The sequence below is a fragment of the Mitsuokella sp. UBA4253 genome (assembly GCF_002395285.1).
GTDB lineage: Bacteria > Bacillota > Negativicutes > Selenomonadales > Selenomonadaceae > Mitsuokella > Mitsuokella jalaludinii.
This window is the reverse complement of sequence record NZ_DGWR01000012.1, coordinates 1-115,343: the sequence shown is the minus strand read 5'-3', so window position 1 is coordinate 115,343 and position 115,343 is coordinate 1. Positions and strand designations below refer to the sequence as shown.

Sequence of the window (115,343 nt, the reverse complement as noted above, 5' to 3'; positions counted from 1 at the left end):
CCCGCGCCGCCCGTTCAGCGAGACGCTGCCGGGCAAGCTGCCGCAGAAGAAGATCACGCTCGGCGCTGCTGCCGGCTACAGCTCCTACGGCAACCAGATCGGCCTCGCCACGGGCCAGGTCCGCGAGGTCTACCATGAGGGCTACATGGCGAAGCGCATGGAGATCGGCGCCGTCATCGCAGCGGCACCGAAGGAGAATGTCGTGCGCGAGCGCCCGGCAGCAGGCGATATCATCGTGCTCGTCGGCGGCCGCACGGGACGCGACGGCTGCGGCGGTGCGACGGGTTCGTCGAAGGAGCACACGGAAGAATCGCTGACGACGTGCGGCGCAGAGGTCCAGAAGGGCAATCCGCCGACGGAGCGCAAGATCCAGCGCCTGTTCCGCAACCCGGAAGTCTCCCGCATGATCAAGCGCTGCAATGACTTCGGTGCAGGCGGCGTCGCTGTCGCCATCGGCGAGCTCGCGGACGGCCTCGTCATCGACCTCGATGCCGTCAAGAAGAAGTACAAGGGCCTCGACGGCACGGAGCTTGCTATCTCCGAATCGCAGGAGCGCATGGCCGTCGTGCTCGACCCGAAGGATGTCGAGGCCTTCCAGAAGTTCTCGGATGATGAGAACCTCGAGGCAACGCCTGTTGCCGTCGTCACGGAGCAGCCTCGCCTCATCATGAAGTGGCGCGGCAACGAGATCGTCCAGATGAACCGCGCCTTCCTCGACACGAACGGCGTGCGCCAGCATGTCACGGCCGTCATCGCACAGCCGGACACGGCAAAGCGCTACCTCGCCGAAGTCCCGGCAGCAGTCAAGGCCTGCAGCTCTGACGCGAAGGCCGCGTGGCTTACAAACCTCCAGGACCTCAACGTCTGCAGCCAGAAGGGCCTTGCGGAGCGCTTCGACTCGACGATCGGCGGCAACACGGTCCTCATGCCGTTCGGCGGCAAGACGCAGCTGACGCCGGCCGAGGGCATGGTCGCCAAATTGCCGGTGCTCGGCGCAGAGACGACGACGGCGACGGCCATGACGTTCGGCCTCAACCCGGCCTTTACGGAGTGGAGCCCGTTCCACGGCGCCCTCTACTCGGTTGTCGAAGCAGCGGCCAAGATGGTCGCGCTCGGCGGTGACGCCGCGAAGATCCGCCTGACGTTCCAGGAGTACTTCGAGAGCCTCGGCAAGGACCCGGAAAAGTGGGGCAATCCGTTCGCAGCCCTCATCGGCGCTCTCTGGGCACAGCATGAGCTCGGCATCGCGGCCATCGGCGGCAAGGACTCCATGTCCGGCACGTTCGAGCACATCCACGTGCCGCCAACGCTCGCAGCCTTTGCTGTCGACGTCATGAAGGCCGACCGTGCTGTCTCGCCGGAGTTCAAGCAGGCGGGCAGCCGCGTCTACGTCGTGCCGGCCGAGAAGGACGAGCAGGACCTGCCGGTCTTCCCGAAACTGCGCGCAAACTTCGAGAAGATCCGCCAGCTCACGGCAGCGGGCAAGGTGCGCGCTGCGCAGAGCATCGGCGTCGGCGGCATTGCCGCAGCCGTCACAAAGATGGCACTCGGCAACCGCATCGGCTTTGCGTTCGCGAAGGAGATGACGGAAGAGCAGCTCTACTGCGCCGACTACGGCACGATCGTCCTCGAGCTTGCGGACGATGTCGATGTCTCGGCAGCGCTTGCCGAGACGGGCGCCTATGAGCTCGGCCAGACGACGGCAGAGCAGGAAATCCGCGTGAACGGCATCGCCGTCAGCATCAAAGAGGCAGAGAAGGCCTACACGACGCCGCTCGAGAAGATCTTCCCGACGCAGACGAAGAAGGTCAAGGGCGAGGTATCGTATGCCCCGTACACGAAGGGCAACGGCATCACCGCTGCGACAAAGATCGCTCGCCCGCATGTCATCATCCCGGTATTCCCCGGCACGAACTGCGAGTACGATTCGGCCCGTGCCTGGGAGCGCGCCGGTGCTACGGCCGAGACGATCGTCGTGCGCAACCTGACGCCGACGGCTGTCGAGGAGACGGTCGAGGCGCTCGTCAATGGCATCAAGCGCTCGCAGATCATCATGCTGCCGGGCGGCTTCTCCGGCGGTGATGAGCCGGATGGTTCCGGTAAGTTCATCGCGGCGATGTTCCGCAACCCGCGCATCAAGGAAGAGGTCATGGCACTCCTTCAGAAGCGCGACGGCCTGATGCTCGGCATCTGCAACGGCTTCCAGGCGCTCATCAAGCTCGGCCTCGTGCCGTACGGCGAGATCCGCGACCTCTCCGAGAAATCCCCGACGCTGACGCACAACACGATCGGCCGCCATGCTTCCTGCATGGTCGACACGCGCGTCATCTCGAACCTCTCGCCGTGGTTCAACAACGTCAAGGTCGGCGACGTCCACACGATCGCCATCTCGCACGGCGAGGGCCGCTTCGTCGCGGACGCCGAGACGGTCAAGAGACTCCAGGAAAACGGCCAGATCGCGACGCAGTACGTCGATGCAGCCGGCAATCCGTCGCTCGACATCCCGTTCAACCCGAACGGTTCTGTCGATGCCATCGAAGGCATCACGAGCCCGGACGGTCGCGTGCTCGGCAAGATGGGCCATTCGGAGCGCATCGGCGAAGATGTCGCCAAGAACGTCCCGGGCGGCAAGGATCAGCAGCTCTTCGAGGCTGGTGTCCGCTACTACAAATGAGTAGACGCTGCGCCGTCGGCGTGATACAATAAAGAATAATTGACAAATGCGGTCAGTGCCTACTGGCCGCATTCTTACTATCAGGGGGGCATCACTTTGGTTGGTATCGTAATCGTTTCACACAGCCAGAAATTGGCGGAGGGTGTCAAGGAGCTGGCGGAGATGATGGCAAACAACGTGCACATCGAGGCGGCGGGCGGCCTCGATGAAGGACTGCTCGGCACGAGCTACGAGCGCGTCAAGGTCGCCATCGAGGATGTCTGCGGCACGGATGGTGCCGTCGTGCTCATGGACATGGGCTCGGCCGTCATGACGGCCGAGCTCGCGGTCGAGGAGTGCCGCGACGAGGCCGTGCGCCTCGTGGACTGCCCGATCGCCGAGGGCGCCGTGCTCGCGGCTCTCGCTGCGGCGAGCGGGGCAGGCCTTGACGAAGTTGTGCGCAGGGCGGAATCATCTCGCCATATGGAAAAGATCGTCAGGCCGTGAGTCAGTCACAAACTCGATTTGACAAAGTTGATATAATGTATAGCTGTAAGAGTATACGTAACAGATGCCGCGCGCGCTCGGCATCCGTTTCGTTTGGGACCCATCGGCGCGCATCGGGAGGATGAGAATCATCGATTTCCAGGATTTGACGAAAGAAGACAAGCCGGTGCTGGACCGTCATTTTTCCAGCGGCTATTACGAGAATTCCCACTTCAATTTCACGAACTTCTTCATGTGGCGCGAGCCGTACCATGTCAGATGGGCAGAGGATGGCGATGTGCTCTACATGACGTGCGAGTGGGAAGGCGAGCTCATGGCCATCCAGCCGTTCTGTGCAGAGGAGAAGTGGCCTGAGGCGACGGCGAAGATTCTCTCTTATTTTGAAGAACAGGGCCGCCCCGTACTCTTCACGGGCATCGAGAAGGCCTACGCAGAGTTCCTCGAGCAGTACGACGGTGCCTCTTTTGAGATCGAGGATGACCGCGACAACTGGGATTACGTCTACGAGGCAGAGAAACTCATCAGTCTCTCGGGCCGCAAGCTCCACTCCAAGAAGAACCATCTCAACGCCTTCCGCAAGATGTACCCGCAGGCCGAGTACCTGCCCATCACGGAGGACATCATCACGGCCTGCAAGATCGAGCTCAACAACTGGTACAAGCTGCGCATCCAGGATGAGCCGGACGACCCCTTCATCGGCTGGGAGCGCAAGGCTATCCTCGAAGTCTTCAACGACTTCGACTACTTCAAGCTCAAGGGCGGCGCCATCCGCCTCGATGACCGCATCATCGCCTTCACGTTCGGCGAGGCGCTCAATGCCGATACGGCCGTCATCCACGTCGAGAAGGCGGACCCGAATATCCGCGGCGCGTACCCGGCCATCAACCAGGGCTTCGTCGAGCACGCCTGGAGCGCGATGACCTACATCAACCGCGAGGAGGACATGGGCCATGAGGGACTGCGCAAGGCGAAGGAATCGTACAAGCCATTCAAGATGATCGAGAAATTCAACGCACGCCGCAAGTGATCCGCCTTGCAACATGCGTTTGGATTCGCTACAATAAAGGTGTAAGTCTGTAAAAGATCGATTCATCAGGGGAGGTATTTTTATGGCAAAGCGTTTTTTCGTATGTGAGAAATGTGGGAACATCGTCGGGCTCATCAAGGACGCTGGCGGCCCGCTGAGTTGCTGCGGCCAACCGATGAAGGAACTCATCCCCAATACGGTCGATGCGGCTGCTGAGAAGCACGTGCCGGTCATCACGCTGGACCGCGAGGGCGGTGAGGTCACGGTACAGGTCGGCACGGTCGCACATCCGATGTTGCCGGAGCACTTCATCGAGTGGATCCACCTCGAGACGGAGAACGGCGCACAGATCAAGCACCTCAAACCGGGTGAGACGCCGGAGGCAGTATTCATGCTGGCCGGCGGCGAAAAGCCGGTCGCGGCGTTTGCTTACTGCAACCTCCACGGCCTCTGGAAGGCAGAGTTCCACGAGGACTGAGAACGGAGGTCTGAAGACGGAAGGCACGAAAAAAGAGGAAGGATCCCGTGAGGGTCCTTCCTCTTTTCTATGTCCTGCGTTCCTGCGTCAGCGTGCGCCGCATGTCCCTGTGACAGCATGGCAGTCTTCCTCGCGGTTCGTCAGGCCGAGCTTCGCAATCATGGCCATGTCTTCCTTGATCGTCGTGCCGGAGGTCGTGAGCATGTTGCCCGTGATTGAAGCCGAGGCACCGGCGCAAAAGGCGGTGGCGCCGTTTTTCGGCAGAAGCTTGCGCCCGGCGGCCAGGCGGATGTTGGCTGCTGGATTGATGTAGCGGAAGAAGGCGATCGTGCGCAGGATGTCCGCTGCCGGCAACTGCGCGCGGCCTTCCATGCCCGTGCCGGGAATCGGCATCAAGGCGTTGATGGGGATGGACTCGATGCCGAGCTCCGCCAGGGAGAGAGCCATGTCGAGGCGGTCCTCCCATGTCTCGCCCATGCCGATGATGCCGCCGGAGCAGACGCAGAAGCCCTCTTCCTGCGCCATCTTGATGGTCCGGATGCGGTCGTCGTACGTGTGCGTCGTGCAGATATGCGGGAAGAAGCGGCGGCTCGTCTCGATGTTGTGGTGGTAGCTCGTGACGCCGGCCTCGCGCAGGCGGCGCAGCTGGGCGCGCGTCAGCAGGCCGTGCGACGCGCAGAGGCCGATGTGGCAAGTCGCGCGCATGGCTTCGTACGTCTCGATGGCCCGGTCGAAGTCGCGGCCCGAGAGCGCGCGGCCTGAAGTCACGATGGCAAAGCGGTTAGCGCCGGCTGCCTCGTTCGCACGCGCGTGGGCGAGGATCGTCTCCTTGGGCAGGAAGGCGTACTCCTCGATGCCCGTGTGATGGCAGGCCGCCTGCGCGCAGTACTTGCAGTCCTCCCCGCAGCGGCCGCTGCGGCCGTTGATGATTGTGCAGAAGTCGATGTGCTTGCCGCAGAAATGCTCCTGGAGCAGGCGCGCGCCTTCCTGCAGCTCAGGGAGCGGCGCGGTGAGGAAGAGGGAGAGGTCATCCCCGCGCTCGATGCGATAGCCGGCGATGATCTTCTTGGCGAGTGACAGGCAGTCTGTGGACATGGTAGGACCTCGATTCGTATTGCTTCATGTATCCTGGATGATTATGGTCAACATTGTACGTCAATATCGGTTAACAGTCAACCAATTCGATGATAGTGCTTGACGATGGCACCGTTCATATTCATTGACAAATCAGGCAGGTGTTGTACAATGAAGCTATATCGTGAAGTATTGTCGCTATATTTAGTAGAAAGAAGCAGGTGAAGTATTTCTTTGCAGCAGGCATTGGAAAGACAGATTGTCTTTGAAGACCATAAAGAAGCATATGCACTTCTCGGGGACCGGGATGAATTCCTGCAAGTGTTCCGCGAGAGTTTTGACTGCCAGTTCATCAGCCGCGGTGAGCAACTCGAGATCCTCGGCGAGGCGGCCGAGGTGAAGATGGCCGCGACGCTTGTCGAAGAGCTCCAGTATCTCTACCGCCAGGGCACGACGATCACGATGCATGAGGTTCGCTACGGCATCGGGCTCGTGCGCGGCGGCAAGGGCGAGGCACTGCACACGCTCTTCGGCGACACGATCCTCGTGACTTCGCGCGGCCGCCATGTGCGCCCCAAGACGCTCGGCCAGCGCCTCTATCTCGACACGATCCGCCACAATTCCATCACGTTCGGCATCGGGCCGGCCGGCACGGGCAAGACATACTTGGCTGTCGTCATGGCTGTCGCGGCCCTGCGCAACAAGGAGGTGCGGCGCATCATCCTGACGCGCCCGGCTGTCGAGGCTGGTGAGCGTCTCGGCTTCCTGCCGGGCGACCTGCAGGACAAGGTCGACCCGTACCTGCGCCCGCTCTACGATGCGCTGCAGGACATCCTCGGCCAGGACAGCTACCAGAAGCTCATGGCCAAGGGCATCATCGAGATCGCGCCGCTCGCCTACATGCGCGGCCGCACGCTCGAAGACGCCTTCGTCATCCTCGACGAGGCACAGAACACGACGGACAAGCAGATGAAGATGTTCCTGACGCGCCTCGGCTTCGGCTCGCGCATGGTCGTCACGGGCGACCTCGGCCAGGTCGACCTGCCGCGCGGCGTCGCGTCGGGCCTGCGCGAGGCGAGCCAGGTTTTGAAGGACGTCAAGGGCATTGGCATCGTGCGCATGGCGCCTGTCGATGTCATCCGCCACGATGTCGTTACGCGCATCGTCGAAGCATACGGCGCGTGGGATGAGAAAAAGAAAAAAGAGAGAGAACGGCGCGAACGCGAGAACGAGAAGGAACGGGAGGCGCGTGTAAAGTGAACGTCATCATCAGCAATTATCCAGAGGATCTCGAAGTGCCGCAGGAATACGTCGAGAATGTGACGGCGGCGGCCCAGAAGGTCGGCGAGCTCTACGGCGTCGAGAACGGCGAGGTCAGCATCACGCTGACGAACAACGATTACATCCACGAGCTCAACCGCCAGTACCGCGGCATCGACCGCCCGACGGATGTCCTCTCGTTTGCGCTCAATGAGAGCGAGGAGCCGGAAGTCACGGGCGGCGCCGACCTCAATGTGCTCGGCGACCTCGTCATCTCGGTGGAGCGCGCCGAGGAGCAGGCCAAGGACTTCGGTCACAGCGTCAAGCGCGAGATGGCCTTCCTGACGGTGCACGGCATGCTGCATCTCCTGGGCTACGACCACATGGAAGAGGAGGAGCGCCTCGAGATGGAGCGGGAGCAGCGCTTCGTCATGGAGAAGCTCGGCATCCCGCGCGAATGACGCGGTAAGCATTGCATAAAGACCAATCGAATAGAAAGAAGTGAAGGTATGGAACAGAACGCAAAACATAGATCGGGCTTCATCGCCGTCATCGGCCGCCCGAACGTCGGCAAGTCGACGCTCATCAACACGCTGATCGGCCAGAAGATCGCCATCATGAGCGACAAGCCGCAGACGACGCAGAACCGCATCCTCTGCATCCTGACAGAACCCGATGCCCAGATTGTCTTCCTCGACACGCCGGGCATCCACAAGCCGAAGCACAAGCTCGGCGAGTACATGGTCAAGGCAGCCGAGGGCACACTCAAGGAGGTCGATGCCATTCTCTTCGTCGTCGATGCGACGGAGAAGATGGGCCCGGGCGAGTACTACATCCTCGAGCGCCTGCAGGCGACGCGCAAGCCCGTCATCCTCGTCGTCAACAAGCTCGACCTCATCGAGAAGGAGCAGGTCCTGCCAATCATCTCGCGCTATGCCGACAAGTACCCGTTCGTCGGTGTCGTGCCGATCTCGGCCAAGGCGGAGACGAATCTCGACTCCCTGCTGACGGAGGTCAAGAAGTACCTGCCGGAGGGCCCGCAGTACTATCCGGAGGACATGGTCACGGATCAGCCGGAGCGCCTCATCGTCGCCGAGCTCATCCGCGAGAAGGTCCTGCAGCTCACGCGCGACGAGGTGCCGCATGCGGTGGCCGTCGAGACGGATGAGATGACGACGCGGCCGAATGGCGATGTCTACATCCGCGCGACGATCTACGTCGAGCGCGACTCGCAGAAGGGCATCATCATTGGTGCCAAAGGCGCAATGCTCAAGGAGATCGGCGCTCTGGCGCGCAAGGACATCGAGGCGCTGCTCGGCTCGCGCGTCTTTCTCGACCTCTGGGTCAAGGTCAAGAAGGACTGGCGCAACCGCGAAGGCGTGCTCCACAACTTCGGCTTCGGGGTGGAATCGTAATGGCAAAAGAGCGCAAGAGCTGTCTGTCGAAGCGCGTCTCGCGCCGCTTCGTCAACGGCCTTATACTGCTCGTGCCGGTCGTCATCACGCTGCTCGTCGTCAGCGAGGTCCTGCACTTCACGGAGGGCGTGCTCGGCAAGCACCTGCCGTTCTACTTCCCGGGGCTCGGCATCATCACAGTGGTGCTTGTCATCTACTTCGTCGGCTGGATCTCGTCGTACTGGATCATGCGCCGCCTGATCCACTACGGCGAAGCGCTGCTCGGCAAGATCCCTGTCGTCAAGTTCATCTACAACAGTGTCAAGCACCTCTCGACGGCCGTCTTTGAGTCGAACAACATGTTCGACCACGTCGTGCTCGTGCCGTTCCACCAGTCGAAGGCGCTCGGCTTCATCATGGCCGATGTGCCGCAGATGCTCAAGGAGAAGCTCGGCGATGATTACGTCTGCGTCTTCGTGCCCTGGAGCCTCAACATGACGTCGGGCACGAACCTCTTCGTGCGCAAGCAGGATGTCATCTACCTCGACATCAGCAGCGAGTCGGCCCTGCAGTACATGCTGACGGCCGGCGCTGTCATGCCGCGGCGCTTGGAAAGCGACGCAGAGATGCAGCCGGATGTGTCGGCAGAGGCGGCAGCCGAGCTCGCCAAAAAGAAGAAGGGCTGACATGGCAATCTATCAGACAGAAGCCGTCGTGCTCGGCTCGAAGAACTGGGGCGATGCCGACAAGATGATGACCTTCTTCACGAAGGAGCGCGGCCTCGTGCGCGCGGCTGCCTTTGGCTGCCGCAGGCCGAGGAGCCCCTTGGCAGGCGGCATGCAGATGTTCTCGCACCTCGATTTGCAGCTCTCGGAGGGCAGGCGCGTCGACACGGTGCGCCAGTGCCTGCTGCGCCGCCATTACAGGAAGCTCAGCGAAGACCTCATGGCGATGGCCTACGGCAGCTTCGTCGCGGAGTTCCTGCGCGAGTTCCTGCCGGAGGGGCAGCCAGAGCCGCAGATGTTCTCGGCACTGCTCGACATTCTCGCGGCCTTTGAGCAGCGCAACCCGCGCATAACGGCCGTAGCGGCTGTCTACCAGTTCATGGAGTTCACGGGCCTCCAGCTGCGCTATGAGAACTGCGTCCACTGCGGCAGGAAGATCGAGGGAGATGCTGCCTTCTCCATGCGCGAGGGCGGCGTGCTCTGCCAGGACTGTGCGACGCCTGATGCGAAGCCCTTTCCCGATGAACTGCGCCGCTTCATCATCAGACTGCGCGACTTCGATTGGCAGGGCGGGGAGCTGCGTCTCTCATCGTCCCTGCTCGTCGCAGCGGAAGAGGTCCTGCTCACTTACCTGCAGGACCTCTTAGGCCGGCCGCTGAAGTCGCTGGCCTTTATCCAGCAGCTCAGCATGACAGGATAAGACAACAAAAAAACGCTCACATCTCTTGGATGTGAGCGTTTTTTTGTTGTATGATGGCCGCTCAGCCGAGCGTCTTGCCGGAAAGCGCCGTCTCCATGAAGGTCTGCTGGGCGCCGATCGGCGTCATGCCCTGGCGGCACGAGGCGCGGACGTACGAGCCGTCGGAGCGCATGAGGTAAGCCTTCGTGTTGTCCTTAAGGTATGTCTGCAGGATGGCGTGCAGGCGGTTCTTGTGGTCCTGCTCGCGGATCGGGATCATGAGCTCGACGCGGTTGTTGAGGTTGCGCGGCATCCAGTCAGCCGACGAGATGAAGACATCCTCGCGGCCGCCGTTGTAGCAGTAGAGGATGCGGCTGTGCTCGAGGAAGCGGCCGACGATGCTGCGCACGTGGATGTTCTCGCTGACCTCCGGCAGGCCCGGGCGCAGGACACAGATGCCGCGGACGATGAGGTCAATCTTGACGCCGGCGGCCGATGCCTCGTAGAGTTTGGCGATGATCAGGCGGTCTAGGAGAGAGTTCATCTTGGCGGCGATGTAGGCGCGCTCGCCGCGCTTGGCGTGCTCGATCTCCTGGTCGATCTCTGCCATGATCGTCTCGCGCAGGTTGAGCGGTGCGACGATGAGCTTGTTCCAGGCCGGCGGGTCAGAGAAGCCGGAGAGGAAGTTGAAGAAGCGGGAGCCGTCGGCACCAATCTCGTTGTCGGCCGTCATCAGGCCGATATCCGTGTAGATCTTGGCTGTCGAACCGTTGTAGTTGCCCGTCGCGAGATGGCAGTAGCGGCGGATGCCGTCTTCCTCGCGGCGCACGACCATCGTGATCTTGGAGTGCGTCTTGAGGCCGAGGATGCCGTAGATGACGTGGCAGCCGGCTTCCTCGAGGCGGCGCGCCATGATGATGTTGTTCTCCTCGTCGAAGCGCGCCTTGACCTCCATGAGCACCGTGACCTGCTTGCCGTTGCGGGCAGCGTCGGCGAGCGCCGAGATGATCGGCGACTTGCTCGAGACGCGGTAGAGCGTCTGCTTGATGGCGAGTACGGCATCGTCATCGGCGGCCGTGCGGATGAAGTTCTCGACCGTCGCGAACGTTTCGTACGGATGGTGGACGAGCACGTCCTTCTCGCGGATGGCCTTCCAGATATCTTTCGTCTTGCGCGCGGCAAGCTCGACCGACGGCTGCGGCACGAAGGGCTCGTAGCGCAGCGCATCGTAGCCGCTGAGGTTGGCGAACGACGAGAAGAAGGCGCCGCCGAGCGGCCCGTCAATCGTGTAGATGTCGAGCTCGTCGAGCTCGAGCTCCTTCTGGAGCGTCTTGCGCGTCTCCTTCGAGCACGATTTGGCGATCTCGAGGCGCACGGCCGCGCCCTTGCGCCGCTTCTCGAGGGATTTCTCGACTTCGAGCAGCAGGTCGTCGACGTCCTCGCGGATGTCGAGGTCGGCATCGCGCGTGATGCGGAACGGCGTCGTCTCGAGGATCTCGTAGCCGGTGAAGAAGCGCTCGGCGAAGTAGCTCAGGATGTCCTCAAGGTAGAGGTAGTGCTGGAGCTCCGGTACCTTGATGAGGCGGCCGAGGACGGATACCGGCACGGGCAGGATGGCGAGGCGGACTTCCTTGTCCTCGGGGCGCTTGAGGTGGACGGCGAGGTTGAGGCTCTTGCTCGTCAGGAAGGGGAAGGGGTGCGACGGGTCGATGCCCATCGGCGTGACGACGGGGAAGATCTCGCGCTCGAAGAATTCCGTCAGCCAGAGCTCCTGCTTGGCATTGAGGTCTGTGGGCTGGACGAAGTGGATGCCGTGCTCTTTAAGCTCGGCGAGCGTCGCCTTGAGGCAGCGGTCGATGTCGTGCATCTGCTCGTGGGCGATGCGGCTGACGGCGTCCATCTGGCCCTGCGGTGTCAGGCCGCTGATGTCGTGGTGCTTGACGCCGCTCTCGATGAGGTGCTTGAGTCCGGCGACGCGGATCATGAAGAACTCATCGAGGTTGGAGCAGCTGATGGCGATGAAGCGCAGGCGTTCGAGCAAGGGGTTGTCCTTGCTCGTCGATTCGCGCAGCACGCGCTGGTTGAAGCTCAGCCAGGTGCACTCGCGGTTCAGATAATATTGGCGATCGTTGAAGTCCATGTTATTTCCTCCTTAAGACAGGCTCGATGCCGAAGATTTCGCGGAAGAGCGTCGAGGCCTGTGCGAAGCTCCAGCGAATCAGAGAGATGTCGTACTCTGAGGTGTAATTGATGTATAGTTTTTCCTTGACGAGGCGCACGGTGAGACTCTGGATGCGCCCGCTGTGGCCCTGGTCGAGGGCGTCGGCAAGGCGCAGGATCGCGCAGCACTTATCGGCGACGATCTTCTGCGGCTGAGTCAGGCGCTGGTAATGGGCGTCCTTCTTTCCGGGATTGTCGCGGTGGTAGTAATAGCTGATGCAGGCGATGACTTCCTTCTCGGCATCGGTGATGCCGAAGATGTCGGTGCCCATGATGATCTGCCACGAGTGCAGTGGATAATTGCGCAGGTTGACAAACTTGCCCGTCTCGTGCAGGAGCGCGCTCATGCGCAGCAGCAGGCGATGGCGCGTCGAGAGTCCGTGCACGCGGCGCAGGCCGTCGAAGAGCTTCGTCGCGTACTCGTCGATGCGGCTGATGTGCGGCAGGTTGCAGTTGTAGCGCATGGCCGTGCTGCGCGCGAGGTCCAGGAGCAGGTCGGCCTGCTCCGAGATCGCCTTCGGGCTGATGCGCTGCGCGCCGCACCAGGCTGCGTAGCCGTAGAGGAAGGTCGTGTTCATGACGAGAATCGTGTCGATGTGGAGCGTGCGCACGACTTCCTCGTAGAGCAGCAGCGTAGGCAGCAGCAGCTGGGCGCGCCGCTCGCTGATCTCGAAGGCCTGCATGAGCTTGTGGGTCGTCAGCGGCATTAGCGACTCCGTGATCTCCAGGAATTTCTCGGGATCGATGACGGCGGGATACTGCGTCGTGCCCGGTGCACCTCCGGAGAGATGCGAGACGAGGATGCGCGCCTCGAAGCCCGTGAGCACGAGTGTGTGGATGTCCGCGTGCTCGATGCGGGGCCAGAGCGAGGACAGCGAGGCGTGCAGGTAGTCGCGCACGGCCGCGGGGAACATGACGCTGACGCGCTCTTCCTCGGTGAAGTGCTCGAGGACGCTGAGGCGCCCGCCAGTGACATTTGTCTGGAAGAGCAGCGTGCTGTCCTGCCAGCCCGTGAAGCCGAGGCCGCCCGAGGTGACGTCGAGCAGTAGCGTCGGCTTCGTGCCGACATGCTCGTCCTCTTTCAGGAAGTGGTGCAGCGCGAAGAACTTGTAGTAGACTTCCTCCGTCATGTCGGCGACGTGGAAGCGGAAGCCCGTGCGCATGTATAAGAGATCGAGGATGCCCAGGCGGTTCTCGGCCTCGCGGATGACTGTCGTGGCGATCGGGTAGACCTCATCGACGCGGTAGTCGAGCAGGAGTTGACGGAATCCCTGCAGGATGTGGCAGAGTTCATGGATGGAGGCAAAGGAGAGGTGGTGCGTGCGGAAGACTTCCTCACCGAGAGGGATCTCTTTGTTTGCCGATTCGATGATCTCGATGTTGGTCGGAGAGTGATAATTCACGATGGCCATGCTCGTGTGGATGGAGCCGATGTGAATGATGCCGAATGTGGCTGTTTTCTTCATAGATAACATCCTTTCTGGAAGGGCAGCTCTGGAGAGGGGCCTGGATTCATTATAGGAAACAGGAGAGGGCTCTACGTTACTTTTTCGTGAAATTCTTGTTAATTCCTTTTTTATGTGGCACAATGCGAAGGGAAATTTCGAATCGTCTTGAAGCATCGCGCGCGAATTGCTATACTGGAAGAAACTGTAAGAATCTGTGGAATTGCGCGCAAATGCGGACGGCAATCAAAAAGGGGAGTTCTTCTATGGAGAGAGTGGCAATCATCGATATGGGCTCGAATTCGATCCGCTTCATCGTCATGCAGGTGGCGGACAACAAGTCGTATCACCTCGAATATCAGCAGAAAGAGGCTATCCGTCTCGGCCGCGGCATGTCGGAGACGGGCAAGCTCAATCCGGAGGGCGTGGAGCGCGCCCTTGCATGCCTGCACGTCTACAAGCACATGATGGAAGTCATGCAGGTCACGAAGTGCATCGCCGTCGCGACGGCGGCCGCGCGCAATGCCTCAGATGGCGAGGCGTTCATCGAGCGCATCAAGCAGGAAACGGGCATCGAGATCGAGGTCATCTCGGGTGAGCGCGAGGCGTACCTCGGCTACCTCGGCGTCGTCAACACGATCGACGAGCGCAACTATGTGCAGTTCGACCTCGGCGGCGCTTCCATCGAAGTCTCGCTCGTGCGCGACCGCAAGATCGTCGAGTCCGTCTCCGTGCCGATCGGTGCCGTGACGGTCACGGATGCCTTCAACCTCGGTGATAAGGTGACGCCTGCGGCCATCGAGCGCTGCTGCGAATTCGTGCGGAGAAAATACGAGGAGATGATCCCGTGGGCCGAAGGGCTCAACCTGCCCGTCATCGGCGTCGGCGGTACCGTCCGAAACCTCGCGAAGATGGACCAGGCGCAGACGAACTACCAGCTCTCGCGCATCCACAACTACATCATCCCGCGCCGCCGCTTCGAGGAGACGTACACGAGTATCATCAAGTCGAACCTCTCGAGCCGCAAGCGCATGAAGGGACTCTCGTCAGAGCGTGCCGACCTCATTGTCGCCGGTGCCATCATCATCAACACGCTCATGGAGTTCACGGGCGGTCAGAACATCATCGTCTCGGGCTGCGGCCTGCGCGACGGCGTCTTTTTCGAGTACTACGGCGAGACGTATGGCTACGGCGATGGCTATAAGGGCCCGATCATCCCGGATGTGCTGCAGGAGAGTGTGCACAATTACCTCTTGAGCGCCGACCGCCGCATGGAGCACCTCGAGCGCGTGCGCACGCTTGCGCTGAGTCTCTTTGATCAGCTCAAGCGCTCGCACGGCGGGACGCGGCGCGACCGCAGCCTGCTGGAGGTCGCAGCCTGGCTGCATGACTCGGGCAAGGTCGTCAACTACTACGACCACGCGCGCCACTCGGCCTTCATCATCGCACATGCGCCACTCTACGGCATGCGCCAGCTCGAGCAGCTCCGGGCTGCATTCATCGCGGGCTTTCACCACGGCATCAGCAACAAGATCATGCGGGCTTACCGCTACGGCATGATGCTGACGCCGGAGAATTGGAAGAAGGTGCGCCGGCTCTCGCTTCTCCTGGCACTCGCCGAAGCGTCCGATGTGACGTACGAGGGCGTCGTGCGCAGGATCGACGTCGCCGACGACGAAGAGGCCGTCGTGCTCTCGCTGCGCGGCAAGAAGGGCGAAGACCACAGTGCAGCGGAGTTCGAGATGAAATCGTACTGCAAGCAGTTCAAGAAGGAGTACGGCAAGCCGCTGATCATCATGTGGCAGAAGGGCTGATCTGTGACCCGTTGACAAGTCACGCGACTTTTGCTAGACTCTTAGGTAGCAATGAGGAAGAAGAGTAATCTCAGCAGTCAGCGAGACGGCGATGGTGTGAGGCAGTCAATGAGATGAACGGCACTTCGGAGCGCAATCCCATAATTTGAGCGGGCTTTCCTTCTGGAAGCCAATCAGGGTGGAACCGCGGTACTTGAAACAACAAGTCTCGTCCCTGTAACGTTACGTTGCAGGAACGAGATTTTTATTTGTTTCTGTGACATTCGAAATGGTGAAAAGGAGTTGTTCCCATGAAATTTCAGGAAATCATCCTGGCCCTGCAGAAATTCTGGTCGGAGCAGGGCTGCATCCTGGCAGAACCGTATGATGTCGAGAAGGGCGCCGGCACGATGAACCCGTCGACGTTCCTGCGCGTGCTCGGCCCCGAGCCGTGGCATGTTGCCTACGTCGAGCCGTCGCGCCGCCCGGCCGATGGCCGCTACGGCGATAACCCGAACCGCCTCTATCAGCACCACCAGTTCCAGGTCATCATGAAGCCGTCGCCGGACAACATCCAGGAGCTCTACCTCGAGAGCCTCGAGCGCCTCGGCATCGACCCGAAGCAGCACGATATCCGCTTCGTCGAGGACAACTGGGAGTCGCCGACGCTCGGCGCCTGGGGCCTCGGCTGGGAAGTCTGGCTCGACGGCATGGAGATCACGCAGTTCACGTACTTCCAGCAGGTCGGCAGTCAGGACATCAAGCCGGTCGCCTCGGAGATCACGTACGGCCTCGAGCGCCTCGCGATGTACATCCAGGGTGTCGAGAACGTCTACGACATCCAGTGGACGGATGACTACACGTACGGCGATGTCTTCCACCAGAACGAGTACGAGCAGTCGGTCTACGCCTTCGACCTCTCGGATGAGGCGCTGCTCTTCGACCTGTTCGACAAGTACGAGAAAGAGGCTGTGCGCGTCATCGACAAGGGCTATGTCCATCCGGCCTACGACTACGTGCTCAAGTGCTCGCATACGTTCAACCTGCTCGATGCGCGCGGTGCCATCTCCGTCTCGCAGCGCGCCGCTTTCATCGGCCGCGTGAGAAAGCTCGCGCGTCTCTGCGCAGAGTGCTATCTGAAACAGCGTGAGGAGCTCGGCTATCCGATGCTCCACAGAGGGGAGAAGTGAGCATGGCTAAAGATCTGTTATTTGAAATCGGCACGGAAGAAGTTCCGGCCCACGTAATGCCGGGCACACTCGCCCAGCTCAAGGAGAACGCCGAGAAGGCACTGAACGAGAACCGCATCGCCTTCACGGCCATCCGCACGCTCGGCACGCCGCGCCGCACGGCGCTCATTGTCGAGGGCCTCGCGGAGAAGCAGGAAGATGTCGCGAGCGAGAATCGCGGCCCGTCCGTCAAGATCGCCTTCGATGCGGATGGCAACCCGACGAAGGCAGCGCAGGGCTTTGCGCGCGGCCAGCACGTCGACCCGAAGGACCTCGTCGTCAAGGACGGCTATGTCTACGCGGAAGTCCACGAGGAAGGCCAGCCGACGGCCAAGCTCCTCGAGACGCTGCTGCCGGAGCTCGTCTGCAGCCTCTCGTTCCCCAACAATATGCGCTGGGGCGACCTCTACTTCAAGTTCATCCGCCCGATCCGCTGGTTCGTCGCGCTCTACGGCTCCGATGTCATCCCGTTCGAGCTCGCAAACGTCAAGTCGGGCCGCACGTCGCGCGGCCACCGCTTCCTCTCTCAGGGCGACTTCGAGATCGCTGACGCGTCGTCTTACGAGAAGGCCTGCGAGGAGAACTTCATCATCGTCGATCAGGACAAGCGCAAGCAGATGATCCGCGAGCAGATCGAGGCCGTCGCCAAGGCAAACGGCGGTCAGGCTGAGATCACGGAAGACCTCTTGGAAGAGGTCCTCTACCTCGTCGAGTACCCGACGGCGCTTTGCGGCAACTTCGAGGAGAAGTACCTGCAGCTGCCGCCGGAGGCCGTCATCACGCCGATGCGCGACCATCAGCGCTACTTCCCGGTAAAGACGGCTGACGGCAAGCTGCTGCCGCTCTTCATCACGGTCCGCAACGGCGGCAAGGAATACCTCGAGACGGTCCAGCACGGCAATGAGCGCGTCCTGCGCGCCCGCCTCGCCGATGCGCAGTTCTTCTTCGACGAAGACCGCAAGAAGAGCCTTGAAGAGCATCGCGAGAAGCTCAAGACGGTCGTCTTCCAGCAGGGCCTCGGCACGATGTACGAGAAGACGGAGCGCATTGAGAAGCTCGCTTCTTTCATCGCTGATGCCATCGGCGCCGACGAGAAGGACCACAAGCACGCCAAGCGCGCCGCCATCCTCTCGAAGGCCGACCTCGTCACGGGCATGGTCACGGAGTTCACGGAACTGCAGGGGATCATGGGCCGCGAGTACGCGAAGCTCGACGGCGAGTGCGAGAAGGTCGCCATTGCCATCGACGAGCACTACAAGCCGCGCTTTGCCGGCGACAGCCAGCCGCAGACGACGGCCGGCCGCATCGTGAGCCTGGCCGACAAGATCGACACGATCGTCGGCACGTTCAGCCTCGGCAAGATCCCGACGGGCTCGCAGGATCCTTTTGCACTGCGCCGCCAGGCACTCGGCCTCGTCAACATGATCATCGAGGCCAAGTATCACCTGAGCCTCGCATCCATCGTCGCGAAGGCCATGGACCTCTACGCCATCGAGGATGAGAAGGCACGCGCGAAGATGCAGCAGGATGTGGCAGACTTCATCCGCCTGCGCCTCAAGAATGTCCTCGAGTCCATCCGCTACGACGTCGTCGACGCCGTGCTCGCAGATGTCGACGACATCTACGCCGTCTCGCTGCGCGCAAAGGCTGTGGCAGACTATGTGGCATCTGCCGATGCTGCAGCAGGCATCCAGGCATTTGTCCGCGTGGCCAACCTCGCCAAGAAGGCGGAGTCCGCCGAAGTCTCGGCAGAGCTCTTCCAGACGGATGCAGAGCGCACGCTCTTCGCCGCCTACGAGAAGGCAGCTGCAGCTGTCGAGGCAGATATCGCTTCTGAGGCATATGCGGAGGCCATCCGTGCCCTCGCGGCACTCGCCGCTCCGATCGACGCATTCTTTGCAGACGTCATGGTCATGGACAAGGACGAGGCCATCAAGAACAACCGCCTCGGCCTGCTCAAGAGCATCGATGCAATCGTAGGCCGCGTCGCCGATTTCACGAAGATCGTCCTCGCGTAACGAGCAGAACGGGACACTGGTAAAAAATGAAGAAGGACCTGACAGCCAGTCGGTGCTGGCTGCCAGGCCCTTCTTTTTGTTCTCTGGATAGCATTTTCTGCGGTGCTCAGGCGATCTTGTTCTTGTTGAAGTCGTACTCGAGGTGGACGAAGGCCTTCTCGCCGTCGCTGTCGATGTAGAGCACGTGGCCGTCGAAGACGCCAATCTTGTCCTGCCAGCGGTACTCGATTGAGTCGCTGTCGATGGCGAGACCGGGGCGCTTGAGCTTGCAGCGCGTGCCGAAGAAGTAGGCCTGCCCCTCGAAGGGGCGCGCGTAGATCGCCTCGCTGCAGAAGATGTTCTCGCCGTCGATGAGGCGCGCCGTGCCCTGCGTCCAGATGGCGCTGAGGTCGCTGGTGATCTGCGCCTCGTCCGCTGTGATCAGGCGGTCGCCGAGATGAATCTGCACACTGCCGTGGCAGATGTAGCGGCCCGTCTTCTCGTCGTACTGCACGGAGCGGGCGGAGATGGCGGGCTGCTCGCCCTGCATAAAGGAACTGACGTGATGGACTTCTGTGACATCCGCAACTTCTATATCTTTCGTGACAGGCTGCGTGCCCTCGGCGGCAGCGGGCGCGGTCAGGCCGATGAGCAGGCCGAGTGCTATGGCGAGTATATCGCATGATTTGAGCAAGAGGATCACCTCGTAGAAGATTTCGATGATTCTATTCTACTCCTGCCATGCACATTTTGCAAAATCACAAGAAAAGCGAGGCAGGAAGCAGGAAATTCCGCGCTGTGCGCGTAATATATAAGTAATATATAATTATATGACAAAAGCGTGGATTTGTCACCACTTGTCAATCGATTCTCTTCATGAAAGGGGAAGGAGAGGGAGAATGGCCTTGAATATCCGGGAACGGACAGAAGAACTTGAGTACGCGTACCTGGCGCCGCAGGCGGCCAAGAGCCGCACTGCCAGGCGCAAGGAGAAAGGCGAGGAGTGCGCGCTGCGCACGAGCTTCCAGCGCGACCGCGACCGCATTCTGCACTCCAAATCCTTCCGGCGGCTCAAGCACAAGACACAGGTCTACATCGTGGCGGGCGACCACTACCGCACGCGCATGACGCACAGCCTGGAAGTCGCGCAGATCTCGCGGACCATTGCGCGCGGACTGCGCCTCAACGAGGACCTCGTCGAGGCCATCGCCATCGGCCACGATGTCGGCCACACGCCTTTTGGACATGCAGGCGAGTCGGTGATGGCGGAGCTTGCGGGCCACTTCGCCCACAACGAGCAGAGCTTGCGCGTCGTCGAGTTCCTCGAGAAGGGCGGCAAGGGGCTGAACCTGACGTACGAGGTCAAGGATGGCATCGTCAATCACACGGGGCCGCACCTGCCGAAGACCTTGGAGGGGCGCATCGTGCGCACGGCCGACCGCATCGCCTACTTGACGCACGACTACGATGACAGCCTGCGCGCGGGCCTGCTGAGGGAAGGAGACCTGCCCGCAGCCGTCTACGAGCGCTTTGGCCGGGACACCTCTTCGATGATCACGAGCATGGTTTCAGACATGATCGAGAGCTCGGCAGACCTCACGGACATACGCCAGTCGGATGAGGTGCGCGAGACGATGGACCTCTTCAGGAGTTTCATGTTCGAGCACATCTACCTGTCCGACGCGCTCGCGCATGAGCGCCGCCAGGCGGGGTTCATGCTGCGCCAGCTCTACGCGCACTTCCTCGCGCATCCAGAGGAGCTCCCGCAGGAGTTCTGCGAGCGCGAGGCGCGCTGGGGCCGCCAGCAGATCGTGACGGATTACGTCGCGGGGCTCACGGACAGCTACGCCGTGCAGCTCTTCTCGGAGATCTTCATCCCGCCCGTCGGGCGCGTCATCCGCTACAGCCGATGACAGCTGTGTGTCAGCTGTGTGCCAGGAAATTTTCAGGATGAAAAAGGATATTGGGAGTTTTTGAGGAATATATATCTGAAAAACCTGCGTGGAGTGCATGCCCGTCACTTTGTCAAGGGGGCTGGACGAGTTTTTTATCCGCGCGAAGAAGGTTTTTTCCAGATGACAGCGAATATACTAGAGTGTCACTCCGGTGTGTGCCGTCAGGCTCCAGCGGAGGACGGGAGGATGGAATCAATTGGAACGAATGCGGAATGAGGCGATGGACGCCTTCGTCGAGCGCGTGAGCGAGAACACAGACATCGTGCGCATCGTGCAGAGCTACGTCCCGCTCAAGCGCCGGGGCAATCGCTACTGGGGGTGCTGCCCGTTCCATCACGAGAAGACGGCATCCTTCTCTGTCGTACCCGATAAGGGCTTCTTCTACTGCTTCGGCTGCCATGCCGGCGGCAATGCGTTCAAGTTCATTTCGCTTATCGAAAACATCTCGTATTTTGACGCGATCAAGCTGCAGGCAGAGAAGCTGGGCATCCCCTTGCCGGAGCGGAAGAGGAGTCCGCAGGAGATCGCGCGGGAACGCGAGATACAGGACTTGCGCAAGGTCAATGAGCTCGCGCGCGACTTCTTCCATAACTGCCTGACGATGACGCGCATGGGGGAGCGGGGCAAGGCCTACTTCGCCGGGCGCGGCATCCGTCAGGAGACAATCGAGGAATTCCAGCTCGGCTATGCACCGCCTGCCTGGGATAAGTTGTCCACGGCTTTTCTCAAACGTGGAATCAAGCAGGAGTTTTTGCTGGCAAGCGGCCTGTCCGCCGAGCGCAAGCAGGGCAGCGGCCTCTACGACCGCTTCCGCGGGCGCGTGATCATCCCCATAGCGGATGAGCGCGGCCGTGTCGTCGGCTTCGGCGGCCGCGTCCTCGACGATTCGACGCCGAAGTACCTCAACACGCCGGAGACGGTCCTCTTCAACAAGAGGAAATTGCTCTTCGGCCTCGACCGCTCGCACCGCGCCATCCAGCAGGAGGGCCGTGCCATCGTCGTTGAGGGCTACATGGATGCGATATCCGTGTTCGATGCCGGTGTGCACAATGTCGTCGCATCACTCGGCACATCGTTCACACCGGAGCACGCGAAGAAGCTCCTGCACTATGCGCCGGAAATCTGCTTCTGTTACGACAGTGATGAGGCGGGCCAAAAGGCAACGATACGCGCGCTCACCATCGTGCGCGACACAGGGGCCCGCGTCCGCGTCATCGTCGTGCCGGACGGCAAGGACCCGGATGAATTCATCCGCAAGCACGGAGCCGATGCATTCCGGGAGCTCGTGCGGCAGGCGCTGCCGCTCGTGGAGTACCGGCTGCGCTACGTCCTCTCGCACACGAACTACGACACGCTCGACGGCAAGGTCAAGGCACTCCATGAGATGATGCCCGTGCTCGCGGGCATCCACGAGTCGGCCGTGCGCAGCGAGTACGAGCGGAAACTCGCGCAGGCGCTCATGCTCGATGAGGGCATCGTGCGCGAGGAGCTCCGGCACTACCGCCCCGAGGTGGAGGAGGCGCCTGCGCGCCAGCCCATCCGTCAGGCTATCGCGAAGCCTGACACGGCACTCAGGAAAGCGGGGCGCCTCGTCATCCGCATGGCCTGGCAGGATGCCGCCATCATCGCGCATCTCGAGACGATCGTACCGCTTGCGGGCATACGCGACCCGGTCCAGCGCGAGATCCTGACCTTTCTCAAGGAGTCTGCCGAGGAGGGACGTCCGGTGGATGATATGAGTGCCGCGTCGCTGAGCGACGAGGCGGCGGCTGAGCTCTCGCGCTCGCTCGTCGAAGACCTCGGCGGGCGCGATGAGACAGGAGCTTACGATGATTCTCTGCGGGTGCTCCGCAAGGCGTATCTCAATGCCCTCTACACGGAGCACAGCCGCAAGGCGAATGAATATGCGCAGAACGGCCAGCATGAGGCCTGCCTGCAGGAATTGAATGAGGTTAATAAGATCAAACATGAAATGGATGAATGGTGAATCACTTGGTAAAAGATGGATGGAACGTGTGGAAAGGAGGCAGTCGAATGGCTGAATCAAAGACAGCAAGTGCTGCCGGCAAGCGCCGCAGTTCTGAGATAGTGGAGAATCTCCTGGCCAAGGGCAAGAAGAACGGAGGTACTCTGACATACGGGGATCTCATCGATGCGCTGCAGAAGCAGGACCTCACTCCTGATGAAATCGACACCATGTATGATACCTTCAGCAAGCGTGGCATCGAGATCGTCGATGACTCGCAGGACAATTCGAATGACGACGATGTGGACCTCGACAAGTCCGACGAGGACGTCGAGATCGACCTCTCTGTGCCGGAGGGTGTCAGCATCGATGATCCGGTGCGCATGTACCTCAAGGAGATCGGCCGCGTGCCCCTGCTGACGGCAGAAGAAGAGGTCGCGCTAGCCAAGCGCATGGAGGCCGGCGATGAAGAGGCACAGAAGCGCCTGGCTGAGGCAAACCTGCGCCTCGTCGTCAGCATCGCGAAGCGCTATGTCGGCCGCGGCATGCTCTTCCTCGACCTCATCCAGGAGGGCAACCTCGGCCTCATCAAGGCGGTCGAGAAGTTTGACTACAACAAGGGGTACAAGTTCAGTACGTACGCGACCTGGTGGATCCGCCAGGCCATCACGCGCGCGATCGCTGACCAGGCCCGCACCATCCGCATCCCGGTGCACATGGTAGAGACGATCAACAAGCTCATCCGCGTCTCGCGCCAGCTGCTGCAGCAGCTCGGCCGCGAACCGACCCCGGAGGAGATCGCGAAGGAGATGGAGATCGGCGTCGACCGCGTACGCGAGATCATGAAGATTGCGCAGGAGCCAGTCTCCCTCGAAACGCCGATCGGCGAAGAGGAAGACTCGCATCTCGGCGACTTTATCGAGGACCAGGATGCGCCCGCTCCTGCCGATGCCGCCTCGTTCATGCTGCTCAAGGAACAGCTCGAGGATGTCCTCGACACGTTGACGCCGCGTGAGGAGAAAGTCCTGCGCCTGCGCTTTGGCCTCGATGACGGCCGTGCGCGCACGCTCGAGGAAGTCGGCCAGAACTTCGGCGTCACGCGTGAGCGCATCCGCCAGATCGAAGCCAAGGCCCTGCGCAAGCTTCGTCACCCGAGCCGCAGCCGCAAGCTCAAGGATTTCTTAGACTGATTGCTGAAGACCAGAGTGATGATGCTCTGGTCTTTCTTTTGCGGAAAAAGATTTGTGCTCGCAGGGGAAAAATGAAAAAGGTGTTGACAAAGGCGCCGGGACCCCTTATAATAATACCTGTTGTTGATATTCCTCGATAGCTCAGCCGGTAGAGCACCTGACTGTTAATCAGGCTGTCGCAGGTTCGAATCCTGCTCGAGGAGCCAATTGAACATCCAGGGTGTAACGCTTGTTACACCCTTTTTCTTATGCTAAGCTTGTGCTAAGATAGAGGAAAACTGGAAGTATAGACGTCTATGAGGAGGGATTTTCATGAATCTGGGAGATCGCTTGCAGGCCGTGGCCGACTTCGTGCCGCAGGGCAGCCGTGTGGCCGACATCGGCACGGACCATGGCTACCTTGCGGTAGAACTCGTGAAGTCGGGCAAGGCGAAGTTCGTCGTGGCGAGCGACAAGAACACAGGTCCCTACGAGGCTGCCGTGCGTACCGTCCGCGAGAATGGACTGGCGGACAACGTCATCTCGGTGCGCCTCGGGGACGGCCTCAAGAGACTCAAGCCCGGCGAGGTTGACACAGTCTGCATCGCCGGCATGGGCGGTGCGCTGATGGTCGAGATCCTCGAAGGCTCGCCTGATGTCGTCGAGACGCTTGACACACTCATCCTGCAGCCGCAGAGCGCGGCGCCGGAGTTGCGCCGCTGGATCTACCGCAAGCACTGGCACATCGAGGATGAATCGCTCGCGCTCGACGATGGGCGCATCTACGAGATCATCATGGCCAAGCGCGGCCGCCGCAAGATGCCGGAGCAGCTGATGCTCGAGATCGGTCCCGTCCTCTGGCAGAAGAAGCCGCCTCTCTTGCGCCATCACATCGAGGCCCTGCTCTTCCAGGAGCGCCGCGTCGCAGCGGGCATGGAGAAGAGCGATGCCGCGAAGAAGTCGAAGAAGTATCAGGCCGTCATCCGTCACATCAAGGAACTGGGGGAGCATCTGTCATGGTAAAATGTCAAGTTGTCATGGATGCGCTGGAGCGCATCGCGCCGCATCATCTCGCAGAGGATTGGGATAACCCGGGCCTGCTCGTCGGCAGCCCGGAGCGGCAGGTCAGCCGCATCCTCGTCGCACTCGACGTCAGCGACATTGTCGTGCGCCAGGCCGTGCACGAAGGGGCAGAGATGATCGTCGCACACCATCCGCTGCTCTTCAAGCCGATCAAGAAGATCCGCACGGACGAGCCGCTCGGCCACCGCCTGCAGGTCCTCCTGCAGCACGACATCGCTGTGGCCGCCGCGCACACGAATCTCGACATCGCCCGCGGCGGCGTCAACGATGTGCTCGCGGAGGCCATCGGCCTCTCGAAGCTCTCGAGCTTCGTCATCACGCAGCAGGGCGAGGGCGGAGAGACCGAGAGCCTTGGTCGCATCGGCTCGCTGCCGCAGCCGATGGCGATCCGCGACTTCGCCGAGCAGGTCCGCGAGGCCCTGCCGACGGAGCACGTGCGCTTCGTCGACGCCGGCGACCGCCCGGTGCGCAAGGTCGCGCTCTGCAGCGGTGCCGGTGCGGAATTCGTGGATAGGGCCGCGATGATGGGGGCGGATGCCTACGTCACGGGCGATGTGCGCTACCACGATGCGCAGCGCGCCGCCGAGCTCGGCATGCACGTCATTGACGCTGGCCACTTCGGCACGGAGTTCCCCGTCGTCGCCACGCTCGTGAGCCGATTGCGCGAAGAGCTGCGCGGCGAAGGCGAGGTCGAAGTCATCGCCGACCGCGAGTCGAAGGACTTCTTCTCGCTGGCCTGATATACGTTTCTCACATCTGCGCTTTTGCGCGAAAGGCTGCACTATGAATCAGAATCTCTGGCGCAAGCACGCCATGCGCTACTTCCAGATCACGCTCGGCTGCCTGCTCGTCTGCCTGGGCTTCAACCTCTTCCTGATCCCCGCACACCTCTTGACGGGCGGCATCAGCGGCGTGGCCCTGATCATCTACTACCTGATCGGCCTGCCCGTCGGCATGCAGAACCTCGTCTACAACCTTCCAATCCTCTACCTCGCCTACCGTGTCTTCGGCCGCCTCTACGCCGCGGACACGATCTTCGGCACGGTGGCGCTGTCGGTCTTCCTCGATGCGACGCACTTCCTCGTCGACTGGAGCATCTGCAGCGATCCGATGCTCAACTCCATCTTCGGCGGCGTGCTCGCCGGCGTCGGCTTCGGCATGGTCTTCCGCGCCAACGCGAACACGGGCGGCCTCGACGTCATCGCGGCCGTGGCCAAGAAGTACTACTCCCTCGATGTCGGCACGGTCGTCTTTATGCTGAACTTCCTGATCATCATGGGTTCGGTCGCGCTCTTCGGCGTCGAGGTCGCGCTGTTCAGCATCGTCTCCATTTACGTGACGGCGGAGCTGACGAACCGCGTGGCCGCCGGCCTCAACCGCGAGAAGTCCATCCTCATCGTCTCGCCGCAGGCCAAGGCCATCTGCAACGACATCATGGAGAACGTGCACCGCGGTGCGACGTTCCTCGACGGCCGCGGCGGCCTCGCGGAGGAACCGAAGAACATCCTGTTCGTCGTCGTGAGCCTCACGCAGGTCAGCCGCGTCAAGACCATCGTAAGCCATCACGACCCGCAGGCATTCATGATCGTCTCTGATACGTCGGAGGTGTCGGGTAAGGGGTTCACGCTCGCCTGCGAGAGCTACGAGGACGCGCGGCGCAAGTGGCAACAGACGCACGAGAAGCAGCTCGAGTTCGAGCAGCTGCACGGCAGGCGCGAGAAGTAGTTGACGATACGCGCAATCCCCGCTATAATAGGAGCATATGTAAACACGTAAATCCGAGGATGCAGAGCAGTAGGTGTAGGACGTCTCAAGAGAGCCGGCGGCAGGTGGGAGCCGGTGACAGGAAGCGCTGAACTCACTGCGGAGGAGCGGCCGGGGAGCCTTCGAGCGAAACGGCCGACGCCTGCCACGTTACGGCACCGAGAGGATGCTTTGGCATCAAGCAGGGTGGTACCGCGAATCATCGTCCCTGATCGTCACATGACGGTCAGGGATTTTTTAGTTTTAGGAGGCAATTGAGATGGAAAGATATTCGCCGCAGGACATCGAGTCGAAATGGCAGAAGAAGTGGGAAGAGGGCAAGGTCTACAAGACGGAGGCCGACGCTAGTCGCCCGAAGTACTACGCACTCGAGATGTTCCCGTATCCGTCGGGCAACCTGCACATGGGCCACGTGCGCAACTATGCCATCGGCGACGTCATGGCGCGCTACAAGACGATGGAAGGCTTCAACGTCCTGCACCCGATGGGCTTCGACTCCTTTGGCATGCCGGCTGAGAATGCGGCCATCAAGCACGGTGTCAAGCCGGCCGACTGGACGTACAGCAACATCGAGAACATGGAGAAGCAGCAGAAGAAGCTCGGCCTCTCCTACGACTGGGACCGCGAGGTCAAAACGTGCGATCCCTCGTATTACAAGTGGACACAGTGGCTCTTCGAGCTCTTCTACAAGCGCGGCCTCGCCTACAAGAAGAAGGCTTCGGTCAACTGGTGCGACACCTGCGGCACGGTCCTCGCGAACGAGCAGGTCATCGACGGCAAGTGCTGGCGCTGCGACCACGAGGTCCACAAGAAGGACCTCTCGCAGTGGTTCCTCAAGATCACGGACTACGCCGATGTCCTGCTGAAGGACCTCGACAAGCTCAAGGGCTGGCCGGAGCGCGTCAAGACGATGCAGGACAACTGGATCGGCCGCAGCGAGGGCCTGGAGTTCAATCTCGAGGCGCCGGAGCTCGGCACGTCGATTGCCGCCTACACGACGCGCCCCGATACGGTCTACGGCATCACCTTCCTCGCGCTCGCAGCTGAGCATCCGCTCGTCGACAAGATCTGCGAGAACAACCCGAAGGCTGAGGAGATCCAGGCCTTCGTCAAGCGCACGCGCAACCAGAGCGAGATCGAGCGCACGTCGAGCGAGTCCGAGAAGGAAGGCATCTTCACGGGCGCTTACTGCATCAACCCGTTCAACGGCAACAAGGTGCAGATCTGGGTCACGAACTACGTCCTGGCTGACTACGGCACGGGCGCCGTCATCGGCGTGCCGTCGGAGGATTCGCGTGACTGGATGTTCGCGACGAAGTACGACATTCCGAAGATCATCACGCTGCAGCCGCGCGACCATGAGCTCAAGCTCGAGGAGATGACAGAGGCCTACACGGACAAGGACGGCGTCCTCGTCAACTCAGCTGAGTTCACAGGCCTCGATATCAAAGAGGCCATGAAGGGCATCATGGACAAGGCCGAGAAGGAAGGCTTCGGCAAGCGCCGCGTCAACTTCCGCCTGCGCGACTGGCTCATCTCGCGCCAGCGCTACTGGGGTGCGCCGATCCCGGTCATCAATTGCCCGCACTGCGGCGAAGTCCTCGTGCCGGAAAAAGACCTGCCGGTCATGCTGCCAGAGGATGTCTCGTTTGACCAGGGCTCGCTGTCGCCACTGGCGTCGAGCGAGAGCTTCGTCCACTGCAAGTGCCCGAAGTGCGGCGCCGATGCGACGCGCGAGACGGACACGATGGACACCTTCATCTGCTCTTCGTGGTACTACCTGCGCTACACGGACCCGCACAACGACAAGGAGCCGTTCGCCAGGGACAAGGTCAATTACTGGGCGCCTGTCGACCAGTACATCGGCGGCATCGAGCACGCCATCCTGCACCTCCTGTACTCGCGCTTCTTCACGAAGGTCCTGCACGATGCCGGCCTCGTCGACTTCGATGAGCCGTTCACGAACCTCCTGACGCAGGGCATGGTCCTCAAGGACGGCTCGAAGATGTCGAAGTCGAAGGGCAACGTCGTCTCGCCGGAGGAGATCATCGCGAAGTACGGCGCCGACACGGCCCGCCTCTTCATCCTGTTCGCCGCACCGGTCGACCGCGACCTCGAGTGGAGCGACAAGGGCGTCGAGGGCTCGTACCGCTTCCTCAACCGCGTCTGGCGCATCCTCGGCCACTTCGAGGAGGCCATCAAGGCGGGCAAGCCGGACTACGATGTCACAGCGCTCACGAAGGACGAGAAGGAACTGCGCCGCATCCTGCACGTGACGATCCGCAAGGTCACGGAGGATGTGCGCGACCGCTTCATGTTCAACACGGCCGTCTCTTCCATCATGGAGCTCGTCAACGCCTTCTACGCCTTCCAGGACAAGGAGATGAACGCCGGCCTCGCGCGCGAAGTCGCCGAGAACCTCATCAAGCTCCTGGCACCGTTTGCGCCGCACATCACGGAAGAGCTCTGGAGCCGCCTGTTTGAGGGCCAGGGCAGCGTCCATCAGCAGAAGTGGCCGGCATTTGACGAAGAGGCCACGAAGCTCGCGGAGATCGAGATCGTCCTGCAGATCAATGGCAAGGTACGCGACAAGCTCATGATCCCTGCCGATACGGATCGCGAGGGCATGAAGAAGATCGCCATGGAACTGCCGCGCACGCAGGAACTCACGGACGGCAAGACGATCGTCAAGGTCATCTGTGTGCCGAAGAAACTCGTCAACATCGTCGTCAAGGGCTGACATTCAGGAGGGGTTCGCATGGCAAGGATTGTATTCTCGGACATCGACGGCACGCTGCTGACGGATGACAAGCGCGTCACCGAAAAGACGGAGCAGGCCGTCAAGGGCCTCGTGCAGCAGGGGATTCCCTTTGTACTCGTCTCGGCGCGCATGCCGGAGGCCATCTACCCGATCACTGAGGCGATGGGCGTCAAGATCCCGCTGATCTCTTACAGCGGTGCGCTCGTGCTGACGGAAGAGGGAGAGACGCTTTACAGCCTGACGATGAAGGCGGAGAACGCGGCAGCCTTCCTCGAGGCGGTCGAGGCGCACTTCCCCCAGGCGACCGTCAACTACTACGCCGGCCATCACTGGTACGTCAAGGACACGAGCGACCCGCGCGTCGCCTTGGAGATGAAGATCACGGGAGCCGTGGCCGAGAGGCGCTCCTTCGCGGACTGCCTGACTGAGGGCACCCTGCCGCACAAGATTCTGCTCATGATGGAGCCTGCGGACTGCGAGCGGGCTGAGCGGGAACTCCAGGCGCTGTTCCCGGCGCTCAATATCGTGCGCTCTGCGCCACACCTGCTCGAGATCATGGATGCTTCCGTCAACAAGGCGAGCGGCATCGAGGTCATGCTGAAGCACTTCGGCCTCGAGGCGAGCGATGCGCTCTCGTTCGGCGACAACTACAACGACCTCGAGATGCTCCGCTATACAGGCGCGAGCGTCGCCATGGGCAACGCGCCGCAGCCGGTGAAGGCGGCAGCAGGCGAGGTCACCACCTCCAACGAAGAGGACGGCATCTACGTGTACCTCAGCGAGCACCATCTGATTGGCTGAGCGCCGAAAACAAACATGCAAAAAAAATCGACTGACAGGAATCTGTCGGTCGATTTTTTTGTGCGTTCACTTGAGAAGGAGGTCGTTGATTTCCTTCTGGATGCGGTTCATGGAGTTGACCTCGAGCGCGTCGCTGTCGATGAGCTTCTGGATCTCCTGGTCGGCCAGCCTCATGGCCGCTACGTAGCGCGGGAAGCGGTAGGGGACGGTGCCCTCCTCGATGACCTGGCTGACGGCCAGCGGGCTGCGGCCTGTCCGGCCGCTGGCCTCCGTGCCGAAGAGCTCCTGTGGGGCGGCCTCCTCGATGATGCCGCGCCGCGTCGGCAGGGCAGCTGAAAGCGAGAGCAGCAATGTCTGGTTCTCCCTGTCGTGGCAGTATGCCTTGAGGAATTCCCAGGCGAGCTGACGTTCTTTCGTCTTGGCGCTGATGCCCATGAGCAGCGTCTGCACGGGCGAGGTGTTGCGCCCTTCCGGCCCGCGCGGCAGGCGAATGCAGTCCCACTCGAAGTCCGTGGCCTTCTTGATGCGCCAGGGATAGGGCTTGTACGTGCGGTAGGCGGCGAAGTTGAAGGGGCGGAAGGCGACGTGGCCGATGTCGAAGTCGCGCTCCTGCACGACTTGGTTGCGCTGGAGCTGGTGCAGCGCGTTGGCGAAGCGCACGGCGCTCTCGATGCGCTCGTCGGTGAAATACGACGCCTTGCCGTCCTCGCGGAACAGCTCGGCTCCGCTCGTGACGGCGGCATCCTGCCAGTTGTAGCCGTAGGCACCGAACTGGTCGAGGCGGCCGTCGCCGTCCGTATCGCGCGTGACCTTCTGGCAGATGGCGAGGAAGTCGTCCCAGGTCCAGTCGTCCTGCGGCATGGGGATGCCCTCGCGGTCGAGCAGCGTGCGGTTGACGAACATCAGGCGCGGCACGCATTCGGCGGGCAGGGCGTAGAGCGCGGCGTCATCTGCGCTGCGGCCGAAGGCGAGCGGAGCGGGGTAGAAGTCGTCGAGCGCGAAGGCATCGTCCTTCTTGGCGAGCGCATCGAGCGGCAGCAGGGCGCCGAGCCCTGCGTAGAGGTTGAAATCGTCCTGCGGGATCAGGAAGACGTCGGGCATCTCGCCGGCGAGCTCGCGGCCCGCCAGCCATTCCGTGTAGTCGGACTTGCGGATGCCGCTCTGGTAGGTGACTTTGACGCCGGGGTGCTCCGCTTCGAAGCGCGCGATGACATGGTCGAGATAGGCGTAGCTCTCGCCCTGCGGCACGTCCCAATTGCTGCCGGCAAACGTCCCGACGCGCAGCTCGATGGCGCACGGCTCCATGAGATAGAGCGAGAGGAAGACGAAGGCGTACGCGACGAGCAGCAGCAAAGTAAAAGGAGAGCGCAGGCGACGCTTACCGCTCATGGATGTACCTCTTCATTTGCAAGACCCGTCTGCACGGCCCAGATTGCGAGCTGCGTGCGGTCGCGCAGATTGAGCTTAGAGAGGGCTGAGGAGAGGCCGTTGCGGATGGTGCCGTCTGAGAGCGAGAGCTTTGCCGCGATTTCCTTGTTCGAGAGGCCGCGGCCGACGAGCAGCGCGATATTGCGCTCCGTGTGGCCGAGGACAGCGGCGTCCATCGTCTCCTCAGGCGAGGTCGCGAGGCTCGACTGTGCCATCTGGTTGAAGAACTTGACGACCTTCGTCACGATGCCCGGGTTGATCATGGCGCCGCCCTGCGCGACCGTGCGGATGGCCGCGCTGAGCTCCGGCACCGACACGCCCTTCAAGAGGTAGCCGCTCGCGCCGTACTTGAGGGCGTTGAAGACGTATTCGTCGTCGTCGAACGTCGTGAGGATGATGATGCGGACCTGCGGCCAGCGTTCTTTGACGGCGTGCGTCGCTTCCACGCCGTCGAGCTCCGGCATGCGCACATCCATGAGCACGACGTCAGGCAGTGCTTTCCTGCCCTTTTCGATGAGCTCGATGAGCTCGCGGCCGTTGCCTGCAAGCCCCGTGACTTCCATATCGGCATTGGCGCCCAGCACGATGCTGAGACTGTCGCGGATGAGCTCCTGGTCATCTGCAATCATGATCTTGATCTTGTCCATCATAAAAAGTTCGATGCCTCCTCATTTTCTGGCAGGATTGCCTCGAGTGTGAACCCGGAGTCGCTCCAGTAGCGGAGCTTGCCGTGCAGCAGGGCAAGGCGCTCCTGCATGTGGCGCAGGCCGAAGCCCTTCTCGAGCTCGGCGATGTCGGCGCCCTCGCCGTCATCGGCGAGCAGCAGGTAGATGGCGCCGCGCTTGGCGCCAATGGTGATCTCGAGGTGCTTGGCGTGGCCGTGGCGCCTTGCGTTCGTCATGCCTTCCTGTACGACGCGGTAGAGCACCTCTTCCTGGTCGGGGCGCAGGCGCTCGGGCCACTCGAGGACCTCGAAGTCGATCTTCATGCCGGTCGAGCTCGCGAATTCCTCCACCATGTTCACGATGGCCTGCCGCAGCGGCAGGTGCTCGAGGTCGTCGGGCCGCAGCTTCTTGACGCTGCGGCGCACATCCTTGAGGCCGCGCAGGGCCGTCTCCTTTATTTTGACGAGCTGTTCCTTGGCCTTGTCGGGGGCGAGGTCGACGAGCAGCGCGGTGGCGTCGAGCCCCGCGGCGATGCCGGTCAGCGCGTGGCCGAGCGTGTCATGGATCTCGCGCGCGAGGCGGTTGCGCTCGCGCGTCTCGGCCATGGACTCCGCTTCAATCGCGTAGGCGCGCAGGCGCGTGTTCGCCTCTTCGAGCTGGGCGTTGAGGCTCGCGATGCGCTGCTTCTCCTGGTGGTTCTGGCGGATGAGCAGCGTCAGGTAGAAGACGAAGAGGATGAGGTTGAACGAGGCGAGGCCCGTGTGCATCAGGTGGATCCAGGACCGCGCAGACGGCGCGTAGTACGAGGTGTAGACGTCAAACGGCGTGACCTGATGCTCGAAGAACATCGCATTGTAGTCGACGATGGCGTAGAGGCCGAGCATGGCGCAGGTCAGCACGACGAGCTGGTGGCGGCCGGAATAGCGGTGCAGGAGGTCGGCGACGACGAGCAGCACGACGCCGTCGTAGGCGAGGTCGAGGCTGCGCAGCAGGACGATGCAGACGAAGATCTCTGCCGTGAGGCAGGCGTAGCGCATCGTCGGCATCATCTTGCCCTCGCGGTAGAGCCAGCCGAGCAGGGCGAGCAGCAGGAAGGCGCCGACTGAAGTGAAGAAGCCCGATACGGGCGGCAGCGGCACGCTCGACAGCTGCTCGAGGAAGGCGCGCGCGTGGAACGACCGGATGATCTTGTCCTGCGTGAGGCTCATGAAGGCGGCAGTCAGCGTGACGACCATGCCGTTGTAGATGATCAGGACGTCGTGCATCTGGTGCAGCTCGCTGGCGTCGAGCGCGCGCGCGAGGCGCTTGGCGCGGCGTAGGCTTGTGTCGCTCATTCAATCCCACTCCTTTGTCTTGGCGGGCGTCAGGTTTTCCTGCGTCCATAGATGGGTCGGCAGCTGGATCAGGCGGTCGACCGGCTCGCCGTCCAAGAGGCGGTAGGCCTGCTGTGCCGCGAGACGGCCGATGCGGCGCGGCGACTGGGCCGCCGTCGCCGTCATGCGCCCCGCAAGGATCAGCTCCTTCGTCTCGGGGACGCCGTCGACGCCGTAGACGCGGAACGACTGCAGCCTGCCGCAGGACTCGAGCGCAGCCATAGCGCCGAGTGCAGATGGATCGTTGAGCGCCATGACAGTGTCGGCCTCGGGATGGCGGCTGAGCATCTCCTGCATGGCCGGCATGGCGCGCTCGAGTTGCCCGTCGCACTCCGCCTCGTCGACGATGGTGAAGCCCGGATGGCCCGCGATCGTCTGCCGGAAGCCCGTGATGCGGTCGACGGCTGAGTGCGCACTGCTGTGCTTGAGAAGCAGGATGTTCGCGTGGTCAGCGTGCTGCAGGAGGTGTTCGGCGCAGGCGCGGCCGGCCGCGTAGTTGTCCGTCTCGATGGTCGAGGCGACAAAGTCGCTATCCTGGACATTCGTGTCGATCGTGATGACGGGGATGTGGGCCGCGCGCGCAGCTTCAAGCGCTGGCCCCATGCGCTCGAAGTCGACGGGGTTGAGGAAGATGACGGAGACGCCCTCGCGGATGAGGTCCTCGATTTCCTCGGTCTGCTTCTCGACCGAGAGCGCCGGGTCGCGCGAGAGCAGCACATCGCCGTGCTTCTCGACCTCCGTCCGGATCTCCTCGTCGATAATCTCGTAGAACGGGTTGTTGAGTGTCATGTAGACGGCGCCGAAGCGCTTCTGGTGTTCTTCTTGCTTCGCGCTGAGGTCGCGCTGCGGCGCATTGAGGGCGCCGAGGGCGAGGCAGATGATGATGATGGCCATCAGGAAGGCGATCATCCGTATTTCCCGGATCATGGCAGTTCCTTTCTTGCAGGTCTTGCGGGCAGGTGGTGTGCCTGGAAATCAAGATAGAAAATCGTTGCTGCTTTGATTATACCATAAGGGCCAGCCCCTCAGGCCGTGTATTCGGGCAAAAAATCCCGCAAGGACGTTGTGGGTCCTTGCGGGATGATGTCATAAGCTGTATTGGATCAGGCTCTTGCTGCAGTCAGACGATCAGGCGAACAGGCCGATTGCATAGCCGACGATGCCGAGGGCGAAGAGGCCAAGGATGATGATGAGCGGGTTGACGTTCTTGCGCAGGAGCCACATGCAGGCGAAGGTCATGAGCAGCGGCACGATGCCAGGCATGAGGCTGTCGAGGATGGTCTGGACCGTCGTCGTGACCTGCTCGCCGGCGCTGTTCGTGTAGCTCGAGAGCACGAGCGGCATGTTGACGGTCGTCCACTTGGCGACGAGGGCGCCCATGACGAGAAGTCCGAGGACGGAGGAGCCTTCCGTGAGGAAGCGCATCTTGTTGCCGCCCATCTCATCGACGAGCTCCGTGCCCTTCGAGTAGCCGTACATGACGCCGTACCAGTTCGTGGCGAGGCGGATGGCATTGAAGACGAGGAAGAAGATCAGCGGGCCCATGATGCTGCCCGTCAGGGCGATGCCAGCGCCGAGGGCCGCGAGGACCGGGCGCAGCGTGCCCCAGAAAATCGGGTCGCCGACGCCGGCGAGCGGGCCCATGAGGCCGACCTTGACGCCGGAGATTGTCTGGTCGCTGATGTCCGCGCCATTGGCTTTCTTCTCCTCCATGGCGGCCGTGATGCCCATGATCGGCGTGGCGAGGAACGGCTGCGTGTTGAAGAATTCGAGGTGGCGCTTCATAGCGGCGGCCATTTCCTGCTTATCGTCCTTGTAGACCTTCCGCAGGGCCGGCAGCAGCGAGACGCAGAAGCCGATGGCCTGCATGCGCTCGAAGTTGAACGAGCCCAGGAGGAAGTTCGAGCGGATGAAGATGTTGATGAGATCTTTTTTGTTGAGTTTCTTTTCCATGATCGTGTTTTCCTCCTTCACCTTACATGAGATCGGAGTCGTCGATGTCATCGAGCCCCGTGCCGCCAGCTGCGCCAGGGCCGCCCGTCTTGGCGGCCTCTTCGATGGCGATGTCGCGCTGGAGGCCCTTGATGTGGAAGTAAGCAGCGATCAGGCCGATGGCGCCGAAGCCGATGAGGTTGACGTTCGTGAAGACGGCGACGAGGAAACCGAGGAAGAAGAACGGCATGAGCGATTTCGCGTTCATCATGTTGATGACCATCGCATAACCGACGACGACGATGAAGCCGCCGGCGACCTGGAGGCCGCGCGTGATGACTTCAGGGATTGAAGCGAGCATGGCGTTGACGGTGTCCGTGCCGGCGATGGCAGCGACGAGCGCAGCCGGTACAGCAACGCGGATGGCCTGCAGGAGGAGGCCGCCGAGATGGCACATCTCAATGCCGAAGCCGTTGCCCTCTAAGGCAAACTTATCAGCGAGGTGCTGGAAGAAGACGGTGATCGTGCGGACGAAGATCGTCAGGACCTGGCCAGCAGCGGCGAGCGGTACGGCAATCGCGATGCCGGCGCCGATGCTCTGGTGGCCGATGATGACGAGGATGGCGGAGACGACGGATGCGAGCGCGGCATCTGGTGCCATGGCTGCGCCGACGTTCATCCAGCCGAGTGCGAGCATTTCAAGTGTACCGCCGAGGATGATACCGGTTGTGATATCGCCGAGCACGAGGCCAACGAGCGTGCAGGCGACGAGCGGGCGATGGAATTGTGCTTCATCGAGGACCGACCCCATGCCGGCGACGGCTGCGACGAGGATGAGCAGGATGAACTGGATTGTAGTCATTTTGAATGTTCCCCCTTCAGGATATGGCGGCAGCCTCCCCAAGGCTGCCGCTTGTTTCATTTCCCAAAATCAGTCGGATCAGCCGCTCAGAGCAGGCCCTTTGCCTTGAGTGCCTCGATGGCGTCTTTCTTCGGCTCGTTGGCGAGCTTGCGGATCTCGACCTCGATGCCCATGTCGACGAGCTCCTTGATGGCCTGTGCATCATCCTTGTTGACGGCGACGGCCTGCGAGATCAGCGTGTCGCCGTCCTTGTAGGTCATGCCGCCGAGGTTGACCGACTTGAACGGGATGCCGCCCTTGACGGCGCGCACGACATCGCGCGGGTTCGTGAAGAGGAACAGCGTCTTGAAGGGCGCGTACTTCGGGTTCTTGTAGGCGGCAACGGCCTTCTCGACCGGGATGACGTAAGCCTTGATGCCCGGAGGAGCGACCTGCAGCAGGAGCTTCTTGCGCAGCGTGTCCTGTGCGACATCATCGTTGCAGCACATGATGCGGTTGCAGCCCGTCACCTTTGTCCATACCGTAGCGACCTGGCCGTGAATCAGACGATCGTCAATGCGGCAAAATGCGATTTCCATGATAGAACCTCTCTTTCTTATCCTAAAGCAGCGCATCTCTTTCGTAGTGGTTGCTCATCTATCTGACGATTCATATAATACAATAAAACAAGAAAGAAATCATCTGATATGCGTCACAACATGACGGAAGAAGCGTATGACATTTGTCATATCGGCAATTCTTATGGATTTTTTGCGATGCGGTGTATATAATAGATGTACGATTCACGGAGAACACGTGACAGGATACAGATTCAGATATGGAGGGACTCACATGGCTATGGTGCCGAAACTCAATACGATGCATTTTGATAAGGAGACGCCGTTTCAGGTCGTGGCACCATTTGAGCCGATGGGCGACCAGCCGCAGGCCATCGAGGAGCTGGCTGCAGGTGTCGAGAACGGCCAGCAGGCGCAGGTCCTCTTAGGCGCGACGGGCACGGGCAAAACGTACACAATCGCCAAGGTCATCGAGAAGGTGCAGAAGCCGACGCTCGTCATCGCCCACAACAAGACGCTCGCGGCGCAGCTCGCGAGCGAGTTCAAGGCATTCTTCCCGAACAATTACGTCGGCTACTTCGTCAGCTACTACGACTTCTACCAGCCGGAGGCATACATCGCCTCGACGGACACTTACATCGAGAAGGACGCGTCGATCAACGACGAGATCGATGAATTGCGCCACAGCGCGACGTGCTCGCTGTTTGAGCGGCGCGACGTCATCATCGTCGCATCCGTCTCCTGCATCTACGGCTTGGGCTCGCCGGAGAGCTACCACGAGATGGTGCTGTCGTTGCACAAGGGCCAGATGGTCGAGCGCGACGCGATCTTAAAGAAGCTCGTCTCCATCCGCTACGAGCGCAACGACGTCGCCTTCGAGCGCGGCCAGTTCCGCGTGCGCGGCGATGTCATCGAGGTCTTCCCGGCCGGCTACAACAACCGCGCCGTGCGCATCGAGCTCTTCGGCGATGAGGTCGACCGCATCGTCGAGTTCGACGTCGTGACAGGCGAAGTCTACGGCGAGCGCACGCATTCGATGATCTTCCCGGCCTCGCATTACGTCACGGAGGACGAAGACCTCAAGATCGCGATGAAGGACATCGAGGCGGAGATGGAGCAGCAGGTCAAGAAGTTCAAGGCGGAGGGCAAGCTCATTGAGGCCCAGCGCATCGAGCAGCGCACGCGCTACGATCTCGAGATGATGCAGGAGATGGGCTACTGCTCGGGCATCGAGAATTACTCGCGCCATCTGACGCACCGCAAGGCGGGGGAGGCGCCCTACACCCTGCTCGACTACTTCCCGGAGGACTTCCTCATCGTCATGGATGAGTCGCATGTGACGCTGCCGCAGCTCCACGCGATGTACGCCGGCGACCGCAGCCGCAAGGTGTCGCTCGTCGAGAACGGCTTCCGCCTGCCGTCCGCCTTCGACAACCGCCCGCTGACCTTCGAGGAATTCGCCGCGCGCATCAACCAGATCATCTACGTCTCGGCGACGCCGGGCAAATACGAGCTCGAGCGGGCCCAGCAGGTCGCGCAGCAGATCATCCGGCCGACGGGGCTCTTAGACCCCGAGATCGAAGTGCGGCCGCTCGAGGGCCAGATCGATGACCTGCTCGCCGAGATCAAGCTGCGCATCGAGCGCCACGAGCGCGTGCTCGTCACGACGCTGACCAAGAAGATGGCGGAGAACCTCACGGACTACTTTACGGAAGTCGGCGTCAAGGTCCGCTACCTGCACTCTGACATCGCGACGATCGAGCGCGCGGAGATCATCCACGACTTGCGCGCCGGCGAATTCGACGTGCTCGTCGGCATCAACCTCCTGCGCGAGGGCCTCGACATGCCGGAAGTCTCCCTGATCGCCATCCTCGATGCCGATAAAGAGGGCTTCCTGCGCTCCGACACATCGCTCATCCAGATCATCGGCCGCGCGGCCCGCAATGCGCACGGCCACGTCATCATGTACGCCGACCGCATCACGGACTCCATGAAGCGCGCCATCGACGAGACGGCGCGCCGCCGCGAGATCCAGCAGGGCTACAACAAGGCGCACGGGATCACGCCGAAGACGATCGTCAAGCCCATCAAGCCGCTTATTGAGACGACACTCGTCGCTGAGTCGGGCGGCAAGTACGAGGTGAAGCCGGGCAAGAAGAAGCTGACGAAGAAGGACAGGGAGAACCTCATCAAGACGCTGACGCGCGAGATGCAGCAGGCGTCGCGCGCGCTCGAGTTCGAGCGGGCCGCAGAGCTGCGCGATATGATTTTAGAGCTCGACGGCAGCCTGCCCGGCGCGGCACCAAAGAAGGCATCCAAGAGCAAGCGAAGCAAGAAGTGAGCGCCACGGGTGCGATCATAGATACATCGATACTAGATAATGAGTAGATACTAGATAATAGGTAAAAGCAATGGAACGATACATCAAGATACGGGGCGCAAGAGCCCACAACCTCAAGAACATCAACGTCGACATCCCGCGCGACAAGCTCGTCGTCATCACGGGCCTGTCGGGCTCGGGCAAGTCGTCGCTGGCCTTTGACACGATCTACGCCGAGGGGCAGCGCCGCTACGTCGAGTCGCTTTCGTCGTACGCGCGCCAGTTCCTCGGCCAGATGGACAAGCCGGATGTCGACCAGATCGACGGCCTCTCGCCGGCCATCTCGATCGACCAGAAGACGACGAGCCACAACCCGCGCTCGACCGTCGGCACGGTCACGGAGATCTACGACTACCTCAGACTGCTCTTCGCGCGCGTCGGCCATCCGCACTGTCCGAAGTGCGGCAAGCCCATCACGCAGCAGTCGGTCGACCAGATGATCGACCAGATCCGCGAGCTGCCGGAGCGCACGAAGCTGCTCGTCATGGCGCAGGTCGTGCGCGGCAAGAAGGGCGAGCACAAGAAAGTCCTCGCGCACATCCGTCACGAAGGCTATGTGCGCGTGCGCATCGACGGCGAGGTCATGGACATCGGCGAGGACATCCAGCTCGAGAAGAACAAGAAGCACACGATAGAGGTCGTCATCGACCGCCTCGTCGTGCGCGAGGGCATGGAGTCGCGCCTGGCCGACTCACTCGAGACGGCGCTGAAGCTCGGCGAAGGCGTCGCCTACGTGCAGATCGTCGGTGGCGAGCTCCTGATGTTCAGCGAGAACTTCGCCTGCGTGGACTGCGGCATCAGCCTGCCCGAGATCACGCCGCGCATGTTCTCGTTCAACAACCCATATGGCGCCTGCCCCGTCTGCACGGGCCTCGGCAGCCACATGGAGTTCGATGAAGAGCTCGTCGTGCCTGACGCGAGCCTGAGCGTGGGCGGCGGTGTCTTTGCGCCGCTCTCGAAGAACCTGCACTCGTACGCGATGTGCGTGATGAAGGCCATCCTCGAGAATCGCGGCTACAGCCTCGAGACGCCGTGGCAGGAGCTCGACAAGAAGACAAAGCAGGCCCTGCTCTACGGCTCGGGGGAGGAGCGCTTCCACTTCCGCTACACGAACATGTTCGGCGAGGACAAGGAGTACTTCGTGCCGTTCGAGGGCGTCATGCCGCTGCTCGCGCGCCGCTACCACGAGACGGACAGCGACGAGATGCGCGAGTCGTACGAGAACTACATGACCGAAATCCCCTGCAAGGCCTGCCACGGCGCGCGTTTAAAGCCGGAGACGCTCGCCGTCACCGTCGGCGGCAAGAACATCGACGAGGTCACGCGCATGACGATCCGCGAGGCCGACGCCTTCTTCACGCAGCTGACGCTGACGCCGCGCGAGGCGAAGATCGCGCGCCAGATCCTCAAGGAGATCCACGCGCGCCTGAACTTTCTCCTGGACGTCGGCCTCGACTACCTGACGCTCTCGCGTTCAGCGGGGACGCTTTCGGGCGGCGAGGCGCAGCGCATCCGCCTCGCGACGCAGATCGGCTCGGGCCTGCAGGGCGTCCTCTACGTCCTCGACGAGCCGAGCATTGGCCTGCACCAGCGCGACAACAACCGCCTGCTCGCGACGCTCAAGCACCTGTGCGATCTCGGCAACACCCTGATTGTCGTCGAGCACGACGAGGACACGATGTACGCGGCCGACCACATCATCGACATCGGCCCGGGCGCCGGCGCGCACGGCGGTCGCGTCGTCGCCGAGGGCACGGCCGAGGAGATCAAGAAGAACCCCGACTCCGTCACGGGCGCCTACCTCTCGCGCCGCAAATTCATCCCGGTCCCTCAAAAGCGCCGCCCAGGGAACGGCAAGTTCATCGAAGTCGTCGGCGCAGCAGAGAACAACCTCAAGAACCTGACGGTCAAGTTCCCGCTCGGTACCTTGACGCTCGTCACGGGCGTCTCGGGCTCTGGCAAGTCGACGCTCGTCAACGAGATCCTCTACAAGGGCATCGCCTCGCGCCTCTACCACGTGAAGGGCAAGCCGGGCAAGCACAAGAAGATCAAGGGACTCGAGAACATCGACAAGATCATCGACATCGACCAGCAGCCCATCGGCCGCACACCGCGCTCGAATCCCGCGACGTACACGGGCGTCTTCGATGCGATACGCGACCTCTTCAGCCAGACGAGCGAAGCGCGCATGCGCGGCTACAAGGCCGGCCGCTTCAGCTTCAACGTCAAGGGCGGCCGCTGCGAGGCCTGCAAAGGCGACGGCATCCTCAAGATCGAGATGCACTTCCTGCCCGACGTCTACGTGCCCTGCGAGGTCTGCAAGGGCGCGCGCTACAACCGCGAGACGCTCGAGGTCCGCTACAAGGGCAAGAACATCTCCGAAGTCCTCGACATGACGATCGACGAGGCCGTCGACTTCTTCGCCAATGTGCCGCGCATCGCGCGCAAGCTGAAGATCATCCAGGATGTCGGCCTCGGCTACATCAAGCTCGGCCAGCCGGCGACGACGCTCTCGGGCGGCGAGGCGCAGCGCGTCAAGCTCGCGACAGAGCTCTCGCGCCGCTCGACGGGCAAGACGCTCTACATCCTCGACGAGCCGACGACGGGCCTGCACACGGCCGACATCCACAAGCTCCTCGACATCCTGCAGCGCCTCGTCGCGGGCGGCGATACCGTCGTCGTCATTGAACACAATCTCGATGTCATCAAGACGGCGGACTACATCATCGACCTCGGCCCAGAGGGCGGCGACAAGGGCGGCACCGTCGTGGCGACGGGGCGCCCCGAGGACATCGTCAAAGTGCCGGAGTCGTACACGGGCAAGTTCCTCAGGCCGCTGCTCGAAGAGAAGAACGCTTGAACGAAATTGCATCTTGCGAACGGCGGGACTTCTCCCTATAATGAAGGGGAATGAAGGAATAGAACGGGATTCTCAGGAAGGGGGAATTTTCATGGATAGCTTGAAGGGATTTTTGGCGGCACTCGCGGGCATCGGCGTTGCGCTCGGCGGCACGCTCTTCGTCATCGTGGCGGCGCTCGTCATCATCGGCCTGTTCTTCATGGGCATCTTCGCGATGATCGGCCTGTCCATTACGATGCTGGCCATCGCCATCGAAGTCGGCCTCGCCTACATCGTCGGCTGCATCATCCACTACATCGCTCTGCGCGTGCTCGGCTGGCTCTACGAGGTGACGCACATCGGCTGGCTCGCCGATTACTACCACCGCAATACGGCGGCCGTCGTCATCGCTGTCGCCGGCGTTCTCTGGATCTGGTTCGGGTGACCGTTCAATGCCCCGGCTCATAGGAGCGGGGGCTTTTCTTTTTTTGGAGTGTGTTTTTTCATGGACATTTCTTTGTTTCAACTCGTCGTCATCTGCGCGACGATTGCCGTCGTCCTCGACTTCGGCATCCGGGCGGCGCGGTCGGTCCACTCGACGAAGGGGTTCAGCGTCGGCGGCCGGTCGGCCGGTGTGCCGCTCGTCGCGGGCGGCATCGCGGGCACGTGTGTCGGCGGCGGTGCGACAGTCGGCACGGCGCAGCTCGCCGCGACAGTCGGACTGTCGGCCTGGTGGTTCACCATCGGCTCGGGCGTCGGACTCATCATCATGGGCCTCTTCTACGCCAGACCCCTGCGCCGCACGGCGCTCGAGACGATCCCGCAGTTCCTCGCGCAGAACTTCGGCCTGACCTGCGGCGTCTTCTCGAGCATCGTCTCGTCCATCGGCATCCTGTTCAGCGCGGTGGCGAGCTGCCTGCCGGCCATCTACATCATCGCCGCGATCTTCGGCATCCCGTTTTTGCCCGCGACAATCTTGCTCGTCCTGACCGTCGCAGCCTATGCCTTTTTCGGCGGCATGAAGAGTGCCGGTGTCGGAGGCATCCTCAAGATGATCGTCATCTGGAGCACGATGGCCATCGCCGGCGTCATGGCGGCGCACTCGCTCTTTGCCGATCCTGCCGTCTCGGCAGCCCTGCCGGAAGGGACCTTCAACCTGCTGCACGGCGACATGAGCCACATCCTCGCGAACTTCTCGTCCGTCGTCATCGGCATGCTCTGCACGCAGTCGTACATCCAGGCCATCTTCTCGGCCTCGAACCCGCGCACGGCATCCGTTGCGGCCTTCACGGCGGCGCTCATCAGCCTGCCAGTCGGCCTGCCCTGCGCGATGGTCGGCATCTACATGGGCGCGGCCCATCCGGAGATTACGCCGATCCTCTCGCTGCCCGTCTACCTCTTGACGGAGCAGCCATCCCTGCTCGGCGGCATCGCCATGGGCGGCATCATGCTCTCGCTCATCGGCTCGATTGCCGGACTCTCGCTCGGCATCGGCACGATGCTCTCGCGCGACATCTTCCACCGCGCCCGCGTGACGCTACGCGCGCGCAAGATCCACAAGCTCGCCGAAGATCCCGCGAGCCAGGCGATTGACATCACCGAGATCCCGACGGTCAACCATCCGTACCATCTCTCTGAGCTCGCCGTCACGCGCCTCATCGTGCTGCTGACCATCACGCTGGCCGCCTTTATCGCGCTGGCCAACGAGGGCAGCCAGGTCCTCTTCTGGAACTTCCTCTCCATGGCCCTCCGCAGCGGCGGCATCTTCCTGCCGCTGAGCTTCGCCATCTTCGCGCCCGGCACGATCACCGCCATGAGCGCCACACTCTCCATGGCCCTCTCGACCGTCGCCGCCCTTGCCGCCGTCTTCCTCGGCGCCGCCGGTAACCCGCTCTTCTTCGGCCTCGCCGTCAGCGCCCTCTGCCTCATCCCGTGCTGGCTGCGCCATCGCTGATAACTCGTCAAAGCAGCGCAGGCAGGGTTTTTCAAATTTCTGTGGAATAATTAACAAGATGATGAAGATATTCAGGAGCCCTTGCTGTCTCTCACAGCGGGGGCTCTTGTCGTCCGCCGCATACGCGATGACTTGAACCGGCGTTAACCATTATCTTGTCGCATAGAAAAAGCGGCTTGCCATTCAGGCGAACCGCAAATCCATTATTTTTTTCGTGTCCTATTGACGGGGTGCACACCATAGTGTAAGCTGCTTGTCTTTTTATCGCTTGCGGATATATGCTGTGGCCGGACCAGAGCCAACTTTGATGATATAGCCCTCTTTTACCAGACTGGACAAAGTGCGTTCTATAGTTCCCTGGCTGATATCCGGGCAGCGTTCCATCAGATCCTTTTTGCTGATTTTTCCTAGTGTCTGGGAAATGATGGCCTTGATACGGTCTGGCTTGGAAATCTTTTTGGTTACCAAGTATTGAATCCGGTCTTCGAATTCATCGTATGCTTTTATGATGATTCCCAAATAATATTTCACAAAAGGAGCATAGGTGTTTTGATTTTCGTGCCAGCCGAAAGAACTTGCCTGAAGAGCTTCATAGTAAGTGGTTTTCGTTTTTTCAATCAGCATTTCCAGGCTGATGTATTTCCCGACGATGTAGCCGGCACGATATAAAAGAAGGAGTGTCAGAAGCCGGCTCATCCGTCCATTTCCGTCATTGAATGGATGAATGCAGAGAAAATCCAGGATGAACATGGGAGTCAGCAGCAATTTATCTATGATGTTTTCCTGCCAGGCATTCTGGAACGATTGACATAAAGAATCCATAGCGTCAGCGGTCTGAAAAGCAGGAACGGGAATAAACCTGGCCTTTTGATGCCCTTGTGCATCTGTTTCCGCAATGACGTTATCTGCGTTTTTATAGTCTCCTCCAATGGCTCCTGTTGAGTAAGAGTACAGATCTCGGTGGAGCTGCCTGATGACATTAGGGGCAGGGGGAATATAGTCGTGATTTTCATGAATCAAGGCGAGTACTTCACGATATCCGGCAATTTCCTGTTCAGACCGATTGTGCGGTTCAGCTTTTTTGCTGACCAGTGCTTCTAATCGTTTGTCACTGGTGAAGATTCCCTCGATACGGTTGGAAGACCCTGTACTCTGGATCATGGCAACGTCTACCAGTGTTTTCAATTCGTCTGTATTCGCCTCCAGAAATAAATCCTGCCGTCCCTTGTGTTCATGGATACAGGTGAGAAGCTGGACGATTTCAGGTGTCAGTAAATTTTGTATTTTCTGCGAGTAGTTAAATGTCCGCATAAAAATCTCCTTCATTTTTCTGTTATCTGCCACATTTTAGCATGAAATGAGGCAGATAACAAGAGAATGAGGCAGATAAAAATCAAGTGTGCCCAGTGCGGCGGCTGATACGGGGCCAAGGTATGGCATTCGACCGACAAGTACCGCAGGACCATCTACTGATGCAACAACAAGTACGACGGGCATAAATGCCAAACGCCCCATGGGTAATATGCCGGTGGCATATTACCGAGGAGGAAATCAAAGTAGCCTTCGTCACGGCATTCAACAAGCTGGTGACGGAGCGGGAGGAGATTGCCGCCAATGCCCGGCTCGTCCGGCAGACCCTTTGCGACACAGTGGAGTTGGAGCGGGAGAAAGCCGCCTTGGGACAGGAATCCCTAAAGGGACTAGCTAAGGTGTCGCTGGCGGTGCTGGTGGAGATGACACAGAACTGCATCGCCGAGAATGCGAGGGGTGCCCAAGACCAAGGGGAGTACCAGAAACGCTACAACGGCTTGGTGGAGCGGTACGAGAAAGCCAAGACACGATTCGACGAGGTGACGGAGGCCATCGCAGAGCGGTCAGCCAAGGGCGAGAGACTGCGACGCGAAGCTAGTCCCTTTAGGGGGTGGGGTTCATCAGGACACTTGAGGCGCAGGAGGGGCCTGTGGCGGAGTTCGATGAGCGGCTGTGGGGCACAATGGTGGACTATGTGACGGTGGGCGCGGACAAGCGGCTGACCGTGGTGTTCCGGGATGGGACGGGAGTGGATGCGGATTTTCCTGTTTTTCAAATGAAAGTAGATGTCGCAATCGTTTGAGCCTCACTGATGAATCTGCAAATAACAGAGTTCTTGTCGTGCAGTATCTCCCTGCGACAGTAAATGCCCATGGGTGCATGGGGAGATTCATTCCACTGGAAGAACGCCAGCTCTTTATGCGGGAGTGCCAGATGTTCGGGGATAAGCGCAAACCCTGCACCCGCCAACACAAGATTGTATGCCTCGCTGATGGTGGCGCATAACATATTATCCAGTTCATCGTTGACGGGAATGATATGATGCCCGCGTGAAAAGGTATGTTTCAAAAGATAGGGCGGAATGGCAATAATTTGGCGATGGAGCCACAAGTCTGTAGAGGAGACGCATTTTTTGCGTCTCTTTTTGCACTCCCGAGCAAGTTCATGAGCTTTGCTCACGATACAGACAAAGCCGTCATCTCTAAGTTTCACGAAATTAATGGCTTCATCGGTGAATTTGGCATCCTTCATTCCGATTACCAAATCCAGCTGGCTGAGTGAGAGACGGCGCAGATTGGCATCGGTTTGGTCAAGGGTAAGTTCCGGCACAATATTTTTCTGTTCGGCTAAAATCGGGGAAAGGATTTTGCTAATCAGTCGGTTGGCATGGGAATCGGCATAGCCAATCTGCAGTAGATTCCGCTCATTCTTTTGAAAGCTCTCCATCCATTCCCGTGAACGATAGTAGATGGCAAGGATTTGACGGGCATCCGGCAGGAACTGCCAGCCGACCTGCGTCAGCGTCACCGAACGGGTGGTGCGCTGAAAAAGCCGGGCCCCCATCTCATTTTCCAGGCTTTTGATTTGCCGGGAAACGGCGGGCTGCGTCATGGAGAGCTGCTCGGCGGCCTTGGCGTAGTTCAGTGTTTTGGCAAGGGTGGCAAAACATTCCAGTTGTTGCGTGTTCATTAGGTACCTCGTAAAGTCTCAATACTGTCAATTTTCTTTTCATAATATCATATCACGTCGGAAGAGGGAACAGGTTTGGAAAAAAGATTGATACGTTCAGCGTATCAATAATGCGATATTGGCATTTCACATAGATAGGTTTTCCTGTTAATATGAGCTTGTCGTTAGGAATTGTGCCGATAATGAGGAAAGGATGATTGACATGGCACTGAAGAATTTGGCAGCTTGGAACAAGAAAACGGCAGCGAGTTTGACAAGCCCCTCTTGCGGTTCCGGAGACAAGGCTATGGGGACGGCCTGCGGCTCCGGCGACAAGGTGCTTGCTACCGCCTGCGGTTCAGGGGACAAGGTGTTGCCTACGGCTTGCGGCTCCGGCGACAAGTAATTGACCGGCAGATGAAGACAGGTAAGGAGGACGGCCAGAGTGAAACCGTATTTTTCATTTCAGTGGCATATCACCGATGACTGCGACCAGCGTTGCAAGCACTGCTATATTTTTGCGGAAAGCCAGCAAAAATGTATCGACAGCATGACGCGGAGAGAGATGGAGACGGTGCTGAAAAACTGTGAGGATTTTTGCAGGTGCTTTGGCCGCCAGCCTTATTTCTACCTGACGGGGGGAGATCCCATCCTGCATCCGGATTTCTGGTGGCTGCTGGAAAGATTCAAGGAAAAGCAGATACCCTTTACCATTATGGGGAATCCCTTTCATCTGACGGAGAGTGTATGCAGACGCATGAAGGATTGCGGCTGCGTGCGCTATCAGATGTCCCTTGACGGGCTGGAAGAAACCCACGATTGGTTCCGAAAACCGGGTTCTTACAAAACTACCCTGGAAAAGGTTGCCACCCTGAATGCTGCGGGTATCCGCTCCATTCTGATGACTACCGTTTCCGGCAAAAATATAGATGAAGTGCCGCAGATAATTGATGCGGCGGTGGCGGCGGGAGCGAAGGTCTATGCCTTTGCCCGATACTGCCCTACTAACGAAGATAAAGATACAGGAATCACACCCCGGCGCTATCGGCAGCTTTTGGCCGAGTGTGACAGGAAGTTCCGTGCCTATGAGGAATCCGGTTGCGAAACCTATTTCAATCGCAAAGACCACCTCTGGACGCTCTATGATTACGAGGAAGGAAATTTTGCTATCCCGGAGGATGCAGAGCCTGAGATGATTTACAGCGGCTGTAACTGCGGAAACGGGCATTTGACGATACTGCCCACAGGCGAGGTCTATGCCTGCCGCCGGGTGCAAAACAGTCGTGTGGGCAATGCCTTTACAGACAGGTTGGCTGATTTGTGGGTAAACGAATTGGAAGCTTATCGGGAATATGATAAATTTGCCAAGTGCAGCAAGTGTGAGCTAAAGGCTTGGTGTCGCGGCTGTCCCGCTGTGGCCGCTGCCAATTCCGGCGGGGATTTCTATGCCGCTGATCCGCAGTGCTGGAAGGAGATATGAGGAAATGGAAATACTGGCCTTGATGAAGGAACGCCGCTCCATTCGGAAATATCAGGAAAAACAAGTTCCAAGGGAACTGGTGGACAAGATTGTAGAGGCAGGGCTGTATGCTCCCAATGCCGGAGGTGGTCAGCGCAGCATGATTGTTACTCTGCATAATGCAGAGTTGGCGAAGAAGCTCGGCAAGCTGAACTTTTCAACCTTTGACCGCAGTAAGCTCCTGGGCGGTCATGTGTCCGATGAGCAGCCTTCTGTCATTGATGATCCGAATATCAGGAACGGCTTTTACGATGCACCTACGGTCTGCGTGATTTTCGGGCAGAAGGATTTTCTTTTTAGTGTGGCGGATGCCTTCTGCATAGCGGAAAATATGATTTTGGCTGCTCATGCGCTCGGGGTTGATTCCTGCATTATTTCCCGTGCCGAGGACACCTTTGCCCTGCCGGAAGGCAAGGCGTTCATGGAGGAATGGGGTGTGCCGGACACAATGGAGGCCAAGGCTTTTGTAACCTTGGGCTACCATGCGGGGGACTATCCGAAGGGCAAGCCCCGCAAAGCGTGCCGGAATATTGTGATTGAGTGAACTTTGTAAATTTGAGGGGAGATTCTGTCGATGAGTTTGATTAAAGGACTGCATCATGCGGCTTTGCGCTGTTGTGGCAAAGCGGAAATGGACGCTGTGATCGCGTTTTATTGTGATGTGCTTGGCATGAATATACTTCGCAGCTGAGGCGATGGCGTGGAAGCCGGAGCGATGCTGGACACGGGGAACGGCGTGATAGAGCTGTTTGCCAACGCCGAGCCGGGGCGCAGACCGGGGCAGGTTGACCATATCGCCCTGGCTACGGATAAGGTAGACGAGTGTATGGCGGCATGCGCCAGAGAAGGGCTGAAGGTCATCATGGCGCCACAGGACATTGTCGTACCCTGCGAGACGCCCTACCCCTTGCGTATTGCCTTTGTAGAGGGCAAAGCCGGGGAAATCATTGAATTCTTTGACGAGAAGTAAGAAAGAAGGGTTAAGACCATGCATTTTTCCAGCGGTATCAATCGTCCTCCTTATGAGGCCAATGACGGATTTTTGCAGATTACATCAGGCTGCAGTCATGGGAGTTGTAAATTCTGTACCTTTTACAAGGAAAGTCCCTTTTCCCTGTCGCCCATGGAGGAAATAGAAGCTGACATTAAAGAACTGGCTCATTCGGGCTGGAGATTTGACCGCATTTATTTGCAGGGGGCTGATCCCTTCATTCGCAAGACCGAGGACTTGCTGAAAATCGCCGACATGATTTATCATTATCTTCCTCGGGTGAAATCCATCGGCGGCTACGCCCGTGTAGACAATCTCAAAAACAAGACGGTAGAGCAGGTGAGACAGCTCAAGGATGCGGGCTACAACTATTTCTACTTCGGCGTGGAAAGCGGCGATGATAAACTCCTTGATCGCATGAACAAGGGCTATCATGCTGATTATGTGTTGCATGAATGCCATAAGATGGACGAGGCAGGGATGCCATGGATTGCCAATTTCCTGGGCGGTCTGGGAGGGCACGGCTGGGGGCTGTCCCATGCACGGGAAACAGCATGGCTCTATAATCAGCTCAAACCTGCCATGATTTATGCTTCGGAACTGACGCTCTTTCCCGATACGCCGCTTTCCCGTGATGTGGCGGAAGGGAAATTCGCCGAAGCCACGGAGCGGGAACGCATGGAGGAAATGCAAGAGTTCATCCGTTGCCTGACCGTGCCCACCATCTTCCGCGCCGAGCATGTCACCATGCCCGTGCGTATCAATGGACGTGTGCCGGAGGACAAAGAGGCCATGATCAGCCGTTTGCAGGAAACCATGGATAACAACGGCGAGGAAAGACTGCAAATGTATCGGAGCAGCGTGTACAGTCTGTAAGAAGGTGTCAACGTGATTCTCTACTTCAGTGCCACAGGCACCAGTAAATATGTGGCGGAACAAATCGCCAAGGCAACCGGGGAAAAGATTGTGCCGTTAAAAGAATTGGTGCGGCAGGAGAAGTATTCTCTGACTGTGCCGGAAGGGGAAAATTTCGGGGTGGTCATGCCGACTTATTGGGAAGGCCTGCCTGCGATTTTGCTGGACTATCTGCAAAAAGTCGAGATAAATTTGGAAGGGAGCAGCCATTACTGCTTCTTTGTGGCCACTTACGGCTGCGACTACGGCAATATTTTATCCACGGCGCAAAAGGAATTCGGCAAGGTGGGGATTTCCTTCGACAGCTTGTATGCGGCGTGTTTTGTCGATAATTGGAGCCCCATGTTTTACCTGAAAGATGCCCAACGCAACCGCCTCGCCGAGGAAAATGGCGAGGCAGAGACTCGTGCCATTATAGAGCAGATAATGCGCCGCGAAAAGGGGCACAGCCTACCGGATCAGATGCCGGGCATCATGGCGGCGGCAGCCAAGGCGAATTACAACCGCATCCGCAAAACGAAAAACTTCCGGCTGGACAGGGAAAAATGTATCGGCTGCGGGCTGTGCGCCAGACAATGCCCCCTCGATGCCATTGTCATGCAGGAAGGAAAGCCAAAATGGGTCAAGGAAAAATGTACCCTGTGCCTCGGCTGTTTCCACCGTTGCCCGGCGGCAGCGATTGACTACGACGGAGGGCTTCGCAACGGGCAGTATGTCAATCGTCATGTCATGCTGGATGATTGAAAAGGGGAGAAAATGGCAATGGATTACAGGCAAATGGGTGAGCGGATTTACATTCGCATCGACAAGGGCGAGGAAATTCTCGCTCAGGTGGAAGATGTGTGCCGCAAGCTCCACATATCCGCCGCAACATTTCAAGGCATCGGGGCTTGCGGCGAGGTTGAAGTAGCAACTTATATCCCGGACAGGCAGGAATTTCTGCCCCATGTGCGGAATGGTATGCTGGAGATGATTTCCCTCATGGGAAATATCGTGACCGGAAGGCAGGGGGAATTGGTGCAGCACGCCCATGCTCTCTTTTCTGCCTTTGATGAAGCAAAGGGACGTATAGACTATCTTGGCGGTCATTTGAAAAAAGCGACGGTGCTCTACACAGCGGAACTGGTTCTTGTCCCTGTGCAGGGCGGCAAGATCGGGCTGAGATATGATGCAGCTACGGGAATTGATGTCTGGGATTTGGAGGCATAGGTATGATTTGGCACAAAATGCTCTATGGGACTGGCGCACTTCTGCTGAGTACGGCGATTCTGCTGGCGGGAAGCATGGAAATAGGCGAGGCGACTAAAGCCGGGAGCAGCAACGCACAGGATGTGCTAGTGCGGGCGCAGGAGCGTGATGCGACGTTTGCGCCCGCCATACGCTATTTTATGCAAGCGCCGGAAGCCAAGGGCAGCGATACGCCCTACGGGAACAATACGGTGGCAGGGCATTATGCGCAGGCCGGTGATGCTAGAATTTACTATGAGATTTACGGCAAGGGGAAGCCGCTGTTTGTTTTTCACGGCGGCGGCGTGGGTACGCCCTATGGAATGGGACAGATGATTGACAACTTACGAAAAAATTACCAAGTGATTGTCGTGTCCACCCGCGGACACGGACGCTCAGAAATCGGACATTCGGAGCTGACCTATGAGCAGAAGGCGAATGATATGCTGGCGGTGATAAAGGAAGTCACCGATGAGCCAGCCGTCCTGCTGGGCTTCAGCGACGGCGCATACACGGCCTACAAGGTCGCTTCCATGTACCCGGAATGCATAGAGCGCATCGTGGCCATCGGTGCAGGTACACTCAAGCCAGGTTTTTTCAGTGGGGAAATGAAGGTAGCGGATTTAGAGAAAATAGATGCAGCTTTTATAGAGCAGCAGAAAAAAATCATGCCGGAGCCGGAACGCTATCAGGAATTTTGCACGAACTATATGAAATTCTGGAGCAAAATGGAAGTCGGCGAAGATTTCCTGCGGACGATTGAATGCCCAGTGTTGTTGATTGCCGGAGACGAGGATGATCATGCGCCTTTGGTGACGATGGTGGAGGCAGAGCAGTATATCCCAAAAGCCAGCCTATGTATCGTCCCCAAAGCATGGCACACGGCATTTCTTGATAATTTTGATGTAACATGGACAGCGATAGAGCAGTTCTTGCAAACGGATAAAGCAAAGCTAATCGGCAGCAGGAAAGTGGAGTATAACAGAAAATAATGTGATATAGGTTTTTGGGGGGTGCAAAATCCCCATCGAGGGGGTGCAAATGCACCCCCTTCTCTTTTTTCGGAAGCCTTGTCCCGTGCGGCTTCCGAGGCATACTCGCTTAACGATAGGCAGGGGGGCAAGGGGGTTCATCGTTAAGAGGGTTTGGGGGGTGCATCGTTATCTTGTATCAATATGATTGGTAAAGGGGAACTCCTCATCACTATCATGAGCAGCCTGGCACAGGAAAAAAGCCGGAGCATTTCGGAAAACGTCACCTGGGGCCATCGGAAGCGGTTCGCTGATGGCAAGATGAGTGTTCCCTACAGGCATTTTCTCGGCTATGACAAAGGGCCGGATGGGAATCTGGCCGTCAACAGGGAACAGGCCAGGACGGTGAAACTGATTTACCGTTTGTTCCTGGACGGGTATACCTTCCACTCCATTGCCAGGGAGCTGACTGCCAGAGGGCTGGAAACCCCGGCGAAAAAGAAATGCTGGTATCCGCGGACGGTAGAGAGCATCCTGACGAATGAGAAATACAAGGGCGATGCCCTGCTGCAGAAGCGGTTCACCGTCAACTTCCTGACCAAAGAAAGGAAAGCGAATGAAGGGGAAGTGCCGCAGTACTATGTGGAAAATAACCACGAAGCCATCATCAGCCCGCAGGTCTTCGACTGGGTGCAGGAAGAAATCAAGCGGCGGCGTGAAGGCAGGAGCCGCTACAGCGGCGTATCCATCTTCTCCAGCAAAATTAAGTGCGGCCAGTGCGGAGGTTGGTATGGGGCCAAGGTATGGCATTCGACCGACAAGTACCGCAGGACCATCTACCGATGCAACGGCAAGTTCAAGAGTCATTGCAAGACACCGCATCTGACGGAGGATGATATCAAGGAAGTATTCGTCCGGGCCGCCAACCGGCTCATCGAAAACAAAGCGGAAATCCTTAACAGCATCACCCTGCTGAAGGAACGGCTCACTGACACAGAAGCACTGGAAGAGGAGCGGGACAAGCTCAGCACGGATTTGAACCTGCTGGCAGTCAAGGTACAGCAGCTCATAGCCGAAAATGCCCGGGCTGTGCAGAACGAGGATGATTACATCAAAAATTACAATGAACTGGTCAGATGCTATGAGAAAACAAAGATACGGTACGACCAAGTCTGTGATACGATGAAACACCGTATAAGTAGAGCCCGGACGCTGAATAACTTTATCAAGAATTTACAGGAACAAAAACTAATCCAAACTTTTGATAAAAGGCTGTGGTGTAGCTTGGTCAACTTCGTCACTGTAAATGGGGAAGATAATATTGAGATAACCTTCAAAGACGGAACAGAAATTAAAGCATAAGCCGATAATTGGGCGGACTGGTCGCTAAGGGCAAAAGGCATACCAGTAATGCGACCGTGTGTGGAAACATGGGAAGAGAAGTCTAAACTGATAGTGGACTTTCTGCTACACTTCATTTTAATTCATTATCTCTACATTACAGTTTTAATACAACCTATTCGCATTTTAATTATAATTTAACCAAATATAGCAAATAAAATAAAGGAAATATATTGTTTAGCGAGCCAAGAGATGTTAAACTACAAGAGGAAAGAACCCAATCGGGGTTAATAAACTACCATGGGCACTATGTGTTGATTTACATTTTAACTTTTCGATAATAAGGAGGCGATTAGATTGAATAGAATTTACAAGGTCATATTCAATCGCGCAAAAGGGCAGTACCAGGTTGTTTCAGAATTAGCAAAAAATGGTGGAAAAGCGTCGGGTAATTCTTTATTAAGAACAATTACTAAAACGGGGGGGTACTGACTAGAAGCGTATTAACAGCTGTGTTCGTATTTGGAAGTGCACTTTATGTTAACGCTGAAGTTGTTCATGACGGTGATATTTTGAGTGCCGGAACTAACATCTCTGTAACTAAAGACGATATAACAAAGACAATCACAATATCCACTGATGGGGTCGCAACCAGTGCAGAAGTGGATGCAGTTAAAACAGATGTACAAAATAACCAAACAGCTATTGCTGCCAATACTGACAAAATTGCGGATAACAGCACAGAGATTGCTAACAATAAGGCTGGGATTAACCAGAATGCCAATGAAATCCAGCAAAACAAGACGGATATTACAGCAAATAAAAATGCAATTACGACTAATACAGGAAAAATCAACAATAATACAGCCGATATTACAGAGCTAAAAAATGTGAATTCTGCTTTGGGATTGGATAAAACAAAACCGGGAATGAAGTATTTCCGTGCCAATTCCACAGGAGAGGACGCTGCAGCTGCGGGTAAAGATGCTGTTGCCATCGGTGTCAGTGCAAAAGCGAATGGCAAAGATTCTGTAGCCCTGGGCGATGCTGCTCGTTCTGCTTCATCTGCTGAAAACAGTATTGCCATTGGCCGGAAAGCAGTCAGTGGATCCTTCAATGGTATGACGTCTGATGGTGATAGCTCCACTGTGGTTATAGGCGGAGGAAAATCAAGCATATCCATCGGTGATGCAGCCAATGCTCGAGGAAACTCTTCAATTGCACTAGGTGATGGAGCGACGGTCTATAATGATGGGACCAACGTTCAGCTCAACAATAACAGCATGGCAATTGGAACTGAGGCCAGTACGGTTGCTTCGAATCATGCAATTGCGATAGGCAATAGCGCTGCTGTGACGAAAAAAAGTCATAGTGCTGCAGCGATTGGAGACAGTGCAAAGGCTGAGGCGGAAGGTGCACTGGCTCTAGGTAAAAGTGCGGCTGCTTCTGGTGCTGATAGCATTGCAGTTGGAACAGAGGCAGCAGCGAGTGGGGCAGATGCCCTGGCTATGGGTAAGAGTGCGCAAGCCAGTGGGGCAGATGCCGTTGCTATTGGGAACGGAGCTGCTGCTGGGAGCAGTGCTTCTGTGGTTTTGGGCAAAGATGCCAGTGCAAATGCCGTCCGGTCTGTCGTACTTGGCCCTAATGCAGGGGTAGGTATGGTAGGGGATGTATTAGGGGCCAAAGGATCACATGTAGTCATTGGAGACGGTGCCGGCAACAATATTGACGGACAGCAGAATATTGCAATTGGCTATAAAACGGGAAATGATGTCAAAAGCGATCATAATGTTGCCATTGGTTCTGAAGCTGGAACTAGCATCGGGGCTGGCGGAAACACATCTGAAGGGAAAAATGTTTCTATCGGCTATCATGCTAACAAAAATGATGCTGCCGTTTCTCGAATCCAATCTACGGCATTGGGTAGTGAGACAAAGGCTGCCGATGATGCTGTAGCCGTAGGGTATCAGGCTCAAGCAAATGGGAATGGATCTACGGCAGTTGGGTTTAACGCACAGGCTGCAGATGCAGCCAGTGTGGCTTTAGGGCAGGGAGCACAGGCTTCTGGTGGGAATGTTGCTATCGGCAATGATTCCGTAGCGAGTGCCGCTATGATCAGCGGAACTGGATATCTGACGGGCCAGGCAGCACCTAAGACGGCTGTTTCAGTGGGAAATGCATCGGCTTTACGCCGCATTACCAATGTTGCTGACGGAGCACTGGATCAGGATGCCGTTACTGTGGCACAGCTCAAAAAGTCAATCGACGCTACGGTAGCTCAGGTCAATGCGAATGTTTCTTCTGCAACGGCAAGTGGAGTATATTATGATACGGTCACTTCTGGAGATGGAGACAGTATTACCCTTCGCAATCATGACAATAAGGGAACGAAAATCCACAATGTTGCGGCAGGGACACTGGGGACTGATGCAGCGAATGTAGCTCAGGTCAATGAAATCGTTGATACGGCAAAAACACATTACTACTCTGTAAAATCTACCAATCTGAATAATTATGATAACGATTTGGCCACTGGGGAAGACTCTATGGCAGCTGGCGTGAGCGCCAAAGCGTTGGGGGACAGGAGTGTTGCGCTGGGGAATAATACTGAAGCGCAGAGCCTTGGCAGTATCACAGTGGGAGCCGGCTATGAAGATCCGGCTAACCCAGGCAGCCTGAAACAGACTTTAGCCATCAGCGGTTATCAATATAACACGGCAATTGGGGCTGGCGCTCAGGCTGCCGGAAATCATTCTCTGGCTATAGGGACTTTGGCAACCTCCTCTATAAAAAATGGTGGAAGCAGCGTAGATAAAGCTGTTGCCATTGGCTATTCTGCTGGCGTTTCTGATGACAAAGCCATCGCCATCGGCAGTGATGCCAAAAGCAACAGCAAAAGTGCTTCCGCTATTGGTGATACGGCTCAGGCGCTGGCAGAAAATGCTCTCGCAGTGGGGACAAATGCACAGGCGGAAGGTATTTCTTCTGGGGCAATCGGCACTAAAAACAGGGTCACTGGAGCAAATACCTATGTTTTGGGCAGCCAGAACAGTACGGCTGCAACAGGTACAGCTGCTGATGTAAGTGCTTCGAATTCGGGAATCTTTGGGAATGAAAACCGAATGGAAGGGGACAGCAATCGTATTGTGGGGAACCAAAACGTACTGAAAATGGAATCCCTTTCCAATAATTCTGCCAACTCGAAAACTTTTGAAAATATTTTTGTGACGGGCAATCAGAATATGGTTACTGGGGATCCTGATACAAGTACAGCAGGCGATGCGGGTAATGTATCTGATATTGTTATTACTGGTTCAAAAAACACCATCCGGGCCAAAAATCAGAAAAACAAAGATTTGACAGATATCCAAATCTTTGGCAGCCAGAATACCCTTGATGCCACAACCCAGAATACGGATTTGTCCAATACCCAGATTGTGGGCAGCCATGTAACAGCCACTTTGGGGAATTCCGTCTATCTGGGCAGTAACTCTGCTTATGTTGTATCAGGAGCCACTACGAAAGGGAATGAGGCTTACAGCAGCAACGGAACCTATCAATACGCTGGGGGGACCCCTGCTGGTGTTGTAACGGTGGGCTCCGTGGGGAAAGAACGGCGCATCCAGAACGTTGCAGCCGGTCTGGTCAGCGCAAAGAGTACGGATGCTGTGAATGGAAGCCAACTTTATACCATGACGCGGCCTCTGCGGTTTGCTGGAGATAATTCAACCATCGGCAATACTTCGGAAGCAGATGTCAATGTACTCCATCGCGGTTCTGATCAGGCTATGTCCCTTTTGGGCGGTGCTGACAGCAGCAATTTAAGTGATAATAATATTGGTGTGGTCGCTGATCCTGCCAATAATACGTTGAATGTGAAACTGGCAAAAGATGTGACTGGGCTGAACAGTATTACATCGAAAACTGTAAATACAGAGACGGTAAAGGCAGGGGATACTACCGTCAATACTCAGGGAGTGACCATAACTGGCGGACCTTCTGTGACAAAAGGCGGAATCAATGCGAACGGCACGAAAATTACCAACGTAGCTGCTGGTACAGCGGATACAGATGCTGTTAACGTAAGTCAGTTGGCGAAACAGTCTAAAGATTTAACGGAAAAAGGGTTCGGATTAAAGGATCAGAATGGGAATATCGTTCACAAATCTCTGGGAGAGGATATTGAGGTTACCGGGGACGGCAAAAATATTTCTACGAAAGTGGAAAACGGAACGGTGAAAGTGGTCCTGAACGATGATTTGAATGTAAACAGTGTAACTACCGCCGATACTAACGGAAATAAGACCGTGACCCAGGGAAGCGGCATGACCATCACGGATAAAGATGGGAATGAGACAACGATTGGTGCTGGCGGTATTACGATTACACCGAAAAATCCAGCACCAGGGACTTCTCCAGTTTCTTTGACGGAAAAGGGGCTGGATAATGGCGGCAATCAGATCCACAATGTGGCTGCCGGCATTGCCGGAACAGATGCGGTGAATGTCAGCCAGCTGAAAGATGAAATTGCCAAGAATGCCACCAAATTGGTAGACGGAAAAAATACGACAGTTACAGGCACCGGCACAAAGGAAGATCCCTACATGGTCAATGTCAATGACAATCTGAATCTGGGTGAAAAAGGCGAAAATGGTGTAGACGGTTCCATCGATGTGGCGGGCAAAGATGGCTCAGCTGTTACCATCAATGGGAAAGATGGTTCTATCGGAATGAATGGAAAAGACGGGAAAGACGGGCTTACCATGAAATCTGCGAAAGGTCAGGATGGCGTGGATGGTTCCAATGGTATGACCCGTATTGTTTACGAAGATGATGGGCATGCCACCCATGAAGTTGCCACATTAGATGATGGACTGAAGTTTGCTGGAAATACAGGATCTGTGGCCAAAAGACTGAACAGTACCATGACTATCAAAGGGAATGGTACGAAAGCGGACGCAGAATATGATGCTTCCAACATCAAGACTGTAGTGGATGCAAATGGAGATCTGGTCATCGGACTGGACAAGAATCTGAAGGCAGATACTGTTACCGTGGGCGGCCAGGGCAAAGACGGCGCTGATGGCATCAATGGGGCTATTGGTGTAAAAGGTGCCGATGGCAAAAATGGAGTTACCATTTCTTCTACAGATAAAGATGGAACCAATGGTACCGATGGTCATATTGGCATCAATGGCAAGGATGGTGCTTCTGCTGACATCCATGTTGTAAAAGGTGTGAATGGAGTAGATGGCACGGATGGCTATAATCGCACGGATGGTATTGATCGGATCGTCTATGAAGATCACAATGGGAATACCCAGACGGTCGCCACTATGAACGACGGAATGAAGTATGGCGGTGACGTAGGGAATGTAATCAGTAAAAAACTCAATGGACAAGTGAATGTAGTTGGGGGCATTACGGATTCTTCTAAACTGTCAACGGAAGACAATATCGGAGTGGTATCTGATGGCAGTGATAACCTGAAAGTGCGGCTTTCAAAGGATTTGAAAGGACTGGATTCGGTTACCACGAAGACTGTTACAGCAGACACTGGGAATATTACGACGGTAAATGCCAGCACTGTCAACGTTGGAGACACCACCATAACGACGGGAGGGATGACAATCCAAAACGGTTCCACAGGTCAGGATGTTACGCTCAATAAAGATGGGCTGAATAATGGTGGAAATAAGATCACCAACGTAGCTCCTGGAGATATTTCATCGACCAGTACGGATGCCGTAAATGGAAGCCAGCTGTACCGTGCGGAAAACAGGCTCAGTCGATTGGGAAATCGAGTGAATCGTGTTGGGGCAGGTGCTGCGGCTCTGGCAGGATTGCACCCCTTGGATTTTGATCCAGATGACAAATGGGATTTTGCTGCAGGGTATGGTAATTACAAAGATGCTCATGCCGTCGCGATTGGCACTTATTATCGTCCCAATGAAGATACCATGTTTAGTGTAGGCGGGTCCTTCAGTGGCGGAGAGAATATGGTAAATGTTGGTGTCAGCTGGAAATTTGGGCAGAAGAGCCACATCTCCCGTTCACGTGTTTCCATGGCTAAAGATATGTTGGCTATGAAGAATCAGATTGAAATGCTGACAAAAAAATTGGCAGCCTATGAATCGGGTCAGCCTGCCAAATTGGTTCCTACAGCAACCGGAACTATGATCTTCCCAGATGTGCCGGAAAATCATTGGGCTTATGAGTATGTTAAGAACTTAGCGGAACGAGGTTATCTGAAAGGATATCCGGATGGAGATTTTAAAGGCGATAGAGCGATGACACGTTATGAATACGCAGCCATTATTTACAGGGCTTTACAAAATGGAGCGCCTTCGGATGGTAACATGACCCGTTCTGTAGATGACTTTGGTCCTGAATTGGTTAAAGTGCAGAATATCGACCGTTTCCGCGTAGACCGAATTTCCGGTAAAGATAATGATCGGCATAAGGTGGAACGTGTACGGGTAAATGATAAAGATGATAAAGCCCAAAATGTGTACCGTGATGTTTACGGAAACCATATTCAAAAGTAGGGCACAGTAGATAAGAAGTATAAAAGCGCCAGTTGCTCGAAAGGAGTGACTGACGCTTTTATATTAGTGTTGAATATAAAGTTGGGGTTGAAGATGGGGTACCAGTAAAAGTGTATAAGTATATAAAATATAGTTTTTTTATGATAGTGTTGATAGCTGATATTTGGGAAAATTTTAAATTCTGATTGCAGTTTGACTTTTTTATTCATCATCGCTTGGTTGATTTAATAGTTGGTGCATATTACAATTATAAGCCACCAACACGGTTTAGAATATATTGGTCATTATTTTTGATTAAATTGTAGAACTCAGATTTGCTATTTACCCATAGGCCTTCATTTTTTCCATTACCTGCAATCCAAGCCGGAGCTATGGTTTTTACTGAATATGATACATCATAATAGTGATTGTCTGTCTTAATGGTATCGTTTATTGGGCCATTAATTCGATTAATTTTATAATCAAAAATTTGATTTTTAGTGAATAATCTATTAGATCTATAATAGTTAAATTCTTTGATTAGTATTTTGTTGACAATTTCTTTTTCTGATAATCCCTCTACGTTTGATAGTGCTATGTGATTATATTGAACCTTTTCGGACGGTATGGATTCATACGAATAAAATAATAAATATACAACTCCTATTAGTATAATCACTATAGTTTTTGTTTCTATTTTCTTAGCCTTAATGCATTTATAGATGGTAATAATTATCACAAGAAAAGTGACGATATATAATAAAAACAAAGAATCACTTATAAATATAATCATTTTTAATATCACCTATTTTCGAAAAGCACAATAGAATTAAAGATTAAAATAAAAAACGCAAGTTTTTAGAAAACAGTGGAATAGATGAGTTATTTTTTACATGATGGATTTACAATCTAAGTGCAACAGCTCCTAGACAACCAAATTAAAATGATACATAGACTTCTTTGCTATAATGGTGTTTGAAGAGAACTACCTATAACAAAAGGAGAGCCTATGTGCCACTACACACATCTTACACCATTTGAGCGAGAAAAGATACTCTTTTTTCTTGCTGAGGGCAAATCCATCACGGAGATTGCCCATCTGCTGAAGCGCAGCAAGTCGACCATCTCGCGTGAGCTTCGCCGCAATGCGGCTCCTGTTAACCAGCCCATGCCATATTGCCCATTGACTGCACAAGCACTCTACAAACGGCACAGGGACGCCTGTCGTCCACATAAGCGTCTGGAGTATGCACCACTGCATTCCTACATCCAAATCTGCATCCTGAAGTACCACTGGTCGCCAGAAGAGATTGTCGGACGGATCCAGCTGGAGCATGGCTGCCGTCTCGTCAGCATCCCGACCATCTACCGCGCTATCCACGCGGGCCTGTTGAATCCGTCAGGGGCTTCTGCGAAGTTCGTGCTCAGGAAACTACGGCATCACGGGAAACGGCATCACAAGAAAGGTGGCGAAGAACGGCGGGGCAGTTTGTCATATCGCATCCCATCGAGGATCGTCCTGCCAGTGCGACGAATTGTTCTGTCCGCGGTTACTGGGAAGCGGATACCGTGGTGGGCAAGCAAGGTAAAGCTTGCCTTGTCACGCTGGTAGACCGGAAGAGCCGGTACTTGCTTGGCGGAAAGGCCGCGAGCAAGACCGCCGCTGCCGTCAACAAGGTGATGTGTGAGGCACTCTCGGGGCAGCCGCACCTGTCGGTCACGCCAGATCGCGGGAAGGAATTCTCGAAACATGCTCAGCTCAGCAAGGAACTGAAGCGTGTGACGTTCTACTTTCCTGCTCCGCACCATCCATGGGAGCGCGGGACCAACGAGAATACCAATGGGCTTCTGCGGGAGTTCTTCCCGAAGGGCAAGGACCTCAAGGATACACCAGAGGAATACATCCAAAGGAAGTACCATGAGCTGAACTTGTGCCCTAGGAAATGCCTTGGTTACAAAACACCATATGAGGTCTATTTCTCAAAGGTGTTGCACTTAGTAGGTTCGAAGCGAATGATATAGGGGTGCGATAATTTTAAAATAAGGATTATACGCTGAATATAAGTGTATGATCCTTATTTTTATGAAATTAATAAAATTAACTGTAATATTTTTAAAATCAAGATTTGTCGTAATTTGAAGAATCATAAATTAATTCTTCAAATCGACTTTTAACTATTGCGGATTTGGGCAACTTCATTGTAAATAATAAAGAAATTCCTCGTGAGAAAGGAGTTAGAAAAAATAAGAGGGGTTAAAATTAGTATCCACCTATTTTTCTGAAACATGCACACGGGGGGTGTTCAAAATCCCTGCTATCGTTCGATTGTATCAAATACAGACACCTTTGAGACCCGGCCTGCGGTACGTTCGGCTTCATGATCGCCGCCGCGCAGTACGTCAGGGACATGACGGCCGACTACGCCGACCTCACCGAGGAACTGGCCAACTTTGAAGTCGAGGAAGCCTTCTCCGGCTGTGAGCTCGTCCACGACACGCACCGCCTCGCGCTCATGAACGCCATGCTGCACGGCATCGCCGGCCCGATTTACCTTGGCGACACGCTCTCGGACTTCGGCAAGCGCTTCAAGGACTACGACGTCGTGCTGACGAATCCGCCGTTCGGCACGAAGAAGGGCAGCGAGCGTGCGACGCGCGACGACTTCACCTACACGACGAGCAACAAGCAGCTCAACTTCCTTCAGCACATCTACCGCAGCCTTAAGGCAAACGGCAAAGCGCGCGCCGCCGTCGTCCTGCCCGACAACGTCCTGTTCGCCGACGGCGACGGTCAGGCCATTCGCCGCGACCTCATGGAGAAGTGCGACCTGCACACCATTCTGCGCCTGCCGACGGGCATCTTCTATGCGCAGGGCGTCAAGACGAACGTGCTCTTCTTCACGCGCGGCACGTCCGACCAGGGCAATACAAAAGAAGTCTGGTTCTACGACCTGCGCACGAACATGCCGTCCTTCGGCAAGACGCATCCGCTCAAGCGCGAGGACTTCGCGGACTTCGTCGCGGCCTACGAGTCGGACGACCGCCACAGCGTCGAGGACGAGCGCTGGCACTCGTACACGCGCGAGGAGATCGCCGCCAAAGACGACAGCCTCGACCTCGGCCTCATCAAGGACGACTCCATCATCGACTACGAAGACCTACCCGACCCCGTCGAGAGCGCCGAGAGCGCCATCGCCAGCCTTCGAGAAGCCACCAAGCTCCTGCAGGAAGTCGCCGATGAACTGCGTGCCGCAAAGGAGAAGTGACATGGCCAAGAATAAGAAAGGAATGACACCAGAAGAACGCCTTGCCGCCGCCCTTGTGCCAGAAAAAGAATGGCCGTATGCGCTGCCGGATGGGTGGAAATGGGTACGGACAGGAGCACTGAACGACTACAAATTAAGTTCCATCACACCCTCGACGAATCCAGATGACGCATTTGAACTATACAGCGTGCCAAGTATCGTCAATGGCTATCCCGAAATCACAAAAGGAATGGAAATCGGCTCTACAAAACAACTCGTTGAAAAAGACGATGTTCTGCTCTGTAAGATAAATCCTCGCATCAATCGCGTTTGGAAGGTCAGCGCCCATACGACTCTCAAATGTTTGGCATCATCGGAATGGCTTGTTGTCCGTGCACGACCTTTTTTTGTATCGGATTACCTTATGTGGTTCTTCCGTTGTCCTTATTTCCGCAAACGCATGTTATCCAATGTTTCCGGCGTCGGCGGTTCATTCATGAGAGCAAAGTCTCGCTATGTGCAAACATACCCAGTCGCATTGCCCCCGCTCTCCGAGCAGCATCGCCTTGTGGCGCGCATTGAGTCGCTGTTTGCCAAGCTCGATGCCGCCAAGGCAAAGGTGCAGGCTGTCCTCGACGCCCATGAAAAGCGCAAGGCTGCGCTGTTGCACGAAGTTATTGCAGGGAATCTTATCGGTGTAGGTGAGAGAGAGTTAAAACCTCTTTCAGAAATCGTAGACTTGATTCGAATTGGACCATTTGGCTCGGCCTTGCATAAAGAAGATTACATTCAAGATGGAATCCCAGTTGTCAACCCACAGCATATCGTCAATCAAGTGATATGTCCTGATAGCAGGAAATCGATCAGCGAGAGTAAGGCTGACAGTCTGGCCATGTATAAGATGTGTGCCAATGATATCATTATCGGTAGACGAGGCGAGATGGGGCGTACGGCTCCTGTTGGCGAGGATGAAGCCGGTTGGCTTTGTGGGACTGGCTGCATGTTGCTGCGACTGAAGAAAGAATACGATGTGAAGTTTTACTCGCTGGTGATTGCATCGCAAAAGAGCAAGCAATATCTGAAAACACATGCAGTCGGTTCAACCATGAAAAATCTGAACGAGAAAATCATCAGGAATCTTCCTGTGCCGGTATACTCTTATGCTGAGCAGCAAGAGATTGTCGCTATCCTCGACCGACTGCTCGGCAGAGAAGAAGAAGTCCGACAGTCGGCGGAGTCGGTGCTGGTAGCCATCGACAGCATGAAGCAGTCAATTCTCGCGAGGGCATTCCGCGGGGAACTTGGGGCGTGACATCCCGTGCTGGCTGCGCCATCGCTGAGCGCTTGCTCGCTACTACGTTACTTTTTCTTTATCTTTGCTTTGTCTTTGTCTTAGGGGAGCTCGGAAGCCTTGTGCGCCAACGGATTGCGGCTTTTTACTATGTCACATAGGAACACAGAGCGGACACAGACTGATCATACCCTGAACCATAAACCGGGACAGTTCGTCAAATTATCCACAACTGCCGCAATTTGTCCACAGGATATCCACAAGAAATCCACAGGGTTATGTACAGGGCGGAAGTTCACGGGATACCCATCAGGCAGTCACAACTAGCCAATCTCGGTAACAGTCGCTCAAAAAAGTGCAGAGGACTGCAAATATGTTATTGCTTTCACACGCGCGGCGTCGTATAATCGTATTAGCAATACGATAAATGTACCGCATTTTTTGGGGAGGATCTTATCAATGAAAAAATTCCAAGTCGTCGTGAAGTGCTCACTCGGTATCCATGCGCGTCCCGCAGCTCAGATCGCGCAGGCATGCAGCAACCTGCGGGCGGCGGTGACGCTCGAGGTCGATAATGAGACTGCCCAGGGCAACAACGTGCTGGAGATCTTGAACCTCCACGCTCCGAAAGGCACAACGGTCAATATCACCGTGGACGGCCCGGATGAGGAAGAGGCTGCACGGGAGATCCAGGCTGTTTTCGATGCCATGGGCCCGAAGGAGAAGAAGGGCTCTGTCCTCAAGGTCGCCTTTTTCGGCACGAAAGACTATGACCGCCTCTATTTCAGCGAGCTCGCAAAGGACAAGGGCGAGGGCACGTACAACGTCGAACTCAAGTATTTCTCGAGCCGCCTGACGGATGAGACGGCACAGCTCGCCAACGGCTATGACGCTGTCTGCATCTTCGTCAACGACGAGGCACCGCGTTCTGTCATCGAGCAGCTGCATGACGGCGGCGTCCGCCTGATCCTCCTGCGCTGCGCTGGCTTCAACAATGTCGACAAGAAGGCCGCTGCCGAGTACGGCATCACGGTCCTGCGCGTACCGGCTTACTCCCCGTACGCAGTGGCAGAGCATGCCATGGCAACGCTGCAGGCTGCAAACCGCCGCCTGCACAAGGCCTACAACAAGGTGCGTGACAACAACTTCGACCTCACGGGCCTGCTCGGCGTCGATCTCCACAACAAGGTCGCCGGTATCCTCGGCACGGGCCGCATCGGCCAGTGCATGGCGCGCATCTGCAAGGGCTACGGCATGACGGTCATCGGCTGGGATGCATTCCCGAACAAGAAGCTCGAGGAAGAGGGTCTGCTCACCTATGCTTCGAAGGAAGAGGTCCTGAAGCGCTCTGACCTCATCTCCATTCACGCACCGCTCATCATGGGCGAAGGCGGCACGTATCATCTCATCGATGAGAAGGCCATCTCCCTCATGAAGGAGGATGTCATGCTCGTGAATGCTGCGCGCGGCGGCCTCATCGATACGGAAGCGCTCATCGCTGCGCTCAAGCAGGGCAAGTTCCATGCGGTTGCGCTCGACGTCTACGAGGGCGAGGATGCCAATGTCTACACGGATCACAGCTTCGACGTCCCGACGGAGGATATCACGGGCCGCCTGCTCATGTTCCCGCAGGTCATCCTCACGAGCCATCAGGCATTCTTCACGCGCGAGGCCCTGCAGGCCATCGCGACGGTGACGATGGAGAACGCCCGCAATTTCAACGAGGGCCGTCCGTTCGGTGCTGCTGAGGTAAAATAAGCACAATCACGGATTCGAATCTCTGACTTTTACGTTACGGAGAGGGGCAAATGCCCCTCTCTTTTTTTGCCAAAACCTTGCGTGAGGCTCGGCAGGGGAGAAGACGGCAGTCGGCAGCGTCGGCGCTGGCAGGCTTCGACAGCATGAAGCCGTCGATCCTCGCGCGGGCGTTTCGCGGGGGCTTGGGCGTAAAAAAATGTGCAAAGGTTGGCGAATAGTGTTAGAATGAAATGAGAAAAATAGTACGGCTTGTTTTGTAGAGTGTGCAGAGCATGTCGTGATAGGTAGTGGGTGATCACGATGGAGAAGAATTGGATGCCGGACATCTACAGCGATGTTCCGGTGGCGTATGCAGTCTACAAGCTGATTTTTGCAGAAGATGGCAGGACAGTCGAGGATGCAGAGTATGTCTATGTCAACAAGATCTACAGTGAGATGGTAGGTGTGGGGTCTGAGGAGCTCCTGGGACAGCGTTTCCTGTCCTACTATGAACATGCCGATCCGATCTGGATGACGTACTGCGCGAAGGCTAGCCTGGATGGTGAGGCCATCCATGACTGCATCTATGCGCCGGAGATCAGGCACTGGCTCGACTTCACGATCATGCCGCTCAAGCAGCCGGGCTATGTCGCGTACACGTTCATGAATGTCGACCTCGACCGCGCAAGGCAGATGGAGATGAAGCGCGAGTTCACGACGAAGGACATCGTCCTGCGCATCTCAAAGATCCTCAGCAGCGAGGAGGCTTATGAGGTGGCGATGAATCACGCGCTGCAGGAACTCAGCCGCATCCTGCATCCGGACCGGCTCTACATCCTCGAGACGGACGGCAAGACCGTCTCGAACACGTTCGAGTGGTGCGCGCCGGGCGTCACGCCGGAGATTGACACGCTGCAGCATCTCGACTACGAGCAGTACATCGGCGGCTGGGAGAAATTCCTCAAGCACGCGACGAGCGTCATCATCGAGGACATCGAGGTGCTCAAGGCGGACGACCCCGTCGACTACTGGAACCTCAAGCGCCAGGGCATCGAGCGCATCATCGATGCGCCGATCTACCACGATGGCAAGATCATCGGCTACCTCGGCGCCGATAACTACGAGAAGAGCGATATGATCAACACGGTCGCCATCCTCGAGACGGTGTCGTACTTCATCTCGTCGAAGATCACGAACCACCGCCTCATGGTGGAGCTCGAGCACGCGAGCCGCCATGACGCCCTGACGGGCCTCCACAACCGCAACGCCTGCATGGAGAAGATTGACTTCCTCACGAAGTACTCGAGCAGCGTGGGCATCGTCTACGCCGATGTCAACGGCCTCAAGGAGATCAATGACACACTCGGCCACCAGGCGGGCGATGCGGCGCTCCGGCAGGCGGCGCGCCTGCTGACGAAGTGCTACGGCCTCGAGAACACCTACCGCATTGGCGGCGACGAGTTCCTCGTCCTCGTGCCGCTCGTCACCGAGCTCGACTTCAAGACGAGCGTCCTCCGCCTGCGCGAATTGGCCGCGGGCAAGGCCGACCTGTCCATCGCCATCGGCAGCGAATGGGTGGCAGACACCGCGCAACTCGAAAGGGCCATCACAAAGACCGACCAGCGCATGTACTGCGACAAGGTCGAGTGCTACAACCGCCGCGGCAAGAAGCGCGAGACTCGCCACGACCTCAACGACTTCCGCCGCATGGCCGCCAAAAGCCTGCCAATCGCGGACTGACGCCATCCGAGAGCGCAGTCGGACTGTCGGACGATTGCCTTGTCTTGAATGCTTTGCATTGCATTTTAGGGCTTCTTGTGATAAGATAACTTCCATAATGTGAAATACGCAAAGACGATGACGAAGAGGAGTAGGGATCTTCCCTGGCAAAGAGACGGGACGGCTGGTGTGAGTCCTGGCAGGGGGATGCGGAAGGTCGCTTCGGAGTTGCTTCGCTGAGGCTTTTGCTTAGGCGGGGACGTGGGCGGCGTTAACGCGAGAGTCGCGCGGCAGAGGCTGCGCGAGAAGATTGGTGGTACCACGAAGGCAGGCGCTTTCGTCCTTTTGGGACGGAAGCGCTTTATTTATGAGGAGGATTCGTATGCCAGAGAAAGAAGAGCTCGGGAACAACATCCCGAAGGTTTATGACCCGCAGTCGTTTGAGAAGAAGTGGTATGAGTTCTGGGAGAAGAACAGGTTCTTCCACGCAGAGGTCGACAAGAGCAAGAAGCCGTACAGCATGGTCATCCCGCCGCCGAATGTCACGGGCCAGCTGCACATGGGCCATGCGCTCGACAACACGCTGCAGGATATCCTGATCCGCTACCACCGCATGCAGGGCTACAACACGGTCTGGATCCCGGGCTGCGACCATGCCGGCATCGCGACGCAGGCAAAGGTCGAGGGCAAGCTCCGCGAGGAGGGCACGAACCGCTATGAGCTTGGCCGCGAGAAGTTCCTCGAGCGCGTCTGGGACTGGAAGGAGAAGTTCGGCAGCCGCATCATGTTCCAGCTGCGTTCGCTCGGCTCCTCCCTCGACTGGGACCGCGAGCGCTTCACGATGGACGAGGGCTGCAGCCGCGCCGTCCGCGAGGTCTTCGTCAGCCTCTATGAGAAGGGTCTCATCTACCAGGGCACGCGCATCACGAACTGGTGCCCGTCGTGCAACACGGCCATCTCGGATATCGAGGTCGAGCATGAGACGGAGCAGGGCCATCTCTGGCATCTACGCTATGAGGTAGAGGGTGAGCCGGGCAAGTACGTTGAGATCGCGACGACGCGCCCGGAGACGATGTTCGGCGATACGGGCGTCGCTGTCCATCCGGACGACGAGCGCTACAAGGATCTCGTCGGCAAGACGCTCATACTGCCGGTCGTCGGCCGCCGCATCCCGCTGTTTGCGGATGAGTACGTCGACAAGGAATTCGGCACGGGCGCCGTCAAGGTCACGCCAGCCCATGACCCGAACGACTTCGAGATGGGCCAGCGCCATCACCTCGAGGAGATCAAGGTCATCGGCAACACGGGCAAGATGCTCGAGGGTGCCGGCAAGTACGCGGGCATGGACCGCTACGAATGCCGCAAGGCGCTCGTCAAGGAGCTCGAGGAGACGGGCGTGCTCGTCTCGGTCGAGGAGCATGAGCACTCCGTCGGCCACTGCTCGCGCTGCCATTCGACGATCGAGCCGCTCGTCTCGAAGCAGTGGTTCGTCAAGATGGAGAGCCTTGCCAAGCCGGCCATCGAGGCTGTCAAGGACGGCCGCATCCAGTTCGTGCCGGAGCGCTTCACGAAGACGTACATCAACTGGCTCGAGAACATCCGCGACTGGTGCATCTCGCGCCAGCTCTGGTGGGGCCACCGCATCCCGGCCTGGTACTGCGATGACTGCGGTGAGACGAGCGTCTCGCGCACGGACCTGACGGCGTGCCCGCACTGCGGAAGCCATCATATCCACCAGGATGAGGACGTGCTCGACACGTGGTTCAGCTCGGGCCTCTGGCCGTTCGAGACGTTCGGCTGGCCGGATAAGACGCCGGAGCTTGAGCAGTTCTACCCGACGGCGACGCTCGTCACGGGCTACGACATCATCTTCTTCTGGGTGGCCCGCATGGTCATGATGGGCCTGGAGTTTGGCAAGGACATCCCGTTCCACCATGTCTTCATCCACGGCCTCGTGCGCGACAGCCAGGGCCGCAAGATGAGCAAGTCGCTCGGCAACGGCATCGATCCGGTCGAAGTCGTCGAGAAGTACGGCGCCGATACGCTGCGCTTCATGCTCATCACGGGCAATACGCCGGGCAACGACATGCGCTTCTACTGGGAGCGCGTCGAGAGTGCGCGCAACTTCGCCAACAAGATCTGGAATGCGTCGCGCTACATGCTCATGAACCTTGAGGGCTTCGACAAGGACTTCAAGCCGGAGGCGAGCGACTTCACGCTGGCTGACAAGTGGATCCTCTCGCGCTATGCCAAGACGGCGGAGGGCGTGACGAAGAACCTCGATAACTTCGAGCTCGGCGAGGCCGGCCGCATGATCTACGAGTTCATCTGGAACGAGTTCTGCGACTGGTACATCGAGCTGACGAAGGCGCGCCTCTACGACAAGGAGAACGAGCGCGCGAAGAACACGGCCCTCTACGTGCTCTCGTACGTCCTCGAGCACACGCTGCGCCTGCTGCATCCTTTTATGCCGTTCCTCACGGAGGAGATCTGGCAGAAGGTGCCGCATGATGGGCAGTGGAAGAGCATCATGATCGCGGACTGGCCGACGGCTGACGCTTCGCTTCGCGACGATGCGGCTGAGGCGCAGATGACGGCCATCATGGAGACAATCAAGACGGTCCGCAACCTGCGCGCAGAAGTCGGTGCGGCTCCGGGCCACAAGAGCGAGGTCATGCTGCACTTCACGGAGAGCAGCCTGCGCCCGGTCTTCGCGGAGAACGAGGGCTACCTCAAGGCGCTCGCTGCGGCTGAGCCGGTCACGCTGCTCGCAGACGATGCCGAGAAGCCGGAGAACGCCATGGCCGGTGTCGTCGGCGGTGTCGAGATCTACCTGCCGCTCAAGGGCCTCATCGATGTCGAGAAGGAGACGGCCCGCCTGCAGAAGGAACTCGACAAGCTCGAGAAGGAGATAGGGCGCCTCTCGGGCAAGCTCAGCAACGAGGGCTTCCTCAAGAAGGCCCCGGAGGCTGTCGTCGCCAAGGAGCGCGAGAAGCTCGCTGGCTATGAGGAGAAGAAGCAGGCGGTCGAGGGACGCATCCAGGACCTCGCCAAGCTTTGAGAATGGAGCGACGCGATATGAATTATCAGGAAGCCATTTCTTATCTGGAAGGGCTCAAGATATTTGGCATCCGCCTGGGACTCACGCGCATCGAGCGGCTCCTCGAGCTGCTCGGCCGGCCGCAGGACCGCTATCGCACGGTCCATGTGACGGGCACGAACGGCAAGGGCTCTGTCTCGGCGATGGTCGAGGGGGCGCTGCGACGCAGCGGCATCCACACGGGCTTCTACAGCTCGCCGCACCTCGTCTCGTACACGGAGCGCATCCGCGTCGACGGGCAGAATATCAGTGAGCAGGATTTTGCTGAGGGCATGACGGTCATCCGCGAGAAGATCGACCTGATGCTCGCAGAGGGCGCGGAGTGTCCGACGCAGTTTGAAGTGCTCACGGCGCTCGGCTTCTACTACTTTGCCAAGTGCCAGGTCGAGTATGCCGTCATCGAGGTCGGCCTCGGCGGCACGCTCGACTCGACGAATGTCATCACGCCGGAAGTCTCGGTCATCACGAATGTCACGATGGAGCACGCCGACAAGCTCGGCGGCACGCTCCAGAGCATCGCGGAGAACAAGGCTGGCATCATCAAGGAAGGCGTGCCCGTCGTGACGGCCGCCAAGGGGGAGCCGCTTTCTGTCATCCGCGCGGCGGCCGAGGAAAAGAGCGCCGACATCTTCGTGGCTGGCGAGGATTTCTCCTCGAAGTTCATCAGCTGCGACGGCTGCGTGCAGCAGCTTGAGTTCAGCTCGGAGCTTCTGGGCATCGATCATCAGCCGTATGAGCTGCACCTGCTCGGTGTCCATCAGGTCGAGAACAGCGCGGTGGCCCTGATGACCCTGCGCCTGCTGCACAATATTGACGCGCGCCTCACGATGGAGACGGTCACGGAGGCGCTGCGCCTCGTGAGCTGGCCGGCCCGCTTTGAGCGGCTCGACTTCGGGGCGCAGACCGTCATCGTGGACGGCGCCCACAATCCGGCCGGCATGCGGGCGCTGCGCTCTAGCCTCGATGCGATCTTTCCCGCCGAGGAGCGCGTACTGCTCCTCGGCATCCTCAAGGACAAGGACATCGATGCGATGCTCCACATCCTCTTGCGGCCGAATGACACAGTCGTCGTGACCGTGCCGCAGTCGGAGCGCGCCGATTCGGCTGCCGACCTCCTGCGCCGCGTCGCGCCGGCCGTGCAGCATGTCGAGGCCTTCGAGGCGAACAAAGAGGCGCTTGACCGCGCGCTGGAGCTCGCCAACGGCGAGAAGCTTCTCGTCATCGCGGGCTCCCTGTACCTCGTCGGCGGCGTCCGCGAGATGCTGCTGCAGCGGAAGGGGTGAGCAAATGAAGAAGGATAAGACAAACCTGACGGGCGCGCACATCCGCGAGAAGCGCCGGGCCCTCGCACAAGGCCGCTGGAAGCGGCGCGCGAGCGCGATTGCCTGGTACGGCCTCCTGGCCGAGGTGTTCTTCCTGCCGCTCTCGCCGAGCGCGGCGACAGTTGCTCTGCTCGTCGGCATCGCGGGGACTGCCCTGCGGTTCTACGTGGACAAGGATTTCCACTTCCGCCACCTGCGCTTCGACGTGCCGGCGGTGCTCTTCGTGGCCATCAGCGCCCTGTCGGTGCTGTCCTCGCCGGACCGCGGCTTCAGTTTCTACAACTATTACAACCTCGTCGGCGTCTACGTGCTGACGTATCTCCTGATCGGGCAGAACGTCCGGGAGCCCTGGCAGATGAAGTCCATCCTGCGCATGGCCTGCGCGGCAGCGGTCATCGTCCTGCTCTATGGCTATTACCAGTTCCTGTTCGGCATTGACATCAGTTCGATGAAGTGGGTGGACGGCGATGCGTTCCCCGAGCTGCGCAAGCGCGTCTTCTCGACCTGGGAGAACCCGAACATCCTCGCGGGTTACCTCGACATCATCATCTGCCTGGCCTTCGGCCTCTTCATGAAGTGCCGTAACCGCGAGCGCCGCATCCTCCTGGGCGCGTTCATGCTCGCGGCGGCGGCCTGCCTGGCGATGACGTATGCGCGCGGCGCCTGCCTCGTCATTGCGGTCATCCTCGCGGGCTACGGCGCGCTCCGGGACCGCCGCGTGCTCGCCGCCTGTGTCGTCGTCATCGCCGTCCTGTTTGCCCTTGACCCGATGCTCTACGAGCGCATCACGTCCGTCTTTACGAAGGTGGACACCTCGACGGAGATGCGCCTGGCGTTCTGGGAGAGCACGGTCGCGATGATCCAGGATCATCCGTTCCTCGGCATCGGCTGGGGGGCGTACTGGATGGTCTATCCGGAGTACGACTTCTACCTGCAGGGGGCCAATGTGCTCATCGTCCATGCGCACAACATCTACCTCAACTACATGGCAGAGATCGGCATCCCGGGAGCCGTCGCGTTCTTCTGGTTCTTCTTCGGCACGATGGTCATGGCACTGCGCACGCACTTCCCGGAAATGCCTGTGCGCAAGCTGCGCGGCGCCTTCCGCTGGGAACGCCTCTGGACCGACTGGGAGGAGAGTGACATTCTCGCGGGCCTGAGCCAGGGCATCGGCCTCGCCGTGCTCTCCATCGCGCTCAACGGCCTGACGGACGACCTGCTCTTCAACATCCCGTCATCGATGCTGCTCTGGATGATCGCGGCCCTCGCGGGCGTGCTCTCGTGCATGAGCCCGCAGAAGGCGGCCGCGGAGAAGAAGGCGGGCGGCAATGAATTCCTCGCAAGGTTCCGCGCGACAGCCGTCCAGAACGCCAAAGAGGCCAAGGACAAGGTGCAGGGCAAGGTCGAGGAGAAAGTCCACGGCATGCTCTACCGCGAGACGCCGGTCGAGCCGGAGGGCGCAGACAGAAAAGCGTCCGATGCCAAGCAGACTGCACCGGCCGCGGATGCGGCACCTGAGCCGGTGAAAGCGGCTGACGCGCCAGAAGCGTCTGAAGCACCGCAGAAGCCGCTCGACCCGATGGATGAATTGGCTGAAGAAGTCCGCAAGGCGCTCGAACAGCGCAAGCAGGAAGAAGAAGCGGCTGAGGCAGAAGCGGCAGCCAAAGAGACTGCCGCAGCGCCGAAGGGCGAAGTTGAGGCCGAAACGCCGGCATCTGAGCCGGAGCAGGAAGGTGCTGACACTGCAGGATCTTCTGAAGACGCTGCATCTCCTGAGCCAGACAGACCGGAACAGACGGAGCTGACGGAAGAGAAGGCAGAGACAGCCGGAAAGCCAGAGGATGGCGAGAAAGCTGAGAAGAAGGCAGAAGAGAAGGCAGAAGAGAAGAAGGAAGCGAAGGAGGCAGACAGCCATGAAGAAAACGAACGCGATATCAAAGGCGACCATTGACCGCCTGCCGCTCTACTTTCGCACCCTGCGCCTCTTGCAGGACGAGGGCCGCGACATCGTCTCGTCGGATGAGCTCGGCCGCCGCCTCGGCATCACGCCGGAACAGATCCGCAAGGACCTCGCGTCCTTCGGCCAGTTCGGCAAGAAGGGCGTCGGTTACTACGTCAATGAGCTCAAGCGCAACATCGGCGGGATCCTGGGCCTCGACAATCACTGGAACATCGCGATCGTCGGCATCGGCCACCTCGGCGTCGCGCTCGCGAACTACCAGAACTTCGTGACGCTCGGCTTCAACCTCGTCGCACTCTTCGACCAGGACCCGAATGTCATCGGCCGCACGGTCAACCACGTGAAGGTGGAGGACATCAGCCATCTCAAGGCCATCGTCAAGCAGCGCAACATCCAGATCGGCATCATCGCGGTGCCGGCAGCGTTTGCGCAGGGCGTGGCCGACCAGCTCGTCGCGGCCGGCGTCAAGGGCATCTGGAACTTCGCGCCGATCAAGATGCAGGTCCCCGAGACGATGCACATCGTCAACGAAGACCTCTCGATTGGCCTCAGCAGCCTCTCGTACCACATCACGCGCATGTGACCGTCAAGCAAGAAGCACGCTCTAAGGGCGTGCTTTTTTGCTGTCAGGCAGGAACTCGGGAGAAAAGCGAGAATAGTAAGAAGCAGGATGCATAGGCATTATCATCGATGCCAAAACGATACACAAAGACGATGATCCATTTTTATGGAATGGCCCGGAGTGCGTCTCTGGGCAAAGGGAAACAAGGAGGTTTTTCCATGGTAGATATCCTCGATCGTGTGCGCAACAAGGCGCTGCAGTCCAAGATCGTGACGCCGGAGGAAGCGGCAGACTTCATCAAGCCGGGCATGACCCTTGCGACGAGCGGCTTCACATCCTCGGCCTACCCGAAGGCGGTGCCGCTCGCTCTCGCGGACCGCATGAAGAAGGACCCGTTCACGGTCAACATCATGACGGGCGCTTCGACGGGGCCGGAGTTCGATGAAGCGCTCGCCTCGGTCCACGGCATCAAGAAACGCCTGCCGTTCCAGACGGACAAGGTGCTGCGCAGCCAGATCAACGACGGCACGGTCGATTACATCGACATCCATCTGTCGGAGGTCGCGCAGCTCTCGCGCTGTGGCTACCTCGGCAACCTTGACGTTGCCGTCATCGAGGCCTGCGCCATCACGGAGGAAGGCAACATCATCCCGACGACGGCCGTCGGCAACTCGGCCTCGTTCGTGCAGACGGCCGACACCGTCATCATCGAGGTCAACAACGCGCAGCCGTTGGAGTTCGAGGGCATGCACGATGTCTACCTGCCGCTCGACCCGCCGAACCGTCTGCCCATCCCGATCGTGCGCGTCGACGACCGCATCGGCACGCCGTACATCCCGTGCCCGCAGGACAAGATCCGCTACATCGTGCCGTGCGACATCGCGGACCACACGCGCTCGCTCGCGCCGCTCGACGCGACGGCGCAGCAGATGGCCGACCTGACGATTGACTTCCTCAAGCGCGAGATAAAGGCTGGCCGCATGCCGAAGAACCTGCTGCCGATACAGTCGGGCGTCGGCAATGTCGCCAATGCCGTCACGGCGGGCTTTGTCCGCTCGGACTTCCGCGACCTCACGGTCTACACGGAGGTCATCCAGGACGGCATGCTCGACCTCATCGATGCGGGCAAGCTCAACTTCGCCTCGGGCACGGCCTTCTCGCCGTCTCCTGAGGGCATGGCGCGCTTCTTCAAGGACATCGAGAAGTACAAGAAGTACATGATCCTGCGCCCGCAGGAGATCTCGAACAGCGCGGAGGTCATCCGCCGCCTCGGCGTCATTGCGATGAACACGGCCGTCGAAGTCGACATCTACGGCAATGTCAACTCGACGCACATCGCGGGCACGCACATGATCAACGGCATCGGCGGCAGCGGCGACTTCGCGCGCAACGCCTACCTGACCATCTTCTACACGCCGTCGGTGGCCAAGGGCGGCAAGATCTCGGCCGTCGTGCCATTCTGCTCGCATGTTGACCAGCCGGAGCACGACGTCGACGTCATCATCACGGAGCAGGGCGTGGCCGACCTGCGCGGCAAGTCGCCGCGCCAGCGCGCCAAGGAGATCATCGAGAACTGCGCGCACCCCGACTTCCGCCCGATGCTGCGCGACTACTTCCAGCGCGCCGACGCGAAGACGAACCACGCGCACACGCCACACCTCCTCGATGAGGCCTTCTCGTTCCACCAGCGCTATCTGGAGACGGGTAGCATGAAGCGCGAGAGTCAGGAAGATACAGGAAAGGTGTGACCAGAATTTAGTATCAGCTTGCAATTTTGGGTGAAATAGTGCACAATAAGAGGGCAGAACTATGCTCATAACTCGTATAGGAGGATTTTAATGGCAAGCGTTCAGGAAAAAATCGCTCAGATGAACGCGATGAAGGAGCACATCCGTCAGGGTGGTGGCGCCGCTCGCGTTGAGAAACAGCATGCTCAGGGAAAATACACGGCGCGCGAGCGCCTCGAGAAGCTCTTTGACGAGAACTCTTTCGTCGAGCTCGATATGTTCGTCAAGCACCGCTGCTCGAACTTCGGCATGGACAAGAAGGACATGCCGGGCGACGGCATCGTCACGGGCTACGGCACGGTCGACGGCCGTCTGATCTACGCCTACGCACAGGACTTCACCGTCTCGGGCGGCAGCCTCGGCGAGAAGCACGCCCACAAGATCTGGAAGGTCCAGGACCTCGCGCTCAAGATGGGCGCTCCGTGCATCGGCATCAATGACTCGGGCGGTGCCCGCATCCAGGAGGGCGTCGACGCGCTCTCAGGCTTCGGCGGCATCTTCTTCCGCAATACGGCCGCTTCGGGCGTCATCCCGCAGATCTCGGTCATCATGGGACCGTGCGCGGGCGGCGCTGTCTACAGCCCGGCCATCACGGACTTCATCTTCATGGTCAAGAACACGAGCCAGATGTTCATCACGGGCCCGGCCGTCATCAAGTCGGTCACGGCTGAGGAAGTCACGCCGGAGCAGCTCGGCGGCGCCATCACGCACAGCACGCGCTCGGGCGTCGCGCACTTCGCCTGCGAGGACGAGGACGACTGCATCGCGAAGATTCGCGAGCTGCTCTCGTACCTGCCGAGCAACAACCTCGAGAACGCGCCTGCTGTCGAGCCGACGGACGACCCGGACCGCCAGGATGAGAGCCTCAACTCCATCGTGCCGGACAATCCGAACATGCCATACGACATGAAGGAAGTCATCCGCTCGCTCGTCGATGACGGCGAGTTCTTCGAGATCCAGAAGCTCTTTGCGACGAACATCGTCATCGGCTACGCGCGTCTCGACGGCAAGGTCGTCGGCATCGTCGCCAACCAGCCGAAGGTCATGGCGGGCTGCCTCGACGTCGATGCGTCCGACAAGGCGGCGCGCTTCGTCCGCTTCTGCGATGCCTTCAACATCCCGCTCTTGACGCTCGTCGACGTCCCGGGCTTCCTGCCGGGCGTCAACCAGGAGCACACGGGCATCATCCGCCACGGCGCGAAGATGCTCTACGCCTACAGCGAGGCGACGGTGCCGAAGGTCACGGTCATCACGCGCAAGGCGTACGGCGGTGCCTACATCGCCATGTGCTGCCACGAGCTCGGCTCGGATCAGGTCATGGCCTGGCCGTCGGCTGAGATTGCCGTCATGGGTCCGTCGGGCGCGGCCAACATCATCTTCCGCCGCGACCCGGACAAGGAAGCCAAGACGCAGCAGTACATCGACGACTTCTCGACGCCGTACCTCGCCGCAGAGCGCGGTTACGTCGACATGGTCATCGAGCCGAAGGAGACGCGCCCGCTGCTCATCACGGCCTTCAATGCGCTCGCGAGCAAGCGCGAGGTAGGCCCGGCGAAGAAGCACGGCAATATCCCGCTTTGATTTGGATTCGGAGGCTAAAGATGAGATTTGATGTAAGAGGTGTCAAGCCGGAAGTCGTCGCTGCGATCGCGGCTGCTATCCAGATGATGACAACGCCGGAGCACAAGGTCGTTGCGCTGCGCATCCGCCGCAGCAGCAATGAATGGTCGCTCTCCGCGCGCGGCGGCAGACGCTGAGACAATAGCAAGCGCTAGAGTCGGTTCAGGGAATCGATGATCGGATAATCGAAAGATGATACAGGTTGGAGGAAACATTTCATGAAAAAGTTCAACATCAAGGTCAACGGCATCTCGTATGAGGTAGAGATCGAGGAAGTCAAGGACGGCGCCCCGCAGGCTGCTGCACCGAAAATCGCCGCACCGAAAGTGACGCCGAAGGTTGCCGCTCCGAAGGTCGAGGCACCGAAGGCTGCACCGGCCAAGTCCAAGGAAGCTGTTGCAGCAGGTGCCGGTGAGCACTCCATCGACGCGCCGATGCCGGGCAAGATCGTCAAGGTCGTTGTCGAAGAAGGCCAGAGCGTCAAGGCTGGCGAAGTGCTGCTCGTCCTCGAGGCCATGAAGATGCAGAACGAGATCACGGCCGATGCAGACGGCACGGTCAAGGCCGTCAACGTCGAAGCTGGCCAGAATGTCAAGGTCAAGGAATCGCTTGTGATCCTTGGCTGAGCCAATCGAGCAATAAAGGAAGAGGCTGCCTATGTGGCGGCCTCTTTTTCTTGACAGCGCAGAGCTTGTCCCTTATAATTGAGAAGATATTTCAATGTAATGCGAAGTAATGCGAACAGGAGGGAATCCCTTGAAACGAATCCTTATTGCCATGCTGCTCGTGCTGCTGGCTCTGGGGGCAGCTGGCTGCGGCACACAGCAGCAGGGCGGCCACGACAAGAAGTTCCGCATCGTCACGTCGTTCTACCCGATGTACATCGATGCCATCAACATCACGAAGGGCGTCGACGGCGTCGAGGTCGTCAACATGACGAAGCCGCAGACGGGCTGCCTGCACGACTACCAGCTGACGACGGAGGACATGAAGACGCTCGAGAAAGCCGATGCGTTCATCGTCAATGGCGCTGGCATGGAGAGTTTCCTCGACAAGGTCATCAAGCAGCAGAAGAACCTCAAGGTCATCGACGCCTCGAAGTCGGACGACATCAACTTCCTCAAGGACGGCGACGAGGTCAACCCGCATGTCTGGCTCAGCGTGACCTACAGCATCGCGCAGGTCGAGGCCATCACCTCGCAGCTCTGCGAGGCGGACCCGGAGCACGCCGACGCTTACCGCAAGAATGCGCTCGACTACGTCACGAAGCTCACGGCCCTGCGCGAGGAGATGCACAAGGAGCTCGACAACCTGCCGCACAAGGATATCGTGACCTTCCACGAGGCCTTCCCGTACCTCGCCAAGGAGTTCAAGCTCAACATCATCAGTGTCATCGAGCGCGAGCCGGGCACGGAGCCGACGCCGCACGAGCTCGAGGAGACGGTCGCCAAGGTCAACGCGCTGCCTGTCAAGGTGCTCTTCACGGAGCCGCAGTACTCGCCGGTTGCCGCACAGACGATTGCGAGCGAGACGGGCGCGAAGATGTATGAGCTCGACCCGGTCGTCACGGGTGAGGCCAACGAAGAGGCGATGGACGCCTACATCACGGCCATGAAAAAGAATATGGAGGTGCTCAAGGAGGCGCTGCAGTAAGCGTACTTGGGCCTGGGGGAAGTCTCCTGCACAACGTGCGGGAGACTTTCTTTATTTGCGAAATGAGCCATATGAGGATATAATAAATTTTATCGAAGATGAAGATTAGGAGAGAATCAGAGAACGGAGGAAGAAATGGAGCGATTCAAGAGACTTATCGAGCGCGGCCTGCTGACGGTGTCGGCGCTCTTCCTGCTGAGTGCGTCGGCAGCGGCGCAGTCGGTCGTCGTCGACGGTGTCGGCGCGGATGAGCGCGCGGCACTGATCGACGCTTCGCGCACGGCCGTCGAGCAGGTCGCGGGTACCTTCATCGACTCGCGCACGCTCGTCGAGAACGCGGCCGTGAAACTCGACCAGATCTACACGAAGGCACAGGGCTTCGTCACGGGGACCGAGATCCTCGCGAAGGAGCAGCAGAGCGGCTTTGTCCACCTGCGCGCCCGCATCGATGTCGACACGAGTCCCGATGCACAGCTCATGAACAACCTCAGCATGATCATGATGCTCAATGACCCGCGCATTGCCGTCGCGGTGCGCGAGGCGGACGGCAGCCACGACCGCGCGGCTGAGTCGGCGCTCGATTCCAAGCTGCTCGAGCTCGGCTTCTCGCATGTTGTCGCCTCAGAGCGCACGGCGGGCCTTGACCTCAGCGGCCTCGGCAGTGCTTCTTCGCGCACGGCGGCCGGACAGTCGCTCGGTGCCGACTACCTCGTGCTCGGCAGCGTCGAGTCGCAGGCCACGGACATCTCGCTGCCTGACGGTGAGGACGGCAGTTACCGCAAGACGCAGCTCAAGTCGGGCAGTGCGCGCCTGACGGTCCAGGTCATCCGCGCCGCGACGGGTGAAGTCGTCGGCACCTTCACCACGGCGGCAAAGGGCGTCGGCACGAGCGAGGCGACGGCCCGGGCCAAGGCCGCCGAGAAGGCTTCTTCTAAGGCCGCAGAGCGCCTCGAGGAGAAGTTCCGCCATCTCGGGTCGGAAGCTGGCACTCACGAGTGGTAAGCGATACGCCAGAGAGGGGAATTGTTTATGATCGAGAAAGCAAACAGGCGACCAGGGCGCATCATCGCCGTGCTGTTCATGTGCTTTGCATTCATGGCGGGCACGTGCATGGCCGCCAGTCTCAAGAGCCATCCGACTGTTGGCATCCTGCCGCTTGAGAATCGGGGACTCATCTCGCTCGACTGGGACCGCGACGAAATGGGTGCAGCCGTCGAGTACATCTATACGGACTTATTGGACAGCGGCCGCTTCAAGCTGCTGGACCGGACGCGCCAACGCGCGCTGACCGATGAGTATGCGCATGATTTATCCGGGCTCGTCGATGAGGATACGGCGCCTGCCATCGGCAATCAGTACGGCGCGCAGTACTTGCTCATGGGCAGCATCATCGGCGTGACGACGCGCCGCTCGGAGACGACGGTCGTCGGCGCGGGCACGAAGCGCGCCCAGGTCACGGCGACCGTCAGCCTGCGCCTCGTCGACACAGAGACAGGCCAGGTCGTGCTCGCGGCGACGGGCCGCTCGCGCAAGAACAACACGCTCGTCAAGGCACCGCTCGGCCTCATCCGCATTGGCACGGAAGAGGTTGACAAGGAACAGGTCAATGAAGCGCTCGAAGACGCCATCTCGGATGCCGTCGACGGCCCGCGCGGCCTGCTCGCGCGCATGGACGGCAGGGTGGGCGCGAAGAAGGCGAAGCGCTGAGCGCATGTATCGTGTTTATCGTGTGTTGACGGAGGATAATCGATGCAGATTTCATGGAAGAATGTATTCCTGCTCGCGGCCCTTCTCTTTGCCCTACCACTGACGGGCACGCCTGCTCAGGCCGCCGGTCTTTTCGGCGGCACGCCGGCAGGGGACAGCGTCTTTGTCGGCGAGGTGCAGAGCTACGGCGACTACGAGCTCAAGGCGGACGCCTGCGCGACGTTTGTCGACAAGCTGGCCGAGGCCCTGCGCCAGCAGGGCATTGCCGTCAGCGGGCGGGCTGACCTCACGAACGAGGAGGGCCGCCACGACGCGATCGGCAGCGGCGATGAGGCGGCGGAGCTGTCGGAGATCCACATGGACGCCATCGTCCACGGCCACCAGTTCGACCGCGGCTACACGGCGGCCAAGCTCGCGCACTATGCGGACATGGCGATGGGCCGGGCCTACTTCCATCAGGAGGAGCGACTGGCCGCTTGGCGGAAGAGCAAGGCATCCTACCGCCTCTCGCCGGACAAGCAGCGCACGGCTGAAGTCATTGCCGCGAAGTACGGCGCGAAGTACCTGCTCTTCGTCAATCTCAAGGACTTCGATGTGCGCCTCAAGCACAGCATCTTCGCGACGCATACGGAGCGCGAGACGAAGGGCAAGAAGCTCAGCGCCTCGCTCGACTACTACCTCGTCAACGCTGCGACTGGCCGCGTCTACGAGAAGCACATCGAGAACAAGAAGACGGCGCAGATGGTCAACTTCGGCCTCGGCAAGACGGGCAAGGGCATGGATGTCGATACTCTGCTCGGCGAGGTCATGGAGACGTCGGCCAAGGACATCGCTGCCGATGTCAAGAAGCACGGACTGGATGAGGTGAAGGGCAATGGCACATCGTTGGTTCATTGAGAGAGGCGGGCGCTGCTTTGCGGCTATGCTGCTCGTTTTGACGGCAGTCCTCGCCTTCGGCAGTCTGACGGCGGAGGCCGCCAAGCCGCGCGTCGCCATCGTCGGCTTCACGAGCCGCGTCCAGAAGATGGACATCACGCTGACGGACCTCAAGGAGCCGCTGCCCGAGATCTTGACGGTCGCGCGCGAGCAGCTGACCGCAGAGCTCGCGGGCGAGGCGAAGTTCGACCTCTACGACTTCGGCGCGCAGTCGACAAAAGCGCGCTGCGATGAGGCCGCCTTTGTCGAGGCGCTCGGTGCGGGCGACATCGTGCCGGAGCTGGCGGGCAAAGCCGACTACTATGTCTTCGGCTATCTGACAACGCTCGGCAGCGTCAAGGCGCAGAGCGGAGCGCTCGGCTTGTCGGGGAAGGACAAGCCGGTCTACGCAGAGCTTTCCCTGCGCGTCGTGGACGCGCATACGGGCGCGGTCGTCTTCGTCACGAAAGCAGACTCCCGCCGCAAGGCGGAGCTTTCGTACAACGCCGTCTGGCATCGCCATGACAGCGGCGAGGAGGATGCGATTGCCGCGGCCCTGGAAGATGCGGCCGTCAACCTTGCCGCCCAGTTCAAGCAGGCTATGTGATGAGATGATGAGATTAGGGGGATTTTGTGTGAAGAGAAGGACATGGATGCGCAATCTGGCGGCGGGATTCCTGCTGGCAGCGGCGCTGCCGCTCGCGACACCTGTGACGTCTGAGGCGGCGGGCAATATCTGGATGGATGAGAGTGCGGAGGTTCAGGCGAAGTCGTTTAAGAAAGTCGTCCTGTTCCCGATACGCTACCTGAGTGAGCCCGACGGCCGTGTCGACCAGTTCCAGGGCTACAACGCCGCCCTCGCGAAGCGCATCAACAAGCGCATCAAGCGGACGAACTTCATGAAGTTCGAGGATCCGGGCGACGCAAAGGCGGCCGACAAGAAGCGTGAGAAGCGCGAGATCCTGCGCGACGACCCTGCTTACCGCGAGCTCTTGCGCCACTTCGACAGCGAGGCGGACCGCGCGAAGGCCGTCTACGACACGACGGGAGCAGAGGGATACCTCTTGCCGCACATCCGCTACGAGCAGGAGCGCGTCGACCACTCGCCGGCGACATGGACGACTGTCAAGATGGAATCGTACTACGACATCGAGAACGGCCCGCAGGGCGACAAGTCGAAGTGCAACTACCACAGCTGGTACGCCAATCACCTGATCCCGGCGCACGACTCGATGCTGCAGATGCTCGACATGGACTTTCGCCTCTACGACGCGGCGACGGGCAAGGAGGCCATGACGCTCATTGACTATTACCGCAACTACGGAGTCGACCAGTGGCATGCCTTCGATCAGATCGCCAAGAATTTCACGGGCGACTGGAACCGCCTCAAGAAGGACCGCGACCGGGATGTGCCGGCCGGTGCGCCGACGCTCGGCTTCCGCAATCTCGAACTGCCGTGGAGCGCTTCGCAGGATGAATTCGCGATCAAGACAATCTACTACGCCTACAAGGACGAGGCGGGCGACGACCTCCGGCGCGTCAAGGCCGACTACGCGCCGAAAGGCGGCCGCTACTACGTGACGGGCGCCATCACGGACTACGCGCGCGGTGAGACTTGGTGTCCGCCGACAGCCTCGACGAGCGCGGTGAAGGACCGCGAAGAGGAATTCAAGTGGTACGACGACAAGGGAAATGAGCACAAGGGCAAGCGCGTCTACTATAAGACCGAGGTCACGGATTCCTACGGCTACTACCGCTTCTGGTACCGCGCGGCGGCCGACCTCTCGCTCGTCGACTCGCGCACGGGCCGCGTCGTGCTCTCGCGCAGCCTCGCGGCAGAAGATGACGACCGCTACGCCAACGCCCTGCGCAAGATCTTCAAGAGCTTCTACAAAGATGTCGACAAGGCCATCGGCATAGACAGCTGACTGCCGGATCGTCGAACGGTCCGACGGCTCGTCCGACTCTGTCCAACTGCGTCACCGCGGCGATGCTTTCGCCATGCGGTGACTTTTTTCTTGCAATAAGTCAAAAAAACAAATATAATAAAGGTAATAATAGTCAAATAGTCAATTTAAAAACGAAGGTGATTATCTTGAGTAATATTGCAGATCTTATTGAAGCTTACATCCTGCGCCAGCTCGCTGCGAAACAGGATGGCAAAGTGGAACTGCGCCGCACGGATATCGCCGATGAGATCTCGTGCGCGCCGTCGCAGATCAGCTACGTGCTGTCGACGCGCTTCACGCCGGCCAAGGGCTTTGCTGTCGAGTCGCGCCGCGGCCTCGGCGGCTACATCCGCATCGTGCAGGTGCCGCTCAAGAATCTCGTCTATCAGGACATGATGGACAAGATCACGGAGGAGACGGATTACGCGACCATCCAGTCGATGGTGCACTACCTCTTGCAGCACGCGATGATCACGAACCGCGAGGCCGCCCTGATGATGCAGGTCGTGTCCTCGGTCTTCCAGTCGGAGGGGATGACGCCGAAGGAGCGCGTCCACCTCTTGAAATCCATGTTGCTGACGGTGGAGAAATTCTCGTAGGGCCGCCGGCTGCCATGCGGCCGACTGACGGGTCATGCAGAGAAGAGTCATCATCATCATGGAACGAAAGAGTAGAGGAGGAATATCATGTTATGTGAGGATTGCGGCCGCAACCGCGCGGTCGTCCATATTACACAGATCGGGCCGGACGGCAAGATCGAGAAGAACCTCTGTGAGAGATGCGCGGCCAAGTACGGCGAATTCCTCATGGAGAACCAGAAACATCGCAATGTGTCGATGAACGACTTTTTGAAGGGCGTCTTCAGTGCGGGGGCGCAGGGGGAGAAGCCGCAGCAGGAGAAGGTGACGGAGCTCGTCTGCCCGAACTGCGGCATGAGTTACCGCGACTTCCAGCAGACAGGCAAGATCGGCTGCAGCGTCTGCTACGCGACGTTCCGCCGCCAGCTCGAGCCGCTATTGCGCCGTATCCACGGGTCGAGCACGCACAGTGGCAAGATCCCGCACCGCACGGGCGGCACGCTTACGATGAAGCACACGATCGAGAGCCTGCGCAGCTCGCTCAAGGAGTGCGTTGCGCAGGAAGAGTATGAGAAGGCCGCGGAGCTGCGCGACAAGATCCGCCAGCTCGAGCATGAACTCATGGAGACGGAAGGGGGCGAGAGCGATGGCCGTCAATGAACTCCTGCGCAGCAGCAGCCTCTCGTGGCTCGCCGCTTCGGGCAAGGACAGCGACGTCGTGCTCTCGAGCCGCGTCCGCCTCGCGCGCAATTTCAAGGAAATCCCGTTCCCGAACCGCGCGGACTTCAACCAGCTCGCCGCGGTTCGCCTGCAGGCCGAGAAGCTCTTGCCGGGCATCGCGGCGGATCTCGGGCAGGCCTTTGACCTCCTCGACCTCGAGCGCATCACGCCCCTGCAGCGCGATGTCCTCATCGAGAAGCAGCTCATCAGCCGCAACTTCATCCAGAATCCGCAGCACCGCATCGCCTTCATCACGGCGGACCGCGCGACGAGCATCATGGTCAACGAAGAGGACCACCTGCGCATCCAGTGCATGGCGCCGGGGCTCGACCTCGACACGCCTTTTGCGCGCGCCTCGCACATCGACGACATGGTCGAGTCGCAGGTTGACATCGCCTTTGACGAGAAGATGGGCTACCTGACCTCGTGTCCGACGAATCTCGGCACGGGCCTGCGCGCCTCGGTGCTGCTGCACCTGCCGGGCCTCGTCTTCACGCGCAACATCCAGAGCATCATGAACATCTCGCCGCAGCTCGGCCTCGCCATCCGCAGTGTCTACGGCGACGAGACGGAGAGCGTCGGCAACCTGTTCCAGATCTCGAACCAGCTGACGCTCGGCTTCTCGGAGCAGGAGATCCTCGAGAACCTCAAGACGGCCGTCATGGAGATTGTCTCGCACGAGCGCCAGGCGCGCAAGGCTCTGGCCCTCTACATGAAGGAGCGTCTCGAGGACGAAGTCTGGCGCTCCTACGGCACGCTGCGCTACGCAAGGCTGCTCTCGGAGAAGGAAGTGCTCGAGCTCTTGTCGAAGGTGCGCCTCGGCATCGACCTCAAGCTCATCAACGAGGTCGCGCCGGACTGCTACGCAGAGATCCTCATCAGCAGCCGCACGAGCTATTTGCAGAATCTCGCGGAGAACGAGAATTTATCGAAGCATGAAATCGACAGGCTGCGGGCCGAGCATGTGCGCAATGCCCTGCTCACCCACACCCGGAGTCAGGAGGTTCCAAAATGAATTATCGCAATCACTTCACGAGCCGCGCCATCAAGGCGATTGAGTTCGCTCAATACGCCTCGCGTGAGCTCGAACAAGATTATATCGGGACGGAGCATCTGCTTCTAGGCCTGCTGCACGAGGAGGGCAGCGTCGCCGCGGCGGCTATGCAGGCCGTCGGGCTGCGCTTCGACGACGTCATGCAGCGCGTCGAGACGATGGTCGCCGGCGACGCCGAGTACCCGGCCGACAACCCCTACTACACGCCGCGCGCCAAGCGCGTCATGGAGGGGGCCATCGAGGAGGCGCAGACGCTCGGCCACAACTACATCGGCACGGAGCACATCCTGCTCTCGCTCTTAGAGGAGACGGAGGGCGCGGCGGCAGAATTGCTCGCCAATATGGGCGTCGATATCGACGCCCTGCAGAACGAGGTGCTCGACCGCATCGACCACCCGCATCCGGAGGGCGACGGCCCCGAGCCGGGCCGCGCCGAGAAGGGCAAGGGGCGCCAGGCGCCGCAGCTCCTCAAGAAGTACGGCTGCAACCTCAACGACATGGCCAAGGAAGACCGCATGGATCCCGTCATCGGCCGCGATAAGGAGATCCAGCGCGTCATCCAGATCCTCGCGCGCCGCACGAAGAACAACCCGATCCTCTTAGGCGAGCCGGGCGTCGGCAAGACGGCCATCGCCGAGGGACTCGCGCAGCGCATCGTCGAGGGCTCTGTGCCGTACATGCTGCAGGACAAGAAGGTCATCTCCTTGTCGCTCGCCTCAATCGTCGCCGGCGCGAAGTACCGCGGCGAGTTCGAGGAGCGCCTCAAGGGACTCATCGACGAGGTGCGTCAGGACGGCTCGGTCATCCTCTTCATCGATGAGATGCACACACTCGTCGGCGCGGGTGCGGCAGAGGGCGCGCTCGACGCCGCCAATATCTTGAAGCCGGCGCTTTCGCGCGGCGAGATCCAGATCATCGGTGCGACGACGCTCGACGAGTACAAGAAGCATCTCGAGAAGGATGCCGCGCTCTCGCGCCGCTTCCAGACCATCCTCGTAGAGGAGCCGGGCATCGAGGATGCCAAGAAGATCCTCATGGGCCTGCGCGCCAAGTACGAGGCCTTCCACTGCGCCCATATCGAGGACGCGGCCATCGAGGCGGCCGTGCGCCTCTCGCACCGCTACATCACCGACCGCTTCCTTCCGGACAAGGCCATCGACCTCATGGACGAAGCGGCCTCGAAGGTTCGCATGAAGCAGGTCGCCCAGCCGGAGAAGCTGCAGGAGATCCGCTCGCGCCTCGAGAAGCTCGGCGTGGAGAAGGAAGCTGCCATCTCGGCGCAGGACTACGAGCGCGCGGCCAAGATCCGCGATGATGAGCAGAAGGTCAAGGAAGAGCTCGAAGAGGCTAAGCGCCGGTTCGAGAAGCGCGGCAAGAGCCGCATCACGGTCACGGCCGACGACATCGCCGACGTCGTCGCGCAGTGGACGGGCGTGCCTGTGCGCCAGATTGCGGCGAAGGAGTCCGACCGCCTGCTGCACATGGAGAAGATCCTCTCGCGCCGCGTCGTCGGACAGAAAGAGGCTGTCGAGGCCGTCAGCAAGGCCATCCGCCGCGCGCGGGCCGGCCTCAAGGACCCGAAGCGCCCGATCGGCTCTTTCCTGTTCCTCGGCCCGACGGGCGTCGGCAAGACAGAGCTTGCCAAGGCGCTCTCGGAGGCTCTCTTCGGCACGGAGGACGCCATCATCCGCTTCGACATGTCGGAGTACATGGAGAAGTACGCCGTCTCGCGCATGGTCGGCGCGCCTCCTGGCTACGTCGGTTACGAAGAGGGCGGCCAGCTCACGGACGCTGTGCGCCGCAAGCCGTACTCCATCATCCTGCTCGACGAGATCGAGAAGGCACATCCCGACATCTTCAACGTGCTGCTGCAGGTCCTCGACGATGGCCGCCTGACGGACGGCCAGGGCCGCACGGTCGATTTCCGCAACACCGTCATCATCATGACGAGCAACGCCGGTGCAAGCCTCTTGAAGAAGAGTGCTCCTGCCCTCGGCTTTGCCGTCGGCTCGGGCGATGAGAAGCAGGAGGCAGAGGAGGCGGCCAAGAAGCGCGTGCTCGAAGAAGTGCGCCACATCTTCAAGCCGGAATTCCTCAACCGCATCGATGAGCTCATCGTCTTCCACCCGCTCGGCCGCGAAGAGCTCTCGAAGATCATCGACATCCTCTTGCGCGATGTCCGCGAGCGCCTCGCCGACAAGGAGATCCGCCTCGAGGTCAGCCCGGCCGCCAAGAGCATGCTCGTCGAGAAGGGCACGGACTTCAAGTACGGCGCACGTCCCCTGAAGCGCGCCATCCAGAAGCTCATCGAGGATGAGATCGCCGAGCACCTGCTCGCGCGCGATTTCCGCCGCGGCGACACGATCCAGGTGCGCAAGAGCGGCGCCAAGCTCGACTTTGTGCGCAAGGATAAGGAGAAGGCCAAAGAGAAGGCAGTGTCCAAGACGACGGAGGCGTGACGGTGCGGAAGAATACGCTTCGCCCAAAAGGATTCTGGGCAAGGCTGCAGAACTTCATCCTGAACGCCATATGGTCCATCGCCTGGCTCGGGCGGTGGACCATCCGTCTGCTCAGGCGCTTTCTGCAGCGCTGAATGGCTGAATGTAACATAGGGAAATGAGATATGGCTGATCGATCATAGGAGGTGGCGTCGTGCCAAAGAAGAAGAAAACCGTCTACGTCTGCCAGGAGTGCGGCTACGATACACCCAAGTGGATGGGGCGCTGTCCGGGCTGTGGTGCCTGGAATACGCTCGTCGAGGAGACAATCGCACCGGAGAGCGCGAAGGGCGGCCTGCGCCTCGGCCTTTCAGATGCCCAGAAGCCGCAGCCGATCGCGGAGGTCAAGATCGAGGACATGCCGCGCTTTTTGACAGGCTCCGGTGAGCTCGACCGCGTGCTCGGCGGCGGCATCATCCCGGGCTCGATGGTCCTGATTGTCGGCGATCCGGGCGTCGGCAAGTCGAGCCTGACACTGCGCGTCTGCGCCGACGTCGCGCGCCAGGGCAAGAAAGTCCTCTATGTGACGGGCGAGGAGAGCACGCGCCAGGTCCGCATGCGCGCCGACCGCCTGCAGGCGCTTGCCGACACGCTCTTCGTCGTCAGCGAGACGAACCTTGAGACGATCGAGACGCATGTGGAGAATCTCAAGCCGGAACTCCTCGTCATCGACTCCATCCAGACCATCCTCAAGCCCGACGTGCAGAGCGCGCCGGGCAGCGTCTCGCAGGTGCGCGAGTGCGCCGTCGACCTCCTGCGCATCGCCAAGACGAACGGCATTGCCGCCTTCGTCATCGGCCATGTGACAAAGGACGGCACGCTGGCCGGTCCGCGCGTCCTCGAGCACATCGTCGACACGGTGCTCTACTTCGAGGGCGAGCGCAATGCCGAGTACCGCGTGCTGCGCGCCGTCAAGAACCGCTTCGGCAGCACGAATGAGCTCGGCCTCTTTGAGATGCGCGACGTCGGGCTCGTCGACGTGCCCGATGCCTCGAAGCTCTTCCTGTCGGACCGCGAGCAGGACACAGGCACGGTCATCATCCCGACCGTCGAGGGCACGCGGCCGCTGCTCGTCGAGCTGCAGGCGCTCGTCGCCCCGACGCCCTACGTGCCGCCGCGCCGCACGGCCGACTCCGTCGACATCAAGCGCATCCAGCTCCTCTTGGCCGTGCTCGAGAAGCGCGTCCACCTGTCGGTCGGTGCCTGCGACGTCTACGTCAAGGTGGCCGGCGGCATCCGCATCGACGAGCCGGCGGCCGACCTCGGCATCTGTGTCGCCATGGCCTCGAGCTTTGCGAACCGCCTGCTGCGTCCGAAGACGATCGTCTTCGGCGAAGTCGGACTGTCGGGCGAGGTCCGCGCCGTGAGCCAGGCCGACCTGCGCATCAACGAGGCACGCCGCCTCGGCTTCACGCACGTTGTGCTGCCGATGAAGAACTACCGTCAGCTCAAGGGCAGCGTCGAGGGCATCGCGCTCTACGGCGCCGAGACGATAGGCGACGCCCTGCGCCTGGCCATGCCGCGCGAATCGTGAGGCCGAACCACTGCTGTCCGTTCCATCTGTCCCGTATCCGTGCTATAATGAGACGGTAATCCCCGCAGTAATCGGGAATCAATCATGGAAGGGAAGGGTGATTCTTTGAGAATCCTGCCGCATATTCATAAGATAGGCCTCGTCTTCCTGCTCGCGCTCGCCGTCGTGCTGCCGTCTGTGGCACGGATGGGCGAGGCTGCTGCAGCGGAGCCTGACATACAGGCGGAGGCCGCCATCCTCATTGATGCCGACACGGGCCGCGTGCTCTGGTCGAAGAACGGCGAGGAGCGCCATTATCCGGCCAGCATGACGAAGATGATGACATGCCTTTTGGGCATCCAGCTCATGCCGCCCGACGCGAAGGTCACGATCTCGCAGGCGGCGGCCAGCACGGAGGATCTGCCGCTGCACATCGCGCGCGGCGACGTCCTGACGGCGGAAGAGCTCATGCGCGGCATGATGATGGTGTCCGACAACGGGGCGGCTGTCGCCATTGCCGAGCACATCGACGGCAGCGCGGCCGTCTTTGCCGAGCGCATGAACGAGAAGGCGCAGGAGATCGGCATGCAAAACACGCACTTCGCCAATCCGAATGGCCTTACAGACCCCAACCACTACTCGACGCCGCACGACATGGCGCGCCTCGCGCAGTACGCGATGAAGAATCCCGTCTTCCGCGACTTCGTGCGCCAGAAGGAGCGCCGCGTCACCTGGATCGCACCGTCCGGAAAGACGCTCATGGCCGAGAACACGAATGAGCTGCTTGACCGCTACGAAGGTATCACGGGCGTCAAGACGGGCTGGACGCGTGCCGCGGGCGGCTGCCTTGCGGCTTCGGCCGAGCGCCAGGGCGTGCACCTCATCGCCGTCTTGATGAAGGCGCCAGATGAAACGACGCGCTTCTCCGATATGCGGAAGATCCTCGACTACGGCTTCGCGAGTGTGACGCTCGTCAAGGGTCCGACGATCAAGGAGGCCTCGCGCCACATCTGGGTCAAGGACGGCACGGCAGCGCGCACCGTCGTGCGCCCGGCGACCGACATCGAGTACCCGCTCTTGCCGGGCGAGGAGGCGAGCCATGTCAAGGTGACATATGATGTGCCGGCGGTCATCAGCGCGCCCGTCGCATCCGGCCAGGTCGTCGGCGGCGCCATCCTCACGTACGACGGCGAGGAGATCGGCCGCGTCGACATGGTGGCCGATGACGTGCCCGAGGGCTTCAGCCTCGGCTCGTGGCTTGTCGGCCTCTTTGAGAGACCGCTCTCCTGGCTCTGAGCGATTCTTAGAAATTGACAGCGAATTTGAGGATATGGTATAATAGTCCTCGTTGATTTGAGCGGATGTGGCGGAACTGGCAGACGCGCTGGATTTAGGATCCAGTGCCGCAAGGCGTATGGGTTCGAGCCCCTTCATCCGCACCAGCCAAAGACGACAGGCAGCATCTTTGATGCTGCCTGTTTTTATATGTTGGAGGAGTTCCATGAATATCTTTTCCTTGCTGCAGCGGCTCTCATCGTTCCAGATCATCGTGCTGAGCTTCGCCTTCCTGATCGGCACGGGGACGCTTCTCTTGATGACGCCCTGGGCGACGCAGGACGGGCAGGGGGCGGCGCTGCTGACTGCCTGCTTCACAGCCGTCTCGGCCTCGTGCGTGACGGGGCTGACGGTCGTCGACACGGCGGCCTACTGGTCGTCGTTCGGCCAGCTCGTCATCCTGCTCCTCATCCAGGTCGGGGGCCTCGGCGTTGTGACGATGGCTGTCGCCATCACGGTCGGCATGGGCCAGCACGTCAGTCTCATGCAGCGCAGCACGATGCAGGACGCCATCTCGGCGCAGCAGATCGGCGGCATCGTGCGCATGCTGCGCTTCGTCCTGAAGTTCACGGCCGGCACGGAGCTCTTGGGCGCCTGTCTGCTTTGGCCGCACTTCGCGCGCGATTACGGCTGGCTGCAGGGCATCTGGATGGCGATCTTCCACTCCGTCTCGGCGTTCTGCAACGCCGGCTTCGACCTCATGAGCTCGCGCGGCGGCGGCTCGCTGATGGCCTATGCGGGCGATCCGCTCGTCAATCTGACCATCATGGGGCTCATCGTGGCCGGCGGCCTGGGCTTCCTGACATGGGCCGACTTCTCGGTCAATCGTCTGCACTGGCGCAAGTGGACGTTCCAGACGCGCATCATCCTCCTGATGACGGCCCTGCTCGTCGCCGTGCCGGCGCTCCTCTTTTTCACGCAGGAGCCCATAAGCGGCTGGCAGGCGCTCTTCCAGTCGGTCACGACACGCACGGCAGGATTCAATACGATGGACATCGAAACCTTGAGCGAGGGGAGCCGCTGCATCATGATCATCCTGATGCTGACGGGCGGCGCGCCGGGTTCGACGGCCGGCGGCATCAAGACGACGACGGCCTTTGCCCTGTTCATGACGATGGTATCCGTCCTGCGCATGCGCGGCGATGTGGAGTGCCAGTCGCGCCGCATCCCGACGGAGACGGTGCGCCATGCGCTGGCCATCTTCGTCATGTACCTCTTCTTGTTCTTCGGCGCGAGCATCGCCATCGGCTACCTCGACCGTGCTCCGATGATCGATGCGATGGTCGAAGTCTCGTCGGCGCTCGGGACAGTCGGACTGTCCATCGGCCTGACGGAGAAATTGTCGCCTCTGTCGCAAATCATGCTGATGTTCTTGATGTACTTCGGCCGCGTCGGGGCCCTGACGATGATATACGCGCTGCACAAGCGCAAGAAGGCCGTGCCGTGCCGCCTGCCAGAGGGGAGATTGACCGTCGGCTGACCGGGCTGTGCCCTGATGCTATTTCTTCCATGCGTTACGTGAGGTAGATGAAACCATGAAATCCATATTACTGATCGGCCTCGGCCGCTATGGCCGCCATGTCGCGCGCAAGCTCCACGCGATGCACCACGAGATCATGGCGGTGGACAAGAATGAGGAGCTCGTCAATGAGGTGCTGCCCTACACGAACAGCGCGCTGATCGCGGACAGCACGGACGGGCACTTCCTCGAGTCGCTCGGCGTGCGCAACTTCGACGCCTGCATCGTCGCCATCGGCGACGACTTCCAGAGCTCCTTGGAGACGACGCTGCGCCTGCGCGAGCTCGGCGCGAAATACATCGTCGCGCGTGCCTCGAGCAGCATCCACGAGAAATTCCTGCTGCGCAACGGTGCCGACGAGGTCGTCTACCCCGAGAAGCAGCTGGCCCTCTGGACGGCCATCCGCTGCGGCTCGGACCACCTGCTCGACTACTTCGAGCTCAGCAAGAATTACGCCATCTACGAGATCGCGATGCCGGAGATCTGGGCGGGCCACACCGTCGGCGATCTCGACATCCGCCGCATCCACCACGTCAATGTCCTCGGCATCAAGCACGAGGGCAGTCTCGACGTGGAGATCACGCCGAAGACGCTGCTGCAGGCAGAGGACTCCATCCTCTTGCTCGGCGCACAGGAGGCCGTAAAGAAATTGATAGACGATGGTGAGAGATAAGCTTTTGAGAAAGGAAGGGTTAACGTGGAGACAAAGCGTTTATTCGACGAGAATGTCATGCAGAGAGAATGTGAGGCTGTAGTCGTGCGCACCGAGCCGTATCATGGAGGCTATGCTGTCGTGCTCGACCAGACGGTCTTCTTCCCGGAGGGCGGCGGCCAGCTCAGCGACACGGGCACACTGACGGCAGGGGAGAAGGCGCTTCCTGTCAAGCACGTCCACGAGAAGGCGGGCGAGATCTTCCACGAGACGAAGGAGCCCTTGGAGCCGGGCACGAAGGTAGTGGCAAAGCTCGACTGGCCTGTCCGCTTCGACCACATGCAGCAGCACTGCGGCGAGCACATGCTCTCGTACGCCTTCTACAAGCTCTTCGGCGCCCACAATGTGGGCTTCCACATGAGCGCGGACATGGTCGGCATCGATCTCGACAGGGAAGTCGACTGGCAGCAGGCCCTGCAGGCGGAGCGCTTCACGAACCGCGAGATCCAGGAGGACCGTCCCATTACGACGAAGCTCGTACCTGCCGAAGAGGCCGCGAAGATGAACCTGCGCAAGTTCAACGATAAGCTCACGGGGATCCTGCGCATCGTCACGGTGGAGGGCAGTGACTCCTGCACCTGCTGCGGCACGCATCCGACGTCGAGCGGCATGGTCGGACTCGTCAAGATATTCAAGGTCGAGAAGCACAAGGAAGGCTCGCGCATCAGCTTCCTCTGCGGCAGGGAGGCGCTCGAGCGCGTCGAGCAGTACATGCTCGCAGCTCTCGACGCCTCAAACCTCCTGTCCATCAAGGAGACGGAGCTGCCAGAAGGCGTCGCACGCCTGCAGCAGGAGAAGAAGGAGCTCGGCGAGCGCCTGACGGAGTGCACGGGCAAGCTCCTGGAGTACCGCATCGAGGAGATGAAGGCGCATCCGGCCACGACAGAGGCGGGCCATGCGAAATTCGTCTTCCTCGAGTCCGACATGACGCCGAAGGAGGCCAAGGCACTCGCCAAGCGCCTCGGCGAGATCCCTGAAGCCTTCTCCGCCATCTTCTATCAGAACGGCGAGCGCCTCAACTACATGTTCCTTGCGACGGACGGCGCTGAGCTGAGCTGTCAGCAGGTCATCCGCACCGTCAACGAAGCCTTCGGCGGCCGCGGCGGCGGACGCCCCGAGTCGTGCCAGGGCAGCGCCATCTGCCCCGCAGACTGGCGCGAGAAGGCGGAGAAGCTCCTGTCCGCTCTTTGAGCCATGAGCCCATAAAAAAAAGAGCCCCCTTTGGGGCTCCTTTTTTTATGGGGCATGGCTCAGGCAAAGTAGTTCTTGCCGTTGCCCTTCTGTGCTTCGTAGGTGGCGATGCGCTTCTTGATGAACTGCGTATCGATATTGCCTGTGCGGAAGTAGCTGTCGCTGAGGATCTTCTGGTGCAGGGAGATTGTCGTCTTGACACCGTCGATGCGGAACTCCTTGAGCGCGCGCTGCATGATCTTGATGGCGTCGCCGCGCGTGCGGCCGTGGACGATGAGCTTCGCGATCATCGAGTCGTAGTACGGCTCGATCGAGAGGCCGGCCGTCACGCCCGAATCGAAGCGGACGCGCGGGCCGCTCGGCTCGTGCAGGAACGTGATCTGGCCTGGCGACGGCATGAAGTTGTTGTCCGGGTCCTCGGCGTTGATGCGGCACTCGATGGCATGGCCCTGGAAGTGGACGTCGGCCTGCGTGATGTCGAGCGGCTCGCCGGCAGCGATGCGAATCTGCGTGCGCACGATGTCGATGCCCGTGACTTCTTCCGTGACGCCGTGCTCGACCTGGATGCGCGGGTTGATCTCCATGAAGTAGAACTGGTTATCCTTGAGGTCCAGGAGGAACTCGACCGTGCCGACGTTGGAGTAGTGGACGCTCTTGGCGGCCTTGACGGCCAGCGTGCCGACCTGCTTGCGCATCTCGTGCGTCAGCGCGATCGACGGCGACTCCTCGAGGAGCTTCTGGTTGCGGCGCTGGATGGAGCACTCGCGCTCGCCGAGGTGGATGACCTCGCCGTAGTTGTCGGCGACAATCTGGACTTCGATGTGGCGCGAACGCTCGATGTAGTGCTCGAAGTAGTAGTTGATCTTCTTGAGGTCGACGAGTGTGTCGAGGATGTCCTTGAGCTCGTCCTCATCGTGTGCGACATACATGCCCTTGCCGCCGCCGCCCGAGACCGGCTTGAGGATGACGGGGTAGCCGACTTCCTTGGCCGCCTTGACAGCCTCTTTGTTGTTCTTGAGCGGATCGCTGCCCTTGGCCATCGGGATGCCGGACGGCTGCATGGAGGCGCGGGCGACATCCTTGTCGCCGACGAGGCGGATCGTCTCCGGCATCGGTCCGATCCAGGTGATGCCGTGCTCGGTGACCTGCTGGGCGAAGTCTGCATCCTCCGAGAGGAAGCCGTAGCCCGGGTGGATGGCGTCAGCGCCCGTCTCGAGCGCTGCGCGCAGGATCGAGTCCTTGTTTAAGTAGCTGTCCGTGGCATCGGCGCCGCCGACGCAGACGGCGTGGTCGGCCAGCTGTACGTGAAGTGCATTCTCGTCTGCTTCCGAGAAGATGGCGACCGTCTCGATGTCGAGCTCCTCGCAGGCGCGGATGATGCGCACGGCAATCTCGCCGCGGTTGGCGATCAGAACGCGTTTGAACATGGGAAAATCCCTCCTGAATCACAGTATTACGATAGCAGATATTATAACCAGCTGCTAATTCCAAATCTGCCTTGATTTTATCACATGCACCGCGGAAATGCAATATTCCCTCATGGAATCCCCGTGGGATTTGCGGTATAATGGAATGAATTTCAACCATGCAGTTTAAGAAAGGTCGTGAGCGATTGACGGACATTGTCGCAGAGAAACTCAAGCTGCTGCCGGACAGCCCCGGCGTCTACATCATGAAGGACGCGTCGGGCCGCATCATCTACGTCGGCAAGGCGGTCGTCCTCAAGAACCGCGTGCGCCAGTACTTCCAGCACAACAAGAACCACTCGCCGAAGGTCAAGGCAATGGTCTCGCATATCGCGGATTTTGAGATCATCATGACGCACTCAGAAGTCGAGGCGCTGATCCTCGAGTGCAACCTCATCAAGAAGCATCGCCCGCACTACAACATCAGCCTCAAGGACGACAAGAGCTACCCGTACGTCAAGGTCACGGTGCAGGAGGAGTACCCGCGCGTCTTCCTGACGCACCGCGTGACGAAGGACGGCTCGCGCTACTTCGGCCCCTATACGGACGTCACGGCCGTGCACCAGAGCTTGAAGCTCCTGCGCCGCCTCTTCCCGCTGCGCACCTGCCGCCACCTGCAGGACCGCCCGTGCCTCGAGTATCACATCAAGCGCTGTCTCGCGCCGTGCGCCGGCAAGGTGACGCAGGAGGATTACGCGGCGATGATCCGCGCCGTCCTGCTCTTCCTCGAGGGGCGCACGGAGGACGTGGAGCGCGAATTGAAATTCCGCATGGAGCAGGCGGCCGCGGCCTTCCACTTCGAGACGGCGGCGCGTCTGCGGGACCAGCTTCGCGCCGTGCAGAAGATCGCCGAGAAGCAGAATATCGTCACGGGCGCTGGCGACCAGGACGCGATCGGCATCGCGCGCTCGGAGATCGGCGTCTGCGTCCAGGTATTCTTCATCCGCGCGGGCAAGATGATCGGGCGCGAGCACTTCCTCTTGCAGGGCAGCGAGGAGGAGAGCGACGCCGACATCCTCGCGGCGTTCCTCTCGCAGTACTACCATCGGGCGGCCTTCGTGCCGCGCGAGGTCCTGTTGCCGCTGGCCATCGCAGAGGAGGAGCGGGCGCTCCTCGAGAGCTGGCTGACCGAGAAGAAGCACGGCAATAAGGTGCAGCTCCTCGTGCCGCAGCGCGGCACGAAGCGCGACATCGTCGCGATGGCCGAGAGCAATGCCGAGAAGTACCTCTCGGACGAAGCCGCGCGCATCAAGCAGGCCGACGAGAAGACGATGGGTGCCGTGCGCGAGCTCGGCCGCTATCTCGGGCTCAAGAAGATGCCCTACCGCATGGAGTGCTTCGATATCTCGCACATCCAGGGGTCGGAGACTGTCGCCTCGATGGTCGTCTTCGAGGGCGGCCTGCCCAAGAAGTCGGACTATCGCCGCTTCAAGATCCAGAGCACGGAGGGCAAGCCGGATGACTTCCTCTCGATGCGGGAGGTCACGACGCGCCGCTATGTCGGACTGCCCGAAGAAGAACTGCCGGACCTCATCGTCATCGACGGCGGCAAGGGACAGCTTTCTTCGGCACTCGAGATCATCCGCGGGGCGGGCGGCCACAAGGACGTACCGGTCGTCGGACTCGCCAAGCAGTTCGAGCTCGTCTTCACGGAGGGCGAGAGCGAGCCTGTCGTGCTGCCGCGCCACAGTCAGGCGCTCTACCTCATCGAGCGCATCCGCGACGAGGCGCACCGTTTCGCCATCACATACCACCGCAAATTGCGCGGCAAGCGCAATCTCGTCTCCATCCTCGACCACATTGTCGGCATCGGCCCCAAAAGGCGCCAGGCGCTGCGCAGCCACTTCGGCACGATTGCGCGCATCCGCGAGGCGAGCGTTGAGGAACTGCAGCAGGCGCCGGGCATGAACCGCCCCGCGGCCGAGGCAGTCTATCATTTTTTTCAGGCACAGCGTGACATGACGCGCTATCATGCAGATGGCGCCAATGGAAAGGAATAAAGAAATTATGAACATCATCGATCTGCACGTCCACTCTCTTGTCTCGGACGGCAGTTATTCACCGCGCGAGCTCGCGCATCACGCGAAAGAAGTTGGCCTCTCAGCCTTTGCGCTGACAGACCACGACAACATCGCGGGCAATGAGGAGGCCGCTGCCGCCGCCAGGGAGCAGGGGCTGGATTTCCTGAACGGCATGGAGCTCACGGCCGACTTCATGGATCGCAAGCTCCACATTGTCTGCCTGGGCTTCGATGCGGACCATCCGAGCTTCCGCCAGCTCTACGCTGAGATCCGCCGCGTCAAGGAGGGGAAAATCCCTGAGATCATCGACTACGTGCGCGCCAAGGGCATCGACATCTCCTTGGCGAAAGTCCGCCCGTTCGCCTATGGCGAGGTGCTCGACCGCTACGCCATCATGCGCTACCTCGTCTCGCTGCACCTCTACGACAGGGCGCAGCCGCTCTGGGATCACTACCTCGATCCGGCGGTCAGAGAGCTCGGCCTCGACCAGAATATGCCGGTGGAGGAGGCACTGCCCGTCATCCATGAGGCAGGCGGCGTGACATCTCTCGCACACTTCCACAAGAAGATCGGCCTCAAGGGCCTCTCGCGCGCCGAGCAGGAAGCGGCAATCGCGCGCCTGCACGCGATGGGCCTCGATGGCATGGAGCGCTGGTACCCGAACTACACGCAGGAGGACGCCGACTTTGCCGCGCATATGATTGAGAAGTACCATCTGCTCACGACAGGCGGCACAGACTTCCATGGCAGCAACCGCCCGCAGATCGAGATGGGCCACGGCATCGCGGGCAATATGGCCATTCCCTACGAGGTCTACACGAAAATCATTCTTTCCTGCAAAAAATTTCGCGATGGCAAGCAGGAGAATGGCGGGAGCATCGCGAATTAAAGGCTTGTAGAAGTATTTAGTGTATGGAATCAAAAGTCAAAAGGAGGCTTTTCTGATGAAAGTTTGGGTTTGCACGGTCTGTGGCTGGATTTACGACGAGGCAAAGGGCGATCCGGATTACGATCTCGCACCGGGCGTTCCGTTTGCGGATCTGCCGGATGATTTCGTCTGCCCGCTCTGCGGCGTCGGCAAGGACATGTTCGAAGAACAGCAGTCCTGATGGCCGTGCTGCCGTGTCGTGAAGCAGGCATGCGCAAGGGGAGGGAGACCGGGTGGTTTCTCTCCCCTTTTTTGCATCATTCCCTTATGCGGCGCGTCTTTCAGCCATTCATGACCGATTGGAATCACACGTCATGAATAAATTATGCTAATGCCGCAATAAAATGTACACAGAATGCATTGATTTTTTGATGTTACTTTGCTATAATTTACACGTAATGAATCATAAGTCTGATGCATACTTTGTTGGCATTCCGAAGGCGGTTTCTGACAGGTTGCTCAGAATGTCGCTTTCAAACTATAAGGAGGCAATTTATTATGAAGGTAACAGTTGTTGGTGCAGGTAATGTTGGTGCAACGGTCGCAAACGTTCTTGCTACGAAGAAGTTCTGCAGCGAGGTTGTTCTCGTTGATATCAAGGAAGGCGTTCCGCAGGGCAAGGCCATGGATATCATGCAGACGGCTCACATGCTGAACTTTGACACGACGGTAACGGGCGTTACGGCTCTGCCGAACGATCCGGAAGGTTATGCTCCGACGGCTGGTTCTGATGTTGTCGTTGTCACGTCTGGTATGCCGCGCAAACCGGGCATGAGCCGTGAGGATCTCATCGGCGTCAACGCTAAGATCGTCAAGAGCGTTGTTGACCAGGCCCTCAAGTATTCCCCGAATGCTTACTTCATCATCATCTCCAACCCGATGGATGCTATGACGTTCCTGACGCTCAAGGACACGAAGCTTCCGCGCAACCGCATCCTCGGCCAGGGCGGCATGCTCGACAGCAGCCGTTTCCGTTATTTCCTCGCACAGGCTCTGACGAAGGCTGGCTATCCGGCTACGCCGGCTGACGTTGATGGCATGGTCATCGGCGGCCACAGTGACAAGACGATGGTTCCGCTCGTCAGCTATGCAACGCTGCGCGGCATCCCTGTAACGCAGCTCCTGAGCAAGGAAGCACTCGACGACGTTGTCGCTCAGACGAAGGTCGGCGGCGCTACGCTGACGAAGCTTCTCGGCACGTCCGCTTGGATTGCACCGGGCGCTGCAGCTGCTACGATGGTTGAAGCCATCGCCCTCGATGCCAAGAAGCTTATCCCGTGCTGCGTCTACCTCGAAGGCGAGTATGGCGAGAAGGACCTCTGCATCGGCGTACCGTGCATCCTCGGCAAGAACGGCCTCGAGAAGATCGTCGAGATCAAGCTCGATGGCGAGGAGAAGGCTAAATTCGAAGAGAGCGTTCAGGCTGCTCGCAACACGAACGCAAAACTCGGCGATGCCCTCAAATAATTGCCTCCTGCAATTGCAATCGCATAAAGAAAGCTCCTGCTTCGGCAGGAGCTTTTTTGTGTCCAGTTGACGGTGGAGGGCGGGCTGCGCTATGATGTTCGTATTGAGAATAAAATGGTGAGAAGAACAGGGGGATGTCTGATGCACGATGATGCCTACTACATGAGACTGGCGCTCGAGGAGGCGCAGAAGGCGTATGACCTTGAGGAGGTGCCGATCGGCGCGGTACTCGTCGACAGTGAGGGCGAGGTCGTCGCGCGCGGCCACAACATGCGCGAGGTCTGGCACGATGCGACGGCGCACGCCGAGATGATCGCGATACGCGAGGCCTGCAAAAGTCTTGACCGCTGGCGTCTTTCGGGCCTGACGCTCTACGTGACGATTGAACCGTGCCCGATGTGCGCCGGTGCCATCGTCATGAGCCGCGTCGACCGCGTCGTCTACGGCAGCACGGATGTGAGGGCCGGGGCCTGTGAATCGGTGTTCAACATCCCGGGCAATCCGACGCTCAACCATCGTCCGGAAATCACGGCCGGCGTGCTGCAGGAAGAATGTGCGGGCATCATGAAGCGCTTCTTCAAGATGCGGCGCGAGCAGCAAAAGGCACTCAAGAAGCTGAAAAAGCAGAAGGAGGCGGCAGATGATGGATGTTCAGAAGAAGATGACGGTTGACGTTATATTTATTATAAATAACCAATAATGATATTCGTATTTTTAATAAATTTCGCTGTTCACTCTTTCTCGCATCAGGCACAGCCGGAGCTGCGACGAGCGCTCATCGAAAGAGTTACTACAGCTGGGCGCAACGCTACGCCCTCTATCCCGTCTGCGTTCACATTCGGGAATACTTTTCGCATGATCTGGTAGGCACCATTGACATCGGCATTGATGCGTTGGCCATCGTTTGCCAAGAACAGGCCGCGATGAACCCGGCGTGATTTGTCATAGCAGGCTTTGACCGGTGCCTCGTCATCCAAGAAGGAGGTGCCACTTGTATAGCTCTCCTCCGTCAGCGCAACCTTCATGCCGATTGACTCGGCCTTGTACTGGAGCATCTGGATGAAGCGGGCGAAAGGCAGCTGCACAAAGCTCTGGTTGACTTTGCGCCCAAGATTCGCTTCCTGTTTCCAGCCCTTATTCTTGCCGATGACCAGTACCGACACGTCCTGCCCCGCGCACAAGTCGATGACCTTGCGACTCGCTTTGTGCAGGTAATCCTCGACCTTGCGGTTCCGCTTCACTGTGAGCCGCGCGATTCGCTTCGATGAATGGCGTCCATTCATCCGCTCACAGATGCTTCTACGCTTGGCCATCTGCTTGTTGTAGTACTGGTTGACTGACTTGAGCGGCGTCCCCTTGAGCAGGACAGGTCGCTCGCCTGTATTCCAGGCTAGTGCCGCGAGATTGTCGACGCCGATGTCGATAGCGGCATACGTTCCATTGTCTGCTTTCTCTTCGACCTCGGAAATCTCATAGACGAGTTCTATGCAAATCTCTCCGCTATGCGGGATGATGCGTGCCTGTTTGAATATAGCATCAGGCTGACTGACAAAGACGGCCTTTACCGTGAACCCTTGGAAGGTCCTGGGAAAACGGATGATTCCGTCCTTGAGCTTGCAGTTCTGGTTTGTCAGCACCAGCGGGAAATAGCCATCCTTCGGCTTGTACTTCGGCAGTTTTGGCCGTCCCTTGTACTTCTCGGGATGGGCCTTCCAGTCCTTGATGGCCGCGAAGAACGATGTCCAGTTCTTATCTAAAATGCGGAGTGTCTGCTGCGCCGTCTGCGCAGTCGGCATCTCCCGATAGTCGGGGTAGTCTGCGTCACCTTTCAGCAAACGGTCGACTTCGCCATAGCGCAGCCATTTGCTATCCTTGATGAACGCCTGACGGATCAGGAAGTTTCCATGATTGTAGAGGTTCTTGGAACGATGACAGAATTCACGCAACATGGCATAGAACGGTGACGATGGTTTAAGCCGGTGGTGTTCCACTCGTTTCATCATCCTCTATCGCCTCCTTGATCTTCCGCAGTCTTTTGCGACTGGAATACAGCTTCATAGAGTAGCAATGCAGCAGATTCACGATTTCTTCAAAGATTTCCTGCGAGTCAAGCTTTTCGGACCCGACTTCGCTCATGACGACAATCTCACAGTTGTACTTCTGAAACAGATAGTAGAATAAGTCGTAGCCGACGCGCGACAATCTGTCCTTGTACGTCACGACCACACGCTCGACACGCCCCGCAAGGACATCGTCTAACAGAGCGAACAATCCCTTCCTCTTCTCGAAGCTGATACCGCTGGCGATATCTGAGAATACACCGTTGATGGTATAGCCATTTGCAAAGCAGAACTGCTTGAGCAGCTGGATCTGGTTCTTGAGGTCAGGCTTCTGCTTTGGCGTAGAGACACGGGCATAGATGTAGGTCTTGCGCTTCACGTCTTTGTTGAGGAACTTGTAGACATCTTCCTCGTTGTAGTCGTAGTGGCCGTTCGGCATGACATGGACACGGATAATCCCTGTCTTGACGTACTTCGTGAGTGTCGGCCTAGAAACCTGCAAGATGCGAAGAACATCTTTTGCAAACATGTGGACTTCCCCCTCTCTACAGATAATTATAACATATTTTAATATAATCATCTATAGATTTGGTGTTCGTTAGGTTCCCTTTGATGACCAATGGGGAATTTATCTGCGCTGGGATCACCCGCTGGCACAGAAACAGGCCATTACCCCAGCGGACCTTTATAAAGAGCCTTTGATTCTCTCGCGTCAGCTGCTGCAGAATCATGTGTTCAATCATTGGCTGGGCTGTGATACCAGCGATCTCTCCATTCGTTCGACTTGCAATCTGGCGTATAACGCAGCTTTTTTGGCCGAACAGCGTCTGGGACTGATGCTTTCGTTTGCCGGTATAGTTGCCACCGACGAAGCGCATCATCCGGAGCTGACGTTTCGTCCGCTGCAGCCGGCCTTGTACTCTCATAATTACTTGATTTGGAAGGAAGGGCAGATATTTTCGCGGGCTGCCGGCGTCGTGCGTGCCCGTTTGGACGAAATTTTCGGCACTCGCGAATAATATGCTTACTGAGCATGAAAAGGGATAAATACCAAGTATTGGTAATAAAACACCTCTCATTGTATAATCAAATCAGTTCAAGGAACAAAATGACGATTTGCTTACACGATGAGAGGTGTTTTTGATGCAAAAGAAAAAATACATGAAAAGGATGTTGGTTATGGCCACGTTAGGCGTGACCATGGCTTTAGGCACAGTGGGCATGACGGCAGAAGCCGCCGCCCAGACGGATAAGGCACAGACGAACGTGCAGGCACAGCAGGCTGCCGCAGACACGAAAGTACAGGGGGAGAGCAATTTGAAACTGACAACAGAATGGGATAAAGTTTTTCCGGAAAGCAGGGATGTCAACCATCGCAAAGTGACGTTTCACAACCGTTACGGCATTGAACTTGCCGCCGACCTCTATGAGCCGAAAAAAATTACAGGCAAATTCGCGGCCGTTGCGGTCAGCGGACCTTTCGGCGCGGTTAAGGAACAGTCTTCAGGGCTTTATGCACAGGAACTGGCGAAACGCGGTTTCCTGACGATTGCCTTTGATCCTTCGTTTACGGGCGAGAGCGGCGGCGTGAATGGTGTGCGCAATGTGGCATCTCCTGATATCAACACCGAGGATTTTTCGGCAGCCGTCGATTTCCTATCCAATGAAAAAGATGTCGACCCGGACCGCATCGGCATTCTCGGCATCTGCGGCTGGGGCGGCATGGCTCTCAATGCGGCGGCCATGGATACGCGCATCAAGGCTACGGTGGTTTCGACCATGTACGATATGAGCCGTGTCATGGCCAATGGCTACTTCGATTACGATAAGGACGCAGAGACCATCAAGAAAGAGCGCATGGCAAACCGCAGGGCACTCAATGCTCAGCGCACCGAGGACTACCGCACGGGCACGTACAAGCGGGCGGGCGGTGTCGTCGACCCGCTGCCGGCCGATGCCCCGCAGTTCGTCAAGGATTACTACGCTTATTACAAGACGAAGCGCGGCTATCATCCGCGTTCCCTGAATTCCAACGAGGGCTGGAATCTGACGAATGCTCTTTCGTTCATGAATATGCCGCTGCTTACCTATGCTGATGAAATCGAAAGTGCCGTACTGGTCATCCACGGGGAAAAAGCGCATTCGCGCTACTTCGGTGAGGATGCCTTCAAGAAGCTCAAAGGCGATAACAAAGAGCTGATGATTATCCCCGGTGCCAACCATACGGATCTTTACGACAATATGGAAAAAATCCCGTTTGACAAAATCACGTCATTCTTCCAGAAGTATCTGAAATGATGAGATGAGAAAATTTGTTAGTAAGAATTTTGTCGGGCAGCCAGCCACTGGCTCCATGTTTGCTGAAAATTTGACGCACAGTTTTCTTTGACATAATGGGCGAAAAGCTGCAGGCCATGATAACGCGGCCCGCTTGAAAGGTCGGCGCCGCCTAGGCTGCGCTGATGCGCAATTGCCTCATCTGCGGTGACGGATGGATGTTCCAGCAGCTCATAGAGTACCATAAACGTCGTCGTGCGCCCCTGTCCGGCCTGGCAGTGGAAGAAGAGCCAGCCGTGATTCTTTGGCAGGCTGCGGTAAAAATCGACGAAGTCATCGATGACCGCAGGCCCCGGCCATTCCATATCGGTCGCGGCAAAGCGCTTGTAGCCGAGGCCGGCTCTGCGCGCCAGTTCGCGTTCCGTCGACCAGCTTTGAACCGGTTCATCAAACAAATCCTTGATGTGTTCTTCATCATAACGGCCCATCGGCAGGGCTTGGACAACGTGTCCAAGGGCCCCCTGCAGGCGGGCCGTTTCGTCTTGTTCAACCTCTTTTGCCGCAAGGCCGCGATTCGCCGCATTCTGCGGGCCATGCCAGCTCACGGCCGCATGATTGAGAAAGCCGTGGGATTCCTGCCGCAGGTCAATATCCCAGATCGGCATATCGGGCGGGACGCCGAGAAGTGCAGGCAGATGGGCGAGGACTTCTTTTGTCGGCTGCCCGCCGCCCGCGATTTTAAGATCTGCATCGCGGCGGAAATGAATCGGCTCGTCACTGCCGATGGCCGCATCGAGCCGCCAGGCAGGTTCCTCAGGAACTGCAGCCGCAGCGATGGCTGGTGCATTTATTAGTATCAGACAGACGGCCAGCAGCAGAGAGAAATTTATTTTTTTGTGCAGGATATGATAAAGCAAGTGGCAGCATCCTTTCAATCTGTAAAATGAATTTTTCTACATACGGCGTGACTTTTTACCGTTTTTGTTGGCGCAGGAAGAAAAATGCGGTATAATTGTTCTCAATACCATTCTATCGAATGAGAGAGGAAGCAAACGATGACAAGACGTGAATTTATTTTAGCCGGTCTGGGGCTGCTCGGCGCAGCGGCTGCGGGCGGCGTTTATTCTTATGTGCATCGGCCAAAGTTTGGAGAGCTGCCGTCAGGTGACCGCTTAAAACGCATGCAGGCCTCGCCGCATTACCATGGGGACCATTTTGAGAACCTCGTACCCGTGCCCGTCATGTCGGAAGACGAGGGCGGGCATGAAAACCGCTTCGTAGCCACGTGGAAATTTCTGTTTGGTGATAAGAAAGGCCTGGTGCCCGCTCATCCCCTGCCGACAGAGAAGACGAATCTTCTGGCCCTGCCGCGCGAGCAGGATGCCGTGGTCTGGCTTGGCCATTCGAGCTTTTTCGTGCAGCTCGGCGGCTGCCGCATTCTCATCGACCCCGTGTTCAGCAGCTACGCTTCGCCATTGTGGTTTATCAACCGCGCGTTTGCAGGCTCGAATGTCTATACGGCCGAGGATTTCCCGGAAATCGATGTGCTTGCCATGAGCCACGACCATTGGGACCATCTCGACTATCCGACGGTCATGGCCCTGAAGTCAAGGGTTCATCACGTCGTCTGCCCGCTCGGCGTCGGCGCCTATTTTGAGCAGTGGGGCTTTGCGAAAGACAGCATCCACGAAGAAGACTGGGATACGGAAATCAAGCTTTCGGCTACGCTCTCCGTCCATATCCTGCCGTCGCAGCATTTTTCGGGCCGTTTCCTCAAGCAGAATCCCACGCTCTGGTGCGGCATGGCCTTCATCACGCCAAAGCGCAGCCTTTATTACACGGGCGATGGCGGCTATGGCGCGCATTTCAAGGTCATTGGCAAGAAGTTCGGCGGCTTTGACTGCGTGCTCGCTGAAAACGGCCAGTACAACCTCGCATGGCATCACATCCACATGCTGCCCGAGGAAACGGCGCAGGCCTGTGAAGATGTCGGGGCAAAATTTGTCATCCCCACGCATAACAGCAAATTCGCGCTGGCCCGCCATCCGTGGCAGGAGCCGATGGCAAGGCTGCAGGCGGCGAGCCAGGATAAATCTTATCAGCTCCTGACCCCGGAAATCGGCGCCCTCGTGCTGCTTGACCAGAAGCAGAGCTTCTCGCCCTGGTGGCAGATGGCATAAGAAACTGTAAAAGACACTGGGAACGGCTCAATCATCAGCGCGAAATCGATGAGGCCGAGCGCGAGAATTTCCTCCGCGCGCTGCCGAAGGTACATGCCGTCCTCGGTCAGAAGCGTGCTGCGGCTGGTACGCGTAAATCTCATCGAGTATCATCTGCTTTTATTTTACCGGGCCGGTGATTTTTTTACAATGATTTTGATACGAAAAACGTATAACATATTATAAGACATAAGAATTTCACATTACAATTATGTCCTGCTATGATAAAAGCATCAGGAGAGGAAAGGAGCGAAAACGATGCATGATGAACTCCTTGACGCTGGCTGCACGCCTGAATGCCAGGCAGAGTACGATGCCCTGCCCGACGATGAGGCGCGCCTCTGCTACTTGAAACGGCACAGGCGCCATCTGGTTGAGAACCTGCACCAGCAGCAGGAAAAACTTTCCTGCCTCGATTATATGATTTTTACACTCGAACAGCATTCGAAAGGACGGGTGGTTGTATGACACTCGATGAAATCAAGAAAAAAAGTCCCTTTGCCATCGGCGGGGAAAATGTCAATTACGCACAGTATTTTGATGGCAAGAGTTATTTAAATGGACTCTCGCTGCAGCAGGTTTATGTCGGCAATGTAACGTTTGAGCCGGGCTGCCGCAATCATTGGCATATCCACCATGCCGAATCGGGCGGCGGCCAGATTCTTTTGGTCACGGCCGGCCGCGGCTGGTATCAGGAATGGGGAAAACCGGCAAGAGAACTCAAGGCCGGCGATGTCGTCAACATCCCGCCGGAAGTCAAGCACTGGCATGGCGCAGCCAAAGACAGTGCGTTCCAGCATCTGGCCATCGAGGTACCGGGCGAGGAGACGAGCAACGAATGGTGCGAGCCCGTAGACTCGGCTGCCTATGATGCACTGCCATGAAATCCGGGAGAAAAATAAGGAGAAAAATAAAATGAAACAGAGTGGCAAGATGAAAGTCATGGCTGCCCTGCTGGCAGGTATCATGCTTTTGGGCAGTGGTTTTTCGATGAAAGAGGCAAGTGCCATGGAACAGAATCATGGCAAAACAGAAACGCAGAAAAAGGCCGTCAAAATCGTGCAGACGGCCGGACGCGACCAGCTCGGCGATTTTGCACCGGACTTTGCGCGTTATAACGATGATATCCTTTTCGGCGAGGTCTGGAGCAAAAATGATGTGCTTTCGCTGCATGACCGCAGCATCGTGACGGTTTCAGCACTTATCGCACAGGGCATCACGGATAGCTCGCTCAAATACCATATCGGCGAGGCCAAGAAAAATGGCGTGACGAAGGCCGAGATGGCTGAAATCATCACGCAGGTCGGCTTTTACGGCGGCTGGCCCAAGGCGTGGGCGGCGTTCCGTTACGCCAAAGAAGTTTACGCAGAATAAGCTGCATCATTTCTCATTTGGCGATATGACCGAGCAGATGGGCAGAAATTTATGAGGCAGTATTTACTATTCGAATACAGGCCGTACGGAACAGGTCGCTAAGGACTTAGCAAAGGCCAAGAATGCTGATATCATGAAATTTGAGGCAGATCCTGAGTATACAGAGGCAGACCTTGACTACCATAATAAAGGCGGCTGCGTCAGCGTTTCCAAGTCTGTTTCCGCTTAACTTTATTTTACTGATACGTTAGGAAGGGGATACTATCATGAAAGGCATGACAAGACGTAATTTTGTAAAAATGGCCGGAATTGCGATGGCGACGGCAGCAGCAGGCAGCCTTTGGCAGGATAAGACTTCACTGGCAGAGACGGCAGATGCTCCTGCAGCACCGAAGGCGGCAGAGGGCGGCGACCATTATGTAGCACCTTCCCAGCGTCAGGGCGGTGAGGCTGTCGTATATTTTACGCGGGATCTTTCTGCGGCCGGCCTGCTCAAGGCGTACGATGCCATTGCGCAGAATATGACGGGCAAAGTCGGCATCAAGCTGCATACGGGCGAGCCGCACGGCCCGAACATCATCCCGCGTCCGTGGGTCAAGACGCTTATAGCAGAGAAACTGCCGAAAGCCAATATTGTCGAAACGAATACCTATTATCAGGGCGCGCGCTATACGACGGCCGAGCACCGCAAGACGCTGGCTGTCAACGGCTGGGATTTTGCGCCGGTCGATATCATGGATGAAGAGGGCACGGCTATGCTGCCGGTCAAGGGCGGCAAATGGTTCACGGAAATGTCTGTGGGCTCGCACATGCTGAATTACGACTCGCTGCTCGTCCTTACGCATTTTAAGGGCCATACGATGGGCGGCTTCGGCGGTTCCAACAAGAACATCGGCATTGGCTGCGCCGACGGCCGCATCGGCAAGAAGATGATTCATACCGGCGATACGGGTACGCAGTGGGGCATCGGCAAGGAAGAACTCATGGAGCGTATCTCTGAATCTGCGAAAGCAACGGCTGACCATTTTGGCGACCACATTGCCTACATCAACGTGCTGCGCAACATGTCGGTTTCGTGTGACTGCGAAGGCACGGCGGCTCAGCCGGTCGTCACGCCGAATATCGGCATTCTCGCTTCGACGGATATTCTCGCAGCCGACCAAGCATCTGTTGACCTCGTCTATGCTTTGCCGGAAAAATACCGCCACGACCTCGTCGAGCGCATGGAAACCCGCCATGGCCTGCGTCAGCTCAGCTATATGAAAGAACTTGGCATGGGCTGCGACCGCTATGTCATTCTCGATATGGACCATGGGGATAAGCCCATCACGCTGGCCGAAGCCGTGAAGAATGTAAAGCCGTTCAAAGCGTAATTTTGGCGAAATAAAAAGCCCTGTTCCTTATATTATGGAAGGAGCAGGGCTTTTTTATCTAGATTCAGGCAAGCCCCTGGGCTTTGCCCCAGTCGTTGATTTTCTGGTAGAGCGGGGTTGGTACATGATACTTCTCGCCAAGTTCGACGATGCGTGAGACGAGACCTTTAAATTCCGACGGGCCGCCCGCGGCGACGTCGCGCTGCATCGAGGTCGTGAGCCCCGGTGCGAAGGCGTCCATGAGCCGCAGGTCGGTCGCGACGAGGTCGCGGTCGAAGGTGATGCCCATGGCGTGGCCGACGGCTTCGACTTCTTTGATGAGGCCGATAAAGGTCTCGCGGACTTCCGGTTTCTCCCCAAATGCCTCACTCGTCACGCCGAAGTAGAGGCCTGCCGCGCCCATCGGCGAGACGAAGGAGAACTTCGTCAGGGCATCGCGCTGGATGTCTTCGGTGAAATGGGCGTGGATATCAGCCGCGCGCATGATGTTCTCGAGCGCAGCAGCCTTTGGGGCGAGACGGTCACACTGTCCCGGGCGGAAGCCGTAGAAGACGCGCAGGATTTCCTGCGGCTGCTCGATGATGCCGGGGCCGCTGCGCTTGGCAAAGACGTAGATGCAGCCGTCGAGCACGGTGAGGCCAGGCAGTTTCTCCTGCATGACGGCGCCCGTGCCGAAGACATTGAGGATCGGGATGACGAGCGTGTCAGGGCCCGCGATGCGGCGCGTGAGCGCGATGGCAGCGTCGAGTCCGTAATACTTGACACAGATGAAGAGCACATCGGGTGTGTCATGGTAATCGTCTGCGAGCATCGCCTTGCACGGTTTGATGCGGATGTCGCCGCGATGATTCGTGTGGATGGTCAGGCCGTCCTTCTGCATGGCGGCGAGGTGCGCGCCGCGCGCCAGGAACGTCACATCGTTGCCGGCGTTTGCGAGATAGCCGCCGATGACGCCGCCCGTGCCGCCGACGCCGAAGATGGCGAATTTCAGATTTGTGGTATTCATGAGGGATTCCTTTCTGATCGGACCTCGGGAGGAAATCAGAACTTCCAGATATTCAGGCCCGTCTCCTCGCTCTTGCGGCGGTCGACGCTGCCCGCGAGCTTCGTGATGACGATCTCGGCCGTCGCGCTGATGATGGCCTCGTTGAGGTGGCCGCCGTGTGCTGCGCCCTGCTCGTCGCCGACGGCGATGTGGAAGTGGCTGTAGGGCTTGCCCGCCATCGTGTCGATCGTGCCCGTCAGCGAGAGCATCTCGAAGGCGCCTTCTAGGGTGTTGGCCTTGTAGTGCTGCTCCGGCACGTTGTAGACGCCCATGACGACCTTCTTGACGGCGCCGAGCCCCTGGACCATGGCGAGCTCGATCTTCTCTTCCTTGGCGACCTGCATCAGCGAGGTGACGATCTCGTCGTTCGGGTCGAGCCGCACGAGGATGTGCTGGCTGTCGATATTCTTGTATTCCATTTTGATCACTCCTTCATTGGATGGATTCGCCTTTTTTGGGTGAAATCCTTCTCTGCGCGGTTTAACACATTTTTTACATGCGGATGCTGGACAAGATCGCGGCGTTGGTAATATAATGAAGTTCGGAAAAGCTGCCCGTGCGGCAGCTGCATTTTTCTTGTGAGAATCAAGTGACAGAGAAGAAAGGCTGGTGAGATCATGGACGATCACCCTAGTGCGATAGATCCCAAACGATGTGATACAAGTGGGGGAGTGATCTCCATGGCCTGCCGGTAAGCGCAGCGGGCAGGAGTCTCCCCGTGGAAAGGAGATTCTATCCATGCTGCAGATCTATAAATCCCTGGAGAGCGGCCCACTGCAGGAATTGACGCTCAAGACGCTCGAGAAGGGCGCCTGGATCAACATCGTCGATCCGACGCCGTACGAGCTCAAGGTCGTCAGCAACCTCACCGAGGTTGATCCCGACTTCCTGCGCTCCGCACTCGATGATGAGGAGCGCTCCCATACGGACGTCGAGGAGAACTCGGTCATGGTCCTGACGAATGTGCCGGTCTTCCGCGGCGAGGACAGCTACGATGCCCTGCCGCTCGCCATCATCGTGACGGATGAGTACATCATCACCGTCTGCCTCGAGGAGACGCCCGTCATCACGGAATTCAACGAGCGCACGTCGCGCCTCTTCCGCACCTACAAGAAGACGCGCTTCCTGTTCCAGATCCTCTACAAGTCGGCGACGTACTTCCTGCGCTATCTGCGCCAGATCTCGAAGCTCTCGGAGGAGATCGAGGACCAGCTGCGCCACGACATGAAGAACAGCGAGATCCTGCGCCTCCTCGAGCTGCAGAAGGGCCTGACGTACTTCAATGCGGCCATCCGCTCGAACGGCGCCGTGCTTGACAAACTGCTGCGCATGCGCAACAACACGAGCCTGACGCCAATCCTCAAGGCGTACGAGGAAGATGAGGACCTCTTGGAGGATGTCATCATCGAGAACAAGCAGGCGAAAGAGATGGTCGAGATGTACAGCAAGATCCTCGCGCGCCTCGCTGATACGTTCTCGTCAATCATCTCGAACAACCAGAACCTCGTCATGAAATTCTTGGCGGCGATGACGATCATCTTGGCCATCCCGACCGTCGTCTCGAGCTTCTTCGGCATGAACGTGCCTGTGCCGTTTGCCGAAAATGCGCACGGCTTCCTCTACGTCATGTGCATCGCCTTCAGCATCAGTATCGTCAGTGCCTACGTGCTCTGGCACCGCGATATGTTCTGAGGAGGAGAACCATGGTACTTGCCGAATCGAAACTCAGGGTCGGCGTCATCTACGGCGATCCCGCGAATCATGAATACGTCTACATGCCGGGCAGCGAGCTCGGCGTCAAGGATCCCGTCTGCGTCTACGAAGCAGACGGCATGCGCGAAGACATCGACATGCACGAGGCCCTGCGCCTCATCCGCGTGCGGAGCCTCAAGCCCGCCCGCCACCCCGTCTGGGGAGAGAGCTCCTGCTGAACGGAGAAGAAAAGACACATGCAGCAATCGTGTATTGCTGCATGTGTCTTTTTTTCATTCGTAGGCAGGGATGTCCCTTTCGCCGCGGTAGAAGCGGGTCGGCCCCGTCTTGAAATCGTGTTCATGGTCAGCCAGGACAGACAGGTCCGCGAGCCGCTGCCAGTCGAGCTCGAGCATCCGCGTCGTCGGCATCATCGCGATGACGTTCTCGATATCCGTGTGGATCTCGTGCCAGATGGGAACGCCTTCTTCATCGCGCTCGCCGCAGTAGACGCGGATCGTGTGCGTCTCGAGGTCCTGCGTGTAGGCCGCCGCAAAAGACAGGTCCGTTGCGTGTGCGCGCTTGCCGGACCAGGCGTGGTAGCTCCAGCTCATCGTCGCAATCTCGAGGTAGAGCAGCTTGCCTTCGGTCATCCACATCTCGCCGCCGGGGTCGCCCTCCGGGTAGAGATTGTAGATCTTGCCGTCCTTCCAGGTGTAGGCCTGCCAGACATGCCAGCGCTCCAGATCTCCAATCAGGAGTTCCGGCACATCGTCCTCGTCCATCCAGACGAAGGCGTAGCCTGTCCCCTCGGGACCGGCTACCTTGGCCGCGGCACTCAGTTGCCAGCCGCCTATCGTATCACGGTCTTCGACAATAGCAGAGCGGTACTCGCTCAGGAATGCCTGATAATCCATCCAGTAAGGCAGCGGACTTTCCTCACAAGCCCTTGCTGTCGGCGCATACAGCAGGCATCCACAGATGAACAGCATCATCAGGAATCGCTTCAGCATAACATCACCTCCGCATCACAGAATCCTCTCTATCTCTAGTATACGACAATCGGCGACCCGACCGACCTGTCGGGAATGACAGGTCGGTCGGATATTTCTGCGACAGTTTTTCATGCTGGCCTGATTTTTTTTGCTGACCTGTCATTTTGTACAGTACGGTCGGGCCTTCCGCCATTGTATACTGAAAGCGAATGAGAAAGCGATTCAATTAAAATGCGGCCAGGAATCTTCTCACTTCAGTCAGGAGAGGAATGGCCGCAACGGTAGTCACTTGGAATACT

General features: G+C 58.5%; 97 protein-coding genes, 2 tRNA genes, 4 pseudogenes and 1 other annotated feature (1 of these 104 running past the window's edge). Of the genes and pseudogenes, 82 read left to right on the top strand and 21 right to left on the bottom strand.

From position 1 onward, the window contains the following. The 4 genes from B2X55_RS05820 to B2X55_RS05805 form a co-directional block, all read left to right on the top strand. On the top strand, nt 1-2,674 hold the 3' portion of the coding sequence (locus B2X55_RS05820; RefSeq protein ID WP_286821269.1) for a phosphoribosylformylglycinamidine synthase. 1,103 nt of this gene lie to the left of the window's left edge; only the last 2,674 of its 3,777 coding nucleotides appear in the window; the start codon falls outside the window, past its left edge; the stop codon is at nt 2,672-2,674. A 96-nt stretch (nt 2,675-2,770) separates the two neighbouring features. Beyond that, the gene (dhaM, locus tag B2X55_RS05815; RefSeq protein ID WP_036373598.1) at nt 2,771-3,160 is read left to right on the top strand and encodes a dihydroxyacetone kinase phosphoryl donor subunit DhaM; all 390 of its coding nucleotides are present in this window, start codon (nt 2,771-2,773) and stop codon (nt 3,158-3,160) included. A gap of 121 nt (nt 3,161-3,281) precedes the next feature. Further along, entirely contained in the window at nt 3,282-4,187 is a 906-nt protein-coding gene (locus B2X55_RS05810) for a DUF2156 domain-containing protein (protein WP_286821268.1), read from the top strand. A gap of 82 nt (nt 4,188-4,269) precedes the next feature. After that, the gene (locus tag B2X55_RS05805; protein WP_036373597.1) at nt 4,270-4,665 is read left to right on the top strand and encodes a desulfoferrodoxin family protein; all 396 of its coding nucleotides are present in this window, start codon (nt 4,270-4,272) and stop codon (nt 4,663-4,665) included. 87 nt (nt 4,666-4,752) lie between these two features. On the opposite strand, the gene bioB is transcribed toward B2X55_RS05805, so the two are convergent. Further along, nucleotides 4,753-5,760 (bottom strand): biotin synthase BioB, encoded by a 1,008-nt coding sequence (gene bioB / locus B2X55_RS05800; RefSeq protein ID WP_286821267.1) that lies wholly within the window; start codon nt 5,758-5,760, stop codon nt 4,753-4,755. Nucleotides 5,761-5,973: 213 nt separating this feature from the next. Here bioB and B2X55_RS05795 point away from each other — a divergent pair, with 213 nt between their 5' ends. Genes B2X55_RS05795 through recO form a run of 5 tightly spaced genes read left to right on the top strand, consistent with a single transcriptional unit; the run spans nt 5,974 to nt 9,818 of the window. Then, nucleotides 5,974-6,999 carry a PhoH family protein gene (locus B2X55_RS05795; RefSeq protein WP_286821266.1) on the top strand — a complete coding sequence of 342 codons (1,026 nt, stop codon included), beginning with the start codon at nt 5,974-5,976 and terminating at the stop codon, nt 6,997-6,999. Next, nucleotides 6,996-7,460 carry an rRNA maturation RNase YbeY gene (gene ybeY / locus B2X55_RS05790; protein WP_226867685.1) on the top strand — a complete coding sequence of 155 codons (465 nt, stop codon included), beginning with the start codon at nt 6,996-6,998 and terminating at the stop codon, nt 7,458-7,460. The genes B2X55_RS05795 and ybeY overlap by 4 nt, the downstream gene beginning before the upstream one ends. Nucleotides 7,461-7,508: 48 nt before the next feature. Further along, nucleotides 7,509-8,414, top strand: coding sequence for a GTPase Era (era, locus tag B2X55_RS05785; protein ID WP_036373586.1), 906 nt, complete (start codon nt 7,509-7,511; stop codon nt 8,412-8,414). Continuing rightward, nucleotides 8,414-9,079: a DUF502 domain-containing protein gene (locus tag B2X55_RS05780; RefSeq protein WP_036373582.1), complete on the top strand. Its 666-nt coding sequence runs from the start codon at nt 8,414-8,416 to the stop codon at nt 9,077-9,079. The genes era and B2X55_RS05780 overlap by 1 nt, the downstream gene beginning before the upstream one ends. Before the next feature lies 1 nt (nt 9,080). Beyond that, nucleotides 9,081-9,818: a DNA repair protein RecO gene (gene recO / locus B2X55_RS05775; protein WP_286821264.1), complete on the top strand. Its 738-nt coding sequence runs from the start codon at nt 9,081-9,083 to the stop codon at nt 9,816-9,818. Between the two features lie 61 nt (nt 9,819-9,879). Here recO and ppk1 read toward each other — a convergent pair whose 3' ends face one another. Beyond that, nucleotides 9,880-11,937, bottom strand: a complete 2,058-nt coding sequence (gene ppk1 / locus B2X55_RS05770; protein WP_286821263.1) for a polyphosphate kinase 1 — start codon at nt 11,935-11,937, stop codon at nt 9,880-9,882. A gap of 1 nt (nt 11,938) precedes the next feature. Next, complete coding sequence (locus B2X55_RS05765; RefSeq protein WP_286821262.1) at nt 11,939-13,483, bottom strand: phosphatase; 1,545 nt, start codon at nt 13,481-13,483, stop codon at nt 11,939-11,941. A gap of 245 nt (nt 13,484-13,728) precedes the next feature. On the opposite strand from B2X55_RS05765, the gene ppx reads away from it, so the two are divergent. The 3 genes from ppx to glyS all read left to right on the top strand — a co-directional run bounded on the left by ppx (nt 13,729) and on the right by glyS (nt 18,502). After that, nucleotides 13,729-15,276 (top strand): exopolyphosphatase, encoded by a 1,548-nt coding sequence (gene ppx, locus B2X55_RS05760; protein ID WP_286821261.1) that lies wholly within the window; start codon nt 13,729-13,731, stop codon nt 15,274-15,276. A gap of 290 nt (nt 15,277-15,566) precedes the next feature. After that, on the top strand, nt 15,567-16,445 hold the full coding sequence (gene glyQ / locus B2X55_RS05755; protein ID WP_005841847.1) for a glycine--tRNA ligase subunit alpha: 879 nt from the start codon (nt 15,567-15,569) through the stop codon (nt 16,443-16,445). 2 nt (nt 16,446-16,447) lie between these two features. Continuing rightward, nucleotides 16,448-18,502: a glycine--tRNA ligase subunit beta gene (gene glyS, locus B2X55_RS05750; RefSeq protein ID WP_286821260.1), complete on the top strand. Its 2,055-nt coding sequence runs from the start codon at nt 16,448-16,450 to the stop codon at nt 18,500-18,502. 106 nt (nt 18,503-18,608) lie between these two features. Here glyS and B2X55_RS05745 read toward each other — a convergent pair whose 3' ends face one another. Then, entirely contained in the window at nt 18,609-19,175 is a 567-nt protein-coding gene (locus B2X55_RS05745) for an LptA/OstA family protein (RefSeq protein ID WP_286821259.1), read from the bottom strand. A 211-nt stretch (nt 19,176-19,386) separates the two neighbouring features. Between B2X55_RS05745 and B2X55_RS05740 the strand changes: the two genes are divergently transcribed. The 9 genes from B2X55_RS05740 (at nt 19,387) to B2X55_RS05700 (ending at nt 29,980) form a co-directional block, all read left to right on the top strand. Then, the gene (locus tag B2X55_RS05740) at nt 19,387-20,394 is read left to right on the top strand and encodes a deoxyguanosinetriphosphate triphosphohydrolase (RefSeq protein ID WP_226867710.1); all 1,008 of its coding nucleotides are present in this window, start codon (nt 19,387-19,389) and stop codon (nt 20,392-20,394) included. Nucleotides 20,395-20,641: 247 nt separating this feature from the next. Then, entirely contained in the window at nt 20,642-22,423 is a 1,782-nt protein-coding gene (gene dnaG / locus B2X55_RS05735) for a DNA primase (protein ID WP_286821343.1), read from the top strand. A gap of 47 nt (nt 22,424-22,470) precedes the next feature. Continuing rightward, nucleotides 22,471-23,592, top strand: a complete 1,122-nt coding sequence (gene rpoD / locus B2X55_RS05730) for an RNA polymerase sigma factor RpoD (protein WP_286821258.1) — start codon at nt 22,471-22,473, stop codon at nt 23,590-23,592. A 130-nt stretch (nt 23,593-23,722) separates the two neighbouring features. Beyond that, nucleotides 23,723-23,798: transfer RNA gene (locus B2X55_RS05725), tRNA-Asn, on the top strand. A 106-nt stretch (nt 23,799-23,904) separates the two neighbouring features. After that, nucleotides 23,905-24,594: a tRNA (adenine(22)-N(1))-methyltransferase gene (locus tag B2X55_RS05720; RefSeq protein ID WP_036373554.1), complete on the top strand. Its 690-nt coding sequence runs from the start codon at nt 23,905-23,907 to the stop codon at nt 24,592-24,594. Further along, complete coding sequence (locus tag B2X55_RS05715) at nt 24,588-25,394, top strand: Nif3-like dinuclear metal center hexameric protein (protein ID WP_286821257.1); 807 nt, start codon at nt 24,588-24,590, stop codon at nt 25,392-25,394. Before B2X55_RS05720 ends, B2X55_RS05715 begins: the two co-directional genes overlap by 7 nt. Nucleotides 25,395-25,437: 43 nt before the next feature. Further along, nucleotides 25,438-26,379: a YitT family protein gene (locus B2X55_RS05710; RefSeq protein WP_036373548.1), complete on the top strand. Its 942-nt coding sequence runs from the start codon at nt 25,438-25,440 to the stop codon at nt 26,377-26,379. A 47-nt stretch (nt 26,380-26,426) separates the two neighbouring features. Then, nucleotides 26,427-26,631: a binding site (T-box leader), on the top strand. Between the two features lie 46 nt (nt 26,632-26,677). Then, the gene (leuS, locus tag B2X55_RS05705; RefSeq protein WP_286821256.1) at nt 26,678-29,158 is read left to right on the top strand and encodes a leucine--tRNA ligase; all 2,481 of its coding nucleotides are present in this window, start codon (nt 26,678-26,680) and stop codon (nt 29,156-29,158) included. 18 nt (nt 29,159-29,176) lie between these two features. Next, nucleotides 29,177-29,980: a Cof-type HAD-IIB family hydrolase gene (locus B2X55_RS05700; protein ID WP_286821255.1), complete on the top strand. Its 804-nt coding sequence runs from the start codon at nt 29,177-29,179 to the stop codon at nt 29,978-29,980. 66 nt (nt 29,981-30,046) lie between these two features. On the opposite strand, the gene B2X55_RS05695 is transcribed toward B2X55_RS05700, so the two are convergent. The 7 genes from B2X55_RS05695 to B2X55_RS05665 form a co-directional block, all read right to left on the bottom strand. Further along, nucleotides 30,047-31,369: an ABC transporter substrate-binding protein gene (locus B2X55_RS05695; RefSeq protein ID WP_286821253.1), complete on the bottom strand. Its 1,323-nt coding sequence runs from the start codon at nt 31,367-31,369 to the stop codon at nt 30,047-30,049. After that, nucleotides 31,366-32,058, bottom strand: a complete 693-nt coding sequence (locus B2X55_RS05690; RefSeq protein WP_286821251.1) for a response regulator transcription factor — start codon at nt 32,056-32,058, stop codon at nt 31,366-31,368. The genes B2X55_RS05695 and B2X55_RS05690 overlap by 4 nt, the downstream gene beginning before the upstream one ends. Next, a complete protein-coding gene (locus tag B2X55_RS05685) occupies nt 32,055-33,407 on the bottom strand; it encodes a sensor histidine kinase (protein WP_255240499.1) in 1,353 nt (450 codons plus the stop codon). Before B2X55_RS05685 ends, B2X55_RS05690 begins: the two co-directional genes overlap by 4 nt. Further along, entirely contained in the window at nt 33,408-34,373 is a 966-nt protein-coding gene (locus tag B2X55_RS05680; RefSeq protein ID WP_286821250.1) for a sugar ABC transporter substrate-binding protein, read from the bottom strand. It abuts the gene before it with no gap. 201 nt (nt 34,374-34,574) lie between these two features. Next, nucleotides 34,575-35,450, bottom strand: a complete 876-nt coding sequence (manZ, locus tag B2X55_RS05675; protein WP_286821249.1) for a PTS mannose transporter subunit IID — start codon at nt 35,448-35,450, stop codon at nt 34,575-34,577. Next, entirely contained in the window at nt 35,422-36,240 is an 819-nt protein-coding gene (locus B2X55_RS05670) for a PTS mannose/fructose/sorbose transporter subunit IIC (RefSeq protein ID WP_286821248.1), read from the bottom strand. Before B2X55_RS05670 ends, manZ begins: the two co-directional genes overlap by 29 nt. Before the next feature lie 86 nt (nt 36,241-36,326). Then, nucleotides 36,327-36,818, bottom strand: a complete 492-nt coding sequence (locus B2X55_RS05665; protein WP_226867702.1) for a PTS system mannose/fructose/N-acetylgalactosamine-transporter subunit IIB — start codon at nt 36,816-36,818, stop codon at nt 36,327-36,329. A 253-nt stretch (nt 36,819-37,071) separates the two neighbouring features. Here B2X55_RS05665 and uvrB point away from each other — a divergent pair, with 253 nt between their 5' ends. From uvrB to B2X55_RS05645, 4 genes are all read left to right on the top strand, one after another. Further along, complete coding sequence (gene uvrB, locus B2X55_RS05660; protein ID WP_286821246.1) at nt 37,072-39,138, top strand: excinuclease ABC subunit UvrB; 2,067 nt, start codon at nt 37,072-37,074, stop codon at nt 39,136-39,138. A gap of 70 nt (nt 39,139-39,208) precedes the next feature. After that, the gene (uvrA, locus tag B2X55_RS05655; protein ID WP_286821245.1) at nt 39,209-42,037 is read left to right on the top strand and encodes an excinuclease ABC subunit UvrA; all 2,829 of its coding nucleotides are present in this window, start codon (nt 39,209-39,211) and stop codon (nt 42,035-42,037) included. A 91-nt stretch (nt 42,038-42,128) separates the two neighbouring features. After that, on the top strand, nt 42,129-42,461 hold the full coding sequence (locus B2X55_RS05650; protein WP_286821243.1) for a hypothetical protein: 333 nt from the start codon (nt 42,129-42,131) through the stop codon (nt 42,459-42,461). A gap of 60 nt (nt 42,462-42,521) precedes the next feature. Continuing rightward, on the top strand, nt 42,522-43,970 hold the full coding sequence (locus B2X55_RS05645; RefSeq protein WP_286821242.1) for a sodium:solute symporter family protein: 1,449 nt from the start codon (nt 42,522-42,524) through the stop codon (nt 43,968-43,970). 261 nt (nt 43,971-44,231) lie between these two features. On the opposite strand, the gene B2X55_RS05640 is transcribed toward B2X55_RS05645, so the two are convergent. Beyond that, on the bottom strand, nt 44,232-45,296 hold the full coding sequence (locus tag B2X55_RS05640) for a Fic family protein (RefSeq protein WP_286821241.1): 1,065 nt from the start codon (nt 45,294-45,296) through the stop codon (nt 44,232-44,234). Nucleotides 45,297-45,469: 173 nt separating this feature from the next. Here B2X55_RS05640 and B2X55_RS05635 point away from each other — a divergent pair, with 173 nt between their 5' ends. Further along, nucleotides 45,470-45,979, top strand: a complete 510-nt coding sequence (locus tag B2X55_RS05635) for a hypothetical protein (protein ID WP_286821239.1) — start codon at nt 45,470-45,472, stop codon at nt 45,977-45,979. Nucleotides 45,980-46,052: 73 nt separating this feature from the next. On the opposite strand, the gene B2X55_RS05630 is transcribed toward B2X55_RS05635, so the two are convergent. After that, complete coding sequence (locus B2X55_RS05630) at nt 46,053-46,970, bottom strand: LysR family transcriptional regulator (RefSeq protein ID WP_286821238.1); 918 nt, start codon at nt 46,968-46,970, stop codon at nt 46,053-46,055. A 202-nt stretch (nt 46,971-47,172) separates the two neighbouring features. Here B2X55_RS05630 and acgA point away from each other — a divergent pair, with 202 nt between their 5' ends. From acgA to B2X55_RS05570, 11 genes are all read left to right on the top strand, one after another. Then, nucleotides 47,173-47,355: an ACGX-repeat peptide gene (acgA, locus tag B2X55_RS05625; RefSeq protein ID WP_182405876.1), complete on the top strand. Its 183-nt coding sequence runs from the start codon at nt 47,173-47,175 to the stop codon at nt 47,353-47,355. A 39-nt stretch (nt 47,356-47,394) separates the two neighbouring features. After that, complete coding sequence (gene acgM, locus B2X55_RS05620; protein ID WP_286821237.1) at nt 47,395-48,429, top strand: radical SAM/SPASM domain protein, ACGX system; 1,035 nt, start codon at nt 47,395-47,397, stop codon at nt 48,427-48,429. A gap of 4 nt (nt 48,430-48,433) precedes the next feature. Then, a complete protein-coding gene (locus B2X55_RS05615; protein WP_118175345.1) occupies nt 48,434-49,012 on the top strand; it encodes a nitroreductase family protein in 579 nt (192 codons plus the stop codon). 171 nt (nt 49,013-49,183) lie between these two features. Next, nucleotides 49,184-49,438, top strand: a complete 255-nt coding sequence (locus B2X55_RS05605; protein WP_286821234.1) for a VOC family protein — start codon at nt 49,184-49,186, stop codon at nt 49,436-49,438. A gap of 18 nt (nt 49,439-49,456) precedes the next feature. Continuing rightward, a complete protein-coding gene (locus B2X55_RS05600) occupies nt 49,457-50,335 on the top strand; it encodes a radical SAM protein (RefSeq protein WP_286821233.1) in 879 nt (292 codons plus the stop codon). A gap of 12 nt (nt 50,336-50,347) precedes the next feature. After that, on the top strand, nt 50,348-51,118 hold the full coding sequence (locus B2X55_RS05595; RefSeq protein WP_286821232.1) for an EFR1 family ferrodoxin: 771 nt from the start codon (nt 50,348-50,350) through the stop codon (nt 51,116-51,118). Between the two features lie 12 nt (nt 51,119-51,130). Continuing rightward, entirely contained in the window at nt 51,131-51,583 is a 453-nt protein-coding gene (locus tag B2X55_RS05590) for a PPC domain-containing DNA-binding protein (RefSeq protein WP_286821230.1), read from the top strand. Between the two features lie 2 nt (nt 51,584-51,585). Then, nucleotides 51,586-52,593, top strand: coding sequence for an alpha/beta fold hydrolase (locus B2X55_RS05585; protein ID WP_286821229.1), 1,008 nt, complete (start codon nt 51,586-51,588; stop codon nt 52,591-52,593). Nucleotides 52,594-52,809: 216 nt separating this feature from the next. Beyond that, nucleotides 52,810-53,934 (top strand): recombinase family protein, encoded by a 1,125-nt coding sequence (locus tag B2X55_RS05580; protein ID WP_286821228.1) that lies wholly within the window; start codon nt 52,810-52,812, stop codon nt 53,932-53,934. A gap of 336 nt (nt 53,935-54,270) precedes the next feature. After that, nucleotides 54,271-54,405, top strand: coding sequence for an ESPR domain-containing protein (locus B2X55_RS05575; RefSeq protein WP_286821227.1), 135 nt, complete (start codon nt 54,271-54,273; stop codon nt 54,403-54,405). Between the two features lie 20 nt (nt 54,406-54,425). Further along, nucleotides 54,426-60,461, top strand: coding sequence for a YadA-like family protein (locus tag B2X55_RS05570; RefSeq protein ID WP_286821226.1), 6,036 nt, complete (start codon nt 54,426-54,428; stop codon nt 60,459-60,461). A 247-nt stretch (nt 60,462-60,708) separates the two neighbouring features. Here B2X55_RS05570 and B2X55_RS05565 read toward each other — a convergent pair whose 3' ends face one another. Beyond that, the gene (locus B2X55_RS05565) at nt 60,709-61,233 is read right to left on the bottom strand and encodes a hypothetical protein (RefSeq protein WP_286821225.1); all 525 of its coding nucleotides are present in this window, start codon (nt 61,231-61,233) and stop codon (nt 60,709-60,711) included. Nucleotides 61,234-61,449: 216 nt separating this feature from the next. Here B2X55_RS05565 and B2X55_RS10830 point away from each other — a divergent pair. From B2X55_RS10830 to B2X55_RS05410, 30 genes and pseudogenes are all read left to right on the top strand, one after another. Further along, nucleotides 61,450-62,462 (top strand): annotated as a pseudogene (locus B2X55_RS10830) (IS30 family transposase). A 341-nt stretch (nt 62,463-62,803) separates the two neighbouring features. After that, a pseudogene (locus tag B2X55_RS05550) lies at nt 62,804-63,706 on the top strand (HsdM family class I SAM-dependent methyltransferase); the annotation flags it as partial. A gap of 1 nt (nt 63,707) precedes the next feature. Further along, the gene (locus B2X55_RS05545; protein WP_286821223.1) at nt 63,708-64,997 is read left to right on the top strand and encodes a restriction endonuclease subunit S; all 1,290 of its coding nucleotides are present in this window, start codon (nt 63,708-63,710) and stop codon (nt 64,995-64,997) included. Nucleotides 64,998-65,435: 438 nt separating this feature from the next. Next, nucleotides 65,436-66,734 (top strand): fused HPr family phosphocarrier protein/2-hydroxyacid dehydrogenase, encoded by a 1,299-nt coding sequence (locus tag B2X55_RS05540; RefSeq protein WP_286821222.1) that lies wholly within the window; start codon nt 65,436-65,438, stop codon nt 66,732-66,734. Nucleotides 66,735-67,034: 300 nt separating this feature from the next. Next, nucleotides 67,035-68,453: a diguanylate cyclase domain-containing protein gene (locus B2X55_RS05535; protein ID WP_286821220.1), complete on the top strand. Its 1,419-nt coding sequence runs from the start codon at nt 67,035-67,037 to the stop codon at nt 68,451-68,453. A gap of 361 nt (nt 68,454-68,814) precedes the next feature. Beyond that, on the top strand, nt 68,815-71,493 hold the full coding sequence (locus B2X55_RS05530; RefSeq protein ID WP_286821219.1) for a valine--tRNA ligase: 2,679 nt from the start codon (nt 68,815-68,817) through the stop codon (nt 71,491-71,493). 17 nt (nt 71,494-71,510) lie between these two features. Then, on the top strand, nt 71,511-72,815 hold the full coding sequence (locus B2X55_RS05525) for a bifunctional folylpolyglutamate synthase/dihydrofolate synthase (RefSeq protein ID WP_286821218.1): 1,305 nt from the start codon (nt 71,511-71,513) through the stop codon (nt 72,813-72,815). A gap of 25 nt (nt 72,816-72,840) precedes the next feature. Then, nucleotides 72,841-74,178 (top strand): annotated as a pseudogene (locus tag B2X55_RS10825) (O-antigen ligase family protein); the annotation flags it as partial. Nucleotides 74,179-74,767: 589 nt separating this feature from the next. Then, a complete protein-coding gene (locus B2X55_RS05515; protein WP_036374397.1) occupies nt 74,768-75,397 on the top strand; it encodes a redox-sensing transcriptional repressor Rex in 630 nt (209 codons plus the stop codon). Nucleotides 75,398-75,594: 197 nt separating this feature from the next. Further along, nucleotides 75,595-77,124: an acetyl-CoA hydrolase/transferase family protein gene (locus B2X55_RS05510; protein ID WP_286821216.1), complete on the top strand. Its 1,530-nt coding sequence runs from the start codon at nt 75,595-75,597 to the stop codon at nt 77,122-77,124. Between the two features lie 90 nt (nt 77,125-77,214). Continuing rightward, on the top strand, nt 77,215-78,744 hold the full coding sequence (gene mmdA / locus B2X55_RS05505; protein ID WP_036373488.1) for a methylmalonyl-CoA decarboxylase subunit alpha: 1,530 nt from the start codon (nt 77,215-77,217) through the stop codon (nt 78,742-78,744). A 20-nt stretch (nt 78,745-78,764) separates the two neighbouring features. Beyond that, complete coding sequence (locus tag B2X55_RS05500) at nt 78,765-78,920, top strand: hypothetical protein (protein ID WP_036373485.1); 156 nt, start codon at nt 78,765-78,767, stop codon at nt 78,918-78,920. Between the two features lie 81 nt (nt 78,921-79,001). After that, nucleotides 79,002-79,409, top strand: a complete 408-nt coding sequence (locus B2X55_RS05495; RefSeq protein WP_286821215.1) for a biotin/lipoyl-containing protein — start codon at nt 79,002-79,004, stop codon at nt 79,407-79,409. A gap of 151 nt (nt 79,410-79,560) precedes the next feature. Continuing rightward, complete coding sequence (locus tag B2X55_RS05490; RefSeq protein ID WP_286821341.1) at nt 79,561-80,436, top strand: metal ABC transporter substrate-binding protein; 876 nt, start codon at nt 79,561-79,563, stop codon at nt 80,434-80,436. A gap of 135 nt (nt 80,437-80,571) precedes the next feature. Continuing rightward, nucleotides 80,572-81,438, top strand: coding sequence for a hypothetical protein (locus B2X55_RS05485; protein WP_286821214.1), 867 nt, complete (start codon nt 80,572-80,574; stop codon nt 81,436-81,438). Between the two features lie 27 nt (nt 81,439-81,465). Next, nucleotides 81,466-82,143 (top strand): CsgG/HfaB family protein, encoded by a 678-nt coding sequence (locus B2X55_RS05480; protein WP_286821212.1) that lies wholly within the window; start codon nt 81,466-81,468, stop codon nt 82,141-82,143. A 42-nt stretch (nt 82,144-82,185) separates the two neighbouring features. Next, nucleotides 82,186-83,040, top strand: coding sequence for a hypothetical protein (locus B2X55_RS05475; RefSeq protein WP_286821211.1), 855 nt, complete (start codon nt 82,186-82,188; stop codon nt 83,038-83,040). Next, complete coding sequence (locus B2X55_RS05470) at nt 83,018-83,665, top strand: hypothetical protein (RefSeq protein WP_286821210.1); 648 nt, start codon at nt 83,018-83,020, stop codon at nt 83,663-83,665. Before B2X55_RS05475 ends, B2X55_RS05470 begins: the two co-directional genes overlap by 23 nt. Nucleotides 83,666-83,693: 28 nt before the next feature. Then, the gene (locus B2X55_RS05465) at nt 83,694-84,986 is read left to right on the top strand and encodes a hypothetical protein (protein WP_286821209.1); all 1,293 of its coding nucleotides are present in this window, start codon (nt 83,694-83,696) and stop codon (nt 84,984-84,986) included. A 167-nt stretch (nt 84,987-85,153) separates the two neighbouring features. Further along, nucleotides 85,154-85,606 carry a CtsR family transcriptional regulator gene (locus B2X55_RS05460; protein ID WP_036373454.1) on the top strand — a complete coding sequence of 151 codons (453 nt, stop codon included), beginning with the start codon at nt 85,154-85,156 and terminating at the stop codon, nt 85,604-85,606. Between the two features lie 87 nt (nt 85,607-85,693). Further along, nucleotides 85,694-86,245 (top strand): UvrB/UvrC motif-containing protein, encoded by a 552-nt coding sequence (locus tag B2X55_RS05455; protein WP_036373451.1) that lies wholly within the window; start codon nt 85,694-85,696, stop codon nt 86,243-86,245. Next, the gene (locus B2X55_RS05450) at nt 86,232-87,320 is read left to right on the top strand and encodes a protein arginine kinase (RefSeq protein ID WP_286821207.1); all 1,089 of its coding nucleotides are present in this window, start codon (nt 86,232-86,234) and stop codon (nt 87,318-87,320) included. Before B2X55_RS05455 ends, B2X55_RS05450 begins: the two co-directional genes overlap by 14 nt. Further along, entirely contained in the window at nt 87,317-89,818 is a 2,502-nt protein-coding gene (locus B2X55_RS05445; protein WP_286821205.1) for an ATP-dependent Clp protease ATP-binding subunit, read from the top strand. The genes B2X55_RS05450 and B2X55_RS05445 overlap by 4 nt, the downstream gene beginning before the upstream one ends. A gap of 2 nt (nt 89,819-89,820) precedes the next feature. Next, nucleotides 89,821-89,952, top strand: coding sequence for a hypothetical protein (locus B2X55_RS05440; RefSeq protein WP_286821204.1), 132 nt, complete (start codon nt 89,821-89,823; stop codon nt 89,950-89,952). A 59-nt stretch (nt 89,953-90,011) separates the two neighbouring features. Continuing rightward, nucleotides 90,012-91,391, top strand: a complete 1,380-nt coding sequence (gene radA / locus B2X55_RS05435; RefSeq protein ID WP_286821203.1) for a DNA repair protein RadA — start codon at nt 90,012-90,014, stop codon at nt 91,389-91,391. Nucleotides 91,392-91,496: 105 nt separating this feature from the next. Beyond that, nucleotides 91,497-92,666, top strand: a complete 1,170-nt coding sequence (locus B2X55_RS05430; protein ID WP_286821202.1) for a D-alanyl-D-alanine carboxypeptidase family protein — start codon at nt 91,497-91,499, stop codon at nt 92,664-92,666. 61 nt (nt 92,667-92,727) lie between these two features. Next, nucleotides 92,728-92,812, top strand: a tRNA-Leu gene (locus tag B2X55_RS05425). Between the two features lie 59 nt (nt 92,813-92,871). Further along, the gene (locus B2X55_RS05420; protein WP_036373438.1) at nt 92,872-94,185 is read left to right on the top strand and encodes a TrkH family potassium uptake protein; all 1,314 of its coding nucleotides are present in this window, start codon (nt 92,872-92,874) and stop codon (nt 94,183-94,185) included. Nucleotides 94,186-94,240: 55 nt separating this feature from the next. Beyond that, a complete protein-coding gene (locus B2X55_RS05415) occupies nt 94,241-94,897 on the top strand; it encodes a potassium channel family protein (RefSeq protein ID WP_286821201.1) in 657 nt (218 codons plus the stop codon). A gap of 24 nt (nt 94,898-94,921) precedes the next feature. Beyond that, entirely contained in the window at nt 94,922-96,127 is a 1,206-nt protein-coding gene (locus B2X55_RS05410; RefSeq protein ID WP_286821200.1) for an alanyl-tRNA editing protein, read from the top strand. Nucleotides 96,128-96,186: 59 nt separating this feature from the next. On the opposite strand, the gene accC is transcribed toward B2X55_RS05410, so the two are convergent. Then, the gene (accC, locus tag B2X55_RS05405) at nt 96,187-97,554 is read right to left on the bottom strand and encodes an acetyl-CoA carboxylase biotin carboxylase subunit (RefSeq protein ID WP_286821198.1); all 1,368 of its coding nucleotides are present in this window, start codon (nt 97,552-97,554) and stop codon (nt 96,187-96,189) included. 185 nt (nt 97,555-97,739) lie between these two features. Between accC and uvrC the strand changes: the two genes are divergently transcribed. From uvrC to tadA, 5 genes are all read left to right on the top strand, one after another. Continuing rightward, complete coding sequence (gene uvrC / locus B2X55_RS05400) at nt 97,740-99,593, top strand: excinuclease ABC subunit UvrC (RefSeq protein ID WP_286821340.1); 1,854 nt, start codon at nt 97,740-97,742, stop codon at nt 99,591-99,593. Nucleotides 99,594-99,600: 7 nt separating this feature from the next. After that, nucleotides 99,601-100,503 (top strand): PHP domain-containing protein, encoded by a 903-nt coding sequence (locus B2X55_RS05395; RefSeq protein WP_286821197.1) that lies wholly within the window; start codon nt 99,601-99,603, stop codon nt 100,501-100,503. A 55-nt stretch (nt 100,504-100,558) separates the two neighbouring features. After that, on the top strand, nt 100,559-100,723 hold the full coding sequence (locus tag B2X55_RS05390; protein WP_036373418.1) for a rubredoxin: 165 nt from the start codon (nt 100,559-100,561) through the stop codon (nt 100,721-100,723). Between the two features lie 317 nt (nt 100,724-101,040). Beyond that, nucleotides 101,041-102,009 (top strand): malate dehydrogenase, encoded by a 969-nt coding sequence (locus B2X55_RS05385; RefSeq protein ID WP_226868327.1) that lies wholly within the window; start codon nt 101,041-101,043, stop codon nt 102,007-102,009. Nucleotides 102,010-102,150: 141 nt separating this feature from the next. Beyond that, nucleotides 102,151-102,681 (top strand): tRNA adenosine(34) deaminase TadA, encoded by a 531-nt coding sequence (gene tadA, locus B2X55_RS05380; RefSeq protein ID WP_286821195.1) that lies wholly within the window; start codon nt 102,151-102,153, stop codon nt 102,679-102,681. Between the two features lie 74 nt (nt 102,682-102,755). Here the strand turns inward: tadA and B2X55_RS05375 are convergent, their stop codons facing one another. Both B2X55_RS05375 and B2X55_RS05370 read right to left on the bottom strand, forming a co-directional pair. Further along, nucleotides 102,756-104,009, bottom strand: a complete 1,254-nt coding sequence (locus tag B2X55_RS05375; RefSeq protein WP_286821193.1) for an RNA-guided endonuclease InsQ/TnpB family protein — start codon at nt 104,007-104,009, stop codon at nt 102,756-102,758. After that, nucleotides 103,981-104,598, bottom strand: a complete 618-nt coding sequence (locus B2X55_RS05370; protein ID WP_286821192.1) for an IS607 family transposase — start codon at nt 104,596-104,598, stop codon at nt 103,981-103,983. The genes B2X55_RS05375 and B2X55_RS05370 overlap by 29 nt, the downstream gene beginning before the upstream one ends. Nucleotides 104,599-104,689: 91 nt before the next feature. Here B2X55_RS05370 and B2X55_RS05365 point away from each other — a divergent pair. Next, nucleotides 104,690-105,088, top strand: a pseudogene (locus B2X55_RS05365) (LysR substrate-binding domain-containing protein); the annotation flags it as partial. 124 nt (nt 105,089-105,212) lie between these two features. Further along, nucleotides 105,213-106,367 (top strand): alpha/beta hydrolase, encoded by a 1,155-nt coding sequence (locus B2X55_RS05360; RefSeq protein ID WP_286821191.1) that lies wholly within the window; start codon nt 105,213-105,215, stop codon nt 106,365-106,367. Between the two features lie 17 nt (nt 106,368-106,384). Here the strand turns inward: B2X55_RS05360 and B2X55_RS05355 are convergent, their stop codons facing one another. Beyond that, a complete protein-coding gene (locus tag B2X55_RS05355; protein WP_286821189.1) occupies nt 106,385-107,263 on the bottom strand; it encodes a hypothetical protein in 879 nt (292 codons plus the stop codon). 138 nt (nt 107,264-107,401) lie between these two features. On the opposite strand from B2X55_RS05355, the gene B2X55_RS05350 reads away from it, so the two are divergent. From B2X55_RS05350 to B2X55_RS05325, 6 genes are all read left to right on the top strand, one after another. Beyond that, the gene (locus B2X55_RS05350) at nt 107,402-108,526 is read left to right on the top strand and encodes an MBL fold metallo-hydrolase (protein WP_286821188.1); all 1,125 of its coding nucleotides are present in this window, start codon (nt 107,402-107,404) and stop codon (nt 108,524-108,526) included. Between the two features lie 297 nt (nt 108,527-108,823). Beyond that, on the top strand, nt 108,824-109,033 hold the full coding sequence (locus tag B2X55_RS05345; RefSeq protein ID WP_286821187.1) for a hypothetical protein: 210 nt from the start codon (nt 108,824-108,826) through the stop codon (nt 109,031-109,033). Next, nucleotides 109,030-109,449, top strand: a complete 420-nt coding sequence (locus B2X55_RS05340) for a cupin domain-containing protein (RefSeq protein WP_286821186.1) — start codon at nt 109,030-109,032, stop codon at nt 109,447-109,449. Before B2X55_RS05345 ends, B2X55_RS05340 begins: the two co-directional genes overlap by 4 nt. 31 nt (nt 109,450-109,480) lie before the next feature. Further along, a complete protein-coding gene (locus B2X55_RS05335; RefSeq protein ID WP_226868319.1) occupies nt 109,481-109,939 on the top strand; it encodes a carboxymuconolactone decarboxylase family protein in 459 nt (152 codons plus the stop codon). A 61-nt stretch (nt 109,940-110,000) separates the two neighbouring features. Next, on the top strand, nt 110,001-110,168 hold the full coding sequence (locus tag B2X55_RS05330) for a flavodoxin (protein WP_286821339.1): 168 nt from the start codon (nt 110,001-110,003) through the stop codon (nt 110,166-110,168). Nucleotides 110,169-110,205: 37 nt separating this feature from the next. Continuing rightward, nucleotides 110,206-111,312, top strand: coding sequence for a DUF362 domain-containing protein (locus B2X55_RS05325; protein ID WP_349678233.1), 1,107 nt, complete (start codon nt 110,206-110,208; stop codon nt 111,310-111,312). Between the two features lie 64 nt (nt 111,313-111,376). Here B2X55_RS05325 and B2X55_RS05320 read toward each other — a convergent pair whose 3' ends face one another. After that, nucleotides 111,377-112,318, bottom strand: coding sequence for a ketopantoate reductase family protein (locus tag B2X55_RS05320; protein ID WP_286821183.1), 942 nt, complete (start codon nt 112,316-112,318; stop codon nt 111,377-111,379). 35 nt (nt 112,319-112,353) lie between these two features. Continuing rightward, nucleotides 112,354-112,776: a PPC domain-containing DNA-binding protein gene (locus tag B2X55_RS05315; protein WP_055160090.1), complete on the bottom strand. Its 423-nt coding sequence runs from the start codon at nt 112,774-112,776 to the stop codon at nt 112,354-112,356. Nucleotides 112,777-113,095: 319 nt separating this feature from the next. Here B2X55_RS05315 and B2X55_RS05310 point away from each other — a divergent pair, with 319 nt between their 5' ends. Continuing rightward, complete coding sequence (locus B2X55_RS05310) at nt 113,096-114,049, top strand: magnesium transporter CorA family protein (RefSeq protein ID WP_036373389.1); 954 nt, start codon at nt 113,096-113,098, stop codon at nt 114,047-114,049. 11 nt (nt 114,050-114,060) lie between these two features. After that, the gene (locus B2X55_RS05305) at nt 114,061-114,288 is read left to right on the top strand and encodes a hypothetical protein (protein ID WP_055160092.1); all 228 of its coding nucleotides are present in this window, start codon (nt 114,061-114,063) and stop codon (nt 114,286-114,288) included. A gap of 54 nt (nt 114,289-114,342) precedes the next feature. Here B2X55_RS05305 and B2X55_RS05300 read toward each other — a convergent pair whose 3' ends face one another. Beyond that, on the bottom strand, nt 114,343-115,062 hold the full coding sequence (locus B2X55_RS05300) for a hypothetical protein (protein WP_286821180.1): 720 nt from the start codon (nt 115,060-115,062) through the stop codon (nt 114,343-114,345). Nucleotides 115,063-115,343 lie beyond the last annotated feature (281 nt).

Coding starts and splice junctions, on each gene's coding strand:
- B2X55_RS05810 (WP_286821268.1), top strand. CDS start 3,282: ATGAGAATCATCGATTTCCAGGATTTGACGAAAGAAGACAAGCCGGTG.
- B2X55_RS05805 (WP_036373597.1), top strand. CDS start 4,270: ATGGCAAAGCGTTTTTTCGTATGTGAGAAATGTGGGAACATCGTCGGG.
- bioB (WP_286821267.1), bottom strand. CDS start 5,760: ATGTCCACAGACTGCCTGTCACTCGCCAAGAAGATCATCGCCGGCTAT.
- era (WP_036373586.1), top strand. CDS start 7,509: ATGGAACAGAACGCAAAACATAGATCGGGCTTCATCGCCGTCATCGGC.
- B2X55_RS05780 (WP_036373582.1), top strand. CDS start 8,414: ATGGCAAAAGAGCGCAAGAGCTGTCTGTCGAAGCGCGTCTCGCGCCGC.
- recO (WP_286821264.1), top strand. CDS start 9,081: ATGGCAATCTATCAGACAGAAGCCGTCGTGCTCGGCTCGAAGAACTGG.
- ppk1 (WP_286821263.1), bottom strand. CDS start 11,937: ATGGACTTCAACGATCGCCAATATTATCTGAACCGCGAGTGCACCTGG.
- B2X55_RS05765 (WP_286821262.1), bottom strand. CDS start 13,483: ATGAAGAAAACAGCCACATTCGGCATCATTCACATCGGCTCCATCCAC.
- ppx (WP_286821261.1), top strand. CDS start 13,729: ATGGAGAGAGTGGCAATCATCGATATGGGCTCGAATTCGATCCGCTTC.
- glyQ (WP_005841847.1), top strand. CDS start 15,567: ATGAAATTTCAGGAAATCATCCTGGCCCTGCAGAAATTCTGGTCGGAG.
- glyS (WP_286821260.1), top strand. CDS start 16,448: ATGGCTAAAGATCTGTTATTTGAAATCGGCACGGAAGAAGTTCCGGCC.
- dnaG (WP_286821343.1), top strand. CDS start 20,642: ATGCGGAATGAGGCGATGGACGCCTTCGTCGAGCGCGTGAGCGAGAAC.
- rpoD (WP_286821258.1), top strand. CDS start 22,471: ATGGCTGAATCAAAGACAGCAAGTGCTGCCGGCAAGCGCCGCAGTTCT.
- B2X55_RS05720 (WP_036373554.1), top strand. CDS start 23,905: ATGAATCTGGGAGATCGCTTGCAGGCCGTGGCCGACTTCGTGCCGCAG.
- B2X55_RS05715 (WP_286821257.1), top strand. CDS start 24,588: ATGGTAAAATGTCAAGTTGTCATGGATGCGCTGGAGCGCATCGCGCCG.
- B2X55_RS05710 (WP_036373548.1), top strand. CDS start 25,438: ATGAATCAGAATCTCTGGCGCAAGCACGCCATGCGCTACTTCCAGATC.
- leuS (WP_286821256.1), top strand. CDS start 26,678: ATGGAAAGATATTCGCCGCAGGACATCGAGTCGAAATGGCAGAAGAAG.
- B2X55_RS05700 (WP_286821255.1), top strand. CDS start 29,177: ATGGCAAGGATTGTATTCTCGGACATCGACGGCACGCTGCTGACGGAT.
- B2X55_RS05695 (WP_286821253.1), bottom strand. CDS start 31,369: ATGAGCGGTAAGCGTCGCCTGCGCTCTCCTTTTACTTTGCTGCTGCTC.
- B2X55_RS05690 (WP_286821251.1), bottom strand. CDS start 32,058: ATGATGGACAAGATCAAGATCATGATTGCAGATGACCAGGAGCTCATC.
- B2X55_RS05685 (WP_255240499.1), bottom strand. CDS start 33,407: ATGAGCGACACAAGCCTACGCCGCGCCAAGCGCCTCGCGCGCGCGCTC.
- B2X55_RS05680 (WP_286821250.1), bottom strand. CDS start 34,373: ATGATCCGGGAAATACGGATGATCGCCTTCCTGATGGCCATCATCATC.
- manZ (WP_286821249.1), bottom strand. CDS start 35,450: ATGACATCGACGACTCCGATCTCATGTAAGGTGAAGGAGGAAAACACG.
- B2X55_RS05670 (WP_286821248.1), bottom strand. CDS start 36,240: ATGACTACAATCCAGTTCATCCTGCTCATCCTCGTCGCAGCCGTCGCC.
- B2X55_RS05665 (WP_226867702.1), bottom strand. CDS start 36,818: ATGGAAATCGCATTTTGCCGCATTGACGATCGTCTGATTCACGGCCAG.
- uvrB (WP_286821246.1), top strand. CDS start 37,072: ATGGCTATGGTGCCGAAACTCAATACGATGCATTTTGATAAGGAGACG.
- uvrA (WP_286821245.1), top strand. CDS start 39,209: ATGGAACGATACATCAAGATACGGGGCGCAAGAGCCCACAACCTCAAG.
- B2X55_RS05650 (WP_286821243.1), top strand. CDS start 42,129: ATGGATAGCTTGAAGGGATTTTTGGCGGCACTCGCGGGCATCGGCGTT.
- B2X55_RS05645 (WP_286821242.1), top strand. CDS start 42,522: ATGGACATTTCTTTGTTTCAACTCGTCGTCATCTGCGCGACGATTGCC.
- B2X55_RS05640 (WP_286821241.1), bottom strand. CDS start 45,296: ATGAAGGAGATTTTTATGCGGACATTTAACTACTCGCAGAAAATACAA.
- B2X55_RS05635 (WP_286821239.1), top strand. CDS start 45,470: ATGCCAAACGCCCCATGGGTAATATGCCGGTGGCATATTACCGAGGAG.
- B2X55_RS05630 (WP_286821238.1), bottom strand. CDS start 46,970: ATGAACACGCAACAACTGGAATGTTTTGCCACCCTTGCCAAAACACTG.
- acgA (WP_182405876.1), top strand. CDS start 47,173: ATGGCACTGAAGAATTTGGCAGCTTGGAACAAGAAAACGGCAGCGAGT.
- B2X55_RS05615 (WP_118175345.1), top strand. CDS start 48,434: ATGGAAATACTGGCCTTGATGAAGGAACGCCGCTCCATTCGGAAATAT.
- B2X55_RS05605 (WP_286821234.1), top strand. CDS start 49,184: ATGCTGGACACGGGGAACGGCGTGATAGAGCTGTTTGCCAACGCCGAG.
- B2X55_RS05600 (WP_286821233.1), top strand. CDS start 49,457: ATGCATTTTTCCAGCGGTATCAATCGTCCTCCTTATGAGGCCAATGAC.
- B2X55_RS05590 (WP_286821230.1), top strand. CDS start 51,131: ATGGCAATGGATTACAGGCAAATGGGTGAGCGGATTTACATTCGCATC.
- B2X55_RS05585 (WP_286821229.1), top strand. CDS start 51,586: ATGATTTGGCACAAAATGCTCTATGGGACTGGCGCACTTCTGCTGAGT.
- B2X55_RS05580 (WP_286821228.1), top strand. CDS start 52,810: ATGAGCAGCCTGGCACAGGAAAAAAGCCGGAGCATTTCGGAAAACGTC.
- B2X55_RS05565 (WP_286821225.1), bottom strand. CDS start 61,233: ATGATTATATTTATAAGTGATTCTTTGTTTTTATTATATATCGTCACT.
- B2X55_RS05545 (WP_286821223.1), top strand. CDS start 63,708: ATGGCCAAGAATAAGAAAGGAATGACACCAGAAGAACGCCTTGCCGCC.
- B2X55_RS05540 (WP_286821222.1), top strand. CDS start 65,436: ATGAAAAAATTCCAAGTCGTCGTGAAGTGCTCACTCGGTATCCATGCG.
- B2X55_RS05535 (WP_286821220.1), top strand. CDS start 67,035: ATGGAGAAGAATTGGATGCCGGACATCTACAGCGATGTTCCGGTGGCG.
- B2X55_RS05530 (WP_286821219.1), top strand. CDS start 68,815: ATGCCAGAGAAAGAAGAGCTCGGGAACAACATCCCGAAGGTTTATGAC.
- B2X55_RS05525 (WP_286821218.1), top strand. CDS start 71,511: ATGAATTATCAGGAAGCCATTTCTTATCTGGAAGGGCTCAAGATATTT.
- B2X55_RS05515 (WP_036374397.1), top strand. CDS start 74,768: ATGAAGAAAACGAACGCGATATCAAAGGCGACCATTGACCGCCTGCCG.
- B2X55_RS05510 (WP_286821216.1), top strand. CDS start 75,595: ATGGTAGATATCCTCGATCGTGTGCGCAACAAGGCGCTGCAGTCCAAG.
- mmdA (WP_036373488.1), top strand. CDS start 77,215: ATGGCAAGCGTTCAGGAAAAAATCGCTCAGATGAACGCGATGAAGGAG.
- B2X55_RS05500 (WP_036373485.1), top strand. CDS start 78,765: ATGAGATTTGATGTAAGAGGTGTCAAGCCGGAAGTCGTCGCTGCGATC.
- B2X55_RS05495 (WP_286821215.1), top strand. CDS start 79,002: ATGAAAAAGTTCAACATCAAGGTCAACGGCATCTCGTATGAGGTAGAG.
- B2X55_RS05490 (WP_286821341.1), top strand. CDS start 79,561: ATGCTGCTCGTGCTGCTGGCTCTGGGGGCAGCTGGCTGCGGCACACAG.
- B2X55_RS05485 (WP_286821214.1), top strand. CDS start 80,572: ATGGAGCGATTCAAGAGACTTATCGAGCGCGGCCTGCTGACGGTGTCG.
- B2X55_RS05480 (WP_286821212.1), top strand. CDS start 81,466: ATGATCGAGAAAGCAAACAGGCGACCAGGGCGCATCATCGCCGTGCTG.
- B2X55_RS05475 (WP_286821211.1), top strand. CDS start 82,186: ATGCAGATTTCATGGAAGAATGTATTCCTGCTCGCGGCCCTTCTCTTT.
- B2X55_RS05470 (WP_286821210.1), top strand. CDS start 83,018: ATGGCACATCGTTGGTTCATTGAGAGAGGCGGGCGCTGCTTTGCGGCT.
- B2X55_RS05455 (WP_036373451.1), top strand. CDS start 85,694: ATGTTATGTGAGGATTGCGGCCGCAACCGCGCGGTCGTCCATATTACA.
- B2X55_RS05450 (WP_286821207.1), top strand. CDS start 86,232: ATGGCCGTCAATGAACTCCTGCGCAGCAGCAGCCTCTCGTGGCTCGCC.
- B2X55_RS05445 (WP_286821205.1), top strand. CDS start 87,317: ATGAATTATCGCAATCACTTCACGAGCCGCGCCATCAAGGCGATTGAG.
- B2X55_RS05420 (WP_036373438.1), top strand. CDS start 92,872: ATGAATATCTTTTCCTTGCTGCAGCGGCTCTCATCGTTCCAGATCATC.
- B2X55_RS05415 (WP_286821201.1), top strand. CDS start 94,241: ATGAAATCCATATTACTGATCGGCCTCGGCCGCTATGGCCGCCATGTC.
- accC (WP_286821198.1), bottom strand. CDS start 97,554: ATGTTCAAACGCGTTCTGATCGCCAACCGCGGCGAGATTGCCGTGCGC.
- B2X55_RS05395 (WP_286821197.1), top strand. CDS start 99,601: ATGAACATCATCGATCTGCACGTCCACTCTCTTGTCTCGGACGGCAGT.
- B2X55_RS05390 (WP_036373418.1), top strand. CDS start 100,559: ATGAAAGTTTGGGTTTGCACGGTCTGTGGCTGGATTTACGACGAGGCA.
- B2X55_RS05385 (WP_226868327.1), top strand. CDS start 101,041: ATGAAGGTAACAGTTGTTGGTGCAGGTAATGTTGGTGCAACGGTCGCA.
- tadA (WP_286821195.1), top strand. CDS start 102,151: ATGCACGATGATGCCTACTACATGAGACTGGCGCTCGAGGAGGCGCAG.
- B2X55_RS05375 (WP_286821193.1), bottom strand. CDS start 104,009: ATGAAACGAGTGGAACACCACCGGCTTAAACCATCGTCACCGTTCTAT.
- B2X55_RS05370 (WP_286821192.1), bottom strand. CDS start 104,598: ATGTTTGCAAAAGATGTTCTTCGCATCTTGCAGGTTTCTAGGCCGACA.
- B2X55_RS05360 (WP_286821191.1), top strand. CDS start 105,213: ATGCAAAAGAAAAAATACATGAAAAGGATGTTGGTTATGGCCACGTTA.
- B2X55_RS05350 (WP_286821188.1), top strand. CDS start 107,402: ATGACAAGACGTGAATTTATTTTAGCCGGTCTGGGGCTGCTCGGCGCA.
- B2X55_RS05345 (WP_286821187.1), top strand. CDS start 108,824: ATGCATGATGAACTCCTTGACGCTGGCTGCACGCCTGAATGCCAGGCA.
- B2X55_RS05340 (WP_286821186.1), top strand. CDS start 109,030: ATGACACTCGATGAAATCAAGAAAAAAAGTCCCTTTGCCATCGGCGGG.
- B2X55_RS05335 (WP_226868319.1), top strand. CDS start 109,481: ATGAAACAGAGTGGCAAGATGAAAGTCATGGCTGCCCTGCTGGCAGGT.
- B2X55_RS05325 (WP_349678233.1), top strand. CDS start 110,206: ATGAAAGGCATGACAAGACGTAATTTTGTAAAAATGGCCGGAATTGCG.
- B2X55_RS05320 (WP_286821183.1), bottom strand. CDS start 112,318: ATGAATACCACAAATCTGAAATTCGCCATCTTCGGCGTCGGCGGCACG.
- B2X55_RS05315 (WP_055160090.1), bottom strand. CDS start 112,776: ATGGAATACAAGAATATCGACAGCCAGCACATCCTCGTGCGGCTCGAC.
- B2X55_RS05310 (WP_036373389.1), top strand. CDS start 113,096: ATGCTGCAGATCTATAAATCCCTGGAGAGCGGCCCACTGCAGGAATTG.
- B2X55_RS05305 (WP_055160092.1), top strand. CDS start 114,061: ATGGTACTTGCCGAATCGAAACTCAGGGTCGGCGTCATCTACGGCGAT.
- B2X55_RS05300 (WP_286821180.1), bottom strand. CDS start 115,062: ATGCTGAAGCGATTCCTGATGATGCTGTTCATCTGTGGATGCCTGCTG.